Below are 113,537 nucleotides of genomic sequence, written 5' to 3' on the forward strand. Positions count from 1 at the left end.
CTCCTCCATCGCCCCCACCATCAGCGAAATCACGACGAACGTCGCGGGCATGATCGGCGGGATCAAGTTCTAGTCGCGCCGTCGGGAGTCCTAGGCTGGGTCGCATGACGGAACTGCCCGACCGGCGTCTGCTCCTCGTGCACGCGCACCCCGACGACGAGTCGATCAACAATGGCGCCACCATGGCCAAGTACGCGGCCGAAGGTGCCCACGTCACCCTGGTGACCTGCACCCTCGGCGAGGAGGGCGAGGTCATCCCGGACGTACTCGCGCACCTCGCCCCGGACCGCGAGGACATCCTCGGCCCGCACCGCATCGGCGAGCTCACCGCCGCCATGGAGGAGCTCGGGGTCACCGACCACCGCTTCCTCGGCGGCCCCGGACGCTTCCGCGACTCCGGGATGATGGGAGCCGAGCAGAACGACCGGTCGGGCGCCTTCTGGTCCACCGACCTGGACGAGGCCGCCGCGTATCTCGTCGAGGTGATCCGCGAGGTCCGTCCCCAGGTCCTCGTCACCTACGACCCGGACGGCGGCTACGGCCACCCCGACCACATCCAGGCCCACCGCGTCGCCATGCGCGCTGCCGAACTCGCGGCCGAGCCCGCGTTCCGCCGGGACCTCGGCGACACCCACACCGTCGCGAAGATCTACTGGAACCGGGTGCCCAGGTCCGTGGCCGAGGAGCGCTTCCGGTGGCTGGCCGGCGTCCTCGGCTCGACCCCGTACAAGGCCGCGGCCGAGATCGGCGACGTGCCGGGCGTCGTCGACGACGAGCGGGTCACCGCCGAGATCGACGGCAGGGCCTTCGTCGCGGCCAAGACGGCCGCGATGCGCGCCCACGCCACCCAGGTCGAGATCGCACCCGGCGGCGAGCCGGTCTTCGCCCTGTCGAACGGGCTCGCCCAGCCCGTCTTCGACGTGGAGTATTACGAGTTGGCGCGGGGCGAGGCAGAGGCGCCGTACGAGACGGACCTGTTCGCGGGAGTGGTGGCGTGATGAGTGGCGCAGGCAAGTCGGGCAACCCGGCCAAGTCCGGCCGGGCGGCGGCGTCGAGCGGCGCCGCGAAGCCCCCGGCCGGCCCGCCCGTCCAGCCGATGGGGGCCGGACTCGACGCCGGACACGTCGCCGTACTGGCCGGGCTCCTCGTGCTCGGCGTGCTCGTCGGAGTGGCCGGTTCCCTCGTCCAAGGGGGCCTCTTCCCGGGCGGGTTGCTGCTCGCGCTGCTCGGCGCGGCCGGCGCGTTCCTCGGCGGGGCGCGGGCGACGGGCACCAGGGGAGGGGCCGTCGCACCCGCCGTGGGCTGGGCCGTCGCGGTCATCCTGCTCACGGCGAGCCGGCCCGAGGGCGACTTCCTCTTCGGTGCGGGAACCGGCTCCTATCTGTTCCTTCTCGGCGGGATGGCCATCGCTGTGATGTGCGCCACCCTTGGTCTGTCCCGGCAACCACCGGGGCCCGCCGCCCGACTTGGGAAGTGACGTACCACTTCGGCCCGTGCCCCGCACGGGTTTCGTCGGCGGTCACCGGATGCGTTCCGGCCGCGGCCAGTATGGTGGTGCGCGCCGCCGGGCAGCCCGCGTGAGGTCGAGACGGGCGGCGGAGCCAACCGGGAGAACCTGCTTTGAGCCGTGAAACTGACAGTTCGTCCTCCGGGCCCCAGGGGCGCGGCGGTGCCGCGTACCCCTCGGGGACGCCTCCGTACGGCACCCCCGCCCAGGGCTCCGGTCCCGGCGACGGTGCGCCCGGCGATGCCGGGCAGCCCGCCGAGGGCCGGCCGGTCCCCGAGGAACGCAAGACGGAGACCACGCTGACGACGCGGATCCGGATCAACATCCCCGGATCGCGCCCCATCCCGCCCGTAGTGATGCGTACGCCCATGAGCGACGTGGACGCGGGACCCGCCACCCCGGACCCGGCCGCCCCGCCGGCCCCGGCACCTCAGACCCCCACCGCCCCCGCCCCCCGGACACCTCCTTCGGGTGACGGCCAGAGCGCACCGGCCGCGGAGGAGAAGACGAGCAGCTGGTTCGCGCCGCGCAAGTCGGGCCCGCCCCAGGCAGGCGCCTCCTCCGACAGTCCCGCTCCGGGCAACTCCGGTGCGGTGCCCGGCCCGTCGGGCGGCTCCGGCGCGTTCGACGTGTCGGGCGCGGTGGCGGCCGGGCCGCTCGGCGGCACCACGTCGCAGGGCCGCCCGCCGCAGCCCGGGAACTCCGGCGACCCGCACCGCGGCGACCTTCCCTACTTCGCAGGAAACGCCGACGGCTCGGGCCCCGGCGTCCCCCCGCGCGGCCCTTCGGGCCCGACCACGGGACCCGCGGGCGGCGACAGCCCGATGGCGCGTCCCGGCGGCGACAGCCCGATGGCGCGTCCCGGCGGACCTGCCGGTGGCCCGCCCGGCGGTCAGCGGCCGCCGCAGATGAGCGACGACACGGCGATCCTCACGCCGCAGAGGCCCGCGCCCGAGCCGGGCCCGGGCGGCCATGTCTCCGGCGAGACGCTCACCAGCGGCATCCCGGTCGTCACACCGGGCCCCGGCGGACCGAACGCGCCGTTCGGTCCCGGCGGCCCGCGCCCCGACGGGCCGCTGCCGCACACCCCGCCGAAGCTCCCCGACCCGGTCGGCCAGAGCGCCCCGGCCGCGCCCCGCAAGAAGAAGGGCCGCAACAAGCTCGTCCTCGTGGGCGCGGGCGTCGTGGGCCTCGCCGGTGTCGCGTACGGCGCCGGTCTGCTGATGAACCACTCGGACGTGCCGAAGAACACGACCGTGCTCGGCGTCGACATCGGCGGCGGCACCCGTGACGAGGCCGCGGCCAAGCTCGACACCGCGTTCGGCAAGCGCACCACCGACCCGCTCCAGCTGTCGGTCGACGGCAAGTCCGTGCCGCTCAGGCCGGACCAGGCGGGTCTGAGCCTGGACAGCACGGCGACGGTGGCGGCGGCCGCGGGCAGCGACTACAACCCGGTCTCCGTGATCGGCTCGCTGTTCGGCAACGAGCGCATCGTGGAGCCGGTCATGCCCGTCGACGACGAGAAGCTCCAGGCCGCCCTCGAACGGGCCGCCGGCGGCGCCGATTCCGGCGACGGCACGATCAAGTTCGTCCCCGGCAAGGCCATCGCCGTGTACGGCAAGACGGGCAAGGGCATCGACGTCGCCCGGTCCTCCTCGTCCGTCGAGGAGGCGTACCGCACGCATGTGGAGACGGGCGCCTCGCGGCCCGTGCCGATGGCGACGACGACCCGCAAGCCGACCGTCCCCGACGCCGAGGTCGACCGGATGATGAAGGAGTTCGCGGAGCCGGCCATGTCCGCGAACGTCGTCATCAAGGCGGGCAACGCACAGATCCCGTTCGGTCCCGCCAAGTCACTGCCGCAGATCCTCAGCGTCAAGGCCGTCGACGGCAAGCTCGTCGAGTACTACGACAAGGCCGCTCTGAAGAAGCTGTACGGCAACACGTTCGACGGCGTCCTCATCACGCGCGGCACCGGCAAGAAGACGCCGGTGACGCCCGAGGACGTCATCGGCGTGATGCGGCAGGCCCTCAAGGGCAAGACACCCGCCGAGCGCACCGGGGTCATCGAGACCAACCCGGGATGACCGGTAGGCACGTCGCACACCGGGCGGGTCCCCTCACGGGGGCCCGCCCGCCGTGCTGCCGCCCGCGGACATGACATCTGTCATCCCGGACTCCGGCTTCCCGACACTGCCGGGCGGCCACCCCCACCCGCCACCATGGGTTCCATGACAACGACAGCACAGGCCACCGAGGTGGTCAGCTTCGAGCGGGTGAGCAAGAGCTACGGGGACGTCAGGGCCGTGGACGGGCTCACCCTCGATCTGCACCGGGGCGAGACCGTCGCCCTCCTCGGCCCGAACGGCGCGGGCAAGTCGACCACCCTCGATCTCCTCCTCGGCCTGCGCCCGGCGGACACCGGGACCGTCCGCGTCTTCGGCACCAGCCCCCGGGACGCGATCGTCCAGGGCCGCGTCGGCGCCATGCTGCAGAGCGGCGGCCTGATGGACGAGGTCACCGTGGCCGAGCTCGTGAAGCTCGCCTGCGCCCTGCACCCCGAGCCGTACAAGCCGGGCGACGTGATGTCCCGGGCGGGCATCGCGCAGATCGCCGACCGCAAGGTCAACAAACTCTCCGGCGGCCAGGAGCAGCGCGTCCGCTTCGCCCTCGCCACCGCCGGGGCCAACGACCTCATCGTGCTCGACGAGCCGACCACCGGCATGGACGTCTCGGCCCGCCAGGCGTTCTGGGCCACGATGCGTGAACAGGCCGACCAGGGCCGCACGGTCCTCTTCGCCACGCACTACCTGGAGGAGGCCGACGCGATCGCCGACCGCGTCCTCGTCCTGCACCGCGGCCGCATCCTCGCCGACGGCACCGCCGCCGAGATCAAGGCCAGGGCGGGGGCCCGCAAGATCGCCTTCGATCTGGAGGGCGACATCGACGAACAGGCCCTGCGCGCCCTGCCGTTCCTCACCACCCTCGATGTGTCGGGCCGCACCGTGCGCCTCCAGTCGAGCGACGCAGACGCCACCGTGCACGCCCTGTACGGACTCGGTGTCTACCCGCGCAACCTGGAGGTCGCGGGCCTCGGCCTGGAGCAGGCCTTCGTAGCCATCACCACGGCCGAGGAGGCCAGGACGTCATGAACAGCCTGATCAAGCTCGAGATCACCCGAGCCCTGCGCAACAAGAAGTTCCTGTTCTTCTCCGTCGTCTACCCGTCGGTCCTGTTCCTGCTCATCGCGGGCAGCTCCGACAGCTCGACGATGGTCGACGGCACCGGCCTGAACCTCGCCGCGTTCATGATGGTGTCGATGGCGTCCTTCGGCGCCCTGACCGCCGTCCTCATGGGCAACAGCGAGCGCATCGCCAAGGAGCGCGAGAGCGGCTGGGTACGCCAGCTGCGCCTGACGACGCTCCCCGGGCGCGGCTACGTCCTCGCCAAGACCGCGAGCGCCGCCGTGGTCAGCCTGCCGTCCATCGTGGTCGTCTTCGTCGTGGCGGCCGTCACCAAGGGCGTACGGCTCGACGCCTGGCAGTGGCTCGCCCTCGTCGTCGCGATCTGGGCCGGCAGCCTGTGCTTCGCCGCGCTCGGTGTCGCCATCGGCTACCTCGCGACCGGCGACGCCGTCCGCCCCATCACGATGATCGTCTACTTCGGTCTCTCGATCCTGGGCGGCCTGTGGTTCCCCTCGACCGGCTTCCCGCAGTGGCTCAGCGACATCGCGTCCTGGCTGCCCACCCACGCGTACGCTGCCCTGGGCCAGGCCATCGAGCTGGGCAACGCCCCGCACGGCAAGGACGTCGCGCTGATCATCGCCTACTTCCTGGTCTTCGCCGGCGGCGCGGCCTGGCTGTACCGGAAGGACACCCTGAAGGCGTGAACGCCAAGACGCCGGACGAGATCAGGCTCACCGGCATGGGGCAGTCGCCCCGCAACCGCCGTGAGGCCCTGCGCAAGCTGCTGTGGATCGGTATCTGGCTGGTCTTCATGGCGGATCCGATCGACGACCTCGTCAACGGAGATCACACGGCCTGGGCCACCGCCCTCGGCTGGCTCGGCCTGGTCGCCTTCGTCGGCGTCTACCTGGCCCTCGTCTTCCGCCACACGGCCCGCGCCATGCGCCTTGGGCGGCTGGCCGCGATCCTCGGGGCACTCGCCGCGGTCGGCGTCGTCATGTCCCTCACGCTCGGCGCCCCGTGGCTCGTCCTGTTCGTGTACGTCTCCGTGTCCTGCGGGGCGGTACTGCCCATGCGGTACGCCCGCTGGACGATCGTCGCGGTCACGGCCGCGATGGTCCTCCTCGGGATCCCGCTCGGCCGCGGCTGGGACCTCGGCCTGGTGGTGCCCGCCCTCCTCGGCGGCTTCGCGATGACGGGCGTACGGCAGCTCGTGCGCACGACCGTCGAACTGCGCAGGGCACGCGCCACCGTCGCCCAGCTCGCGGCCAACGAGGAGCGCCTGCGTCTGGCCCGCGACCTGCACGACCTCCTCGGGCACTCGCTCTCCCTGATCACGCTCAAGAGCGAGCTCGCCGGCCGTATGCTCCCGGACCACCCCGAGAAGGCGGCCCAGCAGGTCGCCGACATCGAGCAGGTCAGCCGTCAGGCGCTCGTCGACGTGCGGGAGGCCGTCACCGGCTACCGGCGCCCGCGTCTCGGCGCCGAACTGGCCGGAGCGCGCGCCGCACTGGCCGCCGCCGGCATCGAGGCCGAGGTCCCCGCGGACGCGCCCGACGACCTGCCCGCCGAACAGGAGGCCGCCCTCGCCTGGACCCTGCGCGAGGCCGTCACCAACGCCGTACGGCACAGCGGCGCCCACCGCTGCACGGTCGGCATCGCCCACCGCCAGACCCTGGACGGCCCCGTCCTGGAGCTCAGGGTGGAGGACGACGGGGCCGGTGCCGCGGCGGGCGGCAGCGGCGTACCCGGCAACGGCCTGACGGGCCTGCGCGAACGCGTGGAGGGTGTCGGCGGCACCCTGGAGGCGGCGCCCGTGCGGGACCGCGGGTTCCTGCTGGTGGCCCGGGTGCCCCTGGGCTCCGTAGGATCCGCCGCATGAGCGCTCAGATCAAGGTCCTGCTCGCGGAGGACCAGTCGATGGTGCGGGAGGCCCTCGCGGCGCTCCTCGGCCTCGAACCCGACATCGAGGTCGTCGCCCAGGTGGCGCGCGGCGACGAGGTGCTCGAGGCGGCCCGCGCACACGGCCCCGACGTGGCGCTCCTGGACATCGAGATGCCCGGCATGACGGGCATCGAGGCCGCCGCCCAGCTCAGCGAGCACCTGCCCGCCCTCAAGGTCGTCGTCCTCACCACGTTCGGCCGCCCCGGCTATCTCCGCACGGCGATGGAGTCCGGCGCCGACGCGTTCCTCGTCAAGGACGCTCCCGCGGCCCAACTCGCCGAAGCCGTACGCAAGGTGCTCGCCGGCGAGCGCGTCATCGACCCCACCCTCGCGGCCGCCGCGCTCGCCGGTGGCGCCAACCCGCTGACCGACCGCGAACGCGAGATCCTGCGCGCGGCGGCCGACGGTTCGACCAACGCCGAACTGGCGGCGGCCCTGCACCTGTCGCAGGGCACGGTCCGCAACTACCTCTCGACGGCCATCCAGAAGCTCGCCGTGCGCAACAGAGCGGAAGCGGTACGGATCGCCCGTGAGAAGGGCTGGCTGTAGCCGGTCAGTTGAGCATCGCCCGGGCCGCCCGCGCCTGCGCGCGCACCGTCTCGGCGGCCGGGGCGTCCACGGCGCCCACCACGTCCGCATACGCGTCCAGCTCCGCCGCCCCCGCGAGGAAGTCCCCGCTGCGGACGAGGAGTTGGGCCCGCGCGTAGCGCAGCCGGGCCGGGTGCGCGGGCAGCAGCAGCGACAGCTCGACGGCCCACAGCGCCACGTCCGACCGCTCCGGCCGCCGGGCCGCCCACGCGCCGATGTTGTTCAGGATCCGCAGCACGACATCCAGCGGATCGGCCGGCTGCAGCATCGCCGCGTTCAGCGGCGCCCCCGTCGCACCGGCCACGAGCAGCTCCGCGTCCGCGCCCGTCAGGACCCGGCCCCCGTCGAACGGGTCGGCGAGCACCTGATCCTCCGCGGGGCCGAACCCGACCACGAAGTGCCCCGGCAGCGCCACCCCGTACACCGGCGCCCCCGCCCGCCGCGCGACCTCCATCCACACCACCGACAACAGGATCGGCAGCCCCCGCCTGCGCCGCACCACCTCGTGCAGGAGCGACGACTCCAGACGCTCGTAGTCGCCCGGCGTGCCACGGAAACCGCAGCGGGCGCCCAGCAGCCCGGCCAGCGCCGTCGCCCACGCCAGCGGGCCGCCGGGCCGGAACGGCACCTGCCCGGCGAGCCGGTCGAGGTCCATCTGGACCGCGTCCATCCCGGCCTCGTCGAGCGAGCCGTCCGCCTCGGCGGCCACCAGCAGGCACAGCTGCGACAGATCGGGCCGCTCCGCCCTGGCCTCCTCGGCGAACCGCCGGCGCAGCTCCTCGGAGCGGGGTGAGATGTGGGGGGACATACGTGCCTCGCTCAGTGCCCGGCCGGGTCCGGGTCCGGTTCCGGTGCGCGGTAGTGGTGATACGCGTGGTGCGCGGCGAAACCCAGCCGCGCGTACAGCGCCCGAGCCCCTTCATTGTCCGCCTCCACCTGGAGCCAGGCCGCCGACGCGCCCTCCTCCAGCGCGCGCCGCGAGAGCGCCGTCATCACGGTGGACGCCAGGCCCTGGCGCCGCCGTGACGGAGCCACCTCGACCGCGGCGAAGCCGGCCCACCGCCCGTCCACGACGCACCGCCCGATCGCGTCGGGCTCCCCGCCCTCGCCCGGCACGGTCGCGAACCACACCGAGGGTCCGGAGGTCAGCACCTTCAGGGCCACCTCGCGCGCGCCCTTGCGCTGATACCGGCCGAGCCACGCCTCGCCCGGCTCCCGCGTCAGCTCGACCCCGTCGCCGGGGTCCGCGCCGTCCGCGACCGGCGCCAGCCCGCCGACCCACATCTCCGCGCTGACCTCACGCACCCACTCCCGCTCCTCCAGCTCCGCGCACAGCAGCTCCTGCGTGCCCTCGGCGCCGGTCGCGGTCTGGATGTACGCGGGCAGTCCGCGCCGCTCGTACCAGGCGCGGACGCGGGCCAGCGCCTCGTCGAGGGGGAGCCCAGGATCACCCAGTGGCAGAACCGAGTTGGCCCGCCGGGTGAACCCGGAGGCAGCCCGCAGCTCCCAGTCGCCGAGCCGCTCGCTCTCCACCGGCTGCCACGCGCGTGCGGCCGCCCGCGCCAGCTCCTCGTACGACGCGGCGGGCCCGCGGCGCCGGGCGGGCGCGGCCGGCACGACCTTCCCCGCGACCAGTGAAGATTCCGGAATGCGGACCTGCTCGCCGCCCCGCTTTGTGATGAGCAGCACACCATCGGTCCACGATGTGAGAACTCCGACCGTGTCGGTGAACTTCGCACCCGGCGAGCTGCCCTCGGTCAGCCGTCGCACAGACACGCGTTTTCCCACGTCAGAGGCCGTCAAGCGAACCTCGAGCCGTCCGCCCGCAGTGAATTCCACAGCTCCGCCCACCCCTCCTGTTCGGATCATGCCCAGGAACGGAGATACTAGGTGCGGGCATCGACGACGCCGCGCTCCCGCGCGCCACGCGGACGGAGCCGCAGATCGGCCCGCCGCGCCCTATCGAGGAGGAACGACAGCGTGACCTACGTCATCGCGCAGCCTTGTGTCGACGTGAAGGACAAGGCGTGCATCGAGGAGTGCCCGGTCGACTGCATCTACGAGGGCTCCCGGTCCTTGTACATCCACCCGGACGAATGCGTCGACTGTGGAGCCTGTGAGCCGGTCTGCCCGGTCGAGGCGATCTTCTACGAGGACGACACTCCCGAAGAGTGGAAGGACTACTACAAGGCGAACGTCGAGTTCTTCGACGAGCTCGGTTCGCCCGGCGGCGCCAGCAAGCTCGGCCTGATCGAGCGCGACCACGCCTTCATCGCCGCGCTTCCGCCGCAGAACCAGTAAGCGGGCCGCATATCGCGCCGCCCCGGTCCCGTACGGCACGCCCGCCGTACGGGACCGAGGCGTTTGCCCAATGCGCATGCACGTACGAAAGAAGTGAGCCAGGTGTCCGCAGTCTCCGACCGCCTTCCCACGTTCCCCTGGGACAAGCTCGAGCCGTACAAGAAGACGGCCGCCGCCCATGAGGGCGGGATCGTCGACCTCTCCGTCGGCACGCCGGTCGACCCGGTGCCGGAGCTGATCCAGAAAGCGCTGATCGCGGCCGCGGACTCGCCGGGCTATCCCACGGTGTGGGGCACGCCCGAGCTGCGGGACGCACTCGTGGGCTGGAGCGAGCGGCGCCTCGGCGCGCGCGGGTTCACCCACCACAACGTCCTGCCGATCGTCGGCTCCAAGGAGCTGGTGGCCTGGCTCCCGACGCAGCTGGGCCTCGGCCCGGGAGACAAGGTCGCCTACCCGCGCCTGGCCTACCCGACGTACGAGGTCGGCGCCCGCCTCGCCCGCGCGGACCACGTCGCGTACGACGACCCCACGGAGCTCGACCCGACGGGGATCAGGCTTCTGTGGCTCAACTCGCCCTCGAACCCGACCGGCCGCGTCCTGTCCAAGGACGAGCTGACCCGGATCGTCGCCTGGGCGCGCGAGCACGGCATCCTCGTCTTCTCCGACGAGTGCTACATCGAGCTCGGCTGGGAGGCGGACCCGGTCTCGGTCCTGCACCCGGACGTCTGCGGCGGCTCGTACGAGGGGATCGTGTCGGTCCACTCGCTCTCGAAGCGGTCGAACCTCGCCGGCTACCGGGCCGCCTTCCTGGCCGGTGACGCCGCCGTCCTCGGCGACCTGCTCCAGATCCGCAAGCACGGCGGCATGATGACGTCCGCCCCGACGCAGGCGGCCGTCGTCGCGGCGCTCGGTGACGACGAGCACGTACAGGAGCAGCGCGGGCGCTACGCGGCCCGCCGCGCGGCCCTGCGCGAGGCGCTGGTCGGGCACGGCTTCCGCATCGAGCACAGCGAGGCGAGCCTCTACCTGTGGGCCACGCGCGACGAGTCCTGCTGGGACACCGTGGCGCATCTGGCGGAGCTGGGGATCCTGGTCGCGCCCGGCGACTTCTACGGTCCCGCGGGCGACCGGTTCGTGCGCGTGGCGCTGACGGCGAGCGACGAGCGCGTGGCCGCGGCCGTCGAGCGTCTGAGCCGGGGCGTCTGAGCCGGAGCGTCTGAGCCCGGGGTCCTGAGTCGAGGCGTCTGGAGTCAGAGCTTCTGGAGTCAGAGCTTCTGAAAGGTGCCTGAGCCGGGGCGTCCGCGGGACAGCTCACGGCACAGCGAAGGGGGCGGGGAGCCTGTCGTCACAGGCTCCCCGCCCCCTCTCACTCTCGCCGGGTGCCGGATGCTCAGCCGAGCGGCAGGCCCTGCGTCGGCAGGTCGCCCGTGGCGGGGAGCGCGCCGGTGGGCAGGCCGCTGCCGAGCGCGCCGGTCGGCACACCGCCGTCGGTGGCCGCGCCCGCGGTCCGGCCGAGCACGTCACCGGCGCTGCCCGCGACGTCACCGGCAGCCTTCTGGGCGGCGGGGGTGGCCGTCCTGGCGCTCCGGCCCACGGCCTTGCCGGCGGTCGGCACGGCCTTCTTCACGGCCTTGCTGCCCGCGTCACCAGCGAGGCCGCTGACGTTCTTGGCGGCGCCGTCGACGGTGTTGCCGACGTTCGCGCCGTCGAGCGCGGTGAGGCCGCCCACGTTCGGGGTGGCCGGGAGGTCTACGGCGCTCGCGGATCCGGCCGCTCCGACCACGGGAGCCGCTCCCGCTGCGATCAGCAGCGCGGCACGGGCGATCCGGCGGGTCAGGGGGAGGGACATTGATGCTCCTTAGACGGGAGAGAACGGTGGTGTCAGGCGCCGGGCACCCGGCGCTCGGACGCAGTGACTACCGCTCGAAGGTCGCGAAGGTTTCGCTCCCGCAACATAAAGAGTTGGCAATGTGTCGCATTATCATCTGCGGCGAAAAACGGGCAAACGCCTCGCCCGTCGCACGGTCGTAAAACGCCTACGCCCCTTTGCCCGCAAGGGATTTCCGCATATGCCCACGGGCCCTGCGAAGAACCGTGCGGGACGTCGCCCCCGGATGACGTACATCGCCCGATCGAGCTATCAACCGCACTACTGCGCGGTCACGATCCGGACCTCTCGCAGGCCCTTCTCGACCCCTGCCGCGGCCTGCGCCGCGGCCCCGCTCCATCTGCCGCCGTCGTCGCCCGCGGTCCAGTCGCGGCCCGCGTAGGACACCCGCTCGATGTGCAGGGCCGACGAGTTCGCCACCGCCCAGTGCGCCAGCTCCCAGCCGCGCTGCTGCTCCGCGCCCTCGGCAGAGTCCACCGCGGCGGGCACCGGGACGGTCACGTCGTGCCCGTCCGCGCCGGCCTCCGGCGACACCTCGCGCCCGAAGTCACGCACCAGCGCAGCCCGCACCTTCGCCGGATCGCCCGGCTTCCTGACCTCCGTGCCGCTCGGCCGGCCCTCGCAGGTCAGCGACGCGCCCGCCCGGCCGGTCAGCGCCGCGGCGAGCAGCGTGGCGTCCGGCTCGTGCTTCGCGTACGCCTGCGGATAACCGCTGCGCTGCACCCGCTGCGCGGCGACCGTCAGGGGCAGCCGCGAGTAGCCCGGGATCTTGTCCAGATGCTCGTAGAACCGCCCCGCCGCGTACACCGGGTCCATGATCTGCGCCTGCGTGCCCCAGCCCTCCGAAGGGCGCTGCTGGAACAGGCCCAGCGAGTCGCGGTCGCCGTGATGGATGTTCCGCAGGCCCGACTCCTGGAGCGCGGTCGCGAGGGCGATCGTGACGGCGCGCTCGGGCATGCCGCGCGAGGTGCCGACGGCCGAGATCGTCGCCGCGTTCACCGCCTGTTCGGAGGTGAACTCGTAGGTCGCGCCGTCGCCGTTCCCCGACACGACCGTGCAGCGTGGGGCCGGTCTGCCGCCCGAGACGTACTGGACCACCAGATACGCGGCGACGGCGAGCAGCACCACGACGGCCGCCCCGATACGGAGGAGGCGGCCGCGCCGGACGAGGGTGGGGGGCTCAGGCACGCGTCAAAGGTACTGGAGGCCACCGACAGGGCCCGCGGCCGCCGGGCATTAGGGTCGACTCCATGGACCTCACCGCCCTTGACCTCACGCGGGACGCCGCGCTGCTCACCGCCCAGCTGGTCGACTTCGCGTCGCCGAGCGGGCAGGAGAAGCCCCTCGCCGACGCCATCGAGACGGCCCTGCGCGCCCTGCCGCACCTCACGGTCGACCGGTACGGCAACAACATCGTCGCGCGGACGAACCTGGGCCGCGCCGAGCGGGTCGTTCTCGCCGGGCACATCGACACGGTCCCGATCGCGGACAACGTCCCCTCGCGCCTCGACGAGGACGGCGTCCTGTGGGGCTGCGGCACCAGCGACATGAAGTCGGGCGTCGCGGTCCAGCTGCGCATCGCGCAGACCGTCACCGAGCCCAACCGCGACCTCACGTTCGTCTTCTACGACAACGAAGAGGTCGCCGCGCACCTCAACGGTCTGGGACACGTGGCGGAGGCCCACCCCGACTGGCTGGAGGGGGACTTCGCGATCCTCCTGGAGGGCACCGACGGCGAGGTCGAGGGCGGCTGCCAGGGCACCCTGCGCGTCATCCTGACGACCAAGGGCGAGCGGGCGCACTCCGCTCGCGCGTGGATGGGCTCCAACGCCGTCCACAAGGCCGCCCCCATCCTCGAACGCCTCGCCGCGTACGAGCCCCGCAAGCCCGTCGTCGACGGACTCCAGTTCCACGAGGGCCTCAACGCCGTGCGCATCGAGGGCGGCGTCGCCACCAACGTCATCCCCGACGCCTGCTCGGTCACCGTCAACTTCCGCTACGCGCCCGACCGCAGCGCCGAGGAGGCCGAGGCCTTCGTCCGGGACTTCTTCGCGGGCTGCGACATCGACGACTACGTGGTCGACGACCACACCGGCGGCGCGCGCCCCGGCCTCGACCACCCGGCCGCCGCCGCCTTCATGGCGGCCGTCGGCGGCAAGGCCCGCCCCAAGTTCGGCTGGACGGACGTCTCCCGGTTCAGCGCGCTCGGCGTCCCCGCCGTGAACTACGGCCCCGGCGACCCGATCTTCGCCCACAAGAGGGACGAGCACGTGGACACCCGCAAGATCCTCGCCGTCGAGGAACGACTGCGCTCCTGGCTCACGGCCTGACACTCCGAGGTCCCCCGTACGTAACCCGCGTAGACCTACCCTTGCTGCACGTACGCAGTGGAGGGAGCAGCGAATGAGCAACCCCGAGGGCAGGAAGCGTCCCAAGGAGCAGCGGCTCGGCCCGGTGATCCGTCGCCGCGACCAGGTCCAGGCGGGCACCACCGACCAGCGCCTCCTCGACTCCGAAGGTCCCTCCGAGTGGGTGCACACCGACCCCTGGCGGGTCCTGCGCATCCAGTCGGAGTTCATCGAGGGTTTCGGCACGCTCGCCGAACTCCCGCCCGCCATCAGCGTGTTCGGCTCGGCCCGTACGCAGACGGACTCGCCGGAGTACGCGGCCGGAGTCGCCATCGGCAAGGCGCTCGTGGAGGCCGGGTTCGCCGTCATCACGGGCGGCGGCCCCGGCGCCATGCAGGCCGCGAACCAGGGCGCCGTCGAGGCCAGGGGCATCTCCGTGGGCCTCGGCATCGAGCTGCCCTTCGAACAGGGCCTCAACCAGTACGTCGACCTCGGCCTGAACTTCCGCTACTTCTTCGTCCGCAAGACGATGTTCGTGAAGTACGCGCAGGGCTTCGTGGTCCTGCCGGGCGGCCTCGGCACCCTGGACGAGCTGTTCGAGGCGCTCACCCTCGTCCAGACCACGAAGGTCACGCGCTTCCCGATCGTCCTGTTCGGCACGCAGTACTGGAGCGGCCTGGTCGACTGGCTGAAGAACACCGTCATCGCCCAGGGCAAGGCCTCCGAGGCCGACCTGCTCCTCTTCCACGTCACGGACGACGTGGAAGAGGCGATCACCCTCGTGACCAAGGAAGTCGGCAAGTAGGGCCCTGAGGACAGGCGCCTACGCGAGCCCTCGGCGGGCGACCGCCGGGGGCCGGTGGCCCGCGATGGCGGCCACCATGTCGAGCACCTGCCTGGTCTCGGCCACCTCGTGGACCCGGTAGACCTGCGCGCCCAGCCACGCCGACACCGCCGTCGTCGCAAGGGTCCCGATCACGCGCTCCTTGACCGGCCTGTCGAGGGTCTCGCCGACGAAGTCCTTGTTCGACAGGGACACCAGGACCGGCCAGCCCGTCTCCACCATCTCGCCCAGCCTGCGCGTCGCCTCCAGGCTGTGCCGGGTGTTCTTGCCGAAGTCGTGCCCCGGGTCGATGAGCACCGACTCACGCGGCACCCCCAGCGCCACGGCCCGCTCGGCGAGCCCCACCGTCACGTCGAGGATGTCCGCCATCACGTCGTCGTACGCGACCCGGTGCGGGCGTGTACGCGGCTCGGCGCCGCCCGCGTGCGTGCAGACCAGGCCCTTCCCGTACCGCGCCGCGACCTCCGCCAGCTTGGGGTCGACGCCGCCCCACGCGTCGTTCAGGACGTCGGCGCCGGCCTCGCAGACCGCCGCGCCCACGTCGTGCCGCCAGGTGTCGACGCTGATGACGACGTCCGGGAAGCGGCGGCGCACCTCGGCCACGAAGCCGACCGTGCGGCGCGCCTCCTCCTGCGCGCTCACCTCGTCGCCGGGGCCCGCCTTGACCCCGCCGATGTCGATGATCGCGGCGCCCTCCGCCACGGCCTGTTCGACGCGGGTGAGCGCGGGCTCGTCGTGGAACGTCGAGCCCTGGTCGTAGAACGAGTCAGGGGTCCGGTTCACGATCGCCATGATCACCGGCTCGTGTGCGCCGAACTCGCGCGGGCCAAGCCTGAGCATCCCCTGTGACTCTCCTTGTGACTGCTGTGAAACCTGTCGACCGGTCGCCTGCGACCTTAACTGTCACACCCTCATGGCACGATCGGACCCTGACAGTTTCCGGACCGGGATCGGGACCGGATCCGGGCTTCGAGCCAGGGGACAGCGAAGATGGTCATGTTCTTGTTTCTGGTCGTCGCGCTCGTCGTGGTCGTCGGCGCGGTGACGCTCGCCGTGCTCGGCGGCGGCGAGAGCGGGGCGCTCCCGGAGGCGCCTCCGGAGCAGTACGCCGACCCGCTGCCCCACGACCGGCCGGTCGGCCGAGCCGACGTGGAGGCCCTGCGCCTGCCGGTCGCGCTGCGCGGCTACCGCATGGCGGAGGTGGACGACGCCCTCGGGCGGCTCGGCGCCGAGCTCGCCGAGCGGGACCAGCGCATCGCCGACCTCGAGACCGCCCTGTCGGGGGCGCGGGCCCAGCTGCGACCCCAAGGACCCGGTTTCGGCCGGCACCCCGGAGAGGACCACCGGTGAGCGACGAGAGCGCGGGCGGCGCCGTACCGGGCCCGGACGGGGCGCTGCGCTGCCCGTGGGGCCTGTCCACCGAGGACTACGTGACGTATCACGACGAGGAGTGGGGCCGCCCGGTCCACGGCGACGACGCGCTGTTCGAGCGGGTCTCACTGGAAGCCTTCCAGTCCGGCCTGTCCTGGATCACGATCCTGCGCCGCCGCGAGGGTTTCCGCGCCGCGTTCGCCGGGTTCAAGATCTCTGACGTGGCCGCGTTCACGGACACCGACCGCGAGCGGCTCCTCGCCGACGAGGGCATCATCCGCAACCGCGCCAAGATCGACGCGACGCTGGCCAACGCGCGTGTGCTCGCCGACTGGCCCGAGGGCGAGCTGGACACCCTCATCTGGTCGCACGCCCCCGACTCGGCCGCCCGCCCTGCGCCGCGCGTCATCGGCGACGTGCCCGCGATCACGGACGAGTCGACGGCCCTGTCCAAGGCGCTCAAGAAGCGCGGCCTGCGCTTCGTCGGCCCGACGACGGCGTACGCGCTGATGCAGGCCTGCGGCCTGGTCAACGACCACCTGGTGGACTGCGTGGCCCGCGAGCGCTGAGGACAGGCCTCAGGCGCGCCCCGGGCCGCGCACGCGCCCTACCGGCCCAGGTACTTGGGCTTCTCCTTGGCGATGAACGCCTGGACCGCGATGGCGTGGTCCTCCGACGCGCCCGCCCTCGACTGGAGTTCGTCCTCCTTGTCGAGGGACTCGTCCAGGGTGTGCCCCGCCGCGAAGGCGAGGGACTCCTTCAGCGCCGCGTACGCCAGCGTCGGACCCTCGGCCAGCGAACGCGCCAGCTTCTGCGCCTCCGCGGCCAGTTCGGCCGCGGGCACGATCCGGTTCGCGATCCCGAGCTCGTACGCCTCCTGCGCCTTCAGCGAGCGCGGGAACAGCAGCAGGTCGGCGGCGCGGCCGGGGCCCACGACGCGCGGCAGCGTCCAGGAGACACCGGAGTCCGCGGTCAGGGCCACACCCGCGAACGACGTGTTGAAGGCCGCCGTGTCCGAGACGATCCGGTAGTCGGCGGCGAGCGCGAAGCCGAAACCGGCCCCGGCGGCCACACCGTTGACCGCGGCCACGACGGGCTTGGGCATCTGCGTCAGGGCCCGGAGGATCGGGTTGTAGTGCTCGCGCACGGTGTTCATGGTGCGGCCCGTGCCCGCCTCGCGGTCGGCCATCAGGGAGCCCACGTGCTCCTTCAGGTCCTGGCCCACACAGAACGCGCGGTCGCCCGCGGCGGTGAGCAGCACGGCCCGTACCGAATCGTCCGCCGCGGCCGCCTGTGCCGCGTCCCGGAAGGCGACCTTGGACTCGGTGTTCATCGCGTTCATCGCCTCGGGGCGGTTGAGCGTGATGGTCGCGAGCCCGTCGCTCACCTCGTAGAGAACGCTGTCGGCCATGGATCCCCTCCAACTGATGCGGCTCGGTCGTCGTCAGTGCTCAGCATGACGGAGATCACGGTCCGCGGCGGGGCCCGGGCATGTGACCTGCGTCAAAGAAATATGTCTCGGGGGAGTCGTGAAGGAGGCGCAGTATCGCAGCCACATCGCCGAATTGAGTGGTTTTGCTCAAGCGCGTTGTGCAAGCGATACGGACCGAAGTTGGTCATCGGGTCCCGCGATGCGGGATAATGGCCAAGAAGCAATGTGTTCGATGCCGGTGACACCTGGGTTGTCGGCTGCGATGAGCTGGTTTCAGGAAGGGGAACGAGCATGGCGGCCATGAAGCCGCGGACGGGCGACGGCCCGCTCGAGGTGACCAAGGAGGGGCGGGGCATCGTCATGCGCGTTCCGCTCGAAGGCGGCGGTCGGCTTGTCGTCGAGCTGACTCCGGACGAGGCCGATGCACTCGGCGATGCCCTCAAGAAGGTCGTCGGCTGACGCGGAAGCGACCATACCTGTCGACTGCCCCGGTACCGCAAGCGGTGCCGGGGCAGTCGTGTATCCGCAGGTCAGACAGCATGCGGCAGCGTTTTTCGCGAGGCCTGGGACGCGGCGTCAGCGCTTGACGGCGCAGAGCAGCCCGTCGCCGACCGGCAGCAGCGAGGGCACCAGGTCCTGCGCCTCGCGCACCGCCCGCAGCAGCTCCCGCATCCGCAGGACCTCCACCGGCTGGGGGCCCGAGTCGACCGTCCGGCCGTCGGCGAAGACGCCCTCGAAGCAGACGAGCCCACCAGGTCGCAGCAGGCGCAACGATTCAGCGAGGTAGTCGAGGCACTCGGTGCGGTCGCCGTCGCAGAAGACGAGGTCGTACCCGCTGTCGGCGAGCCGGGGCAGCACGTCGAGGGCGCGTCCGGGGATGAAGCGCGCGCGATTGCTCGCGAATCCCGCGGCGCGGAACGCCTGCCGGGCGAACTGCTGCCGCTCCGGCTCCGGATCCACCGTGGTCAGGACGCCGTCGGGCCGCATGCCGTGCAGCAGATGGATTCCGGACACCCCGGTCCCCGTGCCGATCTCGGCCACCGCCTTGGCGCCCACGGTGGCAGCGAGCATCCGCAGCGCGGCGCCCGCGCCGGGCGACACCGGGCGGGTGCCGGCCTCACGGGCCCGGTCCCGGGCCCAGCGCAGCGCGTCGTCCTCGGCGACAAAGGCGTCGGCGAACGCCCAGCTCGTCTGCCGGTTGCCGGTAATGGCCCTCTCCTGTCCCCGTGGTTGCCTGCGCGTGACTGTATCCGTTGGTGGCGGGAACTCGCAGATGGGACCGGGCGTTTAAGGGGGCAGGGGAAAACGGCGTGGGAATGAGCACGGGGGTGGCCGGTGGATCGACAGAGCAATCAGCGCAGGCGAGGCGCCCGGCGCCCTCAGGCAAATCTCAGTAAAAACACTTATCCGGAGCTAACGGGCGAGGTGGCTATGGTAGGGGCTCCACTGGACACCACCAGAGCCGATAGGGGAGGTGCGGCTGCGCCTGTGGATCGGGGAGGAGTGCTGCGGCGCTTTCTCAGGTCGGCGGGTGAGCCGAAATCCGTGACCAACACCGCTGACCGTTCCGACGCCGTCCGTTCCGCGCAGACCGCGACCTTTGCCGCTGACGCGGAATCGCAGGCGTGGACTCCCCCGACCTGGGAGGAGATCGTCAGCACGCACAGCGGCCGGGTCTACCGCCTCGCCTACCGCCTGACGGGTAACCAGCACGACGCCGAGGACCTCACACAGGAGGTCTTCGTCCGCGTCTTCCGCTCGCTGTCGACATACACGCCCGGCACCTTCGAGGGCTGGCTGCACCGCATCACCACGAACCTCTTCCTCGACATGGTGCGCCGCAAGCAGCGCATCCGCTTCGACGCACTCGGCGACGACGCGGCCGAGCGCCTGCCGAGCCGCGAGCCGTCGCCGCAGCAGGTCTTCCACGACACGCACTTCGACGCGGACGTCCAGCAGGCGTTGGACACCCTCGCGCCCGAGTTCCGTGCGGCCGTCGTCCTGTGCGACATCGAGGGCCTCTCGTACGAGGAGATCGCCGCGACCCTGGGCGTCAAGCTCGGCACGGTCCGCAGCCGGATCCACCGTGGCCGCTCGCAGCTGCGCAAGGCCCTGCAGCACCGGTCGCCGAAGGCCCGTGCCGAGCGTCGCTCGCTCGCGACCACGGGTGTTCCCGCGCTTGGAGGAGGGGGCGCGACCGCGTGAGTGGATCACGTCCGAACCCCGCCGAGCGACAGCTCTCCGAGCAGCATCTGGGAGACCGGCTCGCCGCCCTGGTCGACGGTGAGCTGGGCCATGACGCCCGCGAGCGGGGCCTCGCCCATCTGGCCACCTGTCCGAAGTGCAAGGCCGAGGCCGACGCGCAGCGGCGGCTGAAGAGCGTCTTCGCCGAGGCGGCACCACCGCCCCCCTCCGAGAGTTTCCTGGCACGCCTGCAGGGGCTTCCCGGGGGAGGTGACGACTCACACGGCGGCGGCACCCCGTTCGGCGGGGGAGGGCTCGGCGGCAGAGGCTTCGGGAACGGAGTCTTCGCGGTAGACCCCGAACCCTTCGGCTACGCCCCGACCGGCCGCCACAACGCACTGCTCGCCAGCGCCCCGGCCGCGGAGCGCGGCTTCCGCATCCATGAGGTCGGCCGCGGCGACACCGACCGCGCGGCCTCGCGTGGGCGCCGCTTCGCGTTCGCCGCCGCCGGTGCGGTGTCGCTCGCCGCGATCGCGCTCGGCGGCGTCTCGACCGGCATTCCCGCCGACACGGGCGGTGACGTCCGGGGCGGCGGTTCGGGCAGCAACGCGACACCGCTGCGCAGCCAGAGCGCCGGTGTCTCCACGGCGGCCGAGTCGCAGCGCCGCCGGAACCTGTCACCGATGCTCGGGCAGCGGGCGGGCGGCGCGCTGAACGCGCCGGTCGCCGCCACGGAGTCGGGCGCGCCCCTGCTGTCCGGCATGGCCACGCAGTCGGGGGCGCAGAGCGCCGTCTACCCGCTCGCGGCCCCGCTCCTCAGCGGGACCCGGCCGCTGTCTCCGCTGATACGTCCCGCCGCATCCGTCCCCGCAGTGCCCCTGTCCGGCGTCGGCACCGCTTTCGAAAGCCCGGGGCAGGGCCCGGAGTCCAGCCCCGGGTCAAGCCTCGCGGCGGCCCCCGCGGTGTCGTCCTCCGGCACGCCCACGGCCTCCGCCCGCTGACGCCTCCGCCCGCCGACCCTGCCCTCTGCGCGCCGGTCCGCGAACCTGGTTGAATCCATGGTGAGCGGCCGCGCCCGGGCGATCCCGGGGTGCGGCGCCGAGGGGCGGTCCGACTGGGGCGATCGCCGTGTGGCTGCCCGCGGGTCGTTGCCGCGGGCCAGGTGTGGGGAGAGCGGCGGAACATGGACGAGGGGAAGCCCACGAAGGCGAAGTGGTGGAGCCGCCCCCGGCCGACCGGGGGCGCTCCGCGCGACGACGGGGACTTCGAACTGGCCGAGCCGGCGCCCGCGCCCGTGGTGTCGGGCTCAGGGGATGGGGCCGATGCCGCAGAGACCCTTGCCGGGAACGGTGGGGGCGTGGGTAACGGGGCGTCGGATGCGAGCGCCGGTGCCGGTTTTCGTGACAGCTCTGCCGTTGCCGATGCGGTGACCGACGAAGCTCCCGGTGGGCCCGCGCAGGTGGCCGGTGCTGTGGTGGGCGGGGCCGAACCCCCGCGGGCTGCCGATGCCGTGGTTGCCGAGGTCGATCCTGCGGAGGTGGCCGGTGCTGTGGTGGGCGGGGCCGAACCTCCGCGGGCTGCCGATGCCGTGGTCGCCGAGGTCGATCCTGTGCAGGTGGCCGGTGCTGTGGTGGGCGGGGCTGAATCCGCGCAGGTGGCCGATGTCGTGGTGGGCGGGGCCGAACCTCCGCGGGCTGCCGATGCCGTGGTTGCCGAGGGATCCGCCGGGGCGCCCGGCGAAGCCGTGACGGTTGATCAGGGTGCCGCGCAGCAGGAGCGGCCGCGTCCCCTGCACGCCCCGGACCCCTACGGCACGCCGCCTTACGGTGAGCCAGGGCCCTGGGCTCCCGCGCCGCCGGTCCAGCACCCGGCCACCGCAACGCCCGCGCAGGGCACGGCCATGCCGGCCCCGGCCCACGGCGCGCCCGTGCCGCCGGGCCACGGCACCGCCCCGCCTCCGTACGCCGGCGGACCGATACCCCACGCCGCCCCGTACGCCCCGCACCCGGCGGATCAGGCGCCGGTGCCCGTCGAAGCGCAGGCCCACCCTGCGGCACCGCCGCTCGCGGGCGGCTCGGTGGGGCCCGGCGCGGTGCCGGGCGGGCCCGGGCTCAACCCGCCCCCGCCCGGAGGGCCCTGGCAGCGGTACGACCCCTGGAACGCGCCCGCGCCCGCGGACAAGCGGCGGCGTGGGACCAAGCGGGGGCGGCGGCTGCTCGTCGTGTGGACCGCCGTGGTCGCGCTCGTCGCGGGCGGGATCGGTGGCCTCGTCGGCACGTATCTGGAGCGGGACGGCTCGTCCGCCGACGTGGAACTGCCGCAGGCCGACACCGAGTCCGTGAAGCGCGACCCCGGCAGCATCGCCGGTATCGCGGCCCGCGTCCTGCCGGGCGTCGTCACGATCCACGTCAGCGGTTCCGACACCCAGGGCACCGGCACCGGCTTCGTCCTCGATTCCCAGGGCCACATCCTCACCAACAACCACGTCGTCGAACCTGCCGGCAGCAACGGTGACATATCGGTCACCTTCAGCGGAGGCGAGACCGCCAAGGCCGAGGTGATCGGCCACGACTCCGGCTACGACCTCGCGGTCGTCAAGGTCACCGGCGTTCGCGGGCTCAAGCCCCTCGCCCTCGGCAACTCGGAGAACGTCCGGGTCGGTGACCCCGTCGTGGCCATAGGCGCGCCCTTCGACCTGGCCAACACGGTGACCTCCGGGATCATCAGCGCCAAGGAGCGGCCCATCACGGCGGGCGGCGAGAAGGGCGACGGCAGCGACATCAGTTACGTCGACGCGCTGCAGACCGACGCTCCCATCAACCCGGGCAACTCGGGCGGCCCGCTGGTCGATGCGCAGGGCCGCGTCATCGGCATCAACAGCGCCATCCGCTCCGCCGACAGCGGCTCGGACCTGGAGGGCGGCCAGGCCGGCTCGATCGGCCTCGGTTTCGCCATCCCCGTCAACCAGGGCAAGCGGGTCGCCGAGGAGCTCATCAACACGGGCCGCGCGACCCACCCTGTGATCGGTGTCACGCTCGACATGGACTACTCGGGTGACGGAGCCCGTGTCGCGACGAAGGGCAACAACGGCGGTTCGCCGGTGAATCCGGGCGGCCCCGGTGCCAAGGCCGGGATCGAGGGCGGCGACGTCGTCACCGCGGTGGACGGGGCGCGTGTCCACTCCGCCGAGGAACTCATCGTCAAGATCCGGTCCCACCGGCCCGCGGACCGCCTGGCCCTGACCGTGGAACGGGGCGGCAAGGAGCGCGAGGTCAGCCTCGTCCTCGGCTCGGCGGACGGCAGCTGACAGGGCACGGCGGCATGCGACGAGCGCCCCGCCGCGGTGCCGCCCCGCCTCCCGGGGGCCGGGCGGGACCGCGGTGAGGCGCCCGGCGGCAAGCGCTTGTGCGACGGCTGAGCCCAGACGTGGCCCAGTGGCTACCGGACGGACAGCAACGCCGGGTACCGTGGACCCGGTCCGGAACCCGGAAGACCTGCCACGGAGATCTGCTGCGGGCCTGAGGACACGCTAGGAGCGCAAGGTGTTCAACGACATAGGCCCACTCGAGCTGCTGACGCTCGTCGTCCTCGCGGTGCTCGTCTTCGGCCCGGACAAGCTGCCGAAGGTCATCCAGGACGTGACGCGCACGATCCGGAAGATCCGAGAGTTCTCGGACAGCGCCAAGCGGGACATCCGTGAGGAACTGGGCCCGGAGTTCAAGGACTTCGAGTTCGAGGACCTCAACCCGAAGACGTTCATCCGCAAGCAGCTGGACAACGACGAGCTCGGGCTGAAAGAGATCCGCAACGGCTTCGACCTGAAGAAGGAGATGGCCGAGGTCACGGAGGCCGTGCAGAGCGTGGACGAGGCGTCGTCCGGCTCCGGAGCCGCCGCCGCGTCGTCCGGTTCGGCTCCCGCCAAGATCGACATGCAGAAGAAGCCGGAGAAGCCGGCGGCGGACGACCACCCGCCGTACGACGCCGACGCGACCTGAGACGTCCCGGCCCGCTGCCCGGCGACCCGCCGCCCCGCGTACCTGCCGGAACCCGGGGTCGCGTACCGGGGTGTGGCATCCTGCCTTGTTGTTGCGCGGATCGGTGGCGAGGACGCCCGAGGGGGGTGGGCCGCCGCGGTCCGACTGAGCGAGGAGGCGGCCGGGTACATGGAGACGACGAGTCGGGTAGGCGCGCAGGCGCCCGCGGCGGAAGGGACCCCCGAGGTCCTGACGGCCCGGCGCACGGTCGACGGCTACCTGCTGGCGCCCTTCCCGTGGTACGGCCTCGACGAGGCGTACACGGGGCCGCGTTGGCTGATGCAGGTCGGCACCTCGGCGGAGGGAGCCGTGGAGCACGGTTCCATCGGGCACGGGGACGAGCCCACCCTGCGGAGCGAAGGCGCGGAGGACAAGGAGCGGTTCGCGGTCGTCGTGACCGTGGCGGCCAACCCCGTCCGGCGCAGCGCCGACGGCACGGGTGTCCTGGAGGCGACCTCGGTCTCCTCGGCGGCCTGGCTCGCCGGGGTCGGCCTGCTCAACGTCACATGGCCGGGCCAGATGGACCACACCCTGCGCGACGACTGGCTGGACCAGCAGACCGAGACGGCGTGGGTCCTGGCGGACGACCTCGAGGGCGAGGACTGGACGATGCTGTCCCTGCCGGTGGACGGCGTCCCGACGCCGTTCCACTACCGGGAGTCGGAGTTCGGCTGGGTCCTCGCCGGGTCGACGCAGGAGGGCGTGCACCTGGGGGCGTACGGGCGCGGCATGAGCGCGTACGGTCTGGGCTTCTCGATGATCAAGGACATCGGCGCCTACGAGGCGTAGCGGTTCCGAGTACGCCGATGGGGCACGGTCGCGATGACCGTGCCCCATCGGCGTACTCCCTGAAGGTCAGAACTTGTTGCGCGGGGTGATTCCCAGCGACATGCCCGACAGGCCGCGCTGGCGGCCGCCCAGCTTGCCGGCGATGGCGCGCAGGGCCGAGCCCGCGGGGGAGTCGGGGTCGGAGAGGACCACCGGCTTGCCCTCGTCGCCGCCCTCGCGCAGCCGGACGTCGATCGGGATGGAGCCGAGGACCGGCACGTTCGCCCCGGTCGTCCTCGTGAGGCCCTCGGCGACGCGCTCGCCGCCGCCCGTGCCGAACACGTCGACCATCTCGTCGCAGTGCGGGCACGGCAGGCCCGCCATGTTCTCGACGACGCCGACGATCTTCTGATGGGTCTGGACGGCGATGGAGCCGGCGCGCTCGGCGACCTCGGCAGCCGCCTGCTGGGGCGTCGTGACGACCAGGATCTCCGCGTTCGGGACGAGCTGCGCGACGGAGATCGCGATGTCGCCCGTGCCCGGCGGCAGGTCGAGGAGCAGGACGTCCAGGTCGCCCCAGAAGACGTCGGCGAGGAACTGCTGGAGCGCGCGGTGCAGCATCGGGCCGCGCCACACGACCGGCGCGTTGCCCGGGGTGAACATGCCGATCGAGATGACCTTCACGCCGTTCGCGGACGGCGGCATGATCATGTTCTCGACCTGGGTGGGACGGCCCTCTGCGCCCAGCATGCGCGGCACGCTGTGACCGTAGATGTCGGCGTCCACGACGCCGACCTTCAGACCGTCGGCGGCCATCGCGGCCGCGAGGTTCACCGTCACCGAGGACTTGCCGACGCCGCCCTTGCCGGACGCCACCGCGTACACACGGGTCAGTGAGCCGGGCTTGGCGAAGGGCACCTCACGCTCGGCCGTGCCGCCGCGCAGCGCCGCGGCGAGCTCCTTGCGCTGTTCGTCGCCCATCACGTCCAGCGTGACGTCGACGCGCGTGACGCCTTCGACGGCCGCGACCGCGTCGGTCACGCTTTTCGTGATGGTCTCGCGCATGGGGCAGCCGGAGACAGTGAGGTACACGGTGACCGCGACCGCGCCATCCGCGCCGATCTCCACCGATTTGACCATCCCCAGCTCGGTGATGGGTCGCTGGATCTCGGGGTCGTTCACCGTCGCCAGTGCTTCGCGCACCGCGTCTTCCGTAGCCATACGCCGATAGTACGGCGCGGTAACCCTTGTCCGGAAAGCCTTGTCAGCGGTCGTCTACGTCACGTCCGTGACCTGCGTCGGGCGCGGAGCCGGCCGGGAAGGCCACACGCTGGTCCTCCAGCTCCTTGAGCAGGTCGTGGAGCTCGGAGCGGATCCAGTCGCGGGTGGCGACCTCGCCGAGGCCCATCCGCAGGGCGGCGACCTCGCGGCTGAGGTATTCGGTGTCGGCGATGGAGCGCTCGTTCTGCTTGCGGTCCTGTTCGAGGTTGACCTTGTCCCGGTCGTCCTGCCGGTTCTGCGCGAGCAGGATGAGCGGAGCGGCGTACGAGGCCTGGAGCGAGAGCATCAGGGTCAGGAAGATGAACGGGTACTGGTCGAAGCGCAGGCTGCTCGGCGCGGTGACGTTCCACACCACCCACGCGATGATGATCACCGTCATCCAGACGATGAACCGGCCCGTGCCCAGGAAGCGGGCGATCCGCTCCGAGAGCCGTCCGAAGGCCTCCGGGTCGTAGTCGGGCAGCAGCTTGCGGCGCGGGGGGCGCGGCAGGTCGAGCCGGAAGCGCGGCGCCCGCGCCGCCTCGGGGCGGCCGTCCCGCTCGCGCTCAGCCGGCGCCATGGTTCACCTCCGCGTCGGCCAGGTGGAACTCCTGCTCGCGCCAGTCCTCCGGCAGCATGTGGTCGAGGACGTCGTCCACGGTGACCGCGCCGAGCAGCGAACCGCTCTCGTCGACGACGGGCGCGGCCACCATGTCGTACGTCGCGAAGAACCCGGCGACGACCGGGAGCGCGGCGGACGGCGCGAGGGCCTGGAGGTCCTCGTCGAGCATCGAGGACACCAGCGTGTACGGGGGATCGCGCAGCAGCCGCTGGAAGTGCACCGTACCGAGGTACTTGCCGGTGGGCGTCTCGTCGGGCGGGCGGCACACGTACACCTGCGCGGCCAGCGAGGGGGAGAGGTCGGGGTTGCGGACCCGGGCCAGCGCGTCGGCGACGGTCGCGTCGGGCCGCAGCACGATCGGCTCGGTCGTCATCAGACCGCCCGCGGTCTTGTCCTCGTACGCCATCAGCCGCCGCACGTCGGCAGCGTCCGAGGGCTGCATCAGCGCGAGCAGCCGCTCCTTGTCGTCCTCGGGCAGCTCGCCGAGCAGGTCGGCGGCGTCGTCCGGGTCCATCTCCTCCAGGACGTCGGCGGCGCGCTCCTCCTTGAGCTTGCCGAGGATCTCGATCTGGTCGTCCTCGGGCAGCTCCTCGAGGACGTCCGCGAGGCGCTCGTTCGTGAGGGCCGACGCGACCTCGGCCCGGCGCTTGGGGGAGAGGTGGTGCAGAACGTTGGCGAGGTCGGCCGGGCGCAGTTGCTCGAACGTGGCGAGGAGGTTCTCGGCGCCCTGTCCGTGCTCCTCCAGCGAGAACCCGTCGACGGCCGACCAGTCGACGGTGAGCGTCTCGCCCTTGGCGCGGCGGAACGCGCCACCGCTCCTGCCCTTGCGCACGAAGACCCGGTCGATCTCCCAGTCCCTGCGCGCCGGCAGCTGCTGGACGGAGACGTCCAGCACCGTCACCTCCTCACCGGACTCGACGAGCCGCACCCGCCGGTCGAGCATCTCGCCGAGGACGAGCCGCTCGGTGGGCCGCTGCTCGAAGCGCCGCACGTTCAGTACGCCGGTGGTGATGACCTGGCCGGACTCGATGCCGGTCACGCGGGTCATCGGCAGGAAGATGCGGCGCCGTGTGGAGAGCTCCACGACGAGCCCGAGCAGCCGGGGCGGGCGGCGGCCGACGCGCAGCATGGCGACGAGATCGCGGACGCGCCCCACCATGTCGCCGTTGGGGTCGAAGACGGCGATGCCGGAGAGGTGCGAGACGAAGATCCGGGGGGCGCCTGCCGCCATGCGCCGCGCCTCCTTTACGTCCTCATGTGTCCTGAAGGTGTGTTTCAGGCTAGCCCGTCCCGGTCCCGTGCGCCTTTGCGCTGCGTCCGGACGGACTGGCTCCGTTCACCGCAGGTGACACGGGTACGCTGCCGTTCTGCCGCCGAGCAAGACGTCGTACGAGAGGTAGCGCGAGCCGTGACCGTACTTCCCCTGGCCCGCCGTTCCGCTGGGATCTTTCTGGTGGGAGTGATGTGCCTCGGGCTCGCGGCATGCGGCGGCGAGGATCCGGACGCGGGCACGAACGGCGTCGCCAAACTGACCGCCCCGAAGATCCAGAGCCGCACCGTCAGGGCCGCGCAGGGCGCCGGGGCCGTCCGTCTGTCCGGCACGGTCGTCAGCAGCGGGCACTCGTACAAGATCGACATGCGGCTCAAGGACGAGGGCGGCACGGGATCCGTCACGACCGGCGGCCGGACCTTCCAGTTGCTGCGGGTCAAGGAACATCTGTTCCTGAAGGCCGACGCGGACTTCTGGACGCACGAGGACGGCAAGGGTTCGAGCGGCGCGGCGCAGGGGGGCACGGCCGCCGCGGCGGACAAGCTCGACGGCAAGTACGTCAAGGTCCCGCAGGGTGACCCGGCCTACAAACGCCTGAGCGGCTTCACCGTCAAGGGCGCGCTCCTGGACGGACTGCTCACCCTGCACGGCAAGGTGGAGAAGGGTGACCGGGGTTCGGCGGGCGGCGTACGCACGGTCGAACTCACCGGCGACAAGGGCTCCGGCGGCACTCTCGACGTCTCCCTCGAGGGCACCCCGTACCCGCTGCGCCTGGAGCGCGCGGGCGGCGCCGGCACGCTCCAACTCACCGACTGGGGCAAGGACTTCACGCTCCGCGAGCCGGGCAAGGACGACACGGTGGACTACGGGGCCCAACTCCCGGCGTCCTGAGTCACCGAGGCCGGCTCGCCCTACTTCCCGCGCCGCTTGCGGCGGAGCAGGAGGCGGGGGAGCGCCGCGGGGGCCTCGCGGCGGGTGGTCGCTTCCGTGGCGACCGGCGCCGCGGCCAGCGCATCGGACGACGGCGGGAGCGTCGCCCCCGTCGGCTCCAGGCGGAGCACCCGGCACTCGTGTGCCCAGCGCTCCGGCATCGCCTCGCCGTCCGGCGCGTTCAGGCGCTTGCCCTTCAGCTCGGCGACGGCCGCCTCCCACCCCTCGGAGCGCGGGGCGAGCTCGACGACCCTGGCCGCCCAGCCCACGAGGCGCCCGCCCTTGTCCTTGCTGCGCACGGTGACGGTCGCGGCCCCGCCGTCGGTGAGGCCGGGCAGGGGCTGCTCGCCGGGCCCGTCACCGACCAGGTTGGCCGCGCCCTCGTGCCACACGTGCCACAGGGCGCGCTCGGGGCCGAAGGTGCCCCGGACCCAGATGAGGCCGGACTTCTTGGTGGCCTCCTCGACGAGGGCCTGGTCCATCAACGAGGGTGTCGCGGAGCGGCTCGTCGAGGGGCGCTCGTCGGGAGAGGGGCTGGCCTGATCCGTCATGGGCGCCAGCCTAGAGCCTGTCCGTCGGCCGTTCAGAGCCACCCGTTGCGCTTCAGGATGCGGTGGATCGCGAAACAGGCGCCCACCGTGACGCCGAGGACGAGCGGGTAGCCGAACCGCCAGTGGAGCTCCGGCATGTGCTCGAAGTTCATGCCGTACACGCCGCAGACCATCGTCGGCACGGCGATGATCGCCGCCCAGGACGTGATCTTGCGCATGTCCTCGTTCTGCGCGACGGACGCCTGCGCGAGGTTGGCCTGGAGGATGGAGTTGAGCAGTTCGTCGAAGCCGACGACCTGCTCCTGCACGCGCGCGAGGTGGTCGGCGACGTCACGGAAGTACTTCTGGATGTCCGGGTCGACGAGCCGCATCGGCCGCTCGCTCAACAGCTGCATGGGCCGCTGGAGAGGGGCCACCGCCCGCTTGAACTCGAGGACCTCGCGCTTGAGCTGGTAGATCCGCCCGGCGTCGGTGCCCCGCGGAGCTCCCTTGCCCGTCTGCGAGAAGACGTCCGTCTCGACCTCGTCGATGTCGTCCTGCATCGCGTCGGCGACGGCGAGATACCCGTCGACGACGTGGTCCGCGATGGCGTGCAGGACGGCGGACGGGCCCTTGGCGAGCAGCTCGGGGTCGTCCTGGAGCCGGTGCCGCAGCGCCCGCAGCGAGCCCTGGCCGCCGTGCCGGACGGTGATGAAGAAGTCCCTGCCGGTGAAGCACATCACCTCGCCGGTCTCCACGACCTCGCTCGTCGCGGTGAGTTCGGCGTGCTCCACGTAGTGGATGGTCTTGAAGACCGTGAACAGGGTGTCGTCGTAGCGCTCCAGCTTGGGGCGCTGGTGGGCGTGCACCGCGTCCTCGACGGCGAGCGGGTGGAGCCCGAACTCGGCGGCGATACCAGCGAATTCGGACTCGGTCGGCTCGTGCAGACCGATCCAGGCGAAGCCGCCGTCGCGGCGCGCCTTGAGGATCGCGCCGCCGGGCGTCAGGCAGTCGCTGTCGTGGACGCGGGCGCCGTCGCGGTAGACGGCGCAGTCGACGACGGCCGTGGACGTCGACGGGTCGCGGGTGGTGTCGTACGGGGCTGACGTGCTGCCGGTCTCGCGCGGCGCGGGGCGGACGGCGGCACGCAGGTCACGGATCATCGACATGGGCAGGCTCCTTCGCGGGCGGGAGCCGCCGGAGGCCATACGGGTCGGCGCTAACCGGAATGAGGACGTTTTGACTGCGGATCCTGTGTGCACGTCCACAAAGCGGGGAGCACCGCACCGGCGCGGTGGCGGCTTCGCTACTGATTCAGATCAGGCGGAAACGAAGTGCTCTTCCGTGGTGCGCAGACAGACTCGAGCGTGCGCGGAAAGCCGGGAAAACGCGGCTCAGTGGCCGGAAGAGCGGGTGGTACTGCACGGTCGACTTCGGTCCATTGCAGCCCCACCTCCTCCAGCCGGTCCCCCGTGAGGGACGACGTCTCATCCCTCGCAGGGGACGCATGTAGGTCAGGGGCTCGAAAGCGACGCTTGGCGTGCTGCCCCGACCAGCGGCCAAGACTATCAGCCGACTGAAGAAGCAAGCCCACCCTTTACCCATTGGATGCGAGTTCTATGCTCGCGGCATGGGAGATGTTCTTGCTCTGGTCGAGGCCCGGCTGCGTACGGCCCTCGGTGAACCGGACGCGCGCGCCGCGGTCACGTTCCTCGGCACCGATCGCATCGAGGTGCTGCGCTTCACGGACGCGGCGGACACCGGCCTCGTGCGCTACGCCACGCTCGGTATGTCGGCCGCCCCCATGGCCGACCCGACGTCCGCGCTCGCCGACCCGCTCAAGGGCCCGCGCGCGGAACTCGTGCTGTCGATCCGCGTTGGTCGCGCCGACACCGACAAGGTGCTGCGCCCGCTCGCCGTGCTCGCCGCGTCGCCGCAGGTCGAGGGCGTCGTCGTGGCCGCGGGCGCCTCGCTCGACGTGGGTGAACCCCTATGGCCCGGCGCCCCGTTCACGTCCGTGCTCGTCGCGGAGTCCGGAGGCCTCGTGGAGGATCTCGAACTGGACTCTCCGCTGGATCCCGTACGGTTCCTGCCCCTGCTGCCGATGACGCAGAACGAGGCGGCGTGGAAGCGGGTGCACGGCGCGGCCGCTCTTGAGGAGAAGTGGCTGAACAGCGGAACGGACCTGCGCGATCCGCTGCGCAGGTCCGTGTCCCTGGACCAGTAGGGGTCAGTTCGCGAAGACGGAGATCCCGTCCTCGCCCGCGTGCTGCGGCGCCAGCTCCTCGGCCTCGTGGGTGAGGGCGCTCCTGCGCACCCACACGACGACCGCGCCGAGCAGCGCCGTGATCGCGGCGACCACGAACGGGATGTGGAGGTCGGTCCACTCCTCGATCTTCGGCGCGAAGTACGGCGCGGCCGCGGCGGCGAACCAGCGGACGAAGTTGTAACCGGCGCTCGCCACGGGCCGCGGCGCGTCCGAGACGCCGAGCGCGAGCTCCGTGTACACGGTGTTGTTCACGCCGATGAAGGCGCCCGACACGATCGTGCAGACGATGGCGGCGGTGTGGCCGCCGTACCCGAGGACCAGGACGTCGGCGGCGAGCAGGACCAGCGAGCCGCCGAGCACCTTGAGCGACCCGAAGCGGGCCTGCATCCGCGGCGCGACGATCACCGAGAAGAACGCGAGCAGGACGCCCCAGGCGAAGAAGACGCCGCCCGACTTGTACGGGGTCATGTTCAGGACGAACGGCGTGAAGGCCAGGATCGTGAAGAACGTGTAGTTGTAGAAGAAGGCCGAGACGGCGGCCGAGGCGAGCCCGCCGTGGCCGAGCGCCTTGAGCGGATCGAGGATCGAGGTCTTCCTCGCGGGCCTGGGCTGTTCCTTCAGGAACGCCGTGATGCAGAGGAAACCGATGGCCATCAGGGCCGCGGTGCCGAAGAACGGGTAGCGCCAGCTGGCGTTGCCGAGCAGCGCGCCGACCAGCGGGCCGCAGGCCATGCCGAGGCCGAGCGCGGACTCGTAGAGCAGGATCGCGGCGGCCGAGCCGCCGGCCGCGGCGCCGACGATGACGGCGAGGGCCGTCGAGACGAACAGCGCGTTGCCGAGACCCCATCCGGCGCGGAAGCCGACGAGTTCACCGACGGAGCCGGAGGTGCCGGCCAGCGCGGCGAAGACCACGACGAGCGCGAGCCCCGCGAGCAGCGTCTTCCTGCCGCCGATTCGGCTGGAGACGAATCCGGTCACGAGCATCGCGACGGCGGTGATCAGGAAGTACGAGGTGAAGAGCAGGGAGACCTGGCTGGGCGTCGCCTCGAGGCCCTTGGCGATGGAGGGCAGGATCGGGTCGACGAGGCCGATGCCCATGAAGGCGACGACGGATGCCCCGGCGGTCGCCCAGACCGCCTTCGGCTGACGCAGCAGGCTGGTCGCCCCTGCGTCCAGCGTGTCCCCTTCGGCGGGACCTCCCGCACTTCCGGTACTGCTGTGGCTCATGCCGGTTCCTCGCATTCCTGTGTCGTTCGCGGTTCGCGCGGTGTCGTTCGCGCGGGGACCGCCCGCGTTCCTCGGTGACCGTGAGCGATCGTTGGCGTATACACATAATAAATTAGCTCGGCTAACTAATGCAAGCTACATCTAGTTTTTCCGGTGAGGTCCGGTCGGACCCGGCCCTCGGACGGGTGATCGTCCTTGACGGAGCGGGAGACGGGGAGGACCGTTGGTCCCTATGAGGGGCGAACCCAGTTGCCCGAAGTGTGGTGGCCGGGTCAGGGCTCCCGGCCTCTTCTCCGACTCCTGGCAGTGCGAAGCGCACGGGGCGGTGCATCCGATGCAGCCCGTGATCCCGCCCAGCGTCGAGGCGCTCAGCGTCGTCGTGCACCGCGCCGAGGTGCCGGTGTGGATGCCCTGGCCGCTGCCCGTCGGGTGGCTGTTCACCGGGGTGGCCAGCGCGGGCGACGACCGCACGGGCGGCAAGGCGACCGCGGTGGCCTGCTCGGGCCCCGGGCCGCTCGGCGGCGTGGGGGAGATGCTGTTCGTCGCGGAGGAGCTCGGTGTCGGCCTCGGCGCCCGGTACGCGGGCATCGACGGCCCCGACCCCGGCCCGCACATGACCGTCGAGAAGCCGCCCCAGGCCAAGGTTCTGGCCGCCGGACGCCCGACCCCGATGTGGCACGTCGCCGGCACTCCGGACGACCGCGCGGCCTTCGCGGGCGAGGCGCGCGGGCTGTGGGTGTGGGCGATCGTGTGGCCCGAGCAGACCGGGCTCCTGATGTACGACGAGCTGGTCCTGACCGACCTGCGCGACGTGGGCGCCGAGGTCGATCTGGTGCCCTGCGGCGCGCTGTCGCCGCGCATCCTGACGTAAGGGGTCATACCGGGAGACGAGGGTGACGGGATCGCTCCGGATCCCCGTTATCCTTGAGCGACCCCTTCCGTCCGTTCAGAGCCTGGAGTACGCGCGTGCGCATCGATCTGCACACCCACTCCACCGCCTCCGACGGCACGGACACCCCGGCCGAGCTGGTCCGCAACGCGGCCGCCGCCGGTCTGGACGTCGTCGCGCTCACCGACCACGACACGAGCCGTGGGTACGCGGAGGCCGTCGCCGCGCTGCCGGCCGGACTCACGCTCGTCACCGGCGCCGAACTCTCCTGCCGCCTCGACGGCGTGGGCCTGCACATGCTGGCCTACCTCTTCGACCCCGACGAGCCCGAGCTGCTGCGCGAGCGCGAGCTCGTACGGGACGACCGGGTGCCGCGCGCGCGGGGCATGGTCACCAAGCTCCAGGACCTCGGCGTGCCCGTGACCTGGGAGCAGGTCGCCCGCATCGCCGGCAGCGGGTCCGTCGGCCGTCCGCACGTCGCGGAGGCACTCGTCGAACTCGGCGTCGTCGGCTCCGTCTCCGACGCCTTCACGCCCGACTGGCTCGCCGACGGTGGGCGCGCGTACGTCGGCAAGCACGAGCTCGACCCCTTCGACGCGATCCGCCTGGTCAAGGCCGCGGGCGGGGTCACCGTCTTCGCGCACCCGGCGGCCGTCAAGCGCGGGCAGGTCGTGCCCGAGTCGGTGATGGCCGACCTCGCCGCGGCCGGACTCGACGGCATCGAGGCCGACCACATGGACCACGAACCCGCCACGCGGGCCCGCCTGCGCGGCCTCGCCGCCGACCTCGGCCTCCTGGCCACGGGCTCCTCCGACTACCACGGCAGCCGGAAGACCTGTGTGCTCGGCGAGTTCACCACCGACCCCGAGGTGTACGGGGAGATCACGCGCCGGGCGACCGGGGCGTTCCCCGTCCCCGGGGCCGGCGGAACCACCGCGTAGCCGCGCCCTGCCGCGATCCGGCGGGCCGCTCCCTTCACGCCCCGGTGCGGGCTCACGCACCGCACCCCCACGCACGACGCGTCCCGGCTGATCCCGCGGACCCCACTCGCAAGGCCACACCCGTGTTTGATGTCGCTGTCTTCGGATCCCTTTTTCTCACGCTATTCGTGATTATGGACCCCCCTGGGATCACCCCGATCTTCCTCGCGCTCACCGCGGGCCGGCCCGCCAAGGTGCAGAAGAGGATGGCCTTCCAGGCCGTCTGTGTCGCCTTCGGGGTCATCGCGGTCTTCGGCCTGCTGGGCCACCAGATCCTCGACTACCTGCATGTCTCCGTCCCCGCGCTCATGATCGCGGGCGGGCTGCTGCTGCTCCTCATCGCGCTCGACCTGCTCACCGGAAAGACCGACGAACCGAAGCAGACCAAGGACGTGAACGTCGCGCTCGTGCCGCTCGGCATGCCGCTGCTCGCGGGCCCCGGCGCGATCGTGTCCGTCATCCTCGCCGTGCAGAAGGCGGACAGCGCCGCGACGCAGGTGTCGGTGTGGACGGCGATCGTCGCCATCCATGTCGTCCTGTGGTTCGTGATGCGCTACTCGCTGCTGATCATCCGCGTCATCAAGGACGGCGGCGTGGTCCTGGTGACGCGCCTCGCGGGCATGATGCTCTCCGCGATCGCCGTGCAGCAGATCATCAACGGCGTGACCCAGGTGATCCAGGGCTCCTGACCCGCCGAGCCCTCGCCGGGCACGCAAAAGAGCCCCCGTACGGAGGTCGTACGGGGGCTCTGAAGCGTGTTAATCGATTACGTACGGTGCATCAGGAGTCGTCGTCGCGTCACGAGGCCGGCGACTCGGCCGGGCGGATGTAGAGGCGCTGCCCGGTGGCGGCCGCCTGCTGAACGATCCGGTTGACGGAGGCGGCGTCCACGACGGTGCTGTCCACGGCGGTTCCGTCGACATCGTCGAGTCGCATGATTTCGAAGCGCATAACCGCTTCTCCCTTCGTCTGGTCATCCTCCTGGAGGAGAACTACTGGTACGGGACAACAGTCTTGCCCCGTCGTACGGCCAGGCGGTTGCCTGACCGTTAAGAGTGGATTGCGCGGCTTCAGTGCCCCGCGTTCTGTAGGGATCAACGGGTTGCCCCCAGCAAACATTCCCTACGCTAAGGAAATTTTTCGCGAGGCTAATTACCTGCGGGTAGCGGGACCAGTTGTGTTCGCAGCGTGACGACCGTGACAATGGGCCACATATGAACGACGACCTGACGGCCATCCGCGCGGAGCTCGACCGTACGAACGAGCTGCTCAAGCGCATGCTCGCCGAAGTGGCCAAGACCCCGTCCACCCACGCGATCTTCGTGGATGCCGGATACCTCTACGCCGCCGCCGGGCGCCTCGTCACCGGGACCGAGGACCGCCGAGCCTTCGACCTCGACGCCGAAGGCATCGTCGACGCCCTCATCGACAAGGCCCGCACGATCTTCGCGGACAGCCGGCTGCTGCGCGTCTACTGGTACGACGGCGCCCGGCGCCGCATCCATACGAACGAACAGCAGTCGATCGCCGAGCTGCCCGACGTCAAGGTCAGGCTCGGCAACCTCAACGCCCACAACCAGCAGAAAGGCGTCGACTCCCTCATCCGCACGGACCTGGAGTCGCTCGCCCGGCACCGCGCCATCAGCGACGCCGCGCTCATCGGCGGCGACGAGGACCTCGTCTCCGCGGTCGAGGCGGCGCAGGGCTACGGCGCACGCGTCCACCTGTGGGGCATCGAGGCGCCCGAGGGCCGCAACCAGGCGGACCCGCTCCTGTGGGAGGTCGACAGCCAGCGCACGTTCGACCTGGCGTTCTTCAAGCCGTACGTGTCCCGGCGCACCACCACGGCGACGTACGACAACGCGGACATGCCCCGCCCCTCGCGGGAGGACGTGCGGTTCGTCGGCGCGCAGATCGCCGCCAGGTGGCTCGCCGCGCGCGGCAGGGAGTCACTGGCGGAGCTGCTGCCGGGGCACCCGTATCTGCCCGGGCCCGTCGACCAGGAGCTGCTGGTCGAGGCGGAGGAGCTGCTGCAGTACTCGCTCCGGGGACAGTCCGACCTGCGCCGCGCCCTGCGGGACGGCTTCTGGGGCCACCTCCAGGCGCAGTACTAGTACCGCGCCCTGGGCCTAGACGACCGGCGGGTGCAGGTCCCAGAACTCGGCCAGGGCCGCCGCGGTCTCCTCGGGGCGGTCCGTGTTCGGGGAGTGCTCCGCTCCCGCGATGACCGTCCTGCGCGCCGAGAGGCGTACGGCCATGGAGTCGAGGAGCTGCACCGGCCAGGTGTCGTCGCGCTCGCCCGACAGCACGTGCTTGGGCAGCCGGACGGCCGCCAGCTCGTCGACCAGGTCGGGTTCCGTGCACAGCTGGCGGCCGGTCGCGATGAGCTGGGCCGGGCTGTTGAGCAGCCAGCGGTGCCGCAGGGCGGCGGCGTCGTCCGCACCCGCTCCGGGGGTGTCCGTCTCCTCCGGCGCGTCGAGCGCCTGTATCGCGTCCCAGGTCTGCGCCATGTCGAGCACGGCGAGTGCGTCCCGCAGCAGCTTGACCCGCTCCTGCTGCGACGGCGAGATCTGGGCCGGGCCCGAGGACATGAGGGTGAGCGAGGCGAACGGCGTCGCGTCGACGAGCACGGCCGCCCGGGCGATCTGGCCGCCCAGTGAATGCCCCACGAGATGCAACGGCGTCCCGTCGTCCACGACGGCCGCCTGCGCGAGCACATCGCGGGCCAACTCCCTTTGTGCGTAAGGGGATTCGTCGTCGAGGGGTCCCGTCGACTCGTACTGCCCCCGCCCGTCCACGGCGACCGTGCGATACCCGGCGGCGGCGAGCGGAACGTGCAGGGCGATGAAGTCCTCCTTGCTGCCGGTGAACCCGGGCAGCAGGAGTGCGGTACCGATGTGCCCGGCGTCCTGGGGACCGGCGCTGATGGCGGCGAAGTAGCCGCGCTCGGTCCGAAGGGTGTGGGCGACGGCGCCGGGCGGCGGGACGAATGCGGGAGGCCGACTCATGCGACGAGGCTAACGGCACTGCAGCCGCGGGTCATTCGGGGACGGGGCAGGCTCCGTGCGACCTCCGCGACCGTGAACGCCGATGGCCCGGCCCCGCTTTCGCGGGTGCCGGGCCATCGGCCTGCTCCGTGCTCCTGCTCAGCTCTCCGTCGGCTCCGCGGCCTTGCGGGTGCGGCGGCGGGGCTTGGCGGGCGCCTCCTCGGCGGGCGCTTCGGCGGCGGCCTTGGGGGCGGCGGCCTTGCGCGTGCGCTTCGGCTTCGTCTCCGTGACCTCGGCGGCCGCGTCGGCGGTCGCCTTGGGGGCGGCGGCCTTGCGGGTGCGCTTGGGCTTGGCCTGCGCGGGAGCCTCGACGGTCTCGACGGTCTCGACGGCCTCGACCGTGTCCACCGCGGCCTGTGCGGCCTTGCGGGTGCGGCGGCGCGGCTTGGCCTCGGCCTCATCGGCGACGACCGCCTCTGCGGCGGCCTTGGGGGCGGCGGCCTTGCGCGTGCGCTTCGGCTTCGTCTCCGCGATCTCCGTCGCCTCGACGGTGTCCGCCACGGCCTCGGCCTTGGGTGCGGCCTTGCGGGTGCGCTTGGGCTTGGTCTCCGCGGGAGCCTCGACGGTCTCGACGGCCTCGACCGTGTCCACCGCGGCCTGTGCGGCCTTGCGGGTGCGGCGGCGCGGCCTCGGGACCGTCGCCTCGACGGTCTCGGCGACCACCTCGGCAGCGGCCTCGGGCGCGGCGGCCTTACGGGTGCGCTTCGGCTTCGTCTCCGCGGCCTCGGGCGCCTCGACCGTGTCGGCGACAGCCTCGGCCGTCGCGACGGCGGTGGTCTCGACGACCGCCTCCGGCGCGGCGCCCGAACGGGTGCGGCGGCGACGGCGCGGCGTACGCGGCTCCGCCACCGTGGCGTCCACGGTCTCGGAGGCGGCGACCGCCTCGGCCGGAGCCGTCCTCGGCTCGTTCGCCGTCGGCGCGGCCACCGGCTCGCCGTTACGGATGCGGCGACGGCGACGCGGCGTCGTACGCGCCGGACGCGGCTCGCGCTCCTGGACAGCGGCCGGAGCGGCCGTACGGCCACCACGGCCGCCGCGCCCGCCACGGCCACCGGTCTCGCCGAGGTCCTCGACCTTTTCGGCGGCCAGGCCGGCCCGGGTGCGCTCGGAGCGCGGCAGCACGCCCTTCGTGCCGACCGGGATGTTCAGTTCCTCGTACAGGTGCGGAGACGACGAGTACGTCTCGACCGGGTCGGGGAACTTCAGGTCCAGCGCCTTGTTGATCAGCTGCCAGCGCGGGATGTCGTCCCAGTCGACCAGCGTGATCGCGATGCCCTTGGCGCCCGCGCGGCCGGTACGGCCGATGCGGTGCAGGTACGTCTTCTCGTCCTCGGGGGACTGGTAGTTGATGACGTGCGTCACGCCCTCGACGTCGATGCCGCGAGCGGCGACGTCGGTGCAGACGAGCACGTCCACCTTGCCGTTGCGGAACGCCCGCAGGGCCTGCTCACGCGCGCCCTGGCCGAGGTCGCCGTGGACGGCGCCGGACGCGAAGCCGCGCTGCTGCAGCTGGTCGGCGATGTCGGCGGCGGTCCGCTTCGTACGGCAGAAGATCATCGCGAGCCCGCGGCCCTCGGCCTGCAGGATGCGCGCGACCATCTCCGGCTTGTCCATGTTGTGCGCGCGGTAGACGTGCTGCGAGATGTTCGCGACCGTCGCGCCCTCGCCGTCCGGCGACGTGGCGCGGATGTGCGTCGGCTGCGACATGTAGCGACGGGCCAGGCCGATGACGGCGCCCGGCATCGTCGCGGAGAACAGCATCGTCTGACGCTTGACCGGAAGCATGTTGATGATCTTCTCGACGTCGGGCAGGAAGCCCAGGTCGAGCATCTCGTCGGCCTCGTCGAGGACGAGGGACTTGACGTGCTTCAGGTTGAGCTTCTTCTGGCCCGCGAGGTCGAGGAGACGGCCCGGGGTGCCGACGACGACGTCGATGCCCTTCTTGAGGGCCTCGACCTGCGGCTCGTAGGCACGCCCGCCGTATATGGCGAGGACGCGCACGTTGCGCACCTTGCCGGCCGTCAGCAGGTCGTTCGTGACCTGCTGGCACAGCTCACGGGTGGGGACGACGACGAGCGCCTGCGGGGCGTCGGTCAGCTGCTCGGGCTGCGCCCGGCCCGCCTCGACGTCCGCGGGGACGGTGACGCGCTCGAGGAGTGGAAGCCCGAAGCCGAGCGTCTTGCCGGTGCCGGTCTTGGCCTGACCGATGACGTCGGTCCCGGAGAGCGCTACGGGGAGCGTCATCTCCTGGATGGGAAAGGGGTTGATGATGCCGACGGCCTCGAGGGCTTCGGCGGTCTCGGGAAGGATCCCGAGCTCTCGGAACGTGGAAAGCTGCTGCGTAGTCAGGGTGTTGCCTCTTCTGTGAGACGCGGTGCGAGGCGAACGCGGGGGTCGTGACCGTGCCTTGATCGCCGGTCGCCAGCGAGAGGCGGGCGGGCCGGGTGACGCGGGACCACTGCCGACGCTCGAGCGCTCGTGCCGCTGAGGGATTCCCTCCTCATGCCGTACGCCGTGTGACGTACCGCCCGGAGGGCTGTCGGGTCGGAGCCGATCGGGCCACCGACCGGGCATCCTCATTCATGAAGCCCGTCGAAAACGCGTACAAACAGACACGTAAAAGTTCTGCTCGTACCCGGCGGGCTCTTTACCACCATACCCCGGAATCGCGCATGCGCGATGGCCGAATTGGTCACGTAGTCGTCGTCACAGTCATTGACCAGGGACTTCCGGGGGCCGGTCGGCGGGCTATTGTGCGCTTCATGGAGACGCCTGACACCGCCGCAGCCGACGAACCCACCGGAATCGCCGCCCAGGACTGGGCCAAGGCATCCGTCGACCCCCATTACCGCGCAGCGGTCGTGGATCTGCTCGGCGCACTCGCGTACGGAGAGCTGGCCGCATTCGAGCGGCTCGCCGAGGACGCGAAGCTGGCGCCTACGCTCGGCGACAAGGCCGAGCTCGCGAAAATGGCGTCCGCCGAATTCCACCACTTCGAGCAACTGCGCGACCGGCTCTCCGCCATCGGCGTCGAGCCGACCGAGGCGATGGAGCCCTTCGTTGCCGCGCTCGACGGCTTCCACAAGCAGACCGCGCCGTCGGACTGGCTGGAAGGTCTGGTCAAGGCGTACGTCGGCGACTCGATCGCCAGCGACTTCTACCGTGAGGTCGCGGCCCGGCTCGACTCGGACACCCGCTCCCTCGTCCTCGCCGTCCTCGACGACACCGGCCACGCCAGCTTCGCCGTGGAGAAGGTGCGGGCCGCGATCGAGGCCGAGCCGCGCGTGGGCGGCCGGCTCGCGCTGTGGGCTCGCCGCCTGATGGGCGAGGCGCTCTCACAGTCGCAGCGGGTCGTCGCCGACCGGGACGCCCTGTCGACGATGCTCGTCGGCGGCGTGGCCGACGGGTTCGACCTCGCGGAGGTGGGCCGGATGTTCTCGCGGATCACCGAGGCGCACACCAAGCGGATGGCCGCGCTGGGGCTCGCGGCCTGAGCCCGCTTCACCGCCGGTGGGTCACGGTCGAGGGTCTTTCGTTCTGCCGCCCTGCCGGCGGACGCGAGGCCCTGCGGCCTGTCGTCCGGATCAGGCCGGGCTCGCCGAACGAAAGGCAGGCCCTAGGCCGGCGCCGACCGGCGGACTCGGGCTGAGGGGCGCAGCAGCAGCGACAGAAAAGCCACCCCCACGACGACCGCTCCGGCGAGAGTGGCGAGGGCGTGGCCGGAGCCGAGCGCGGTGTGGGTCAGAAATGCCCCGAAGAGCGCACCCGCGATCCCTGTCGGCAGTACGAGCGCCCGGGGCGGGAGCCGACGGGGCAGGCGGACAGTCGCGGCCCAGGCAAGGCCGAGGCCGAGCAGGGCGGAGCCGAGCGCTTCCAGGAGCATCGTGTGAGGTCCCTCCCGCATTGGCCGTGGTGCAAATCGGTCTTGACCGGTGTACCCCCCGGCTGCGGAATGCAATCCTCCCCGTATGGGTCCGCTGTGTCCGCCCTGTGAGGGCCGCAGCGTCGCGGACAGGCCCGCGACCAGGTACGGAACAGGTACGGGAAAGGCCCGGTGGCGGATGCCACCGGGCCTTTCCCGTATGTCTTTCGTGCCGCCGCGCGCGGGGCCTACATCGGGCCGAAGCCCACCTTGCGCACCGTCGGCTCACCGATCTCCACGTACGCCAGGCGGTCGGCGGGCACCAGGACCTTGCGGCCGTGCTCGTCCACGAGCGACAGCAGCTGCGCCTTGCCGGACAGTGCCTCGGACACCGCGCTCTCGACTTCCTCGGCGGTCTGGCCGCTCTCCAGAACGATCTCGCGGGGCGTGTGCAGCACGCCGATCTTGACCTCCACGGCCTTGTCCCTCCGACGATCCGTGATGTGCGCGGACGACCGCGCCGTACCCCGCACACATTAGCCCGGTGAGGGGACGTACCCGGCGTCCACGCTGCACGCCAGGAGCGAACAAGACCGTGGACCGCCGTGGGCCGCGCCTCGTCAGTGGTGGTCGGTGCCGTGCAGAGGGAAGCCGGCGATGCCGCGCCAGGCCAGAGAGGTCAGGAGCGTCACTGCCTTGTCGCGGGGGATCTGCGACTGGCTGGAGAGCCAGTAGCGCGCCACGACCTGCGATACGCCGCCCAGGCCGACGGCGAGCAGCATCGACTCGTCCTTCGACAGGCCCGTGTCCTCGGCGATCACGTCGGAGATCGCCTCCGCGCACTGCAGGCTGACTCGGTCCACGCGCTCGCGCACCGCGGGCTCGTTCGTCAGGTCCGACTCGAAGACCAGGCGGAACGCGCCGCCCTCGTCCTCCACGTAGGCGAAGTACGCGTCCATCGTGGCCGCGACCCGCTGCTTGTTGTCGGACGTGGAGGCCAGCGCCGTGCGCACGGCGAGCAGAAGCGCCTCGCAGTGCTGGTCGAGCAGGGCGAGGTAGAGGTCGAGCTTGCCGGGAAAGTGCTGGTAGAGCACCGGCTTGCTGACGCCCGCGCGCTCCGCGATGTCATCCATGGCCGCCGCGTGATAGCCCTGCGCGACGAATACCTCCTGGGCCGCGCCCAGAAGCTGGTTGCGTCGGGCACGGCGCGGCAGGCGCGTGCCCCGAGGGCGTGCTGCCTCTGTCTGCTCGATGGCTGTCACGCCGCCTCCCAAGATTGTCCGTGTGCGGTGTGCGCCGCTTCGCCATCGTACTTTTCGGTAACCGTGGTGCGCGCGGTGCAGACGCACAATTTCACGGACCGGACAGCTATGAAAACAGTCCGCATGCGGGCAAATACGGGCAGGTCACCGATAGTCGTCCTCGTCCAGATCCACCACGCGGGCCTGCTCGGCACGGTCCGCCTCGTTCGCGGCGTCCGGGTCGGCGTCCGCCGGAGGGTCGTCCCGGTGCGGCGAGAGCTCCGTGAGCTGCTCGGCCGCGTCCGCCTCGGGGGCCTCGACGCCGAACTCCGCGTCGTCCTCCTGCCGCTCGAATGTGTCGGGGTCGGATGGGTCGACCGTCATGGCGGCTCCCTTCCCTCATGTGTCCTCGTGCGTCCTCATGTGGGCGGGTGCCCAGATCTGAGCGTAGGAGACACCGCAAAGGGGCGCGATGCGATCTGTGACGGCGAACACACGATCCAGTGCGTGATCGTCTCGTAACATATCCCGCATGTCTTCGACCGAGTCGCCGCGTGTGCCTGCCGCCTTCGCAGCCGCGGCGCCCAAGCCGGGAACCGTCCGGATCGCGGAGGGTGAGCGGCTCGACTCGGTCGGCCTGCCGGGGCTCACGCTCACCGTTCGTTCCCGCCCCGGCACCCGCGCAGGGCTGCCTCCCGCGCTGTACGTGCACGGCCTCGGCGGCTCCTCGCAGAACTGGTCGGCCCTGATGCCGCTCCTGGAGGACGTCGTCGACGGCGAGGCGCTCGATCTGCCCGGCTTCGGCGACTCCCCGCCGCCGGACGACGGCGACTACTCGGTGACCGGGCACGCCCGCGCCGTCATCCGCCACCTCGACGCGGCGGGCCGCGGGCCCGTCCACCTCGTCGGCAACTCCCTCGGCGGGGCGATCGCGACACGGGTCGCGGCCGTACGGCCCGATCTCGTCCGCACCCTCACGCTCGTCTCGCCCGCGCTGCCGGAGATCCGCGTGCAGCGCACGGCGGTGCCGACCGCACTGCTGGCCGTACCGGGCGTGGCCTCGCTCTTCACCCGCCTCAGCAGGGACTGGACCGCCGAACAGCGGGTGCGCGGCGTCACGGCACTCTGTTACGGGGATCCCGGCCGGGTCACCCCCGAGGGATACCGAGCCGCCGTCGAGGAGATGGAGCGGCGGCTTCAACTGCCTTATTTCTGGGACGCGATGACCCGTTCGGCGCGTGGCGTCGTGAACGCGTACACCCTGGGCGGGCAGCATGGGCTGTGGCGTCAGGCCGAACGTGTCCTCGCGCCCACGCTCCTCGTCTACGGTGGACGCGACCAGCTCGTGTCCTACCGTATGGCGGCGCGGGCCGCGCGGACGTTCCGTTCCTCGCGGCTCCTGACGCTGCCGGACGCGGGGCACGTGGCGATGATGGAGTATCCGGAGACGGTCGCCACGGCGATGCGTGAACTCCTCGCGGACGCGGGGGGATCGACCGAGAGCGACGAGACGAGCGGGCGGGGAGCTGAGGCGGCGAGTGGGACGGCATAGCCGCCGGGGGCCGGCACCGGCACCGTTGGACGACGCGGAGGAGGCCGGGGCACCGGTCGCCGCAGGCAGCGGCCGCCGCAGGCGCGGCGCCCCCGATGTGCCACGTCCCTCCACGCCGGGACCCCGGGCACAGCAGGGCGCTGGGCGCGCGCAGGCTCAGCCGGGGCAGGCTCCGTACCGCGGCCCGTCGCCGAACGCCGGGCCGCCGCGTGGGTTCTCCGAGGCGACGCCCGCACACGGCTTTCCGCAGGCGGCTCCGCCGCAGGGGCCCACCACGCGTGGGTTCTCCGAGGCGACGCCCGCACACGGCTTTCCCCAGGCGACCCCGCCGCACGGTTTCCCGGCGCAGGGGACTCCGGTTCATGGGTCGCCCCGCGTGACGCCTTCCCACGGATTCCCGCAGGGCACGCCCGCGCACGGCGTTCCGCATGTGCGCGGTGGGCACCCTGAGCAGTTCGAGGGGGGCGCCCGGGGCGAGACCCGCATGGGCGTCGGTTACGCGGCCGCGCCGGTCGTGCCGTCACCCCGGAGCAGGCCCCGGCAGGACTACGTGGACGCGTTCGCCCCGCCTGCCCGTCCCTCCGAGCCCTACGGCGCTGTCACCGACCGGGACGCGGGGGGCGGCGAGCCCGACCTGGCCGCCGCCGGTTCTGCCGAGGACGAGGAGCCGGGTGACAAACGGGGCAGGGGCCGTACGTACACCGGCATCGCGGCCGCCGCCGTGACCACCGTGCTCGCCGTCGTCGTCGCCGGGCACGTCGTCCAGGGCCGTGGCGAGGCGGCCGACGGCCACGCGCGATCCGCGGCCGGGCCCGGCGAGCGGTCGACGGCCGGGTCGGCGTCCCGGTCGGACGACCGCGCCACCCCCGAGGGCAAGGCGCGGCCCGTCACCCCGCTGACGTACGACCAGAAGATGGGCCGGACGTATCCCCTTTCCGCCAAGCTCAAGGGCTCCGGGAAGTTCACCGCGGTGCCCGGATTCGACAAGGCGCCGGGCAAGGGGGAGAAGTTCCGGTACCGGATCGACGTGGAGAACGGGCTGGGGCTCGACGGCGCGCTGTTCGCGCAGGCCGTGCAGAAGACTCTGAACGACGACCGCAGTTGGGCCCACGACGGGGGCAGGACTTTCGAGCGGATTTCCTCCGGGAAGCCCGATTTCGTCATTACGCTGGCCAGTCCGGGGACCACCGGCGTCTGGTGCGCGAAATCCGGGCTCGACACGACCGAGGACAATGTGTCCTGCGATTCCGCCGCCACCGACCGCGTCATGATCAACGCCTATCGGTGGGCGCAGGGATCGACGACGTACGGGAACAAGATCCATCTGTACCGTCAGATGCTCATCAATCACGAGGTCGGGCACCGGCTCGGGTTCAACCATGTGACCTGCGCGAAGAACGGCGCGCTCGCGCCCGTCATGCAGCAGCAGACCAAGTTCCTGACCTTCGACGGAATCACCTGCAAGCCCAACCCCTGGGCCTTTCCCGAGAGTTGAGCCGCAGGGCGGAGGTCGCGTTGACATCCGGCGAAAGTTCGTTCATATTTCTCCGCATGTCGCACCGCCACGCACCCTCGCGCAACGCCATTGAGCTCACGCTCATCGGCGTGACCGCGCTGTGCGTCGCCGACGTGCACTGTTGCTGACGCCCGCCCCTGGCGTGCTGCGTCGCATTTAATCTCCCCTTTTCCGGTGTCCACCCCTATTTCTTCTCAGGGTTTCCGGTTTCGCGGTTTCCGGCTGTCGACGTGCCTCGGGCGAGTTCTGCGCATTTCCCTGCCTGCCCTCTGCTGCCCAGCGCAGCGCACATTCCCCAAGGGGTCGATTTCCGATGCGTCAACCGTCCGTCACAGCGCGCCGCGTGGCCGCCGCATCCGTCAGCGTGGTCCTCGCCGCCGGCGCCGCCGCCTGCGCCGGGCCCAAGGACAGCGACGCAGGGGGGAGCTCCGACGCCAAGCCGCAGAAGGGCGGCACCCTCACCGTCCTCAACTCCAACCCGCAGTCCGACTTCGACCCGGCGCGGCTCTACACCTCCGGCGGCGGCAACGTCCCCTCGCTCGTCTTCCGCACGCTGACCACCCGCAACCGCGAGGACGGAGCGGCGGGCGCCAAGGTCGTCCCCGACCTCGCCACCGACCTGGGCAAGCCCAGCAAGAACGCGACCGTGTGGACGTACACCCTGAAGAAGGGCGTCACCTACGAGGACGGCTCACCCATCACGTCCGCCGACATCAAGTACGGCATCGAGCGGTCCTTCGCGGCGGAACTCTCCGGCGGCGCACCGTACTTGAGGGACTGGCTGATCGGCGGCGCCGACTACCAGGGCCCGTACAAGGACAAGAAGGGCCTCGACTCGATCGAGACCCCGGACGCGCGGACCATCGTCTTCCACCTGAACAAGCCCGAGGGCGAGTTCCCGTACCTGGCCACGCAGACGCAGTTCACACCCGTGCCCAAGGCCAAGGACACCGGCACGAAGTACGAGGAGCACCCCGTCTCGTCCGGCCCGTACAAGGTCGTGAAGAACGAGAACGACGGCGAGCGGCTCGTCCTGGAGCGCAACACGCACTGGTCCGCGACGACCGACGAGGAGCGCAAGGCCTACCCGGACCGGATCGACGTACGCTCCGGTCTCGACTCCTCCGTCATCAACCAGCGGCTCTCCGCGGGCCAGGGCGCCGACGCCGCCGCGGTCACCACCGACACCAACCTCGGCCCCGCCGAACTCGCCAAGGTCAGCGGCGACAAGAAGCTCGCCGCCCGCGTCGGCACCGGCCACTTCGGCTATACGAACTACATCGCCTTCAACCCGAAGGTGAAGCCGTTCGACAACCCGAAGGTGCGCCAGGCCATCGCCACCGCCGTCGACCGCTCGTCGGTGATCAACGCGGCCGGCGGCTCCTCGCTCGCCGAGGCCGCGACGACCTATCTGCCCAACCAGAAGTCCTTCGGCTACACCGCCTACGACCACTTCCCGGCCGGCGCCTCGGGCAACGCGCACAAGGCCGAGGAGCTGCTCAAGGAGGCCGGTTACAAGAAGGGTCTGACCGTCACCCTCACGCACTCCAACGCCAAGGACTTCGAGACCAGCCCGGAGATCGCCACCGCCCTCCAGGACGCCCTGAAGAAGGCCGGCATCACCGTCAAGCTCCAGGGCCTGGAGGCGAACGACTACTCCGACACGATCCACAGCGCCAAGAAGGAGCCCGGCTTCTTCCTCGCGCACTGGGGAGCCGACTGGCCCTCCGGCGGCCCGTTCCTCGCCCCGATCTTCGACGGCCGGCAGATCGTCAAGGACGGCGCGAACTTCAACACCGGCTTCCTCGATGACAAGTCCGTCAATGACGAGATCGACTCGATCAACAAGTTGACCGATCTTGACGCTGCCGCCAAGCGCTGGGGTGCACTGGACAAGAAGATCGGGGAGCAGGCGCTGACCGTGCCGCTGTTCCACCCCGTGTACAAGCGCCTGTACGGACCGGACGTCAAGAACATCGTCATCAGCGACTGGACCGGTGTGCTCGACATCTCGCAGGTCTCGGTGAAGTGACGCGATGACCGAGGCACTTGTGGCCTCGGAGACCGCAGGGGCGGGCGCCCTCACGGCGTCCGCCCCCGTCTCCGGAGCCCGTCAGTTCTGGCGGCGCCTGCGCACGCAGCGCGCCGCCCTCGTCGCGGCGGCCGTCGTCGCCCTGCTCGTCCTGATCGCGCTCGGAGCCCCGCTCCTCGCGCTGATCGAGGGCCAGGACCCGAACACGTACCACCCCCACCTCATCGACTCCGCGCGCGGCGGCGTGCCCGTCGGCGCGTTCGGCGGGGCCGGCGGCGAGCACTGGCTCGGCGTCGAACCGCAGACCGGACGCGACCTGTTCACCCGCCTCGTCTACGGCGCCCGGGTCTCCCTCGGCGTCGCACTCGCCGCCACCGTCGTGCAGGTGTTCATCGGCGTCACCGTCGGCATCGCGGCCGGGCTCGGCAACCGCTGGGTCGACCAGATCCTCAGCCGCGCCACCGACGTCATCGTCGCGCTGCCCCTGATGATCCTCGCGCTCGCCCTCATGGCGATCGTCCCGAGCGGCTTTCCCCGGCCCGTCCTCGTCGCCCTCGTGATCGGGTTCGTGGCCTGGGGCGGCACCGCCAAGATCGTGCGCGCCCAGACCATCACCCTCAAGGAACGCGACTTCGTGGCCGCGGCCCGGCTCAGCGGCTGGCCCACCTGGCAGATCGCCCGCCGCGAACTCCTCCCCTCGCTCGCCGCGCCCGTCATCACGTACGCGTCCCTGCTCGTCCCGACGAACGTCACCGTCGAGGCGGCCCTCTCGTTCCTCGGCGTCGGCGTCAAACCGCCCACCCCCTCCTGGGGGCAGATGCTCACCGCCGCCGACGTCTGGTACCAGGCCGCGCCGCAGTACCTCCTGCTGCCCGCCGGGGCGCTCTTCGTGACCGTGCTCGCGCTCACCGTTCTCGGTGACGGCGTGCGCACCGCGCTCGACCCGCGCGCCGCGTCCCGCCTGCGCATCGGCACGGGCCGCAAGCGGGAGGCCGGGGCATGACCGGCTTCCTGCTGCGCAGGGCGATCGGCGCCGCCGTCACCCTGCTCGCCATCTCCGTGATCATCTACGTCGTCTTCTACGCGGCCCCCGGCAACGTCGCCCAGATCAGCTGCGGCCCCCGCTGCTCGCCCGCCCAAGTGCAGCAGGTCGCCGACCAGTTGAGGCTCGACGACCCGCTGTACCTGCGCTACTGGCACTTCCTCCAGGGCATCTTCGTAGGACAGGACTTCTCCACCGGCACCGCGCTCCAGCACTGCGACGCCCCCTGCCTCGGCTTCTCGTACCAGACCGACCAGCAGGTCACGCAGCTGATCCTCACCAAGCTGCCCGCCACCGCCTCGCTCGCGCTCGGTGCCATGGTGCTGTGGCTGATCCTCGGCGTCGGCACCGGCGTCCTGTCCGCATGGCGGCGCGGTCGTCCCACGGAGCGGATCCTCACCGGCATCACCCTCGCCGGCACGGCCACGCCCGTCTTCGTCATCGGCCTGCTGCTGATGATCGTCGTCTGCGGACAGCTCCAGTGGCTGCCCTTCCCGCAGTACGTGCCCTTCACCGACGACCCCGAACAGTGGGCCTGGAACCTGCTCCTGCCCTGGCTGTCGCTCGCCCTCATCGAAGCCGCCAAGTACGCGCGCCTCACCCGCGCCTCCATGCTGGAGACCCTCGCCGAGGACCACGTGCGCACCTTCCGCGCCTACGGGGTCGGCGAACGCTCCATCATCGGACGGCACGCCCTGCGCGGCGCCGTCGCCCCTGTCATCGCCCTGAACGCCAACGACTTCGGCTCCATGTTCGGCGGCGCCGTGCTCAGCGAGACCCTGTTCGGCATCCCCGGACTCGGCCGCGAACTCGTGCACGCCGTCAACGTCGTCGACCTGCCGGTCGTCGTCGGCATGGTCCTCGTCACCGGCTTCTTCGTCGTACTCGCCAATGCCGTCGCGGACGTCCTGTACGCGGTGGCCGACCGACGGGTGGTCCTGTCATGAGCCTCGTCGAAGTGGACGCCCTCACCGTCGAGTTCGGGGACCTGCGGGCCGTCGACACCCTCTCCTTCCGCCTGGAGGAGGGCGCGGCGCTCGGCGTCGTCGGCGAGTCCGGGTCCGGCAAGAGCACGGTCGCCTCCGCGCTCCTCGGCCTCCACCGGGGGACCGGCGCGCGCGTCACCGGCTCGGTGCGGGTCGCCGGCACCGACGTACAGGAAGCCGACGGCGAGGCACTGCGGCGGCTGCGGGGCGGGACGGCCGCGATGGTCTTCCAGGACCCGCTGTCCTCCCTCGACCCGTACCACGCCGTCGGCGACCAGATCGCCGAGGTGTACCGCGTGCACTCCAAGGCGTCCCGGCGTGCCGCACGCGCGCGTGCCGTGGAGGTGCTCGACCGGGTCGGCATCCCCGACGCCGCCCGCCGCGCGCGCTCGCGCCCCCACGAGTTCAGTGGCGGCATGCGCCAGCGCGCCCTGATCGCCATGGCCCTGGCCTGCGAACCCGCCCTCCTCGTCGCCGACGAACCGACCACCGCCCTCGACGTCACCGTCCAGGCACAGATCCTCGACCTGCTGCACGGACTGCGCCAGGAGACCGGGATGGGTCTCGTCCTCGTCACCCACGACGTGGGCGTCGCCGCCGAGAGCGTCGACGACGTCCTCGTCATGCGCCACGGTCGCGCCGTCGAACGCGGAGCCGTCGCCGACATGCTCGGCGCACCCTCCGCCGCCTACACGAAGGAACTGCTCGGCGCCGTCCCCAGCGTCGACGCGCCACGCCCGCAGCGCCCGGAGGCGACCGGCGACGCCCTGCTCGAAGCGGTCGACCTGCGACGGGAGTTCGGGCGCGGCAAGCGCGCCCTCGCCGCCGTCGACGGGGTCTCCCTGGCCGTGCGCCGGGGCGAGACCCTCGGAATCGTGGGCGAGAGCGGCAGCGGCAAGACCACGCTCGGGAGGATGCTCGTCGGGCTCCTCGAACCGACGTCCGGACAGGTGCTCCTTTCGGGGGCGCGCGCCGACACGGGCGTGCAGATGGTGTTCCAGGACCCCGTCTCCTCCCTCAACCCCCGCCGCAGCGTGGGGGAGTCCGTCGCCGACCCGCTGCGGGCGCGCGGCGACAAGGAGGTGCGCGGCCGGGTCGAGGAACTCCTGGAACGCGTCGGGCTCGACCCCGCGCACTACGGGCGCTATCCGCACGAGTTCAGCGGCGGCCAGCGCCAGCGCGTCGGGATCGCCCGCGCGCTCGCCGCCGAACCGCGCATCATCGTGTGCGACGAAGCCGTCTCCGCCCTCGACGTCACGACCCAGGCCCAGGTCACCGGCCTGCTGCGGGAACTCCAGGACGAGCTGGGCCTCGCCCTCGTCTTCATCGCCCACGACCTCGCCGTCGTCCGCCAGGTCAGCGACCGGGTCGCCGTCATGCGCAAGGGACGCGTCGTCGAGTACGGCACCGTGGACGAGGTCTACGGAGCGCCACAGGACCCGTACACCCGGCAGCTCCTCGCCGCCGTGCCGGCGCTCGATCCGGCCGTCGCCGCGCGACGACGCTCCGCCCGCAGAGAGCTGGCCGCGGCATGACACTCCGTGACCGGATGAGCGTGTAGCGCGACAGAACGCCACCCGCGCGGGAAAGTTACGGCCGTTCACCCCTTTTGGTGGCGTGATGGACAACCGTCCATCACGCCACCGGCATGTCCGCATACCTTCGTCCCGCTGAGCCGCCGGACCAACGGCGGCTCCCCAGACGGGAGATCGGGGGTGTGCTCGTGCGCATCGGACTGCTTACGGAGGGTGGCTATCCGTATGTGAGCGGTGAGGCCAGGCTCTGGTGCGACCGGCTCGTGCGCGGGCTCGAGCAGCACGAGTTCGACCTCTACGCGCTCAGCCGCAGTCAGGACCAGGAGGACCGCGGCTGGATCGAACTGCCGCCGCAGGTCAGCCGGGTGCGCACCGCGCCGATGTGGACCGCCGACGACGACGGCACCGGCTACGGACGCCGCAGCAGGCGACGCTTCGCCGACGCGTACGCGGAGCTCGCCGCGGCCGTCTGCACCGGGGCGTCCCCCGGCACCACCGCCCCCACGGGTGCGCCCGCCGATCCCGCCGCCGCCGAGGCGGACCGTTTCGGCAACGCGCTGTACGCCCTCGCCGAGCTAGCCCGCGACGAAGGCGGACTCGTCGGAGCCCTGCGCTCCGAAACCGCCGTGCGCACACTGGAGCGCGCCTGCCGCGCACCGCGCGCCCTGCGCGCGGCCCGCGCCGCCCGCGTCCCCGACCTCCTCGCCGTCGCCGGCCAGATCGAACGCGCCCTGCGCCCGCTCTCCCTCGACTGGTACGGCGACGACGGCCTCGGCGCGGTCGACCTGTGCCACGCCACCTCCGGCGGCCCCGCCGCCCTTCCCGGGCTCGTCGCCCGCCACTTCTCCGGCGTCCCCCTCCTCGTCACCGAGTACGGCGTACAGCTGCGGGCCCACTACATCGCCGCCGGCGACGCCGAACTGACCGCCCCCGTAAGGGCGATGCTCGCCGCGTTCCACGGCCGCCTCGCCGCCGAGACCTACCGGCAGGCCGCGATCATCACCCCCGGCAACACGCATGCCCGGCGCTGGCAGGAGCGGTGCGGCGCCGACCGGGCGAAACTGCGCACCGTTCACCCCGGCATGGAGGCCTCCCGCTTCACCGAGATCGGCGAGCGCGAGGAACCGGGGGAGCCCGGCACCCTCGTCTGGGTCGGCCGCATCGAGCCCTCCAAGGACCTGATCTCCCTCCTCCACGCCTTCGCGGAGATCCGCAAGGAGGAACCCAAGGCCCGCCTGCGCCTCGTCGGGGCGCCCGCCGAGGGGCCCGACGCCGCCGCCTACCTCGCCCACTGCAAGGCCCTCGCCGCCCAGCTCTTCCCCGACGAGGCGGAGGGCGCCCACGCGATGGGCGACAATCCGGTCTCCTTCGAGGAGATCGGCGGGCCCGAGACGCCCGCCCTCGCGGACGCGTACGCCGCCGGGAGCGTCGTCGTCCTGTCGAGCATCGTCGAGGGGTTTCCCATCAGCCTCGTCGAGGCGATGTTCTGCGGACGAGCGACGGTCTCGACCGACGCGGGCGCCGTCGTCGAGGTCATCGGCGGCACCGGCCTGGTGGTCCCGCCGCGCAATCCGAGGGCGCTCGCCGAGGCGTGTGTGTCGCTGCTGCGTGACCCGGGGCGCCGCGAACGGCTCGGCGCCGCCGCGCGGGCGCGAGCCCTCGAACTCTTCACCGTCGAGCAGAACATCACGGCATTTCACGGCATTTACCTGGAGATCGTTTCTCACTGCCCCGTGCGCCGCGAACCCGTGGACGACGCGGGCGAACCCCTGCCCTTCGCCAACCCCCTGGAGGCCCATGTACCGGGCCGCTGGACCGCACCGACGAGTGAGTCGGGCGGCGGCTTCGGCACGTGGCTGGCGGGGCGCTCCGCCTCTGCGGGCGCGCCCAGTTGGGCGGGGACGGAGGGCGAGGCGGCGGCCCCTGGGGGCGGTCCGGTGGGCGCGAGCGGCGGGATCGGTTCGGGCGGTGCCGTCGGGAGCCCGCGCGGTGCTGCTGGTTCGCGCGGCGCGGTTGGTTCGGGCGGTGCGGTTGGTTCGGGCGGTGCCGTCGGGAGCCCGCGCGGTGCTGCTGGTTCGCGCGGCGCGGTTGGTTCGGGCGGTGCGGTTGGTTCGGGCGGCACGGTTGGTTCGGGCGGCGCGGTTGGTGCGGGCGGTGGCGGGGAGCGGCCGGCCGGTGAGCAGGGCCAGTTGGCCGGAGCCTTTCCCGGCGGGGAGGGGGAGGCGTGAGCGAGCAGGGGCTGAGCGAGACGGTCGTGAGCGCGGGCCTGGACGCGCCGCAGGTGCCGGGCGGCGCGGACGCGTGGGGTGCGGGCTCGCAGGAGGCGCTGGGGGAGCCGGGGCGGGGGCGGGGGCCGGGGGCCGGGGCGAGTGTTGAGCCGGGGCCGGGGGTTGGACGGGCGCCGGAGCGATGTGCGGAGCCGGGGGATGGGCCCGGGGCCGAGTGGCGTGCGGAGCCGGGGGCGGGGCCGGATGGGGAGCCCGAGTCGGATCGGTGTGCGGAGCCGGAGTCGGGGGCTGGGCCGGGGGCCGAGTGGCGTGCGGAGCCCGAGCCGGAGGCTGAACCGGGTTTCCTGGCGCGTGGCCTCGACCCCGCCGTGGCCGACGAAGCGCTGTTGAGTGAACCCGCGGCCTGGCGCGTCACCGCCGCAGCCGCATCATCGGGCAGCCCGCTCCCCGACGTGCCGTCTCCTCCGCCGGCCTCCCCTCCCGGCAGCACCGGCAGCACCGGCAGCACCGGCAGTCTCGCCAGCACCAGCAGTCCCACCAACACCGGCGGTCTCGCCAACGCGGGCAGCCCTGCCAACACCGGCAGCCCCGCCAACGACAGCAGCCCCGCCAAGGCCGACGAGGCCACCGGCGGCAGCCCCGCCAAGGCCGACGAGGCCAGCGGCGGCAGCCGTCGCCGTACCGGCGTGGACCCCGTGAAGGCGCTGATGCACCGGCACCGCGAGCTGTGCGAGCGCGCTGTCGACGCCCTGGAGATCGCCGCCGGTCTGGAGGCCCACGGCGTGACCGACCGGACCGCCGCCCGCTTCCGGCACCGCGACGTCTTCTCGCTCGCCGAAGAGATGTACGCGCGCGTCCCCCGCGACAGCGACATCGAACCGGAAACCCGGCACGCCGTGTCCGAGGCGGCGCGCGCCCGGCACGCCGTGTCCGAGGCGGCGCGCGCCCGGCGCCCCGTCTGGGCAGCCCTCGCGCTGCTGCCCGGGACGCTGGGCGCCCTCACCCTCGTAGGACTCGACCTCACCGGCGGACGACTGCGGCTCGCGGTCGGAGCCGGCGGCGTGCTCGCCGTCTCCGCCGCACTCCGGGCGGCCCTGCGCCGGGGCCCGCTGCGCGCCACCGCCCACACCGTGCCCGCCACCCGCGCCTGGACCTGCTGGCTCCTCGCCTACGCGCTCTTCGGCGACGGACTCCTGAGCGGCGCCGTGGCGGGCGGTCCCGACGAGGCCTGGGCACCCGCCACCGCCCCCCTCCTCGCCCTCGCCCTCGCCGTCGCGCCCGGCGTCTGGTGCGCCCAGCTCTTCGGTGCCGTGGCCCGGCGCAGACTCGCCTCCAGCCGGGGCCTCGAAGAGTTCGCCGCTTCCGTACGCCCCCTCCTCCTCGCCGTCTTCGCGCTCTTCCTGTGTGCGCTGTGGACCCTCATCGGGGTGGCCGCCGCCGTACTCGGCGAGGACGCCCCCTACGCCGGTGCCGGGACGCTCGGCGCGCTCCTGCTGCTCGCCCGCCTGCTCACGGCGCACGGCCGCGCCCACGCTCCCGCCGTCGTCCTCGGCGCAGCCGCCGCGGCCGAGGTGCTCGCGGTCTGCACGGTGTTCGCCGGCCGCCTTCCCGGCTGCGGCTTCCTCGCCGTCCCCGTAGAGACGGCCGTCGACACCTGGGGACCCGGCACCGTACCCGGCCTGGCCTGCGGCGCCGCCGCGCTCACCCTCCTCGTCCACGCGGCCCGCACTCTCACCAGGGCCTCCGCCCACGCGCCCACGGACACCGCTCCGTGACCGCGTCCGACGCCGTACGACCACACGAAGAGGCCGGCCGGCCGCTTCCCTCCCGCGGGGCCGACACCGCGGGCCTTCCGAAGACCCACGGCAACACCTCTAAGGAGAACGCGAGATGACCACCCCTCCCCCCGGAGGCCCCGGACCATCCAGACGCCCCGGGCGCCCAGGACTTCCCGGAGAGCTCGGACAGCTCACCCAGGGAGCCGCCCGATGAGGGTGCTGCTGATCGGAGCCAACGGATACCTCGGCCGGTTCGTCGCCGACCGTCTCCTCGCCGACCCCGCCGTGCAGCTCACCGCACTCGGCAGGGGGGACGACGCGGACGTGCGGTTCGACCTCGCCACCGGAAGCCCGGGCGCACTGACCCGCTTCCTCGACGCGGTCCACCCCGGAGTCGTCATCAACTGCGCGGGAGCCACGCGCGGCGGCGCCCGCGACCTCACCCGCCACAACACCGTCGCCGTCGCCACCATCTGTGAGGCCCTGCGGCGCAGCGGCTGCGGCGCCCGCCTCGTCCAGATCGGCTGCGGCGCCGAGTACGGGCCCTCGCAGCCCGGCTCCTCCACCGCCGAGGACGCCGTGCCGAGGCCCGGCGGACCGTACGGCGTGAGCAAGCTCGCCGCGACGGAACTCGTCCTCGGCTCCGGACTCGACGCCGTCGTCCTGCGGGTGTTCTCCCCGGCCGGACCCGGCACCCCCGCCGGCTCGCCCCTCGGCCGTCTCGCCGAGGCCATGCGCCGCGCCATGCAGTCCGGCGACGGCGAACTCAAGCTCGGCGGACTCGGCGCGCAGCGCGACTTCATCGACGTACGCGACGTGGCCCGCGCCGTCCACGCCGCCTCGCTCTCCGCCGCGCAGGGCGTCATCAACATCGGCTCGGGCCGTGCCGTCCGGCTGCGCGACGCGGCGTCCGTACTCGCCCGCGTCGCCGGCTTCGGCGGCGCGCTCCACGAGCTCGACTCACCCGGCGGCCCCGTCCGCCCGACGCTCGGCCACCCCCGCTCCGACCCCGACCACGTGGCACCCGCCGCGTACCCGTACCCGGACGGCTGCGGCAGCTGGCAGCAGGCCGACGTGCGCACCGCACGCGACCGCCTCGGCTGGCGCCCCCGCATCAACCTCGAGGAATCACTCGCCGACATCTGGATGGAAGCGGCATGCCGTATCTGACCCCCATGTTCTCCGGGACCGCGAGCACCGACATACGGCTCGGCTTCGGCATCCCCGGCTACGCACACCCCCTCATGGCGCCCGTCGAGTGGGCCGAACTCACCCGCCCCGGAACCCCCCTGCACTGGGTCGTCCTGAACGTGGCGGACGGACCCGGGGCCCGCCCCGACCCGCACTGCCTCGAAGCCGCGGGCAGGCTGCGCAACCGGGACGTACGGGTCCTCGGCCATCTCGATCTCACCTACGGCGCCCGTTCGTTCGGCGAGGTCGTCTCCGACGCCCACCGCTATCTCGACTGGTACCGCGTCGACGGGTTCTCCCTCGGCCGCTGCCCGACCGAGCGGGCGGCCCTCCCCGAGGTCCGGCGCATCGTCACCACGCTGCGCGCCCTGTGCGAGGACGCCCATGTCGTCCTCGGGCACGGCACGCACCCCTACCCGGGATACGCCGAGACCGCCGACCAGTTGGTGACGTTCTCCGGGCCGTGGAGCGACTACCGCTGGTCCCAGGTCGCCGAGTGGACCGCCGACTACCCGCCCGACCGCTTCTGCCACTTCGTGCACGGCGTCCCCCGCGGGCACCTCGACGAGGCGCTGCGCATCGCCCGCTGGCAGGGCGCGGGGACGATCTACTTCACCGACCGCACGGACCGCGGCGGCGCGGCCGATCCCTGGGAGGCCATGCCCGGGTACTGGGACGACATCGTCTCGCGGGTCGGAACGGGTGTCTCGGAATGAAGAGGGGCGTGGCAGTGTTGACGCAAGAACCACTGTTCCGAAATGACGATCAACGGAGCCCCCGTGTCGCTGCCACCCCTGGTAGAGCCAGCTGCTGAGCTCACCGTAGACGAGGTCCGCAGGTACTCCCGCCACCTGATCATCCCCGATGTCGGGATGGACGGGCAGAAGCGGCTGAAGAACGCCAAGGTGCTCGCCGTGGGTGCGGGCGGCCTCGGTTCGCCGGCGCTCATGTACCTGGCCGCGGCCGGTGTGGGCACGCTCGGCATCGTCGAGTTCGACGAGGTCGACGAGTCGAACCTCCAGCGCCAGATCATCCACAGCCAGGCCGACATCGGCCGCTCCAAGGCCGAGTCCGCCAAGGACTCCGTCCTCGGCATCAACCCGTACGTGAACGTGATCCTCCACGAAGAGCGGCTCGAGGCCGAGAACGTGATGGACATCTTCAGCCAGTACGACCTGATCGTCGACGGCACGGACAACTTCGCGACCCGTTACCTGGTCAACGACGCGTGCGTGCTGCTCAACAAGCCGTACGTGTGGGGCTCGATCTACCGCTTCGACGGCCAGGCCTCGGTGTTCTGGTCCGAGCACGGCCCGTGCTACCGCTGCCTCTACCCGGAGCCCCCGCCGCCCGGCATGGTTCCCTCCTGCGCCGAGGGCGGCGTCCTGGGCGTGCTGTGCGCGTCCATCGGCTCCATCCAGGTCACCGAGGCGATCAAGGTCCTCGCGGGTGTCGGCGAGCCGCTCGTCGGCCGCCTGATGATCTACGACGCCCTGGAGATGCAGTACCGCCAGGTCAAGGTCCGCAAGGACCCCGACTGCGCGGTCTGCGGCCCGAACGCGACCGTCACCGAGCTCATCGACTACGAGGCCTTCTGCGGCGTCGTGTCCGAGGAGGCCCAGGAGGCGGCGGCCGGCTCGACGATCACTCCCAAGCAGCTCAAGGAGTGGATCGACGACGGCGAGAGCATCGAGATCATCGACGTCCGCGAGCCGAACGAGTACGAGATCGTCTCGATTCCCGGCGCCCGGCTGATCCCGAAGAACGAGTTCCTCATGGGCACCGCCCTGGAGAACCTCCCGCAGGACAAGAAGATCGTCTTGCATTGCAAGACGGGTGTCCGCAGTGCGGAAGTCCTCGCCGTCCTGAAGTCCGCGGGCTTCTCGGACGCCGTGCACGTCGGCGGCGGCGTGATCGGCTGGGTCAACCAGATCGAGCCCGAGAAGCCGGTCTACTAGACCGCCCGCCGGCCGATGCCGCCGGTCAGGGGGCAGCTTTTTCGAACGGGTCCCGCACCTCGCGTGCGGGGCCCGTTCGTCATGGGGCGCCCCGTCGGCGTCCGCGTCAGGAACAGACCTTCCCGTCGCGCGGTATTCGGCCCTCCAGGAGGTAGTCGTTCACCGTCGAGTCGACACAGCTCGACCCGCTGCCGTACGCGCCGTGCCCCTCGCCCTTCCAGGTGAGCTCGACGCCGACGCCCTTGCCGAGCTCGTCCGCCATCCGGCGGGCGCCCTCGTAGGGGGTCGCCGGGTCGCCTGTGTTCCCCACGACGAGGACCGGGGCGGCGCCCGGAGCGCTCACCTCGGGTGTCGCGTACTGGCCCGGCACCGGCCAGTCGTGGCACCAGCCCGCCGTGTCCCAGGCCATGAACTCCCCGAAGACCGGCGAGATCTCACGGAACGACGCGAGCCGCTTCTTCGCCTGCGCCGGCGTCGGCCGCTCCTTGTCGTCGAGGCAGGAGATCGCCCGCTGCGAGTGGCTCTGCGAGCTGTAATGCCCTGCGGGGCTCCGCTCGTTGTACGCGTCGGCCAGGGTGAGCAGCGCCGTACCGTCCCCCTTCTCGGCCGCCTCCAGGCCACGCGTCAGGGCGGGCCAACTGCTCTGGCTGTACAGGGTGACCGTGATGCCGATCGTCGCGAGCGACTGGTTGAGCTCGCGGCCGCCCGAGGCCCGCAGCGGCTTCGCGTCGAGCCGCTTCAGCAGAGCGGCGATCTTCCGGGACCTCTGATCCGGGTCCTGGCCGGTGGACTTGAGGTAATTGTCGAGGGCCCGCTGGAAGCCCCTCGTCTGGTTCTCGGCGTGGCCCACGGTGTCCGCGGCGGGGTCGACCACGGCGTCCAGCACGAGCCGCCCCACCTTGCCGGGGAACAAGTGCGCGTACACACCGCCCAGTTGGGTCCCGTAGGAGATGCCCATGTAGTGCAGCTTGTCGTCGCCGAGTGCCTGGCGCGCCAGGTCCATGTCGCGGGCCGTCTCGTCCGTCGACACGTGCCCGAGCAGCTTGCCGGCCTGCCGGGCGCAGCCCGCGCCGAAGTCTGCGGCGTCCTCGAAGTACGCCCGCTCCTCGGCGGGGGTGTCCGGCGTGAGGTCGACGGACTCGGCGGCCTGGATCGCCTTGTCGTCGCGGCAGCGCACTCCCTCGCTCGCGCCGACGCCGCGCGGGTCGAAGCTCACCAGGTCGTAGCGCTCGCGCAGCTTCGCGTAGTCCGGTGCGAAGGCGGGCAGCATCGAGACCCCGGAGCCGCCCGGCCCGCCGAAGTTGAACAGGAGCGAGCCGGAACGTCCGCTTCCGCCCGTGGACTTGGCGCGGATGAGGGCGACGCCGATGGTCTCCCCGTCCGGCTTCGCGTAGTCGAGCGGCGCCCTCAGCGTCGCGCACTGCCAGTCGGAGCCGGGCGCGGGGCCGTCGTCGGTGGCCTTGCAGCGGCCCCAGTCGAGCCGCTGAGACGTGAGCGCGGCGGGCAGTGCGGGCAGTGTGCCGGCGCGGCCGGCCTTGTCCGAGCCCGGCGACGGCGACGAGCGCGGTGGCTGCGTGCGCCCCTTCCCCTCGCCGCGTCCGGCCTTGTCTGCCGACCCGCCGCAGCCGGCGGCGGCACCTGCCACCAGCAGCCCCGCGGCCAGCAGCGCGAACGAACGAACATGACGCGACACAGGCACCCCCCTGGCGATCCCCCTCGCCTGCCTCCGGTCCGAAGACAGTCAGACCATCCTAGGCAGCGCCACTGACAATCCTCTGCGGCAGCGTGCCCGGCGACGGCCGGGCACGCGAGCCGAACATGCCGACCGCAGCCGCTATTTGCAGACCGTGCCCGCCTTCGGGACCGTCCCGTTCAGCAGATATCCGTCCACAGCGCCTCGTACGCACTTGTTCCCGCTGTCGTACGCGCCGTGGCCCTGCCCCACGTAGGTGAGTTCCACCCCGACACCCTTGCCGAGCGCGTCGACCATCTTCCTCGCGCCTTCGTACGGGGTGGCCGGGTCGCCCGTGTTGCCCACGACGAGGATCGGCGCCGAGCCGGGCGCGCTCACGTCGGGGTGGTCCGCGGCGCCGGGGACCGCCCAGTTCGTGCAGCTGAGCATGCCCCACGCGAGGTAGTCGCCGAACAGGGGAGAGGCGGCGCGGAACTCGGGCAGCTTCGACTTGACGTACGCCGTCGTGTAGCGGGGCTTGTCGTCGGCGCAGTTGACGGAGACGTTGGCCGCCTGGATGTTGCTGTACTTGCCGTCCTCGCTGCGGCCGTTCATGGAGTCCGAAAGGAGCATGAGGATCCTGCCGTCGCCTTCGTAGGCCTGGACGAGACCCTCGGTGAGGTACTCCCAGAAGTCCTTGGAGTACAGCGACTGCGCGATGCCGTTCGTGGCGGCGGTCTGGGTCAGTTGGCGCGGGAAGATCCCGGGGATCGGCTTGGTGTCCAGGTCCTTGAGCAGCTTCGCGATCTTGGCCTTGACCTGCTCGGGGGTGTCTCCGACCGGGCAGTCCTCGACCTTGGAGGTGCAGTCCTTCGCGTAGTTGTCGAGGGCGAGCTGGAAGCCCTTGGCCTGGCCGAGGGAGCCCTCCTCGGAGTTCTGGGTGGGGTCGACGACGCCGTCGAAGGCGGCGCGGCCCACGTGCTTGGGGAACAAGTGGGCGTACACGCCGCCCAGTTCGGTGCCGTACGAGATCCCGAAGTAGTGCAGCTTGTCGTCGCCGAGCACCTTCCGCATCAGGTCCATGTCGCGTGCCGCGTCCGTCGTCGCGACGTGCGGGATGACCTTCCCGGAGTTCGTCTCGCAGGCGTTGTTGAACTGGGTGATGTTGCCGACGAACTCCTTCGTCTCGGCGGCGTCGTCGGGCATGGCGTCCTGCTGGAAGTACTCGTCGAGCTGCTTGTCGTTCTCGCACTTCACGCCGTCGCTGCGGCCGACGCCGCGGGGGTCGAAACTCACCAGGTCGTAGCGGGTGCGCAGCTTCGCGTACTCGTTGCCGAACGCGGGCAGCGTGGTGACTCCGGAGCCGCCCGGTCCGCCGAAGTTGAAGATGAGCGACCCGATGCGCTTGTCCTCGGGGCCGGAGGACTTGGCGCGGATGAGCGCGATGCCGATCGTGTCGCCCTTGGGTTTGCCCCAGTCGAGGGGGGCCTTCATGGTGGCGCACTCCCAGGCGGCGCCGCCCGGCAGCGGGGACGGCGCCGGGCCGCCGCCCTCCGACTCCGAGGGCGCGGGGCAGTCCTTCCAGCTGAGGGTCTGGGACGCCAGGTCCGTGTCCTTGGGATCGCTGCTGCACGCCGCGAGGGCGGAGGCCATGAGGAGGGCGGCGGCGGCCAGGGCAGCGGCACGCGGCCGGGACGGATTGGGCATGCATCCATCCTGCGGCGACGGCTCACTGGGCGCTCGGGGCGGGGGCCGTGCGGGTGAGCGGCGCGGCTCCGGGGGAGGGCTCTGAAGAGACGCCTTGACGCCGTCGCGCTGTCCGCGAGCCCTCCCGGACACGCGTCCTTACGGGGGTCCTCCCGGAAACGCGTCCCCACAGGGAGCGCTCGTGGAAACGTGCTCCTACAGGGAGCCCCTCCGAGAGAGGTGGTTGAAGAAGAGCCAGCCCGGCAGCACCGGTACCCACAGGGTCAGGAGCCGGTAGAGCAGCACGGCCGGGGCCGCGACCTCCTTGGGCAGTCCGACCGCGATGAGGCCGACCGTCAGGGTCGCCTCGACCGCGCCCACGCCGCCCGGCGTAGGCGCGGCGGAACCGAGCGCGTTGCCCGCGAGGAACACGACCGCGACGCTGGCCAGGCTGAGCGTCGTCGACTCGTCCCCGAAGGCGCGGATCGACGCGTCCAGACACATCACGAAGCAGGCTGTCAGGAGAAGCATGCCGCCGATGCCGGTGATCAGCTTCTGCGGCCGCTGGAGTACGTCCAGCATGCGCGGTACGACGCCGGCGAACAGGGACCGCACGCGCGTGACGACGAACTTCCGCAGGAACGGGATCGACGTGACCACGAGCACGAGGACCGCGACGGTCAGCAGGCCCGCGATGACCGTCCGGGACGGCGACAGGGACGGGGTCTTCTCCGTGCCGGTCAGATAGCCGAAGGTCAGCAGCATCATGATGTGGGCGCCCAGACCGAAGAGCTGGGAGGCGCCGACACTGGCCACCGCGAGCCCGGGGCGCACGCCCGCGCGTTGCAGGAAGCGGGTGTTGAGCGCCACACCGCCGACAGCGGCCGGTGCCACGATCTTCACGAACGAGCCGGCGACCTGGGCGGCGACCGTCCGCAGGAACGGCACCCGCTCCGGCACGAAGCCGAGCAGACTCATCGCGGCGGCGAAGTAGCTCAGCGCCGAGAACAGGACGGCGGCGGCGACCCAGCCCCACTGGGCCTGGTCGAACAGCGTGCCGAACTCGATGTGGGTGAGCTGCGACAGCAGGAAGTACGCGCCGATGGCGCCCGCGATGAAGCTCACGAGGGTGCGCGGTCGGACGCGCTCCAGACGAGCCGGTTCGACGGGTGCCTGCGGACGGATGCGGAGCACCTGATGGCGGATCTGGGTGAGGAGATCCTCCTCGCGCGCTTCGTCCAGAGCCTCGTCCAGGGCCTTCTTCTCGGCCTGCCGCTCGGCCTTCTCCGCCTGTCGCTCGGCTTTCTCGGTCTGCCGTTCGACCTTCGCGGAGGTCTTGGCCGACGGGGGCGTGATCCGCTCGGCGGCCGTCTTCGTAGAGGGCGTCTTCTCGGTGGCCCTCTCCGTAGGCGTCGATTCCTCGGTGGGAGAGGCCCCGGCGAGGGCCGCCTCGTCCAGACGGGCCTGCTTCGCCCTGCGCGACGCCTCGAGCACGGCCTCGCGCTCGCGTTCCGAACGCTCCCGGCCGAGCTTGCGCAGGGTCGAGCGCGTCGTACGGCTCAGCGCGATGGGCTGGAGCAGCGGCAGACAGTCGGCGATCGCGTCGGGCCCGAGCACGCCCACGGCGGACGCCACCGCACGCTCGGCGCCCACACGAAGGCCCAGCGTGGCCAGGAGCTGCGCGATGTCCATGCGCAGGATCAGGTCCCCGGCCGCGATCTCGCCGCCGCGCAGATCCGTCAGGATCACCGTGCCGGAACGATCCACCAGAATCGCGTCGCTGGTGAGCCGCCGATGAGCGATACGCCGCGACTGGAGCGCCTGCACCTGGTGCCAGGTGTCGCGCAGCAGCTCGTCGGTGATCTCCTCGTCCGGCACCGAGTCCAGCGAACGGCCGCCCGTGTGCTCGTACACGAGCATCACCGCGTCGGGGCCGAGCTCGGACGTCGCGATCAGCTTCGGCGCGTTGGCCCCGGCCGCGATCGCCGCGTACGCGAGGAGGGCCTCCTGCTCGAGCGCCTGCCGCAGGGACTGGAGGCTGCGGCCCGTGGTGATCCCGCGCAGCGTGAGCCGGCGCCACACGCGGTAGAAGAAGCCCTGAGCCTGCTGTTCCCGGTCGACGATGGTGACGTCGAGCGGGGGGCCGTCCTCCAGGGTGACGAAGTAGCGCCGCCCCCTGTCCCCGTTCTCCGTGGCGCCCTCGTGGGTCTCTTCGCGGGCCGCGCTCACCGGGTGGAAGCCGACGTGCCGCAGGCCGGCGAGGAGCGTCTGGCCGGTGGGCCGCACGTTCGGCGAACCGACCGCGTAGAGCGTGCCGTAGGCGACAGTCCAGCCGATGAGGACCGTCAGGACGATCGAGAAGGGTGTCGTGTAGCCGGTGACCAGCATCGCGAACGCGTCGAGCAGCAGCACCACCCACAGCACCACGCGCCATCGTGGTCTGCGGGACATTCCCACGGCCGTCATATAGGCGATGACGGGCGCCAGATAGCCGTGCACCGGATCGGTCAGCGCGTGGATGTCGCCCGGCGACGGGCGGGTGAGCGCGTCCTGGATCGACCCCGGGGCGCCCTGGGCGACCCACAGGTCCGTCGCGAGCGTCACCCCGTGGGCGAGGACGGCCGCGAGAACACCGTCGGCGATCCGCAGCCCGTCGCGTTTGATCAGCCGCTCGATCGCGAAGGCGACCGGGACGAGGAGGATCGCGATGCTCGACGCGAGCCCCGCGAACTTGATCATGAGGTCGGGGGCGGCGCCCGTGCCTTTGCTGATGTCCTGCTGAAGACCCGAGGTCGTGCCGTGGGCGAAGGCGGCGATCGACAGAAGCACGGCGATCGCGAGAACGCCCACCAGGAGACGCATCAGGTCGGAGGGGCGGTGCACGCGCGCGGGGAGGAGCGGTTCGTCGCCGTCCACCCGCTCGGAATGCGCGTCGGCGTCGATGCGCTCCGGGTCGACGAGGGGGACCTCGGCCCGCTCGGGCCGGGACTCCGCGGTCTTCTCGGGCGCGGCCTCCGTGACCTCGGACGGCGTTTCCGCCGGGGGCGCCTGGGCCGGCCGGCCCAGGCGTTCGGTCACGGGGGAGTGGTCGGCCTCGTCGCTGTCCGGGCGCGCGGAAACTCCAGAGGTGCCCTCCGCCTTATCGGGATGCACGCCCTGCTGCTCCGTCGTTTCTTCTTGGTCTCGTATCACCGGTCACCGCCCGCACGATGGTGGCACGTCCCACTGACACAGGGGGGCATCAGGGTGCGATGCGGGGGAGCAAAGTATCCCGCAACCGAGGATTCGTGCTTCTTCATACGACTCTCCACGCCCCGTGACCGGGCCGTCACAGTGTCGGTGGGGTGCGGCAGGATGGGGCGGATGAGCGAGGAGAACGGTGCGGCGGGCGAGCTGCCGGAGTACGCGGAGCGGGTGCTCGAGGTCGCGGAGCTGATCCCGCCCGGGCGCGTCATGACCTACGGGGACGTCGCCGAATGGCTCGGCGAGGGCGGCCCGCGCCAGGTCGGACGCGTGATGGCCCTCTACGGGGGAGCCGTTCCGTGGTGGCGCGTCGTGCGCTCGGACGGCGTGCTGCTGCCCGGCCACGAACTGGACGCCATGGCGCACTACCGCGCGGAGAGCACCCCCCTGCGCGAAGCCTCCCGCGCCTCCGAGGGACACGTCCCGCGCCTCGACATGAGGCACGCGCGGTGGGACGGCGAAGAACGCGCGGAATCTCACACCTGACAGCTCCCGCCAGCGCGTCCGCGCACCAGCGGCCTGCGGCCGGCAGGCACACGTGGCCTGCCGCCCGTACGGGGGAAACGGGGCGGCAGGGGCACTTCGCCGCCCTCGCGCACGTTCGTGAATCGCGGCACACCTGTGCCGCACGGGACCCGGGGGACCCGACGGAAGCCCGGCTTCCGCCACACTCGACGGCGTAGCGTCGACGGCGCGCACCTCCCTCATCCCGCAGCCACCGCCCCTCTCGGACGGCCGGCAGCCTCCCCGTCCCCCCAGCACACCCACCAGGACCAGCGATCCACGTGAGCTCCTCCTCCTCCACCCGGAACCTGTCGCACCGCCAGGTACGACAGGGGACCCCCGGCGCGTACCGACTGGTGCGTACCCCGCCGGGCCCGGTGGACCCCCCTCGTCTGGACGCACGGCAGCGCGCGGTGGTTGACCACGTGCACGGCCCGCTGCTCGTCCTCGCGGGACCGGGCACGGGCAAGACGACCACGCTCGTGGAGGCAGTCGCCGCACGCATCGCCAAAGGCACCGACCCCGAGCGCATCCTGGTCCTCACCTTCAGCCGCAAGGCGGCCGTCGAACTGCGCGACCGCATGGCCCTGCGCATCGGCGCCGCCCACGCACCACAGGCCACCACGTTCCACTCGTACTGCTACGCCCTCGTCCGCGCCCACCAGGACGCCGGCCTGTTCGCGGAACCCCTGCGCCTGCTGTCCGGACCCGAACAGGACGTCGCCGTACGCGAGCTGCTCGCCGGCCAGATCGACCTGGAGCAGGCCGGCCTCGCCCACGTCCGCTGGCCCGACGAACTGCGGGCCTGCCTGACCACCCGAGGCTTCGCCGACGAGGTACGCGCGGTCCTCGCCCGCAGCCGCGAACTGGGCCTCGGACCGGCCGCACTCGACGCCTTCGCCCGCCGCATCGGCCGCCCCGACTGGAAAGCCGCCGCCACCTTCCTCGCCGAGTACCTCGACGTCCTCGACCTGCACGGCGTCCTCGACTACGCCGAACTCGTCCACCGCGCGGTCCTCCTCGCCCACCGCACCTCCGTCGCCGACGAACTCGCCACGCGCTACGACGCCGTGTTCGTCGACGAGTACCAGGACACCGACCCGGCCCAGGTGCGGCTGCTGCACGCCCTCGCCGGCGACGGCCGCACCCTGCTCGCCTTCGGAGACCCCGACCAGTCGATCTACACGTTCCGCGGCGCCGACGTGAACGGCATCCTCGAATTCCCCGACCAGTTCCCCCGCGCCGACAAGAGCCCCGCCCCCGTAGAGGTCCTCACGACGTCCCGCCGCTCCGGAGCACACCTCCTCGACGCCACCCGCCGCATCACCCGGCGCATGCCCCTGACCCGGCTGCCCGCCGACAAGGTCCGCGCCCACCGCGAGCTCACCCCCGCGCGCGACGGCGGCCGCGTCGAGGCGTACACGTACCCGACCTCCGGCACCGAACTCGACAACATCGCGGACATCCTGCGCCGTGCCCACCTCGAGGACGGCATCCCCTGGAACGACATGGCCGTCCTCGTCCGCGCCGGCACCCGCTCCATCCCCGCGATCCGCCGCACCCTCACCGCCGCGGGCGTCCCCCTCGACATCGACGGCGACGACCTGCCCCTGCGCCACGAACCGGCCGTCACGCCCCTGCTGACCGCGCTCAGGGCCGTCGCCCTCAGCGTCGCGCAGGACACCGCCGAACCCGACGACGACCAGGACCGGGAACCGCCCGTCTGGCTCGACACCGAGACCGCCCTCACCCTCCTCGCCTCACCCCTCGCCGGCATGGACGCCGCCGACCTGCGCCGCCTCGGCCGCGCCCTGCGCGAGGAGGAACGCGCCGCAGGCAACCACCTGCCACCCCCCTCCGACGAACTCCTCGCACGCGCCCTGGCCCAGCCCGAACGCCTCGCCGCCCACGATCCCGCCCACGCCCGCGGCGCCCAGCGTCTCGGCGCACTGCTGCGCGCGGCCCGCGAAACCCTCACCTGCGGCGGCACCGCCGAGGAAGCACTGTGGCAGCTGTGGAACGGCACCTCCTGGCCCCAGCGCCTGGAACGCGCCGCCCGCCGCGGCGGCGCCGCAGGACGCAACGCGGACCGCGACCTCGACGCCGTATGCGCCCTCTTCGCGACCGCCTCCCGCGCGGAGGAACGCACCGGAGGCCGCGGCGCCCTCAACTTCCTCGAAGAGGTCGAATCCCAGGACATCGCCGCCGACACGCTCGCCGGCCGCGCCGTACGCCCCGAAGCCGTACGTCTCATGACCGCCCACCGCTCCAAGGGCCTCGAATGGGGCCTCGTCGTCGTCGCCGGCGTACAGGAAGGGCTGTGGCCCGACCTGCGCCGCCGCGGCTCCCTCCTCGAAGCCGACCGCATCGGACGCGACGGGCTCGCCGAACCTCTCACCCCCGGAGCGCTCCTCTCCGAAGAGCGCCGTCTGTTCTACGTGGCCACCACGCGCGCGCGTGAACGCCTCGTCGTCACCGCGGTCAAGGCACCCGCCGACGACGGCGACCAGCCGTCCCGCTTCCTCACCGAACTCGGCGTCGACCCCCAGGACGTCACCGGCCGCCCGCGCCGCCCCCTGTCCGTCGCCGCGCTCGTCGCCGAACTGCGCGCCACGACCGTCGACCCCCGCGCCTCCGACACGCTGCGCGACGCCGCCGCCCGCCGCCTCGCCCGCCTCGCCGCCCTCACCGACGACGACGGGCGCCCCCTCGTACCGTCCGCACACCCCTACCGCTGGTGGGGCATGGACGACCCCACCGAGAGCAGAATCCCCCTGCGCGACCGCGACCAGCCCGTCGTGCTCTCCGGAAGCGCCCTCGACCAGCTCGCCAACACCTGCTCCCTGCAGTGGTTCCTCGGCCGCGAGGTCAAGGCCGACGCCCCCGCCACCGCCGCCCAGGGCTTCGGGAACGTCGTCCACGTCCTCGCCGACGAGGTCGCCTCCGGACGCACCCCGGCCGACCTCGCCGTCCTCATGGAACGCCTCGACTCGGTCTGGGACGCCCTCGCCTTCGACGCCCCCTGGAAGTCGGCCCAGGAGAAGGAGCACGCGCGCGTGGCGCTCGAACGCTTCCTCCGCTGGCACGTCGACTCCAGCCGCGTGCGCACCCCCGTGGCCAGCGAACACGCCTTCGACGTCACTCTCGAAGCGGGCTCCTACGAAGTACGCATCCGTGGCTCCATGGACCGCGTCGAACGCGACACCGAAGGCCGCGCCTACGTGGTCGACTTCAAGACCGGCAAGCAGGCCCCCTCCGCCGCCGATGTCGCCCGCCACCCCCAGCTCGCCGTGTACCAGCTCGCCGTCCGCGAGGGCGCCGTCGACGAATCCTTCGACGGCGAACGCCCCGAACCCGGCGGCGCCGAACTCGTCCAGCTGCGCCAGGGCGCCGCGAAGAAGGACGGCGGCGACACGCTCCCCAAGGTGCAGGCGCAACAGCCCCTCGGTGAAAACGGGGAAGGCGACGGGGAGGGAGCGTGGGTCGGCGACCTCCTCGCCACCGCCGCCGGCAAGGTCCTCGACGAACGCTTCACCCCCACCACCGGACAGCACTGCACCCACTGCGCGTTCCGCGCCTCGTGCAGCGCCCGCCCTGAGGGCAGACACGTCGTCGAGTGACGCGCGTCTCCATCGCACCGGGCGCCCAGCGACGTGCGCATGACCGCTCCGGACGCCGCGTGACGTGCGCCTCCACCGGATCGGGCCGGCACTGTCGGTGGGGCCGGTTAGCCTCGATGAGGTGACCACACGCCTCACCGATCCCGAGCAGCTCAAGGAGCTCCTCGGGATCCCGTTCACCCCGGAGCAGACGGCCTGCATCACCGCGCCGCCCGCCCCGCAGGTGATCGTGGCCGGAGCCGGCTCCGGCAAGACGACGGTCATGGCCGCCCGCGTCGTCTGGCTCGTCGGCACCGGCCAGGTGGCCCCGGAACAGGTCCTTGGCCTCACCTTCACCAACAAGGCCGCCGGCGAACTCGCCGAGCGCGTCCGCAAGGCACTGATCAAGGCAGGCGTCACCGACCCCGACGCCATCGACCCGGACAACCCCCCGGGCGAGCCCGTGATCTCCACGTACCACGCCTTCGCCGGCCGCCTCCTCACCGACCACGGCCTGCGCATCGGCCTCGAACCCACGGCACGCCTCCTCGCCGACGCGACCCGCTTCCAGCTCGCCGCCCGCGTCCTGCGCGAGGCCCCCGGCCCCTACCCGGCCCTCACGCGCTCCTTCGCCGACCTCGTCAGCGACCTCCTCACTCTCGACGGCGAGCTCGCCGAACACCTCGTGCGCCCCGACGAACTGCGCGCCTACGACACCCGCCTCCTGCACACCCTCGAAGGCCGCAAACTCACCAACACCGATCTGCGCAAGGTCCCCGAGGCAGCCGCCGCCCGCCTCGACCTCACCGGCCTCGTCACCCGGTACCGCGAAGCCAAGCGCGCCCGCGACCTCCTCGACTTCGGCGACCAGATCGCCCTCTCCGCCACCCTCGCCCGCACCCGCCCCGAGGTCGGGGCCATCCTCCGCGACGAGTTCCGCGTCGTCCTCCTCGACGAGTACCAGGACACCTCCGTCGCCCAGCGGATCCTTCTGGCCGGCCTCTTCGGAGCGGGCACCGGCCACCCCGTGACCGCCGTCGGCGACCCCTGCCAGGCGATCTACGGCTGGCGCGGCGCCTCGGTCGCCAACCTCGACGACTTCCCCGAACACTTCGCCGCCGCCGACGGCCGCCCCGCCACCCGCTTCTCCCTCAGCGAGAACCGCCGAAGCGGCGGCCGCCTCCTCGAACTCGCCAACGGCCTGGCCCAGCCGCTGCGCGCACTCCACGCGGGCGTGGAAGCTCTGCGCCCCGCCCCCGGCGCCGAACGCGACGGCGTCGTCCGCTGCGCCCTCCTGCGCACCCACGCCGAGGAGATCGACTGGCTCGGTGACTCCCTCGCCCACCTCGTACGCACCGGCACCGCCCCCGGCGAGATCGCCGTCCTGTGCCGCACCGCGACCGACTTCGCCGCCATCCAGGGCGCCCTCGTCGCACGCGACATCCCCGTAGAGGTCGTCGGCCTCTCCGGCCTGCTCCACCTCCCCGAGGTCGCCGACCTCGTCGCCGTCTGCGAAGTCCTCCAGGACCCCGGCGCCAACGCCTCACTGGTCCGCCTCCTGACCGGCCCGCGCTGGCGCATCGGCCCCCGCGACCTCGCCCTCCTCGGCCGCCGCGCCCGCCTCCTCGTCGCCCACGCGCGCGGGGGCGACGACGACCCCGACCGCCGCCTCGCCGAAGCCGTGGAGGGGATCGACCCCTCCGAAGTGATATCGCTCGCCGACGCCCTCGACACGTTCCTGGAAACCCCCCTCGACGAACCGGGCGACGACAGGCTGCCCTTCTCACCCGAGGCACGCGTACGCTTCGCGCGCCTCGCCACCGAGCTGCGCGACCTGCGCCGCTCACTCGCCGACCCGCTGATGGACGTTCTCCACCGCGTCCTCGCCGTCACCGGCCTCGAAGTCGAACTCGCCGCCTCACCGCACGCCCTGGCAGCCCGCCGCCGCGAAACCCTCTCCAACTTCCTCGACATCGCCGCCTCGTTCGCCGCGAACGACACCTCCGCGACCCTGCTCGCCTTCCTCGCCTTCCTGCGCACCGCCGCCCAGTACGAAAAGGGCCTCGACAACGCGCTGCCCGGCGGCGAGAACACCGTGAAGGTGCTCACCGCCCACAAGTCCAAGGGCCTTGAATGGGACGTCGTCGCCGTCCCCGGCCTCGTCACCGGGACGTTCCCCAGCGCCCAGGGCCGCGAGAAATGGACCGCCCAGAGCAAGGTCCTGCCGCACGAACTGCGCGGTGACGCCGCCACACTGCCCGACATCGAAGCGTGGGACTCCAAGGGCATGAAGGCCTTCCACGAAGAGATGAAGGAGCACCAGCGCACCGAGGAACTCCGCCTCGGCTACGTCACCTACACCCGCCCCCGCACCCTCCTCCTCGGCTCGGGCCACTGGTGGGGCCCCGCCCAGAAGCGCCCCCGCGGCCCCTCCGACTTCCTCCAGGCGCTGTACGACCACTGCGCCGCCGGACACGGGGAGATCGAGGCATGGGCCGACGAACCGGGGGAGGACGAGGAGAACCCCGCGCTCCAGGAGGCATCCGCCGAGCACGCGTGGCCACTCCCGCTCGACGACGAGGCCATGGCGCGCCGCCGCGCGGCCGCGGCCACGGTGCTGGCCCACCTCGAAAGCCCCGCCGACACCCACGCCGACGCCCACGAGATGGGCCACCCGGCCACGTACACCGACCCGGACTGGCCGGCCCCGCCGGACGAAGAGGCCCTTTACGAAGACGAGCCCTTCTACGAAGACGAGCCCCTCCACGGGGACGAGCCTCTTTATGAAGAGGGCGATCTCGTCAGCTCACCGGAAGACGGCCCCGGACCGGGCTGGGACGAGTGGGACGACTGGGACGCACTGCCCCGCGAACGCCCCACGCTCCCGCACCCGACCGGCACCCCCGCGCACGAGCAGCCCGCCGCCGATGCCCCGCACAACGACGGGCTCGCGCACCCGCACGCGCACGCGCACCCGGACGACGCCCGACCCACGCGCAGTGCCCCGCACCCGCGCGCGCACCACGCCCCGCGCACGCCCGCGGACGCGCACCCCCTGGGCGCCGTCCCGCACCCCACCACGCCCCCGGACGCCGACCGTCGCGCCCACCTCGACCCGGCACCCACCAGCGCCGCCTCGACCGTCCCCCCGGACCGCCACCGGCCAACCCCGGAGGAGACCCGCACACTCGCCTCCTGGGATCGCGACCTCGACGCCCTCACCGGCGAACTGCTGCGCTCCCGCCAAGCCGTCCGCGACGTCCCCCTCCCCACCACCCTCACCGCCTCCCAGCTCCTGCACCTCGCCGCCGACCCCGACGGCTTCGCCCAGGACCTGGCCCGCCCCATGCCCCGCCCACCCCAGCCGGCCGCCCGCCGCGGCACCCGCTTCCACGCCTGGATCGAATCCCGCTTCGAAGAGCTCCGCCTGCCCCTGCTCGACCCCGAGGAGCTCCCCGGCAGCGAAGCCGACATCGCCGACGAACGCGACCTGGAAGCCCTCAAGGAAGCCTTCGACCGCACGCCCTACGCCCACCGCACCCCCCACCGCGTCGAAACGCCCTTCCAGCTCGCCATCGCCGGCCGCGTCATCCGCGGCCGCATCGACGCCGTCTACAAAGAAGGCGAGGGCGACGACACCACGTACGAGATCGTCGACTGGAAGACCACCCGCGGACGCACCGCCGACCCCCTCCAGCTCGCCATCTACCGACTCGCCTGGGCCGAGCAGCACGGCCTCGCACCCGAGGCCGTCAAGGCGACGTTCGTCTACGTACGCGACGGCGAAACCGTCACCCCCCGCGGCCTCCCCGGACGCACCGAACTGGAACGCCTCCTCCTCGACGACCCCGCCCCCGGCCCCGGCGACCGCAGAGCACCGGAACCACCGCACGAGCACGCCCCGGCGGACGGATAGGCTCGGGACCATGAGCAAGCCCGTTGACAACGCCGTCAGCACCGTCCGTGCGTACATCGAGACCCACTACGACGCGTTCCTCCAGGACCTCGCCGAGTGGCTCCGCATCCCGTCCGTGTCGGCCCAGCCCGACCACGCACCCGACGTACGCCGCAGCGCCGACTGGCTTGCCGCGAAACTCCGCGAGACCGGCTTCCCGACCACCGAGATCTGGGAGACACCCGGCGCCCCCGCCGTCTTCGCCGACTGGCCCTGCGACGACCCGCACGCCCCCACCGTGCTCGTCTACGGGCACCACGACGTCCAGCCCGCGGCCCGCGAGGACGGCTGGAACACCGACCCCTTCGAACCCGTCGTCATCGGAAACCGCCTCCACGCGCGCGGAGCGGCCGACGACAAGGGACAGGTGTTCTTCCACACACTCGGCATCCGCGCCCACCTCGCCGCCACCGGCCGCACCACCCCCGCCGTCCACCTCAAGCTCCTCGTGGAAGGCGAAGAGGAATCCGGCTCCCCCCACTTCCGCGCCCTCGTCGAGCAGCACGGGGACCGCCTCACCGCAGACGCCGTGATCGTCTCCGACACCGGCATGTGGTCCGAGGACACCCCCACCGTCTGCACCGGCATGCGCGGCCTCGCCGACTGCGAGATCGAACTCCACGGCCCCGACCAGGACATCCACTCCGGATCCTTCGGCGGCGCCGTACCCAACCCGGCCACCGCCGCCGCCCGCCTCGTCGCAGCCCTCCACGACGACCACGCGCGCGTGGCCGTCCCCGGCTTCTACGACGGCATCACCCCCCTCACCGACCGCGAACGGGAACTCTTCGCCGAGCTCCCCTTCGACGAAGCCCAATGGCTGCGCACCGCCAAGTCGCACGCCACCCACGGAGAGGCCGGCCACACCACCCTCGAACGGATCTGGGCCCGCCCCACCGCCGAGGTCAACGGCATCGGAGGCGGCTACCAAGGCCCCGGCGGCAAAACCATCGTCCCCTCCTCAGCCACGCTGAAGCTGTCCTTCCGCCTCGTCGCCGGACAGGACCCCGACCACGTGGAAAAGGCCGTCACCCAGTGGGTCGCCCAACAGCTCCCCGCCGGCATCCGCCACACCATCACCTTCGGCGCCGCCACCCGCCCCTGCCTCACCCCCCTCGACCACCCCGCCCTCCAGTCCGTCGTCCGCGCCATGAACCTCGCCTTCGAGCAGAAGATCCGCTTCACGCGCGAAGGAGGCTCCGGCCCCGCCGCCGACCTCCAGGACGTCCTCGACGCACCCGTCCTCTTCCTCGGCATCTCCGTCCCCTCCGACGGCTGGCACGCACCCAACGAGAAAGTCGAACTCGACCTCCTCAAAAAGGGCGTCGAAACAGCCGCCCACCTGTGGGGCGACCTCGCGGAGAACTGGCGCGATGCACACTGAGCCACCCCACCCGCCGCACCCCGCACCCGCCCAGCCGAACCGTCCCGCCGAAACACCCATTCCATCGGGGGAGTTGGAAGCACCCGTGACCACCTGGACCGACCGCACAGCCGACCGTCCGCTCTCGCTCTCCGCGCCCAGCGGCATCGACCGCGCCGCACACCACCGCCTCGACGAAGCCTGGCTCGCCGCAGCCTGGAGCCACCCCACCACCCGCGTCTTCGTGGTCTCCGGCGGACAGGTCCTCATCGACGAGACGCCGGACGGCGCCACCGAACTGGTCATGACCCCGTCCTTCGAAGCGCCCCTCACCGAAGCCCACCGCTACTTCCTGGGCACCGACGACGACGGCGTCAGCTACTTCGCCCTCCAGAAGGACACCCTCCCCGGCCGCATCGACCAGTCCGCGCGCCCCGCCGGCCTGCGCGAAGCCGGACTCCTCCTGTCCCCCAGGGACGCCGGCCTCATGGTGCACGCCGTCGCCCTCGAGAACTGGCAGCGACTGCACCGCTTCTGCTCCCGCTGCGGCGAACGCACCGTCATCGCCGCCGCGGGCCACATCCGCCGCTGCCAGGCCTGCGGAGCCGAGCACTACCCCCGCACCGACCCCGCAGTGATCATGCTCGTCACGGACGACGAGGACCGCGCACTCCTCGGCCGCCAGGTCCACTGGCCCGAAGGCCGCTTCTCCACCCTCGCCGGCTTCGTCGAACCCGGAGAGTCCATCGAGCAGTCCGTACGCCGCGAAGTCTTCGAAGAAGCCGGAGTCGTCGTCGGCCCCGACGTCGAATACGTCGCCAGCCAGCCCTGGCCGTTCCCCTCCAGCCTCATGCTCGGCTTCATGGCCCGCGCCACCTCGTCCGAGATCAACGTCGACGGCGAAGAGATACACGAAGCCCGCTGGTTCTCCCGCGAAGACCTGCGCGCCGCATTCGAGTCCGGAGAGGTCATGCCCCCCTACGGAATCTCGATCGCGGCCCGCCTCATCGAACTCTGGTACGGCAAGCCCCTCCCCAAGCCCGGCGACGCCGTCTGACCCCCGCCCCGATCTCGTCCGACCGGCCGGACCGGGCACCCAACCCCGGTCGGGCCAGGCAGGGCATCCACAGGGACAGGCCGCAAGGCCGGCTCCACAGGACTGCCGAGCCCCAGAGCTCGAACGCGCCAACGCGAAGTGACCAGAAACGCAGAAGACCCCCGCCGAAGCAGGGGCCACTCTGAACGTACGGAGCAATCAGGCGACGCCGAGCGCCTGCTTGACCTGCGCCAGGCTCGGGTTCGTCATGACGACCTCGGCCCCACCGCTCGCCGGGACGATCTGAACGGTCGGAACCGTCTGGTTCCCGCCGTTCGCCTTCTCGACGAACGCCGCCGAATCCGGGTCGTGCTCGATGTTGACCTCGTTGTACTCGATGCCCTCGCGGTCCATCTGGCCCTTCAGCCGACGGCAGTAGCCGCACCACGTCGTGCTGTACATCGTCACAGTCCCCGGCATGTTCCTCATGCTCCTTCACGGCTCGGAATGCTTATTCGCACTGAGTCGAACGTAAGCGACCCGGCCACCATTCCCGACCCCGCCCGAGCCACCGCCCCCTCCCGCGCATGACGCCCGTCACACCCGCAGACGTGACACGCACCGCATTAGTACGACTGCACCCGCCCCCTGTGGACAACGCGACGCACCCGCCCCCACCGACCTGGCAGCATGGCGGGGTGACAGCAGCAACGCACTCCACCCTCTTCCCGCAGGTTCCGGACACGGCCGACGCGGTGCTCGACGGGCTCGACCCCGAACAGCGCGCCGTCGCCACCGCCCTGCACGGACCGGTGTGCGTCCTCGCCGGCGCGGGCACAGGCAAGACCCGCGCCATCACCCACCGCATCGCCTACGGCGTCCGCTCGGGCATCCTCCAGACCAACAGCATCCTCGCCGTCACCTTCACCAACCGCGCAGCAGGCGAAATGCGCGGACGCCTCCGCCACCTCGGCGCCGGCGGAGTCCAGGCCCGCACCTTCCACGCCGCGGCCCTGCGCCAGCTCCAGTTCTTCTGGCCCAAAGCAGTCGGCGGCGAACTGCCCCGCATCGTCGACCGCAAGATCCAACTCGTCGCCGACGCGGCCGCCGCCTGCCGCATCCGCCTCGAGCGCGGCGAGCTCCGCGACGTCACGGCCGAAATCGAGTGGTCCAAAGTCACCCAGACCGTCCCCGCCGACTACGCCGCGGCAGCCGCCAAAACCAGCCGCCTCACCCCCCGCGACAACGCCGAGACCGCCCAGATCTACGCGACCTACGAAACACTCAAGCGCGACCGCGCCCTCATCGACTTCGAAGACGTACTCCTGCTCACCGTCGGCATCCTCCAGGACCGCCAGGACATCGCCGAACAGGTCCGCTCCCAGTACCAGCACTTCGTGGTCGACGAATACCAGGACGTCAGCCCCCTCCAACAGCGACTCCTCGAACTCTGGCTCGGCGACCGCGACAACCTCTGCGTCGTCGGCGACGCCAGCCAGACCATCTACTCCTTCACCGGCGCCACCCCCGACCACCTCCTCAACTTCCGCACCCGCCACCCCGGCGCCACCGTCGTCAAGCTCGTCCGCGACTACCGCTCCACCCCCCAGGTCGTCCACCTCGCCAACACCCTCCTCTCCCACGCCCGAGGCCGCGCCGCCGAACACCGCCTCGAACTCATCTCCCAACGGGACCGAGGACCAGAACCGGCCTACACCGACTACGCCGACGAACCCACCGAAGCCGAAGGCACCGCCCGCCGCATCCGCGCCCTCATCGACAACGGCGTCTCCGCAGGCGAAATCGCGATCCTGTTCCGCACCAACGGACAGTCCGAGATCTACGAGCAAGCCCTCGCCGACGCCGGCATCCCCTACCAGCTCCGCGGCGCAGAACGCTTCTTCGAACGCGCGGAAGTACGCAAAGCCGGCCACGCCCTCCGCAGCGCCGCCCGCTTCGGAAACAACGACTCACTCCTCGACGACGCCGTCGACCTGCCCTCCCAGGTCCGCGCCGTCCTCTCCGGCGAAGGCTGGACCAGCCAGCCCCCCGACGGCTCCGGAGCCGTCCGCGAACGCTGGGAATCCCTCGCCGCCCTCGTACGCCTCGCCGAGGACTTCGCCCGCGCCAAACCCACCGCCACCCTCACCGACCTCGTCACCGAACTCGACGAACGCGCCGCCGCCCAGCACGCACCCACCGTCGAAGGCGTCACCCTCGCCTCGCTGCACGCCGCCAAGGGCCTCGAATGGGACGCCGTCTTCCTCGTCGGCCTCGCCGAAGGCATGATGCCGATCACGTACGCCAAGACCGACGAACAGATCGAGGAAGAACGCCGCCTCCTCTACGTCGGCGTCACCCGGGCCCGCCACCACCTCAGCCTGTCCTGGGCCCTCTCCCGCTCACCCGGCGGCCGCCCCAACCGCCGCCCCAGCCGCTTCCTCGACGGCATCCGGCCAGGCACCTCAGGAGCCACGGCCCGCAACACCAGCACCGGACAAGGCGGCATCGAACACGGCACACCGACGACCCCTCGCACCACCGCAGGACCCGTCCGACGCCGCACCGCCCGAACCGTCGCCCGCTGCCACGTCTGTGGACGCACCCTCACCGACGCCGGCGAGATGAAACTCATGCGTTGCGAGGACTGTCCCTCCGACATGGACGAGGGCCTCTACGAGCGACTCCGCGACTGGCGAGCCGACCAGGCACAACAGCTCGGACAGCCCGCCTTCTGCGTCTTCACAGACAAGACCCTCGTCGCCATCGCCGAAGCCATGCCCGAAGACGCGGCCCAACTCGCCCGCATCCCCGGCGTCGGCATGCGCAAGCTCAACCGGTTCGGCACCGACGTGCTCACCATCTGCGCAGGTGGGGCCCCAGATACGGGCGTTGGAGGAGTCGACGAGGGCGACTGATACAAACTCGTCGAAAAAATAGTTTGCGCATGCCCCAGCAATCCCCATAGGTTCTTAAGCACGGGAACAGCGCCTCTTCTCCGAGGCACTGGTTCCGTGCTGTACTAAAGCCGTCGGACCGGTCACACCGGTCCCAGAGACGCCGAGAGGAGGCGAATTCCAGTGATCAGCATCAACGCCAGCTTCATCAGCACCGCCAAAATGACCGATCGCTCGGTCGTCGCTTCCTGCCTGCTCGGTTTCTCGAACCTGGGCACCGGTGCGTCCGGCATCCCCGCCGCCCGTCCGGAGTCCTTCCTGTCTCTCGCCGGCCTTCCTGTCCGCGAGAGCAATGAGCGACCGACCAAGGCACCGGAAGCAGTAGCAACGGCACAGGCCCAGGCCTATGCCTTTGCGGCGGCCGGTGCCGGATCCCGGAAGCAGACGACGCACCACCACACGATGTGGGCCTTCCGTGGGCTCGAACCCTGGAGTGATCCAGCCTGATCTTCGATCAGGCCGGCGCCTTCAGGGCCGCGGAACCCCACCCGGGATCCGCGGCCCTTCTGTTTTGCCCGCACGGGACAACAGAACGAAGGGGCCTCGGGACAAGAAAAGACCCGGTACCACCGCCATCCGGCCCACAGGCCGGAACGACCAGACGAGGAAGACGACACCGTGCAACTCGAAGCGCACGCCCCGTCAGTACCGCCTTCAGACACTCTCCCCCCGCCCGGTCTCACGGAGGACCCCACCTTGAACCCCCTGACTACGCTCACCGCGCTCGACGACGCCATCGAGAACCTCGGCGTACCCGTCCCCTGCCGTGCCTACGACCCCGAGGTCTTCTTCGCGGAGTCGCCGGCGGACGTCGAGTACGCCAAGTCCCTCTGCCGTACCTGCCCGCTCGTCGAGGCCTGCCTCGCCGGCGCCAAGGAGCGGCGTGAGCCCTGGGGCGTCTGGGGCGGCGAGCTGTTCGTCCAGGGCGTCGTCGTAGCCCGGAAGCGGCCGCGTGGCCGCCCGCGCAAGAACCCGGTCGCGGCATGAACGCACGAGGAACGATCGACCGCCCCCTGACGCACGACCCCCAGAAGCAGGCCCCGATGAAGCCGTCCACCAGCGAGCCCACCGGCTCTGCGACCCCAGACTTCACCACCACCGACGCGAACGACTCGCGCCAGAACAGGACCCGAGAGATGCAACTCATCCCAGAAGCGCTGGCTCGTGCGCATATGCACGAGCAGCTGCGCTCCGCCGAGACCGAACGCCGCGCACTGCGCCTGGCAACGGCCCGTCGGATGCAGCGCCGCGCCGAGCGCGCATCACTGCGCGCCCGCCGCGCGCTCGCCATGGCGGTCATGCAGTGACCCACCCCGCGGGGGCCGATCCACAACGGACTGGCCCCCGCGGTGCGTTGCCTCACACCTCCGGAAGACGGAGATATCGTCACCACGTGACGTCTCATCCTGACGGCGACTCAGCGCAGCGACCCGAGCCCGAGACCGGCACCATCGTGTGCGCCCTCTGTGGCGCCACCGCCCGGGGCACCCCGCCGACCTGGACCTACTCAGTGGAGAACGGGACCGGCCGGCACTACTGCGACCGCTGTGCCCGAGAGAACCTGCGGGCTATTGAGGGGCGGCTCGATTCGGAGTGGTGGTGAGCTTCGGGGAGACATTCCTTGGGGGGCCTCCCCCCCCCCCCCTCCCCACCCCTCCCGCCCCCAATTTTGATCACGCCTCAGCAGCCGAGACGCCCTCGCTCGTCCCCGCGCTCGCGGCTGCCTCCGCGCTTATGCCCTCGACCGTGCTGACGGCCGTGTCTTCGGTCGTGCCGTGAGCCGTGGCGCCTGCAGTCTCGTCGACCGGCTCCTCGTCCACCGCCAGGAAGCCCGGTAGCCACCTCTCCAGTTCGTCCCGTAGCCGTACCGTCGCGCCGAGTTGGCACAGGACTCCGATGGTGCTCAGGGTCACGCGATGTATCAGGAGATAGGAGGGCGGCAGGTTCAGCTGCTTGCCGAGCTGGTGGGCGGGGGAGCGGAGGTCGGCGATGCGTGCGGCCTGGCTGCGCATCCAGCCGCGGGTGAAGGTGAACTCGTCGACCAGGGCCGGCTCGATGATCGGCAGCAGGTACTCGAGCACCGCGTCGGGTTCGAGGTCGATCGTCTCCTTGACGAAGCCCTCTGTGCGCAGAAGTTCGTAGACCGTTTCCGCTTCACCCGCCACGGTCATACGCAGCGAGGTGCCGATGGTTTCGGGGAGGCCGCCCGGGAGCCGGTCCACGGTGCCGAAGTCGAGGACTCCCAGCCGCCAGCCGTTCTCCTCGTCGGGCAGCAGTCGGAAGTTTCCCGGGTGCGGATCGGCGTGGAGCAGGCTGGTGCGGGCCGGTCCCGAGAACAGGAAGCGGGCGAGAAGCTGTCCCGCCCGATCCCGTTGCTCGTCGGTGCCGTCGATGATCACCTCGGAGAGCGGTGTTCCGTCTATCCACTCGGTGATGAGGACCTGGTCGCACTGGTGCACCACGTCGGGTACGTGCACATCGGGATCGTCGGCGAACTCTTCGGCACAGGCCCGCTGGGCCTGTGCCTCCAATGCGTAGTCGAGTTCCTCGGACACCCGGTCGCGCAGTTCCGCGATGAGCGGCTTGATGTCCATGCCGGGGATCAGGGGGCCGAGGAGGCGGGCGAAGCGGCCGAGCTGGTTCAGGTCGGAGAGCAGGGCCTCGCCGGCTCCCGGGTACTGCACCTTGACGGCGACCTCGCGGCCGTCGTGCCAGACGGCGCGGTGGACCTGCCCTATCGATGCGGCTGCCGCGGGCTTGTCCTCGAACTCCACGAAGTTTTCCAGCCAGTCGTCGCCGAGCCGTTCCGCGAGGACGGCGTGGACCGTTCTGGTGGGCATCGGGGGCGCGGCTTCCTGGAGTTTCGTCAGCGCGGCGCGGTACGGGCCCGCGACCTCCTCGGGGAGGGCGGATTCGAAGACGGACATGGCCTGCCCGAACTTCATGGCTCCGCCCTTGAGCTCTCCGAGAACCTTGAAGAGCTGGTCCGCCGTGCGCTGTTGCAGTTCTCGCCCGACGATCTCGGCCGACTTCCCGCCGATGCGTTTGCCGAGGCCCCAGGTCGCACGCCCGGCGAAGCCGAGTGGCAGCGCGGCCAGTTTGGCGGTACGGGTTACCGCCTTCCGGGGAAGATCAGACATACGCCCCTCCAAGTCCCAGCCTGCCGTGCCGCCAGTGGCGGTTACCCGGCCATTGTGTCGTGCTGCTCTCCGCCCTCGGAGGCCTGCTCCCCCTTACTTCTCCCACCTGCTCCGCATGCGCAGTCCGGATGCGCCCATACCGGGCGGGCGTGCCAGTCGAGTCCGGGAGCCGACGCCTCCCAGCGCGCGCCGGTGCTGGACGGCAGTTCGCCGTCGAGGAAGGCCAGTGCGTGTGCTGCCGTGAGTCCGGCGACGGCCGTGGCGAGCGCCAGGTCGCATGCGGGTACCTGGAGTTGACGTCCGGAACGCCATTGGGCGAGCAGCCGGGGCCAGGTCGGGTCGCGGTCCGTGCGGTCCAGTGAGAGGCAGCCGGCGCAGGCGGTGCCGCCGGGCAGTACCAAGGGGCCCACGACTCCGGTGGCCTCGACCACTCCGGCGTAGAGGTGGGGCGTGCCCGAGGCGATGAGTTCTTCGGCGGCCACAGGGTCGGGAGCGTGGGCGGACAGACCGTCGCGCGGGGCGATGATCACGAGAGACAGGGCCGGTTCCTCGGACGGGGGCAGGGCTTGGTTCTCCGAGGGGGAGGAGGGCCGGGCTCGGGGCGGGGGCGGGCCGGAGCGGCGGTCGGGGCGGGGTGGGCGGTCGGGTGCGGCCTTGCGTACGGCTCGGTTCGCGGCGGTGTCGCGGCGCTCTCCGACGGATTCGACGGGGAGCCCGCCCGGGGCGACGTCCCACGGTTCGACGCAGCCTCCGTCGCGCACGTCGACGTGGCCGACTCCGGCGGCGGACAGGACGGACGCGATGACCGTCCCGACGCGGCCGGTTCCCCGGACCTGGATCCGCATGCTGCGGCGGGCCGCCAATTTCTTTGCTCCCGCAGCTGGTTCCGGGGACAGGACGGTGAGGGCCGCGAGGTCGGGGCGAAGTCGGTCGAGGACTCCTTGGCGCTTGCGGAGCAGGTCGAATGCCGGGCCGCCGCCGGTGGCGTCGTCGATCAGTCCGGCCCTGGTCAGCCGATGGAGCAGGGCGTCGACATGACCGTCGGGCAGTCCCATCCGGCGGCCTTCGTCGCGCAGAAGGGCGACGCCGCGGGTTCCGTCGAGGAGGGTGAGGAAGGTGCCGGTCGCGGTGTCGACCGGGCCGAGTACGACGGCGTGAGCGGGTGCCACGCCGAATTGGACGGTGTTGAGGTCGCGCCAGCCGCGTCGCAGCGCCGGTTTCAGGATCGGGTGCATGGCTGTCGGATGCGTGGCTGTCGCCGGTGAAGTGCCCATCTGGTTCCCCCGTGATGTGCCTGTGTTCTCGTTCTGGTGGTCAAGTTGGTGACGTTGGTGCACCTGGTGAAGTTGGTGACGTGACCGGGGTCCGGAATTCGGGTGGTGGCTCGGTCGATTGCCAGGATGCACGGCGGGGGGAATCCGTGTGAAAAGTTATCCACAGGGGATGGGTGTTAGTCGTATAAATCGCGCGGGAGGGGCGCGAGGCCGCACCGAAGACTCCCGGAGGCGGGACTTCACCTATGTGCAGCGGGTACCGTCGGGGCGTGCCCGCCGACCCACTGCACCGTGCCACGAGCACGCAGCGCAGCACGACCAGTCCGCCGCCGAGCGGCCCGAGGGCGAGCGCGGTAGAGGTGCGCAGAAGCGCCCGGCGGCGCCGGACGGTCTCCGCGTATCGCGAGGGTGACCGGACCGTCGTCCTCATTCCGGCCCGTATGTCGGAGGCCGAGGAGAAGCGCTGGGTCAACGTCATGCTCGACAAGCTGGCCGCGCAGGAGAGCAAGCGGGTCCTGGGGGACGTGGAGCTCGCCGAGCGGGCGGAGCGGCTGTCCGAGCAGTGTTTCGAGGGCCGGGCCCGCCCCACGTCCGTGCGCTGGGTGACGAATCAGAACACGCGTTGGGGGTCGTGCACGCCCTCCGAGGGCAGCATCCGGCTGTCGCACCGGCTGCAGGGCATGCCGGAGTACGTCGTCGACTACGTACTCGTACACGAGTTGGCGCATCTACTGGTGCCGGGGCACGGGCCGCGGTTCTGGCGTCTCCTCGAGGCGTATCCGCGCACGGAGCGGGCGCGGGGCTATCTGGAGGGTGTCGTCGCGGCCGACCGTCTGCCGCACCTGCCGGCCGCTCGCGAAGAGTGACCGCAGAGGAATGACCGCAGGGAATGACCGCAGGGAATGACCACGGAGGGCTGAACGTCCGGGCCAGGCATGGACGTCCGTCGCCCCTTCGCTGATTCCGCCCGCCACGTGCCCGTTGTGTACCAGGGCTGTACCGACTGCCGCCGCTGTCAGCGTGAGCGGTTAGCCTGACGCGACGTATTCACCTTCGGGATGGGGGACGGTCGTTACGTATGGCCAGGGAATTCCAACGCGGCCACAAGGCCAGGATCAGTGACCTCACCGCGGGCACCGATCTGTACGTAGGTGTGCAGATCACGGGGCCCGGGCTGACCTTCGACATCAGCTGCTTCGGTCTTGATGCCGACGAACGGCTCTCGGACGACCGGTATTTCGTCTTCTTCAATCAGCCGAAATCGCCCGAGGAGTCGATTCAGCTTCTCGGTGCGCAGGCCGGCGACAGCGAGTCCTTCCGCGTCACCCTCGACAGGATCCCGGCGAGCATCCAGAAGCTCTCGTTCACCGCGACGATCGACGGTGCGGGACAGATGTCGCAGATCGCCCCCGGATACGTACGGATCGTCGCAGGCGGCGAAGAGGTCGCCCGCTATTCGTTCAACGGCACGGAGTTCTCGACCGAACGTGCCGTCATGCTGGGCGACTTCTACCTGAAGGACGTCTGGCGGTTCGCGGCCGTCGGGCAGGGGTTCGACGGTGGACTCGACGCGCTGCTGAAGAACTTCGGCGGTGAGGTCGCCGAGGAGGAGCCCGCCGCCGCGCCGCCGCAGCAGTCCGGTGCGCCGTCGTTCGCGCCGCCCACGCAGGCCACGGCGCCACCCGCGTTCGGCGCGCCCGCGCCCGCCCAGCAGGGCTACGCGCCCCCGCAGGGAGCCACGCCGCCGCCCGCGCCCGCCCCGGCCCCGCCGTCGGTGCACGCCGCGCCGACGATCATCGCGCCGCTGTCCACACCGCCCGGCACCATGCAGCCGCCGGCCGCGCCCACTCCGCACGCGCCGCCCATCGGACAGGTGCCCGGTCAGACCGCGCCCCCGCCCCCCGGGTACGGTCAGCCGACCGCGCCGCCCGGCTACGGACAGCAGCCCCAGGCGCCGACCCCGCCTCCCGGCTACGGTCAGCAGCCGCCGGGTCAGTTCCCCGGCCAGGCCGCTCCGTCGCCGTACGGAGCACCTCAGGGTGTGCCGCAAGGTGGAGGTGCTCCCGGTGTCGCCGCCGCGCTGTCGGCGTTCCGTGAGGCGCCCACCGGTCAGCGGTGGACCCTGCAGAACAAGAAGCTGATCCGCGTCGACCTCGGCGCCAGCGACCAGCCGGTGCTCGCCCGTCAGGGCAGCATGGTGCTCTACCAGGGCAAGGTCGAGTTCAGCTACAAGGGCGCGGGCTTCGCCGGCCGGATCGTGGGCAACGCGACCGGCCAGGAGATGCAGCTGATGCGCTGCACCGGCCGCGGCCAGGTCTTCCTCGCGGACGAGGCCACACATCTGCACCCCATCGAGCTCCAGGGCGACGCGATCTGCGTATCCGCGGAGAACGTGCTGGCGTTCGACGAGAGCCTCCAGCACGAGGTGCGCCGGATCGAGGGGCACGGCATTCCCGGCGGCGCCCTGTTCGTCATGCAGTTCCAGGGCACGGGCACGGTCGTCGTCAAGACGCACGGCACGCCCGTCGTGCTGCCCGTGACGCCGACGACGTTCGCCGACTGCAACGCGGTCGTCGCCTGGTCGGCCGCCGCGCAGGCGATCGTGTCCAGCCAGGTACGCATGCGCTACAACGCCTACCCGGGACACAGCGGGGAGAGCGTGAACCTCCAGTTCCGGGGTGCACCAGGGAACTTCATCGTCGTCCAGCCGTTCGAGGTCTGAGGGAGCCCGTCATGAACCAGCCGCTCGCGGGCTACGCCCCGACCCCGGTAGCCGCCCGCATGGAGAACCACGGCGCCAACATGCTCAAGGTCGCCATGCAGACCGGCAACGACCTTCTCGCGCGTGTGGGCTCGATGGTCGCCTACGAAGGGTTCGTCCAGTACGAGCCCAACCCGCCCGCCGTCCGCCAGATCGCCCGCGACTGGATCACCGGCGAGGGCGCGCCCCTGATGAAGGCCACCGGAGACGGCATCCTCTACCTCGCCGACTACGGGGCCGAGATCGTCGTCATCAACCTCGGTGGCGACTCGATCTCGGTGAACGGCACGAACCTGCTCGCCTTCGACGCGCACCTCCAGTGGGGCGTCGAGCGCGTCAAGGGCCTCGCCAAGTTCGCCGGCCAGGGCCTGTGGAACATCAAGATCTCCGGGCAGGGCCATGTCGCCCTCACGTCCCGGGGCACCCCCATCGTCGTCGACTGCGGCCGCGGTGAGGACGAGACGTACGTCGACCCGGACGCGCTGATCGCCTGGTCCCCGAACCTCAAGGTGAAGGGCAAGCGCAGCTTCAAGGCCGGCTCGCTCATCGGGCGCGGCAGCGGCGAGGCCTACCAGATGGGCTTCTCCGGGGAAGGCATCGTCGTCGTACAGCCCAGTGAGGACAGCACCGACCGCCTCCGAGTCCGGGGCTGAGGGGGAACGGAACACCATGCAGAGCCCGCTTTTCGCGCACTCCGAGCAGCAGACCCAGGAGCGCTACGCCGTTCAGAACCCGCAGATGCTGCGGGTCACCCTGGAAGGCCACGACGACATCCTCGCCCGCAAGGGCGCCATGGTCGCCTACCAGGGTCTTGTCGAGTTCGACGGTGAGATCCAGACCTCCGGTCAGCGGCGCGCCCGCGCCAACACCGGTGAGGGCCTGGACCTGATGCGCTGCCACGGGCAGGGCACCGTCTACCTCGCCAACCTCGCCCAGTACATCCACGTGGTGGAGGTCGAGCAGGACGGTCTGACCGTGGACAGCAGTTACGTCCTCGCGCTCGACTCCTCGCTCAGCCACCAGGTCGTCGCCGTCGACAGCCAGTACGGCATCTCCGGCTCCGGCAAGTACCAGCTCAACATCACCGGGCGTGGCAAGGTCGCCCTGATGACGTCGGGGCAGCCGCTGATGCTCCAGGTCACCCCCGACCGTTACGTCAACGCCGACGCGGACGCGGTCGTCGCCTGGTCCAACGGCCTGCGCGTGCAGATGCAGGCCCAGACGCACTCCTCCGGAGTGTGGCGGCGCCGCGGCAACACAGGTGAGGGCTGGGAGCTCAGCTTCATGGGCCAGGGCTACGCCCTCGTGCAGCCCAGCGAGCTGCTGCCCCCGCAGAACGCGGTGATCGGCCAGGGCCTCGGCGCCCAGTACGGCATGGGCCAGCAGGGCGCCCGCGGCCAGAACCAGGGCAACGTCTGGAGCTGACCCCGAAGGACGGCCATGAGCCATGTGTAAGGGGCGGCCACCGTGGTGGCCGCCCCTTACACATGCCCGCTCACAGTCGGGCGCGCGTCGCCTCCACCAGGCGCACGACGGACGCGTCCGCCACGTCCGCGACCTGGTCGTACGGGAACCAGCGCAGATCGAGCGACTCGTCACTGATGGCGGCCACCGCGTCGGCGGGGGCGAGGGCCGCGTACTGCGTGTCGAGATGCCACGTGCACGGTCCGGGGATGGGATGCCGGTCGAGCCGCACGGGGCCGCCCGGCAGGAGTGTGAGCCCAGGGATGCCGGACTCCTCGGTCGCCTCCCGCAGTGCGGCGGCGGCGAGCGTCAGGTCACCCGGCTCGCAGTGGCCGCCCATCTGCAGCCACATCTGGAGCTTCTTGTGCAGCGTCAGCAGCACCCGCCCGCGGGACGGGTCGACGACCAGCGCGCTCGCCGTCAGATGCCCGTCCGTGCAGGCCTTCCACATGCCGTCCTCGGGATGGGCCGAGAGGTGGTCCAGGTACGCCTGGCGCAGCTCCGGCTGGCCCTCGTAGGCCTTCAGTACGAGGACCGCGTCGTCGTGCAGCGTCACTTGCCCTCGTCGTCCTTGGAGTCCTGGGGACCGTCGCCCTCGGCGTCGTCCTCCTTGGAGAGGTTCGGCTTGTCCAGGCCGCCGCGCGCCGCCTCGCCGAGCATCTTGTCGATCTCGGAGAAGTCCAGGTGCTCGCGGTGCACGAAGCCGTCCGGGTCGTCGAGGTCCGAGGCCGTCGGCAGCATGTCCGGGTGCGCCCACAGGCCGTCGCGCCCGTCCACACCGCGCGCGTCCGTCAGCGAGGCCCACAGCCGCGAGGCGTCCCGCAGACGGCGCGGACGCAGCTCCAGGCCGATCAGCGTGGCGAACGTCTGCTCCGCGGGGCCACCGGTCGCCCGGCGGCGGCGCAGCGTCTCACGGAGCGCGTCGGCCGACGACAGGCGCGGCTTCGCGGCCGCGTGGACCACGGCGTCGACCCAGCCCTCGACGAGCGCGAGAGCGGTCTCCAGGCGGGCCAGGGCGGCCTTCTGCTCCGGGGTGTCCTCCGGCTGGAACATGCCCTGCTGAAGGGCCTCCTGCAGCTGCTCCGGGTTCTGCGGGTCGAGCTGACCGACCGCGTCCTCCAGCTTCGCCGTGTCGACCTTGATACCGCGCGCGTACCCCTCGACTGCGCCGAACAGGTGCGAGCGCAGCCACGGCACGTGCGAGAACAGCCGCTGGTGGGCGGCCTCGCGCAGCGCCAGGTAGAGCCGCACCTCCTCCTTGGGGATACCGAGGTCCTTGCCGAACGCCTCGATGTTCACCGGCAGGAGCGCGGCCTTGCCGGCCGGGCCGAGCGGCAGACCGATGTCGGTCGAGCCGACGACCTCGCCCGCGAGGACGCCCACGGCCTGCCCGATCTGCGAGCCGAACATGGCGCCGCCCATGGAGCGCATCATCCCGATGAGCGGGCCGGCCATGGCCTGCATCTCCTCGGGAAGGACGTCGCCCATGGCCAGGCCGACGCGCTCGGCGACCGGGTCGACGAGTTCCTTCCAGACCGGGAGGGTCGCCTCGACCCATTCGGCGCGGCTCCACGCCACCGCGGACCCGGCTCCCGACGGCAGCGACGTCGCGTCGTCGAGCCACAGGTCGGCGAGGCGCACGGCCTCCTCGACCTGCGAGCGCTCGGCGGGGCCGACACTCGCGTCCTTGGTGCCGTCGGCGGTGCCCTGGGAGACCGTCTGACGGGCGATGTCCTTGGCCATCTCCCAGTTCACCGGGCCGCCCTCGTACGAGAGCATCTGGCCGAGCTGCTGGAAGGCGGCTCCCAGGTCATTGGGGTTCAGGGAACCGAACATCGCGGCGAACGGGTTGTCCCCGCCGCCCGCGCCGGGCAGCCCTCCGAAACCGAAGGGGTTGGCAGGGCCCTGACCGCCACCGCCCTGCTGATCCTTCTTCTTGCCCTCGTCGCCGTCGTCCGGCTCCTCCGGCGGAAGGCCGAATCCGAATGGGGTGTCACTCACGGGATTCCTCGGCTGGTAAGGCCACCGGTTCTGTCCCGGCGGCGTTTGCCCGACTACACACCCAGCGTAGACACCGTGGCGCGATCGGGCCTCGGTGCTCCGCCGACTCATGGCCTGCGGCAGGATGGATGCCTCCTGGTACGTACGCGTCATACACGTACGTACTGAATACAACCGCTGGAGACGCCCGGTGAGTTCCCCAGATCCACAGGTTCGCGCAGCGCGAAACCCTTCGACCAGTTCCGGGGGGCGCGGCCCCGTCGTCGCGGTCACCGGCGCCGCCTCCGGCGTCGGGGCGCTCCTCGCCGAGCGCCTCGCCGCGTCCGACGAGATCAAGCAGGTCCTGGCCATCGACGAGCGGCGCGGCGAGTGCGCGTCCGCGACCTGGCACATCCTTGACGTGCGCGACCCGGCGATCGCCGAGAAGCTGCGCGGCGCGGACGTCGTCGTGCACCTCGCGCTCGACCTCGACCTGGAGACCGACCCCGCCGCCCGTACGGCGTACAACGTGCGCGGCACCCAGACGGTGCTCACCGCCGCGGCCGCGGCCGGCGTCCACCGTGTCGTCCTGTGCACCTCGGCGATGGTCTACGGAGCGCTCGAGGACAACGAACTGCCGCTCTCCGAGGACGCCGAACTGCGGGCGACCGCGGAGGCCACCGGCGTCGGTGACCTGCTGGAGGTCGAGCGGCTCGCCCGGCGGGCACCGCGGGCACACCCGGGACTCAATGTGACCGTGGTCCGCCCCGCCACCCTCGTCGGCGGCACCGACACCGCCCTGACCAGGTACTTCGAGTCGCCGCGGCTCCTCGTCGTGGCGGGCTCCCGGCCCGCCTGGCAGTTCTGCCACGTCGAGGACCTGTGCAGCGCTCTCGAGTACGCCGTCCTGGAGAAGGTCGAAGGGGAACTCGCCGTCGGCTGCGACGGCTGGCTGGAGCAGGAGGAGGTCGAGGAGCTCAGCGGGATCCGCCGCATGGAGCTGCCCTCGGCGGTCGCCCTGGGCGCCGCGGCCCGGCTTCACCGGATCGGGCTCACCCCGTCCCCCGCCGGCGACCTCGCGTACACGATGTACCCCTGGGTGGTCAGCGTGAGCCGGCTGCACGACGCGGGATGGCGCCCCCAGTGGACCAACGAGGAGGTCCTCGCCGAACTCCTCGAAGAGGTCGCCGGACGGCACACCGTCGCGGGCCGCCGCCTCGGACGCAAGGACGCGACCGCCGCCGGGGCGGCCGGAGCCACCGTCGCCCTGCTCGGCGCGGCCGCCGTCGTGCGCCGCGCCCGCAAGGCCAGGCGCAGGATCTGACGGCCGGCCCCGGCCCGTCCCGGCCGGTCCCCGGACGGGCTCTCCCCGGGCTTCCGGACCGGCTCTCCCTGTAGGAGGCTCCAACCCGCTACGCGCGCGTGCCGGTGGAAAGCGCTATTCCGTGCCGGTGGCCGCGTACGGCACGATGGCCTCATGGCACGCACCACGAACGACCACCCCGGAGAGCAGTCGGCGCAGGACCCCGTCCGGCTCATCGCGATCCGAGACACGCCCTTGTCCGTGGACGAGGTCTTCCGGGCCGTCGGGGAGGACGCGGCGGGCGGTACGGCCCTGTTCGTGGGGACGGTGCGCAATCACGACGGTGGCGCGGACGTCGACGCGCTCGGGTACTCGTGCCACCCCTCCGCCGAGGCCGAGATGCGGACCGTCGCGGAGAAGGTCGTCGCCCAGTTCCCGGTGCGCGCGCTCGCGGCCGTCCACCGGGTGGGCGATCTGGAGGTCGGCGATATCGCGGTCGTCGTCGCCGTGTCCTGTCCGCACCGCGGCGAGGCCTTCGAAGCCTGCCGCAAGCTGATCGACGACCTCAAGCACGAGGTGCCCATCTGGAAGCACCAGAAGTTCTCGGACGGCACCGAGGAGTGGGTCGGCGCCTGCTGACCCCCCCCGGGACCCTTGCCACGGCCACGGCCTTCGCCCACACGGGCGGTTCCGGTTGCGTAACCGCACCCCTGAGGCGAGCGTTGACGCAGCGGATGGTTAATCTGCTGATCAGTCAGTTGTAGTGGCTCATGGGGTCGGAGGTCCGGCATGGCGGCGCTTTTGTGGCTGCTCATTCCGCTTGTCGCAGCGGTCGGCGCCGGTTTGTGGGGCAGCTGGGCCGCACGGAACCGCAAGACCGGCGACGTGACGGAACTCAACGGGTACGCCCGCTTCCGCGAGGCGATGGAACGCACACACACCGGGACGGAAACGGATCCCCTGGCCCCGGCCGCCGACTCGATGCCCGGCGTCGAGTCCCGGACGGACGCCCCAGCGGTGCACTGACAGACCGGTCCCGTACTGTCGTTCCATGCCACGCCGCACCGCGACGATGCTCGCCTCGACCCTGATGCTGATCGCGCTGCTCTGCGCGGGAGTGCTCATCAAAGTTCCGTACGCGGAGATGACCCCGGGACCGACGGTCAACACGCTGGGGGCCCACGACGGCGAGCCGGTGCTCCAGATCTCCGGCCGCAAGACGTACCCGACGACCGGGCACCTCAACATGACGACGGTCCGGGTCACGAGCGCCGACTACAACATGAACCTCGTCTCGGCGGTCTACGGCTGGCTCGCGCACGACAGCATCGTCGTGCCGCACGCCACGCTCTACCCCGACGGCAAGACCGAGCAGCAGTCCTCGCAGGAGAACGCCGAGGAGTTCAGCCAGTCCCAGGAGAGCGCCAAGGTCGCCGCGCTGAACGAGCTGAAGATCCCCGTGAAGTCCTGGGTGATCGTCCAGTCGGTGATCAAGGGCAGCCCCTCCGAGGGACGGCTGCACGCCGGTGACGTGATCAAGGCCGTCGACGGAGCCGAGGTCGAGAAGCCGGCCGACGTGGCGAAGCTCGTCACCAAGCACAAGCCGGGCGAGGACGTCTCCTTCACGATCGTGCCCGTCAAGGACGCGGCCGCCGCCGAGAAGGAAGGCAAGCAGGCCACCCGCACGCGGAACGTCACGGTCACCACACAGAAGGCCAAGGACGGCCGCGCGATCGTCGGCATCCAGGCCGGCACCGATCACACGTTCCCGTTCGCCATCGACATCAAGCTCGCCGATGTCGGCGGCCCCAGCGCCGGACTGATGTTCGCGCTCGGCATCGTCGACAAGCTGACGCCCGAGGATCTCACCGGCGGCAAGTTCGTGGCCGGCACCGGCACCATCGACGACGACGGCAAGGTCGGCCCGATCGGCGGCATCCAGATGAAGACCGTCGGCGCCCGCGGCAAGGGCGCGCGCTACTTCCTGACCCCGAAGGACAACTGCGCCGAGGCGGCCAAGGACGTCCCGCGCGGACTCACCCTCGTCAAGGTCAACACCATCGACGACGCGATCGGCGCTCTCCAGGACATCCGCTCGGGCAACACCGCCGACCTGCCGAAATGCACGGTCAAGGGGTGACACGAAGTTCATGAAGGGGGGCGCCGCACACCGTGCGGCGCCCCCCTTCTCGTGTCGTGAGGGTGTTACTCCGCGAACGTCGCAGCGAGGGCCTCGGCCAGGCCCGGGACCAGGTCCGACCCGGTGAGGACCTCGGCGGGGGAGTCCTTCTCGCGCAGGCGCAGCGCCGACTCGCGCGCACCGTCACGCAGCACGGCGACCGTCATCCGGACCTCCTGACGGCCCGGGTGCTTCGCCACCCACTGGGCGAGCTCGGCCTCACCTAGGCCCTTCGGGACGGACGCCTCCGCGGACGGCGGCAGCATCAGCCGCTCCACCGTCAGAGCGCAGCCGACCACGGGGTCGGGCCAGGCGATGGTGCCGAGGAACTCGTCGAGCGGCTTGTCGGCGGGCACCTCGTCCTGCTCGATCGGGGTGAAGGCCGCGGCCTCCTGCTCGCCGTCCAGGCCGAGCTGGGCCGCGAGGCCGGGTTCCTGGGCCCGCAGGCGGGCGGTGTCGACGAGGGCGAAGAGGCGGGCGGGCTGGTCCCAGCCGAGGCCGGAGGCGTACTCGTCGATCTCGAGTACGGCCCGGGTGAGCGGGCTGGCTGCCATGGGAGTGTTGGACATGGTCACAATCCTGCCTCGTTAATACCCGGATCCGGGAACTGAGTAAAGCGTGAGTAAGTTGCATAGGTGATGGGTCCGCGATCACGGGGGCCTGACCGATCGATTTCGAACTTTTCGAGGTGCGCACCTTGGCTTTCCAGATGCCGGACCGCGGCGGAGGCCCGACGGGGCCACGGATGAGAGTGGGCCGACCGTCCCGGCGAGTCCGTTCCCTGCTCATGACGCTCGGCGTCCTTGCCGTGCTGGGCATGGCGTTCGTCATGTTCGCAGGGTTCTGGACCGACTGGCTCTGGTACCGATCGGTCGACTACTCGTCCGTCTTCACGACCACCCTGTGGACGAAGATCGGGCTGTTCTTCGTCTTCGGACTGCTGATGGCGATCGCCGTCGGACTGAACGTGTGGCTCGCGCACCGGTTGCGGCCCCCGCTGAGCGCCATGTCGATGGAGCAGCAGAGCCTCGACCGGTACCGCATGAGCATCGCGCCGTACAAGAAGTGGCTGCTGGTCGGCATCACGGCGCTGGTCGGTCTCATCGCGGGGGCCTCCGCCGCCACCCAGTGGCGTACGTGGCTGATGTGGGTGAACGGCGTGCCGTTCCACCAGAAGGACCCCCAGTTCCACCTCGACGTGGCCTTCTACGCGTTCGACCTGCCGTGGTTCCGTTTCCTGCTCGGCTTCGGCTTCGCGGCGACGATCCTCTCCCTGATCGCGGCCGCGCTGACCCACTACCTGTACGGCGGGCTGCGGATCACCAGCCCGGGCGCGCGCGCCACCGCCGCGGCCACCGGCCATCTCTCCGTGCTGCTGGGCGTGTTCGTGGCCCTCAAGGCGGTCGCGTACTGGCTCGACCGGTACGGGCTCGCGGTGAAGTCCAGCGACTTCAAGGCCACGGACAACTGGACGGGCCTGCGATACGTCGACGCGAACGCGTATCTGCCCGCCAAGACCATCCTGTTCTGCATCGCCGCGATCTGCGCCGCGCTGTTCTTCGCGACGCTGTGGCGGCGCACCTGGCAGCTGCCCGTCATCGGCTTCGGCCTGATGGTGCTCTCCGCGATCCTGATCGGCGGCCTGTACCCGGCCATCGTCCAGAAGTTCCAGGTGCAGCCGAACGAGCAGTCCAAGGAAGCCCCGTACATCGAGAAGAACATCGAGGCGACCCGCAAGGCGTACGGGATCGCCGGGGTGTCCCCGGTGGACTACACCGGCAAGGGCACGGTCAAGGACTCCAAGAAGCAGCGCACGGACGCCGACTCGGCGGCCAGCTACCGGGTCAACGATCCGAACGTGGTCTCGCCGACGTTCCAGCAGCTCGAGCAGGAGCGGAAGTACTACCAGTTCCCGAAGACCCTCGACGTCGACCGCTACAAGGGCCAGGACACCGTCATCGGCCTGCGTGAGCTCAATCTCGCGGGCGTCGAGAAGCGGAACTGGATCAACGACCACTTCACCTACACGCACGGCTTCGGAGCGGTCGCGGCCAAGGGCACGCAGACCGACCCGGACTCCCCGGGCGCGCCCCTGTTCACCGAGTCGGGCCTGCCCGCCGGCGGCACCCTGGGCTCGTACCAGCAGCGGATCTACTACGGCGAGAAGACCCGCCAGTACTCGATCGTCGGCGGGCCCCAGAAGGAGCTCGACTACGAGCAGGACGACGGCACCCAGAAGACCACGAGCTACAGCGGCAAGGGCGGCGTCGGACTCTCCAACCCGATCACCCGCGCCGCGTACGCGGCGTCCTTCAGCGAGCCGCAGATCCTGTACTCGGGAGCCATCGGCGACGGCTCGAAGATCCTTTACAACCGCACGCCCAAGGAGCGCGTCGAGGCGGTCGCCCCCTGGCTGACCATCGACGGCGACGCGTACCCGGCGATCGTCAAGGGCAAGATCCAGTGGGTCGTCGACGCGTACACGACGTCGAACGGATACCCGTACGCGTCCCGTACGACGCTCGGTGACACGACGGCCGACTCCCTCAACGAGGGCGACAACCAGCGCGCGGTGGTGGCCCAGCAGAACCAGGTCAACTACATCCGCAACTCGGTGAAGGCCACCGTCGACGCCTACGACGGCACGGTGAAGCTGTACACGTGGGACGACAAGGACCCGGTCCTCAAGACCTGGAAGAAGGCGTTCCCCGGCACGGTCGAGCCCAAGAGCGCGATCCCGCAGGAGCTCAAGGACCATCTGCGGTACCCGCAGGACATGTTCAAGGTGCAGCGTGAGCTGCTGTCCCTGTACCACGTCACGGACTCCGACCAGTTCTACAACGCGTCCGACGCGTGGCAGGTCCCGAACGATCCGACGAAGAAGGACAACAGCGCGGTCCCGCCGTACTACCTGTCCATGAAGATGCCGGGCCAGAGCGACCAGCAGTTCTCGCTGACGACGACGTTCACCCCGAGCGGGCGCCCCAACCTGCGCGCGTTCATGGCGGTCGACGCCGATGCCACGAGCAAGGACTACGGCACGATAAGACTGCTGCGGGTCACCGAGGACAAGGTCTACGGCCCGGAACAGGTGCAGAACAAGCTCAACTCCCTGTCGTCCGTGGCGAACTTCGTCCGCGACATGAAGGGCGCCGACTCGACGGTCCTGTACGGCAATCTGCTGACGGTGCCGCTCGACAAGGGCTTCCTGTACGTCGAGCCGATCTACGCGCAGGGGCGCAACGCGGAGTATCCGTTGCTGCGCAAGGTCGCGGTCTCCTACGGCGACAGAACCGGATTCGCCGACAACCTCGGGGACGCCCTGAACCAGGCGTTCGGCGTGGACGGCGCGCAGCCGGCCGAGCCGGAGAAGCCCGGTGGCGACACCACGAAGCCACCGGAGAACTCCACCGTCAAGGAAGCTCTCGCGGACGCCGAGAAGGCCTTCGAGGAGGGCCAGGCCGCCATGAAGAAGGGCGACCTGCACGCCTACGCCGACGCGCAGGACAAGCTGGAGGAGGCTCTCCAGCGCGCCGAGAAGGCGCAGTCCGCGGCCGACAAGGCGGCCGGCGCCGACAAGTCCAGTGACAAGAGTGCTGATCAGAGCGCCGACAAGGACGGTGAGGGCTCGAGCAGCTGAGCGAAGACCCACCTCGCGCCGTGGTACGGTTTGAACACAACGGCGCGGGGTGGAGCAGCTCGGTAGCTCGCTGGGCTCATAACCCAGAGGTCGCAGGTTCAAATCCTGTCCCCGCTACTGAAGACGAAGGCCCGGATCCTGATCTTTCAGGATCCGGGCCTTCGTCGTGTGCGCGGGAACCGCCTGTACGTGCGAAGCGTGCCTCTCCCGGGGGTAGTTGAGGTTTTTGTGTTTCACTTATCTCTCTGTGGGCATGTCGACAAAACGCTGTAGTGACCTCACTGGCTGCGGTATACCAGGTGTACCCAGGTTGCAGGTGGTGCGACGATGGACGTTATGGGGGACAAGGCAACTCTGTTGGAGACAGGGCGGTTTGTGCAGCCGGCCGACCGGGAGGAACCCGGGGCGGCCGCCGAGGAAGCGCGCCATCGGCCGGCCGCCGAGTCCGGCGACGTCGAGGCGATGAGTGTCCTCGGAGCCATGCTGCTGCGCCGCGGTGACCTCGACGGAGCCGAGCCCCAGCTGCGCGCTGCCACCGCCGCGGGCGACCGCGCCGCCGCCAACAACCTCGGCGTCCTGCTGCACCAGCGCGGATACGCGGACGAGGCCGCCGGCTGGTGGCGCATCGCGGCCGTCGCCGGATCCGCCCCCGCCGCGCACGCGCTCGGCCGCCACCACCGCGAGCGCGGCGACGAGCCCGCCGCCGAGTACTGGCTGCGGCAGTCCGCCGAACAGGGCCACGCCCTGGGCGCGTACGCGCTCGCCGACCTCCTCGAACACCGCAGCGATGTCGGCGCCGAGCGCTGGATGCGCGCCGCCGCCGAGCACGGCCACCGCGAGGCCGCCTACCGGCTCGCCCGCACCCTCGACCGGCGTGCCGCACAGGAGCGCCCCGAGGGAGCGCTCCGTGGCGCGCCCGCGCCCGCCGACGACAGCGACGCCCCCGGCGACGCGACCGCGACCGGCGCCCGCAGGAAGCTGCCCGCGGCCGCGGAGGCCGAGCAGTGGTACCGGCAGGCCGCCGCGCGCGGACACCGCCGGGCCGCCCTGCACCTCGGCGCGATTCTGGAGAAGCGCGGCGAGCTCAAGGAGGCCGGCCGCTGGTACCTGAACTCCGCGAAGGACGGCGAGCCCCGCGCCGCCTGCGCGCTCGGCTTCCTGCTGCGCGACGCCGGCGACGAGGAGAGCGCCGGGGTCTGGTGGCTGCGCGCCGCGCAGGAGGGCGACGGCAACGCGGCCAACGCGCTCGGCGCCCTGCACGCCCAGCGCGGCGAGACCCAGACCGCCGAGCGCTGGTACCGCGCTGCCATGGACGCGGGCGACATCAACGGCGCCTACAACCTCGGCCTGCTCTGCGCCGAGCAGGGCCGCACCGCCCAGGCCGACCAGTGGTACCGGCGTGCCGCGTACGCGGGGCACCGCGAGGCGGCGAACGCGCTGGCCGTGCTGCTCCTCCAGGGCGGCGACGCGGCGGGCGCCGAACCGTGGTTCTCCAAGGCCGCCGAGGCGGGCAGCGTGGATGCCGCCTTCAACCTCGGCATCCTGTACGCCGGCCGGGACGACGAGGGCGCCGCCCTCCAGTGGTACGAGCGGGCCGCGGCGGGCGGACACACCGAGGCCGCGCTCCAGGCCGGGATCGCCCGCCTGCGCGACGGCGACGAGCGGGCCGCCGAGCGGCATCTGCGGTGCGCCGCCGGCGGGGGCAGCGCGGAGGGCGCGTACCGCCTGGCCACGGTGCTCGACGCGCGGCAGCCCCCGGTCGGGCCCCCCGCGCTCGGCGAGTGCGTCAGTGAGCGCGCCGAGTGCGAGGAGTGGTACGAGCGGGCCGCCGAGCAGGGGCACCGGCGCGCGCAGGTGCGTGTCGGGATGCTGGCCGCTGCGCGGGGCGACATCGTCTGCGCTGCGCGCTGGTACCGCGAGGCCGCGGAGGCGGGTTCGCGCAACGGTGCCTTCAACCTGGGGCTGCTGCTCGCCCGCGAAGGGAGCGAGCCGGAGGCCGCGCTGTGGTGGACGCGTGCGGCCGACGCCGGGCACGGGCGCGCGGCACTGCGGCTCGCGCTGCTGTGCGCGCGCCGCGGCGACCTCGTCGAGGGGCAGCGGTGGGCGCACCGGGCCGTGGAGCTCGGTCCGGCCGAGGTGTCCGAGCGGGCCGGTCGGCTGCGGGACGCGCTGCGGTCGGAGCTGTCCGCGTAGCGGAGGCACGCGAGGCGGCGGGTGCCGGACGAGCCCGTGCCGGCCCGCTCCTCCGCCCCGTCTCGCCGAGCCCTGCCGGCCCGCTCCTCCGCCCCGTCTCGCCGAGCCCCGCCGGCCCGCTTCTCCGCCCCCGTTCGCCCGCGCAGGCCGGGCGCCGGAAGGGATTTGCGCTGGTCGGGGGCGCTCGCGTAGAGTCGTGTCTACCGACGCGGGGTGGAGCAGCTCGGTAGCTCGCTGGGCTCATAACCCAGAGGTCGCAGGTTCAAATCCTGTCCCCGCTACTGAAGGCCTGAGGCCCGGAACCAATGGTTCCGGGCCTCAGCTCTGTTTCGGGCCGGGTGAGCCCGGCGTCACGGCTTGTGGCCCACCGCCTCCCCGTACAGCGCCCGGTCCACGACCTTGTCCTCCGCGAGCGGGTCCCCCTTGGAGACGCCCGCCGCGCGGTACGCGGCCTGGAGCCGGTCCGTCGTGCCCGCCCTGATCTCCCAGTCCATCCGCAGCGACGGTGTCGACTCCAGTACGTCCTTGTCGGTCTTCAGGAGCCCGGCGAGGTCGGTGACGAACGCCGGGTCCTTCTTGTAGTCGCCGGCGAAGTACGTGTTGACCGTGCGGATGTACGCGCGCAGGAGCGCGACACCGGCGTCCGGGTCCTCCTTGAGGAGCTTCGGGCCGAACAGGAGACCGCCGAGGGGTTCGCCGAGCGGCTGGCCGCCCAGGAACGCGTACCGCTTGTCGCCGTCGACCTTGCGCCATACCGGGTCGAGCAGCCAGGCCGAGTCGACCCCGCCGTTCTGGAGCGCGGTCAGGACGTCGGCCGAGCCGAGCTGCTGGAACTGGATCTTGTCGAGGCCGCCGCCGTGCTTCTTGAGGGCCTCGTCCATGGGGTACGAGATGACCGAACCCTTGCCGATCATCGTGCCGAGCCTGCGTCCCGCCATCGGGACGTGGTCCGGGCTCTGCCCCTTCTTCAGGCGCACCCACATACCGCTCTTGGACTTCGGGTCCGGGGAGAAGTTCCCGGCGACCCACTTGATGTCGAAGCCGCCGCTGATGCCGTTCATCACCGCGGCCTCGGGCGCCGCCCACTGCGCGTCGATGTCCCCCTTGGCCAGCAGCGGGAGCGCGTCGGGGGTCGGCAGGACCTTCAGGGTGACGTCGAGCCCCTCCTTCTTGAACTCGCCCTTCTGCAGGGCCAGTTCGAGCGGAGCCACGTACTCGGCGCTCAGGGTGCCGGTCGCGATGGTGAGCTTGCGGGTCTTCGTGAGCTTCACCGGGGCCGGGGCGCCCTTGTCGCAGCGGGCGGGCGCGCGGTCGGCGGCCAGGTCCGACGGGTCCGTCCAGCCGGTCTTCTCGCAGCCCGCCACCGCCTTGACCGTGCGGGGCTCGGCGGCCGTGCCGGGCGAGGAGTGGCTGTTGCCGCCGCAACCGGCCGAGGCGAGCAGGGTGCCGGTCACGAGCAGGGTCGTACAGACGAGTCTGGTGCGCATGGATCCTCCGTACGGGAAGGGGCGGTGGAGGTCAGGACTGGCCGCGGCCGCGGTCGCGCGGAGCCCACGGGGTGAGCAGCCGGCCCGCGATGCGCACCAGTTCGGAGAAGACGACGCCGAGCACGGCGACACAGACGATGCCGACGAACATCACGTCGTTCTGGAAGAGGGCGCGGGCGTCGAAGATCAGGTGGCCGAGACCGTTGGTGGCCGCGATCTGCTCGGAGGCGACGATCACGAGGACCGCGACGCCCGCGGCGATGCGGGCGCCGACCAGGACCGCGGGCAGCGACGCGGGAAGCAGGACGTGCCGGAACATCTGCCACGGCGAGGCGCCGAAGACCTGGCCGGCGTCCCGGTGGCCGGAGGGGACGGCGAGCACCGCCGCCATCGTGGAGATCCAGACGAAGAAGAAGACGGTCGCGGCGACCAGCGCGATCTGCGGGCCCTCACCCAGGCCGAACATGTTCAGGAAGATCGGCAGCAGAGCCAGCTTGGGGACGACGTAGAGCGCGTCCAGCATCGGTTCGAGGGCGGCGCGGACGACGGAGAGCGAGCCCATCAGGAGGCCGAGGGCGTATCCGGTGACGGTGCCGATCGCGTATCCGGCGAGGACGCGCTTGAGGGTGGCCCACACGTCCGGCCACAGGTCGCCCTCCGCGGCGCGGTGCCAGCCGTCGACGAGGATCGTGGACGGCGCCGGGTAGACACGGTCGTCGATCCACGCCCGGGTGGCGGCGAGCTGCCACAGCAGGACCAGGACGAGGGGGACGGCGACGGCGAGCGAGAGTTCGAGGGCGCGGCGCCTGCGGTGGGTGCGGGCGGGGTGCAGCTCCTGAGGGCCCGGCCGTCTGACCAGGAGCGTCGTGTCTTCCTTCGGAGCGGTCGTCGTCATGCCGGGACCACCTCGTCGCGCCGTACCTCGCCCCGCAGCAGATCCCACAACTCGCCCTTCAGGGCGGTGAATTCGGGTGCCGAGCGGATGTCGCCGGTGCGCGGCCGGGCGAACGGCGGGCGGCGCTCGGCGATGATGCGGCCCGGCCGGGCCGACATCACGAGGACGCGGTCGCCCAGCACGATGGCTTCCTCCAGGCTGTGGGTGATGAAGAGCGTGGTGGTGCGGGTGGTCTGGGTGAGGTCGAGGAGCTCGTCCTGGAGGATCGTGCGCAACTGGGCGTCGAGGGCCGCGAACGGCTCGTCCATGAGGAGGATCTCGGGTTCCACGGCGAGCGCGCGGGCGATGGCGACGCGCTGGCGCATGCCGCCGGACAGTGCGGACGGATAGGCGTCCGCGAAGTCGGCGAGGCCCATGCGCGTGAGCCAGTCGGTGGCGCGGGCGTCGGCCTCCCGGCGGGGGACCTTCTGGATGTCGAGGCCGAAGCGGACGTTGGCCAGGACGGTCTTCCAGTCGTAGATCCCGTAGTCCTGGAAGATCATCGCGGCCGGGCGGGCGCTGTCGGTGCGGATGGCCAGCTCGCCGGCGGTCGGGCGCAGCAGGCCGGCGGCGATGCGCAGGAGGGTGGACTTCCCGCAGCCGGAGGGGCCGACCACGCAGGTGAACTCGCCGGGGGCGACGGTGAGGTCGAGGGGGCCGAGGGCCGCCACCGTGCGGTGGCCTCGGCCGAAGGACCGGGTGAGTGTGCGGGCCTGGAGTTTGGGGTGCGGATCTCCCACGGTTTCCCTCCCGGGGTGCGGCGGAGGTGGGCGCCGCCGACGATATGACGGGTCGTCAGATTGGGGAAGGGGGTGGGTTGTCGAGATACGTGCCGAAGGGGTGTGCGGGAAGGGCGAGCGAAGGGGGCCCGCACCGTTCGGTGCGGGCCCCCTTCGAAAGGATTCGTGCGTGCTACGCCTTCGCGCAGTTCGGGCAGACGCCCCGGTACGTCACCTCGACGTCCGAGACCGTGAAGCCGAAGCGCTCGGAGTCGGGGAGGTCGGTGAGGGGGTTGCCGTTCGGGTGGACGTCCCGGATCGCGCCGCAGCGGGCGCAGACCAGATGCTGGTGCGGGCGGTGCGCGTTCGGGTCGTAGCGCTTGGCGCGCTTGTCCGTGGCGACCTCGATGACCTCGCCGAGGGAGACCATCTCGCCGAGCGTGTTGTAGACGGTCGCCCGGGAGATCTCGGGGAGCTTGGCGACGGCGCGTGCGTGCACCTCGTCGGCCGTCAGGTGTACGTGGTCCCCGTCGAGGACCTCGGCCACGACGCGCCGCTGTGCGGTCATGCGCCAGCCGCGTCCGCGCAGTCGTTCCAACAGGTCACTCATGAGGGTCAGCGTAACAGGCGGAGGGACCAGGTTCCGAACGGGTGTGACTTTGGAAGTGCACTTGACTTAGACATTGTCCATTGTAGGATCGAGAACGGCTTTGGCCGAGGGACAGGACTTGCAGCAGATGAGGGCGCGGCAACAGCCGCTCCAGTGGAGCCGGTGCTTGCACCGGGGCAGGAGGCGCACGTGACGTCGCAGGGACCGCTCACCACGGAGGCCGGCGCGCCGGTCGCGGACAACCAGAACAGCGAGACCGCGGGCGTCGGCGGGCCTGTACTGGTCCAGGACCAGGCGCTGCTCGAGAAGCTCGCGCACTTCAACCGCGAGCGCATCCCGGAGCGGATCGTGCACGCCCGCGGCGCGGGTGCGTACGGCACGTTCACGCTGACCCGGGACGTCTCGCAGTGGACGCGGGCCAAGTTCCTCTCCGAGGTCGGCAAGCAGACCGAGACGTTCCTGCGGTTCTCCACCGTCGCCGGCAGCCTCGGCTCCGCGGACGCCGTGCGTGACCCCCGCGGCTTCGCGCTGAAGTTCTACACCGAGGAGGGGAACTACGACCTCGTCGGCAACAACACCCCGGTGTTCTTCATCAAGGACGCCATCAAGTTCCCCGACTTCATCCACACGCAGAAGCGCGACCCGTACACGGGCTCGCAGGAGGCCGACAACGTGTGGGACTTCTGGGGCCTGAGCCCCGAGTCGACGCACCAGGTCACCTGGCTCTTCGGTGACCGCGGCATCCCGGCGACGCTGCGCCACATGAACGGGTACGGCTCGCACACGTACCAGTGGAACAACGAGGCCGGTGAGGTCTTCTGGGTCAAGTATCACTTCAAGACCGACCAGGGGATCAAGAACCTCACCGCCGACGAGGCCGCGAAGCTCGCCGGTGAGGACCCGGACTCGCACCAGCGCGACCTGCGCGAGGCCATCGAGCGCGGCGAGTTCCCGTCCTGGACCGTGCAGGTGCAGATCATGCCGGCGGCCGACGCGGCGAACTACCGCTTCAACCCGTTCGACCTCACCAAGGTCTGGCCGCACGAGGACTACCCGGCGATCGAGATCGGCAAGCTGGAGCTCAACCGCAACCCGGAGAACATCTTCGCCGAGGTCGAGCAGTCCATCTTCAGCCCCGCGCACTTCGTGCCGGGCATCGGCCCCTCGCCCGACAAGATGCTCCAGGGTCGCCTCTTCGCGTACGGCGACGCGCACCGCTACCGCGTCGGCATCAACGCCGACCACCTGCCGGTGAACCGCCCGCACGCCACCGAGGCGCGCACCAACTCCCGTGACGGCCACCTGTACGACGGCCGCCACAAGGGCGGGAAGAACTACGAGCCGAACTCCTTCGGCGGCCCGTTCCAGACCGACCGGCCGCTGTGGGTGTCGACGCCGGTCACCGGCGGCACCGGCAACCACGAGGCTCCCTCGCACGTCGAGGACGACGACTTCGTGCAGGCGGGCAACCTCTACCGTCTGATGTCCGAGGGCGAGAAGGCCCGTCTGATCGAGAACCTCGCGGGCAACATCGCGGGCGTCTCCCGCGACGACATCGCCGAGCGCGCGATCGGCAACTTCCGTCAGGCGGACGGTGACTTCGGCAAGCGCCTCGAGGCCGCGGTCCAGGCCCTTCGCGGCTGACCGGGACGCTTGACGCAGGCAGAGGGCCGGCTCCCTTCGGGGGCCGGCCCTCTTGTGTGCCCGACGCGAGGTCCCGGGGCACTTCGGTCAGGTCATGCCGGGCTCGCTCCAGGCGAAAGGCCTCACCTCACCAGTGTCGTCGACCGTCGCCGGGCCGGGGCCCAGCAGCGGATGATGTCGCGGACCGACACGATGCCGACCGGCTCCTGGTCGTCGAGCACGATGAGATGCCGGAAGCCGCCGTGGGCCATGGCCTCGGCGGCCTCCTGGAGCGTCCACGCCGGGGCGGCGAAGACGACGTCGGTCGTGGTGTGGGTGCCGGCGATCTCGTGGTCCGGGTTCTGGCCGAGGCCGATCGAGTTGAGGATGTCGCGCTCGGTCAGAATGCCGATCCCGCAGGTGTCGGGGTCGAGGACGACCGCCGCGCCGACGCGGCGGTCGGACATCAGTCGGGCCGACCTGCGCAGCGTGTGGGCGGGGCCGATGGTGAGGACCATCGTGCTCATGGCGTCGCGGACGAGCATGGGCGTGAGCCACCTCCTTGGTGAATCCGCGACCTCCGGGATGCCGAAGGATTGCCTCCGGTCCCGACCTGGAGAACGGATTCACAAGTTCACAAGTGGGGGGACTCTCAGAGTCGCAGCCGTTCGGGCCGTCAACAAGGGGGCGCGGAAGGTCTGTTGTGCCGCCACGGCGCTTCCGCGCGCCGTAGCGGCACGACGCTCACGTCTGCAGGTAGCTCAGCAGCTCGCCGTGGAGCAGGCCGTTCGACGCCGCCGCGTTGCCGCTGTGCGGGCCGTGGCGCCCGTCGAGGCCGGTGAACACGCCGCCCGCCTCCGTCACGATGATCGCGTTCGCCGCCATGTCCCACAGGGAGAGCTCCGGCTCCGCCGCCAGGTCGACCGAGCCCTCGGCGACCATCATGTACGGCCAGAAGTCGCCGTAACCGCGCGTGCGCCACACCGCGCGCGTGAGGTCGAGGAAGCCGTCGAGCCGGCCCTGTTCCTCCCAGCCGCTCAGCGAGGAGTAGGCGAAGGACGCGTCCGCGAGGCGCCCGACCTTGGAGACGTTGAGGCGCGAGGCCGACGTCAGGCTGCGGCCCGTGTAGGCGCCCGCACCCTTCGCGGCCCACCAGCGGCGGCCGAGCGCCGGCGCCGAGACGACGCCGACCACCGGCTGGTAGCCGCCTTCGCCCGCCTCCATCAGCGAGATGAGCGTCGCCCAGACCGGCACGCCGCGCACGTAGTTCTTGGTGCCGTCGATCGGGTCGACGACCCAGCGGCGCGGGCCCGTGCCCTCGATCCCGTACTCCTCGCCGAGGATCGCGTCCCGCGGCCGTGCCCGCTTGAGCTGACCGCGGATGAGCTCCTCCGCGGCCTTGTCGGCCTCGCTCACCGGCGTCATGTCCGGCTTGGTCTCCACCTTCAGGTCGAGGGCCTTGAACCGGTCCATGGTCGCCGCGTCGGCGGCGTCCGCGAGGACGTGGGCGAGGCGCAGATCATCGTGATAGTCGGGCATGGGTGAACAGTATCGATCGAGGTCGGTCCGGGGCCACAGGGCGCCGGGCCCGGTGGTCCGCGAGGGCTATTGACAGGGCACACGGGCGCGTCAACCCTGGCGGTTGAGCCGCTACGGCGTGGGGAGGCGACGATGCCCACAGCGCGGGAGTCCTTGCTCGACGCGGCCGGTACGGCGCTGGCCGGGCGGCCCTGGTCCCTGGTGCGGATGATCGACGTGGCGGCCGTCGCCGGGGTGTCCCGGCAGACCCTCTACAACGAGTTCGGCACCAAGGACGGACTCGCGCGCGCCCTGGTCCGGCGCGAGGCGGACGCCTATCTGGCCGGCGTCGACCGGGCCCTGGAGGAGGCCGGGATCGAGGCCGTCGCCGAGTGGACCGTCAAAGCGGCCGGCTCCAGCGCACTCGTGCGGGCCGTGCTCACCGGCTGCTGGGGCGAGCGGCTGCCCGCCCCGGTGCACGGCGGTGTGCCCTCGTCGTCCGTCGTGCCCGCACAGCGGCGGGCCGACGGGCCGCTCCCCGGTCCCGGCGACCTGGTGGACCTGGTCCGCGAGCGGGCCGCGGCCTCGTACCGTTCGGCGGGGCGGCCGAGGGCGGAGGCGGACCAGTGGGCCCGCGACTGCGAACTGGCCGTCCGGCTGGCCCTGTCCTGCCTGCTCGTCCCCGCCGGCGAGGGCGGCGTCGCGCGCCTCGTGCGGGACGCACTGGCACATCACCGGGAACGAGCAGGGTGAACGGCCCTTGGGGGAAGCCGTGTTGAGAGGGTGCGCCCTCGCGAGCGCCGCCGACTGTCAGTTCAGTGCGCCGACCCCGACAGCTGAAGCCCGATCACGCCGATGATCACGAGCGAGATCGAGACGATCTTGAGGACGGAGACCAGGTCGTCGAGGAAGACCATGCCGTAGATCGCGGTGCCCGCGGCGCCGATGCCCGTCCACACCGCGTACGCGGGACCCACGTCGAGCTTGCGCAGGGCGAGCGTGAGGAGGCCGAAGCTGCCGAGGGCGAAGCACGAGAACGCGATCGTCGGCCAGAGCCGGGTGAAGCCGTGCGAGAGCTTCAGACAGACCGCGAAGCCGGTCTCGAGAATCCCCGCCACGATGACCAGCAGCCACGCCATGTGCTTGCCTCCAGCATCTTCGACTTCCGTGACCGCTTCGTACGGTTTCGATCTTGCGTCCGGCTTGGTGCGATTATGCACTTACCGTCGCGAGGCGGTCGCAAACAACGCTGAGGTCAGTCGCCCTCGCGTCGCTCCCTCGTGGCGAGCAGCCGCCGCAGTGAGTACAGACGCGCGGGATCGGCGTGTCCCTGAGCGACCCACTCGTCGAGCGCGCAGTCCGGCTCGTCGTGGCTGCACGCGCGCGGACAGTTCTCCGTGCCCGGCTCCAGGTCGGGGAAGGCGTGGATGACGCGGGACGGGTCGACGTAGTGCAGACCGAAGGAGCGCACGCCGGGGGTGTCGATCACCCAGCCGCTGTCGTCGGGCAGCGGCAGCGCGAGCGCGGACGTCGTGGTGTGCCGGCCGCGGCCCGTGACCGCGTTGACATGGCCCGTCGTGCGCCGGCTGCCCTTCGGCACCAGCGCGTTCACCAGCGTCGTCTTGCCGACGCCGGAGTGGCCGACGAACACGGTGATCTTGCCGTCGAGCTGCTCGCGCACCCGCGACACCGCGGCCCCGCTCTCCAGCTCGTCCCGGCTGGTGACGACATAGGGGACGCCCAACGCCCCGTACAGCTCCAGGAGTTTGTCCGGCGGGTCGAGGTCCGACTTGGTCAGGACGAGGAGCGGGTCGAGGCCGCTGTCGTACGCGGCGACGAGGCAGCGGTCGATCATGCGCGGGCGCGGCTCGGGGTCCGCCAGGGCCGTGACGATGGCGAGCTGGTCGGCGTTGGCGACGACCACGCGCTCGTACGGGTCGTCGTCGTCGGCCGTGCGGCGCAGGACGGAGGTGCGCTCACCGATGCGGACGATGCGCGCGAGGGTGTCCTTCTTGCCGGACAGATCCCCGACGACGGAGACCTGGTCGCCGACCACGGCCGCCTTGCGGCCCAGCTCGCGGGCCTTCATCGCGGTGACCGGGATGTCGTCGATGAGGACGGTGAGGCGGCCCCGGTCCACGGTCAGGACCATGCCGTCGGCGGCGTCCTCGTGCTTCGGGCGGATGTTCGTGCGCGGGCGGTTGCCCTTGCGGTTGGGGCGGACGCGGATGTCGTCCTCGTCGGGGTTCTTGCCGTAGCGGCGCATGATCTCGATCCGCCCGTCAGTTCCCCAGCATCCCGGCCCACAGGTCGGGGAAGTCGGGCAGGGTCTTTGCGGTCGTCCCCACGTTCTCGATCTCCACGCCCGGCACGGCGAGGCCGATGATCGCGCCCGCGGTGGCCATGCGGTGGTCGTCGTAGGTGTGGAAGACCCCGCCGTGCAGGCGGCGCGGCCGGATGTGCAGGCCGTCGGCGGTCTCGGTGACGTCGCCGCCGAGCTCGTTGATCTCCTTGGTGAGCGCGGCCAGGCGGTCCGTCTCGTGCAGACGCAGGTGCGCCACGCCCCGCAGCGTGGAGGGGGAGTCGGCGAGGGCCGCGACGGCCGCGATGCCCGGCGTCAGCTCCCCGACCTCGCTCAGGTCCACGTCGATGCCGTGGACGGAGCCGGAACCGGTGAACTCCAGCCCCTGCTCGGTCAGTTCGCAGGAGCCGCCCATCAGGGTGAAGATCTCGCGCAGCCGGTCACCGGGCTGCGTCGTGCGCTCCGGCCAGTCGGGGACGATGACCTTGCCGCCGGTGACGAGGGCCGCGGCCAGGAACGGCTGGGCGTTCGACAGGTCGGGCTCCACCGTCAGATCGCGGCCGAGCAGGGCGCCCGACGTGACCCGCCAGACGTTCGGCTCGCCGCCGGACTCCGGGGTGTCGACCTGGGCGCCGACCGTGCGCAGCATGTCGACGGTCATCCGGATGTGCGGCATCGACGGGAGCGGGCCGCCGACGTGGCGCACCTCCACCCCCTGGTTGAAGCGCGGCGCGGACAGCAGCAGGGCGCTGACGAACTGCGACGAGGAGGACGCGTCGATCTCGACCCGGCCGCCGTCGAGGGCGCCGCCGCCGTGCACGGTCATCGGGAGCGAGCCGCGGCTGTCGTCGTCGATCCGGGCGCCGAGCACGCGCAGCGCGTCGATCACGCCGTTCAGCGGCCGCTCGTACGAACGGGGGTCGCCGTCGAAGCGCACCGGGCCGTCGGCGAGCGCCGCGACCGGGGGCAGGAAGCGCATCACCGTACCGGCGTTGCCCACGTCGACCGTGGCCGGGCCGCGCAGCCCCGAGGGGATCACGCGCCAGGCCTCGCCGGAACCGTCCGGGCCCACGCCCTCCTCGATGCCGACACCCATGGCGCGCAGGGCGGCCGCCATCAGGAGCGTGTCGCGCGAGCGCAGCGGGCGGCGCAGCCAGCCGGGCTCGGCGGCGAGCGCGGCCAGGACGAGCGCGCGGTTGGTGACCGACTTCGACCCCGGCACATGGACCGTCGCGAAGACGGGGCCGCTCGCGTGCGGGGCGGGCCAGAGGGCGGTGTGCGCGGGGTTTTCGGTCATGCCTTTACTTTAGTGGGCTCAGGCGATCGGGCCGGATCACGAGCCCCCACCCGGGGTCAGAGTCCCAGCAGCCAGCGGCCCCCGCCGAGCAGTGAGCACACCGAGACGGCGTGGAAGAAGAACAGCCACATCCCGGCCGGCACGTGCGTGAGCCGTGACAACTGGTCCGCGTCCGAGTCGCCGGCCCCGCCCCGCCTGCGCTTGCTCTGCAGCTCGAACGCGGGCCGTACGCCGCCCAGAAGCAGGAACCACACGACGACGTACGCGAAGGCGGCCTGCACCTGCGGTCCCGCCAGCCAGGACACGAGCACGAAAAGGCCGCCGGTCAGGATCACCGTCAGCGCGCCGTAAGCGTTCCTGATCATCACGAGCAGCGCCACGAGCAGGGCCGTGGCCAGCCACAGGAGGGCCGTGATGTGTCCCGCGGCGAGCAGCGCGGCGCCGCCGAGGCCGAGGAGCGGGGGAGCGGTGTAGCCGGCGGCCGCGGTCAGGATCATGCCGAGGCCCGACGGCTTGCCGCGGCTGACGGTGAGGCCGCTGGTGTCGGAGTGCAGCCTGATGCCGTCGAGACGGCGCCCGCTGAGCAGGGCCACGATGCCGTGCCCGCCCTCGTGGGCGATGGTGATCGCGTTGCGCGAGAGCCGCCATATGGTGTGCGGGACGACCGCGGCGAGCGCGACCGCCGCTGTGGCGAACACCACCCACTGGTCGGGGTCGGACTGGCTGCCGAAGACCCGGTCCCACAGGTCGGCGGCGCCGGTACTCGCGGTGACGTACATGGTTGGAGCGGCTCCCTCTGGCGGGCCAGTATCTGGCACTGTGGCACGTATGTGCGGACGGTATGCATCGAGTCGTAGGCCCGAGGATCTCGCAGGAATCTTTGAGATCGAGAAGTGGGACCCCGAGGAGACCCTCGCGCCCGACTTCAACGTGGCCCCGACCAAGGAGGTCTACGCGGTTCTCGACCGCCCTGTGAAGGACGCAGCCGACCGGAGTCCGGTTCGCCAGCTGCGCACTCTCAAGTGGGGCCTCGTGCCGTCGTGGTCGAAGACCCCCGAGGGCGGCGCCCGGATGATCAACGCCCGCGCCGAGACGGTGTCCGAGAAGCCCTCGTACCGCCGCGCCTTCTCCAGCCGCCGCTGCATCCTGCCCGCGGACGGCTACTACGAGTGGGTCACCGGGGTCGGCGAGCGCGACCTGGAGGTCGAGGGCAAGAAGAAGCGGCCGCGCAAGCAGCCCTACTTCGTCACGCCCGCCGACGGCTCCGTCTTCGCGATGGCGGGCCTGTACGAGTTCTGGCGCGACCGCACCCTGCCCGACGAGCACCCCCTCGCCTGGTGGGTGACCTGCACCGTCATCACCACCGAGGCGGAGACCGCGCCGCTCGCCGTCGCGCCCGACGAGGGGCCCCGCTCGCTCTTCGACATCCACCCCCGGATGCCGCTCATGCTCACCCCCGACCGGTGGGACGCCTGGCTGGACCCGGCCCGCACCGACGTCGACGACCTGAAGTCCCTGCTCGCGCCGCCGCCGGAGGGCCTGATGCGGGCGTACCCCGTGTCGACGTCGGTCAGCAACGTGCGCAACAACGGCCCTGAGCTGCTCAAGGAGCTGGAAGGGCCCGAGGAGGGCACACTCTTTTGACGTGACCAAGAACACGACCGAGAACGCGGCCGAGCCCACCGCCGGGACCGAGACGGTGGAGACCGGCGCCGGCGAAGCCCGCGTCACCTGGCATCCGGCCCCCGCGAAGAAGGCCCGGCTCGTCCTGGCCCTCAGCCATGGCGCAGGTGGCGGCATCGAGGCGCGCGACCTGAAGGCCCTCGCCGCCGAGCTGCCCGCCCACGGTGTGACCGTCGCCCTCGTCGAGCAGCCGTGGCGGGTGGCCGGCAAGAAGGTGGCACCCGCACCGAAGACCCTGGACGTCGGCTGGCGCGGGGTGTGGCCCGTGCTGGAGAAGCCGGGGCTGCCGGTCGTCTCCGGCGGGCGCAGCGCGGGCGCGCGCGTGGCGTGCCGCACGGCGCAGGAGCTCGGCGCGGCCGCGGTCCTCGCCCTGAGCTTCCCGCTCCACCCGCCGGGCCGCCCCGAGAGGTCCCGCGCCGACGAACTGCTCGGCGCCGGGGTCCCCACCCTCGTCGTCCAGGGTGGCAACGACCCCTTCGGGAAGCCCGCCGAATTCCCCGGCTCCCCCGCGTACGAACTCGTCGAAATCCCTTACGGGGACCACGGATTCGCGGTGCCGAAGCGGGCGGACATCGGCCAGGACGAGGCCCTCGCGCTCATCGTGGACGCCGTCGTGAAGTGGGCCGGATCACTCGCGTGACCCCCGGGAATGTTGCGGCCCGGACGTCTGTTGTCCGGAACAGACGGTGCGGGAGTGCTGTCGAAGACTTTGTGAGAAGTCACGAGTTGTCACGAGTGCTGACGAGAGGAAGTCCGCCGCATGGGTTCGACCATCTGCCCGAGCCGAAGCAGCGCCGCTGACCTGGAGTGGAGCGTGCTGCACGCGGCGAAGACCGCCCCCGTTCGGACGTCGGGCGGACCCGATCGCCAGGCCGCCGTGACCGACGGTCGTCTATTCTCCGATTCGAGTGGGGTCTCCTTCGACCCCGCCACGTCGTTGGAGGAGGTGGGTCCGGTCACTGGCACCGACGCAGGGACCGAACACGGGCAGGCGGAAGAGCCCGAGGAGACCGCCGCGGAGCGCAGTCTGCGCTTCGAGCGTGACGCGCTCACGTTCCTCGACCAGATGTACTCGGCCGCGCTGCGCATGACGCGCAACCCGGCCGACGCCGAGGACCTGGTGCAGGAGACCTACGCGAAGGCGTACGCGTCGTTCCACCAGTTCCGCGAGGGCACGAACCTCAAGGCCTGGCTGTACCGCATCCTCACGAACACCTTCATCAACTCGTACCGCAAGAAGCAGCGCGAGCCCCAGCGCAGTGCCGCCGAGGAGATCGAGGACTGGCAGCTGGCGCGTGCCGAGTCGCACATGTCGACCGGCCTGCGGTCCGCCGAGTCGCAGGCGCTCGACCACCTGCCCGACTCGGACGTGAAGTCGGCGCTCCAGGCGATCCCCGAGGAGTTCCGGATCGCGGTCTATCTGGCCGACGTAGAGGGCTTTGCGTACAAGGAGATCGCGGACATCATGGGGACACCCATCGGGACGGTGATGTCCCGGCTCCACCGGGGTCGTCGCCAGCTGCGCGGCATGCTCGAGGACTACGCCCGCGACCGCGGACTGGTCCCGGCCGGCGCCGGAGAGTCGAACGAAGCGAAAGGCTCGGGCTCATGAGCTGCGGAGAGCCGCACGAGACGGATTGCAGTGAAGTCCTCGACCATCTCTACGAGTTCCTCGATCACGAGATGCCGGACAGCGACTGCACGAAGTTCGAGACGCACTTCGAGGAGTGCAGTCCGTGCCTGGAGAAGTACGGCCTCGAGCAGGCCGTGAAGAAGCTGGTCAAGCGGTGCTGCGGCCAGGACGACGTACCGAGCGACCTGCGGTCGAAGGTCATGGGCCGCATCGACCTGATCCGGTCGGGACAGGCCGTGCCCGACCAGGACGTGACGGCGTCGGCTCCCAAGCTGCGGGAAGCCTGAGACCGCGGCCGCAAGGCCGAGCGTGATGAGCGGGACGTGACGGCGCTGCCTCACGTCCCGCCGCCGTTCCCCGCCCCCGTCACCCGAATGTGCTAATCCCCCGTCGGGTGGCCCGGGCAATCCCCGCGATGCCGCCCGCGCGCCCTGCCCGTCGCTCTATTCTCCGGAACCTGAAGCGGGATCACGGGGAGGGGGGTCGGTATGCGCACGGTTCCGCCCATGGCCCTCGGCTATGTCCTGTGCGCGGCCGGCGGCGCCCTCGCGTGCCTGGCACCCGCCGCGGGTCCCGCCACGCCGTGGCCCGCCGTCGGACTCCTCGCCGTCCTCTACACGGGATGCGAACACGCGGGCCAGTGCCGCGTGCTCGGGCGGCGCGTGCCCAAAGGCATGGGCACGTTCTACCCCGTCCTGCTCGCCGGAGCGTTCCTCCTGCCGCCCGCGGCGGCCGCACTCGTCGCCGTGCCCGGAGCGCTCGTCGCGAGGACGGACCGGCGCCCGGCCGGCCTGCGCCGCGTCTGGCGCGCCGCCCAGCTCGCCCTCGCCACCTGGGCCGCCGCCCGCGTCCACGGAGCGCTCGGCGGCACCGCGGCCGTCTCGGCCCCCCACTTCCCTTACGCGCTCGTGCCCGCCGGAGCGGCCGTCCTGGTCTTCTGCGCCACCCTCGCCCTGCTCGACGGCGGCATCCTCGCCACCGCCGAACGCGTCCCGCTGCGCGCCGCCTGGCGCGGCCTCTTTCCGCGCGCCCTCGGGCCCGTCGCCGTGCACGGCCTCGCGGGCCTCATGATGGCCGTCCTGTGGCGCAGCCCGTACGGGCCCTTCGCCGCGCTCCTCGTGCTGCTGCCGATGTACATCTCCTGCTGGGTGTTCGCCCAGTACCACCGTGAGCGCGCCGCCCACCAGGAGACGATCCGGGCCCTCGTGCAGGCCGTCGACATCAAGGACGGATACACGCGCGGCCACAGTGAGCGGGTCGGCCGGGCGTCCATGATGATCGCCCGCGAACTCGGCATGGACGACGAGCGCGCCGAGGTCCTGCGGTTCGCCGGGATCCTGCACGACGTCGGCAAACTCGGCGTACCGACCCGCCTGTTGCGCAAGGACGGCCCGCTGACCCCCGAGGAGCGGCGCATCATCGAACTGCACCCCGAGTACGGGC

Annotated in this window: 105 protein-coding genes and 2 tRNA genes (2 of these 107 cut by a window edge); 68 read left to right on the forward strand and 39 right to left on the reverse strand. The window is 71.5% G+C overall.

Annotated features, from left to right (window positions below; translation table 11 throughout):
• The 8 genes from ACFC96_RS25820 to ACFC96_RS25855 form a co-directional block, all read left to right on the forward strand.
• On the forward strand, window positions 1–73 hold the 3' portion of the coding sequence (locus ACFC96_RS25820; RefSeq protein ID WP_376257871.1) for a hypothetical protein. Its footprint begins 122 nt before the window's first position; the window shows 73 of its 195 coding nt (coding positions 123–195); its start codon lies beyond the left edge, outside the window; it ends in the stop codon at window positions 71–73.
• 31 nt (window positions 74–104) lie between these two features.
• Window positions 105–998 (forward strand): N-acetyl-1-D-myo-inositol-2-amino-2-deoxy-alpha-D-glucopyranoside deacetylase, encoded by an 894-nt coding sequence (gene mshB / locus ACFC96_RS25825; RefSeq protein ID WP_376614325.1) that lies wholly within the window; start codon window positions 105–107, stop codon window positions 996–998.
• Window positions 999–1,096: 98 nt separating this feature from the next.
• Entirely contained in the window at window positions 1,097–1,477 is a 381-nt protein-coding gene (locus tag ACFC96_RS25830) for a DUF6113 family protein (RefSeq protein WP_376614424.1), read from the forward strand.
• 143 nt (window positions 1,478–1,620) lie between these two features.
• Window positions 1,621–3,594, forward strand: coding sequence for a hypothetical protein (locus tag ACFC96_RS25835; protein WP_376614327.1), 1,974 nt, complete (start codon window positions 1,621–1,623; stop codon window positions 3,592–3,594).
• A 144-nt stretch (window positions 3,595–3,738) separates the two neighbouring features.
• Complete coding sequence (locus ACFC96_RS25840; RefSeq protein ID WP_376257877.1) at window positions 3,739–4,659, forward strand: ABC transporter ATP-binding protein; 921 nt, start codon at window positions 3,739–3,741, stop codon at window positions 4,657–4,659.
• Complete coding sequence (locus tag ACFC96_RS25845; RefSeq protein ID WP_376257879.1) at window positions 4,656–5,396, forward strand: ABC transporter permease; 741 nt, start codon at window positions 4,656–4,658, stop codon at window positions 5,394–5,396. The genes ACFC96_RS25840 and ACFC96_RS25845 overlap by 4 nt, the downstream gene beginning before the upstream one ends.
• Window positions 5,397–5,431: 35 nt before the next feature.
• Window positions 5,432–6,574 (forward strand): sensor histidine kinase, encoded by a 1,143-nt coding sequence (locus ACFC96_RS25850; RefSeq protein ID WP_376614426.1) that lies wholly within the window; start codon window positions 5,432–5,434, stop codon window positions 6,572–6,574.
• Window positions 6,571–7,185: a response regulator transcription factor gene (locus tag ACFC96_RS25855; protein ID WP_362903721.1), complete on the forward strand. Its 615-nt coding sequence runs from the start codon at window positions 6,571–6,573 to the stop codon at window positions 7,183–7,185. Before ACFC96_RS25850 ends, ACFC96_RS25855 begins: the two co-directional genes overlap by 4 nt.
• Before the next feature lie 4 nt (window positions 7,186–7,189).
• Here the strand turns inward: ACFC96_RS25855 and ACFC96_RS25860 are convergent, their stop codons facing one another.
• Together ACFC96_RS25860 and ACFC96_RS25865 are read right to left on the reverse strand one after the other, a co-directional pair.
• The gene (locus ACFC96_RS25860) at window positions 7,190–8,032 is read right to left on the reverse strand and encodes a tetratricopeptide repeat protein (RefSeq protein WP_376257883.1); all 843 of its coding nucleotides are present in this window, start codon (window positions 8,030–8,032) and stop codon (window positions 7,190–7,192) included.
• Between the two features lie 11 nt (window positions 8,033–8,043).
• Window positions 8,044–9,063 (reverse strand): GNAT family N-acetyltransferase, encoded by a 1,020-nt coding sequence (locus ACFC96_RS25865; protein WP_376614329.1) that lies wholly within the window; start codon window positions 9,061–9,063, stop codon window positions 8,044–8,046.
• 141 nt (window positions 9,064–9,204) lie between these two features.
• Here ACFC96_RS25865 and fdxA point away from each other — a divergent pair, with 141 nt between their 5' ends.
• The gene (gene fdxA / locus ACFC96_RS25870) at window positions 9,205–9,525 is read left to right on the forward strand and encodes a ferredoxin (RefSeq protein ID WP_030573070.1); all 321 of its coding nucleotides are present in this window, start codon (window positions 9,205–9,207) and stop codon (window positions 9,523–9,525) included.
• Window positions 9,526–9,627: 102 nt separating this feature from the next.
• The gene (locus ACFC96_RS25875) at window positions 9,628–10,731 is read left to right on the forward strand and encodes a bifunctional succinyldiaminopimelate transaminase/glutamate-prephenate aminotransferase (protein ID WP_376257887.1); all 1,104 of its coding nucleotides are present in this window, start codon (window positions 9,628–9,630) and stop codon (window positions 10,729–10,731) included.
• Window positions 10,732–10,915: 184 nt separating this feature from the next.
• On the opposite strand, the gene ACFC96_RS25880 is transcribed toward ACFC96_RS25875, so the two are convergent.
• Together ACFC96_RS25880 and ACFC96_RS25885 are read right to left on the reverse strand one after the other, a co-directional pair.
• A complete protein-coding gene (locus ACFC96_RS25880) occupies window positions 10,916–11,374 on the reverse strand; it encodes an ATP-binding protein (protein WP_376257889.1) in 459 nt (152 codons plus the stop codon).
• 300 nt (window positions 11,375–11,674) lie between these two features.
• On the reverse strand, window positions 11,675–12,601 hold the full coding sequence (locus ACFC96_RS25885) for a heavy metal transporter (RefSeq protein ID WP_376257891.1): 927 nt from the start codon (window positions 12,599–12,601) through the stop codon (window positions 11,675–11,677).
• Between the two features lie 62 nt (window positions 12,602–12,663).
• On the opposite strand from ACFC96_RS25885, the gene dapE reads away from it, so the two are divergent.
• Together dapE and ACFC96_RS25895 are read left to right on the forward strand one after the other, a co-directional pair.
• A complete protein-coding gene (gene dapE / locus ACFC96_RS25890) occupies window positions 12,664–13,743 on the forward strand; it encodes a succinyl-diaminopimelate desuccinylase (protein WP_376257892.1) in 1,080 nt (359 codons plus the stop codon).
• Between the two features lie 73 nt (window positions 13,744–13,816).
• Window positions 13,817–14,566 carry a TIGR00730 family Rossman fold protein gene (locus ACFC96_RS25895; RefSeq protein WP_376257894.1) on the forward strand — a complete coding sequence of 250 codons (750 nt, stop codon included), beginning with the start codon at window positions 13,817–13,819 and terminating at the stop codon, window positions 14,564–14,566.
• An 18-nt stretch (window positions 14,567–14,584) separates the two neighbouring features.
• Here the strand turns inward: ACFC96_RS25895 and folP are convergent, their stop codons facing one another.
• Complete coding sequence (folP, locus tag ACFC96_RS25900) at window positions 14,585–15,445, reverse strand: dihydropteroate synthase (protein ID WP_376257896.1); 861 nt, start codon at window positions 15,443–15,445, stop codon at window positions 14,585–14,587.
• 150 nt (window positions 15,446–15,595) lie between these two features.
• Between folP and ACFC96_RS25905 the strand changes: the two genes are divergently transcribed.
• Both ACFC96_RS25905 and ACFC96_RS25910 read left to right on the forward strand, forming a co-directional pair.
• Window positions 15,596–15,955 (forward strand): DivIVA domain-containing protein, encoded by a 360-nt coding sequence (locus ACFC96_RS25905; RefSeq protein ID WP_376257897.1) that lies wholly within the window; start codon window positions 15,596–15,598, stop codon window positions 15,953–15,955.
• Window positions 15,952–16,545 carry a DNA-3-methyladenine glycosylase I gene (locus ACFC96_RS25910; protein ID WP_376614331.1) on the forward strand — a complete coding sequence of 198 codons (594 nt, stop codon included), beginning with the start codon at window positions 15,952–15,954 and terminating at the stop codon, window positions 16,543–16,545. Before ACFC96_RS25905 ends, ACFC96_RS25910 begins: the two co-directional genes overlap by 4 nt.
• A gap of 38 nt (window positions 16,546–16,583) precedes the next feature.
• On the opposite strand, the gene ACFC96_RS25915 is transcribed toward ACFC96_RS25910, so the two are convergent.
• Window positions 16,584–17,387: an enoyl-CoA hydratase/isomerase family protein gene (locus ACFC96_RS25915; protein ID WP_376257899.1), complete on the reverse strand. Its 804-nt coding sequence runs from the start codon at window positions 17,385–17,387 to the stop codon at window positions 16,584–16,586.
• Window positions 17,388–17,699: 312 nt separating this feature from the next.
• On the opposite strand from ACFC96_RS25915, the gene ACFC96_RS25920 reads away from it, so the two are divergent.
• Complete coding sequence (locus ACFC96_RS25920) at window positions 17,700–17,867, forward strand: DUF3117 domain-containing protein (protein WP_003966491.1); 168 nt, start codon at window positions 17,700–17,702, stop codon at window positions 17,865–17,867.
• A 117-nt stretch (window positions 17,868–17,984) separates the two neighbouring features.
• Here the strand turns inward: ACFC96_RS25920 and ACFC96_RS25925 are convergent, their stop codons facing one another.
• The gene (locus tag ACFC96_RS25925) at window positions 17,985–18,683 is read right to left on the reverse strand and encodes an O-methyltransferase (RefSeq protein ID WP_116510313.1); all 699 of its coding nucleotides are present in this window, start codon (window positions 18,681–18,683) and stop codon (window positions 17,985–17,987) included.
• Between the two features lie 156 nt (window positions 18,684–18,839).
• Between ACFC96_RS25925 and sigE the strand changes: the two genes are divergently transcribed.
• The 5 genes from sigE (at window position 18,840) to ACFC96_RS25950 (ending at window position 24,415) form a co-directional block, all read left to right on the forward strand.
• Window positions 18,840–19,613 (forward strand): RNA polymerase sigma factor SigE, encoded by a 774-nt coding sequence (sigE, locus tag ACFC96_RS25930; protein WP_376257901.1) that lies wholly within the window; start codon window positions 18,840–18,842, stop codon window positions 19,611–19,613.
• A complete protein-coding gene (locus ACFC96_RS25935) occupies window positions 19,610–20,593 on the forward strand; it encodes a zf-HC2 domain-containing protein (RefSeq protein ID WP_376614333.1) in 984 nt (327 codons plus the stop codon). Before sigE ends, ACFC96_RS25935 begins: the two co-directional genes overlap by 4 nt.
• A 182-nt stretch (window positions 20,594–20,775) precedes the next feature.
• A complete protein-coding gene (locus ACFC96_RS25940) occupies window positions 20,776–22,899 on the forward strand; it encodes a trypsin-like peptidase domain-containing protein (protein ID WP_376614335.1) in 2,124 nt (707 codons plus the stop codon).
• A 235-nt stretch (window positions 22,900–23,134) separates the two neighbouring features.
• A complete protein-coding gene (locus ACFC96_RS25945) occupies window positions 23,135–23,587 on the forward strand; it encodes a sec-independent translocase (protein ID WP_376257908.1) in 453 nt (150 codons plus the stop codon).
• Between the two features lie 168 nt (window positions 23,588–23,755).
• Entirely contained in the window at window positions 23,756–24,415 is a 660-nt protein-coding gene (locus tag ACFC96_RS25950; RefSeq protein WP_376257909.1) for a hypothetical protein, read from the forward strand.
• A gap of 66 nt (window positions 24,416–24,481) precedes the next feature.
• Here ACFC96_RS25950 and ACFC96_RS25955 read toward each other — a convergent pair whose 3' ends face one another.
• From ACFC96_RS25955 to ACFC96_RS25965, 3 genes are read right to left on the reverse strand one after another with little or no spacing between them, the layout of a single operon-like run.
• Window positions 24,482–25,615: an Mrp/NBP35 family ATP-binding protein gene (locus tag ACFC96_RS25955; RefSeq protein ID WP_376614337.1), complete on the reverse strand. Its 1,134-nt coding sequence runs from the start codon at window positions 25,613–25,615 to the stop codon at window positions 24,482–24,484.
• A 43-nt stretch (window positions 25,616–25,658) separates the two neighbouring features.
• Window positions 25,659–26,234 (reverse strand): DUF1003 domain-containing protein, encoded by a 576-nt coding sequence (locus ACFC96_RS25960; protein ID WP_376257911.1) that lies wholly within the window; start codon window positions 26,232–26,234, stop codon window positions 25,659–25,661.
• On the reverse strand, window positions 26,221–27,507 hold the full coding sequence (locus ACFC96_RS25965) for a magnesium transporter MgtE N-terminal domain-containing protein (RefSeq protein ID WP_376257912.1): 1,287 nt from the start codon (window positions 27,505–27,507) through the stop codon (window positions 26,221–26,223). Before ACFC96_RS25965 ends, ACFC96_RS25960 begins: the two co-directional genes overlap by 14 nt.
• Before the next feature lie 177 nt (window positions 27,508–27,684).
• On the opposite strand from ACFC96_RS25965, the gene ACFC96_RS25970 reads away from it, so the two are divergent.
• Window positions 27,685–28,437, forward strand: a complete 753-nt coding sequence (locus tag ACFC96_RS25970) for a hypothetical protein (RefSeq protein ID WP_376614339.1) — start codon at window positions 27,685–27,687, stop codon at window positions 28,435–28,437.
• 20 nt (window positions 28,438–28,457) lie between these two features.
• Here ACFC96_RS25970 and ACFC96_RS25975 read toward each other — a convergent pair whose 3' ends face one another.
• On the reverse strand, window positions 28,458–29,027 hold the full coding sequence (locus ACFC96_RS25975; protein WP_376614341.1) for a hypothetical protein: 570 nt from the start codon (window positions 29,025–29,027) through the stop codon (window positions 28,458–28,460).
• Window positions 29,028–29,059: 32 nt separating this feature from the next.
• Window positions 29,060–30,175: a magnesium and cobalt transport protein CorA gene (locus ACFC96_RS25980; protein ID WP_116510290.1), complete on the reverse strand. Its 1,116-nt coding sequence runs from the start codon at window positions 30,173–30,175 to the stop codon at window positions 29,060–29,062.
• 461 nt (window positions 30,176–30,636) lie between these two features.
• Between ACFC96_RS25980 and ACFC96_RS25985 the strand changes: the two genes are divergently transcribed.
• Window positions 30,637–31,233, forward strand: coding sequence for a suppressor of fused domain protein (locus tag ACFC96_RS25985; protein ID WP_376614343.1), 597 nt, complete (start codon window positions 30,637–30,639; stop codon window positions 31,231–31,233).
• Window positions 31,234–31,236: 3 nt separating this feature from the next.
• Here the strand turns inward: ACFC96_RS25985 and ACFC96_RS25990 are convergent, their stop codons facing one another.
• A complete protein-coding gene (locus ACFC96_RS25990) occupies window positions 31,237–32,502 on the reverse strand; it encodes an MFS transporter (protein ID WP_376257920.1) in 1,266 nt (421 codons plus the stop codon).
• A gap of 232 nt (window positions 32,503–32,734) precedes the next feature.
• Here ACFC96_RS25990 and ACFC96_RS25995 point away from each other — a divergent pair, with 232 nt between their 5' ends.
• The 3 genes from ACFC96_RS25995 (at window position 32,735) to ACFC96_RS26005 (ending at window position 35,060) form a co-directional block, all read left to right on the forward strand.
• Window positions 32,735–33,373, forward strand: a complete 639-nt coding sequence (locus ACFC96_RS25995) for a DUF6758 family protein (RefSeq protein ID WP_376257922.1) — start codon at window positions 32,735–32,737, stop codon at window positions 33,371–33,373.
• A 95-nt stretch (window positions 33,374–33,468) separates the two neighbouring features.
• A complete protein-coding gene (locus tag ACFC96_RS26000) occupies window positions 33,469–34,332 on the forward strand; it encodes a PHP domain-containing protein (protein WP_376257924.1) in 864 nt (287 codons plus the stop codon).
• A 122-nt stretch (window positions 34,333–34,454) separates the two neighbouring features.
• The gene (locus ACFC96_RS26005; protein ID WP_376257925.1) at window positions 34,455–35,060 is read left to right on the forward strand and encodes a MarC family protein; all 606 of its coding nucleotides are present in this window, start codon (window positions 34,455–34,457) and stop codon (window positions 35,058–35,060) included.
• Between the two features lie 109 nt (window positions 35,061–35,169).
• On the opposite strand, the gene ACFC96_RS26010 is transcribed toward ACFC96_RS26005, so the two are convergent.
• The gene (locus ACFC96_RS26010; RefSeq protein ID WP_266673864.1) at window positions 35,170–35,322 is read right to left on the reverse strand and encodes a hypothetical protein; all 153 of its coding nucleotides are present in this window, start codon (window positions 35,320–35,322) and stop codon (window positions 35,170–35,172) included.
• Window positions 35,323–35,585: 263 nt separating this feature from the next.
• Between ACFC96_RS26010 and ACFC96_RS26015 the strand changes: the two genes are divergently transcribed.
• A complete protein-coding gene (locus ACFC96_RS26015) occupies window positions 35,586–36,485 on the forward strand; it encodes an NYN domain-containing protein (RefSeq protein WP_376614345.1) in 900 nt (299 codons plus the stop codon).
• 15 nt (window positions 36,486–36,500) lie between these two features.
• On the opposite strand, the gene ACFC96_RS26020 is transcribed toward ACFC96_RS26015, so the two are convergent.
• Together ACFC96_RS26020 and ACFC96_RS26025 are read right to left on the reverse strand one after the other, a co-directional pair.
• Window positions 36,501–37,379 (reverse strand): alpha/beta fold hydrolase, encoded by an 879-nt coding sequence (locus ACFC96_RS26020; RefSeq protein ID WP_376614347.1) that lies wholly within the window; start codon window positions 37,377–37,379, stop codon window positions 36,501–36,503.
• Window positions 37,380–37,517: 138 nt separating this feature from the next.
• A complete protein-coding gene (locus ACFC96_RS26025; RefSeq protein ID WP_376614349.1) occupies window positions 37,518–39,998 on the reverse strand; it encodes a DEAD/DEAH box helicase in 2,481 nt (826 codons plus the stop codon).
• A 182-nt stretch (window positions 39,999–40,180) separates the two neighbouring features.
• Here ACFC96_RS26025 and ACFC96_RS26030 point away from each other — a divergent pair, with 182 nt between their 5' ends.
• Window positions 40,181–40,912 (forward strand): ferritin-like fold-containing protein, encoded by a 732-nt coding sequence (locus ACFC96_RS26030; RefSeq protein WP_116513430.1) that lies wholly within the window; start codon window positions 40,181–40,183, stop codon window positions 40,910–40,912.
• Between the two features lie 122 nt (window positions 40,913–41,034).
• On the opposite strand, the gene ACFC96_RS26035 is transcribed toward ACFC96_RS26030, so the two are convergent.
• The 4 genes from ACFC96_RS26035 to ACFC96_RS26050 form a co-directional block, all read right to left on the reverse strand.
• Window positions 41,035–41,301 carry a hypothetical protein gene (locus ACFC96_RS26035; RefSeq protein ID WP_116510280.1) on the reverse strand — a complete coding sequence of 89 codons (267 nt, stop codon included), beginning with the start codon at window positions 41,299–41,301 and terminating at the stop codon, window positions 41,035–41,037.
• A gap of 227 nt (window positions 41,302–41,528) precedes the next feature.
• Window positions 41,529–41,756, reverse strand: a complete 228-nt coding sequence (locus ACFC96_RS26040) for a DUF3107 domain-containing protein (protein ID WP_376257934.1) — start codon at window positions 41,754–41,756, stop codon at window positions 41,529–41,531.
• 144 nt (window positions 41,757–41,900) lie between these two features.
• Window positions 41,901–42,542 carry a TetR/AcrR family transcriptional regulator gene (locus tag ACFC96_RS26045; protein ID WP_116510278.1) on the reverse strand — a complete coding sequence of 214 codons (642 nt, stop codon included), beginning with the start codon at window positions 42,540–42,542 and terminating at the stop codon, window positions 41,901–41,903.
• 144 nt (window positions 42,543–42,686) lie between these two features.
• Window positions 42,687–42,905 carry a hypothetical protein gene (locus ACFC96_RS26050; RefSeq protein ID WP_116510277.1) on the reverse strand — a complete coding sequence of 73 codons (219 nt, stop codon included), beginning with the start codon at window positions 42,903–42,905 and terminating at the stop codon, window positions 42,687–42,689.
• 148 nt (window positions 42,906–43,053) lie between these two features.
• On the opposite strand from ACFC96_RS26050, the gene ACFC96_RS26055 reads away from it, so the two are divergent.
• From ACFC96_RS26055 to moeZ, 12 genes are all read left to right on the forward strand, one after another.
• Window positions 43,054–44,073 carry an alpha/beta fold hydrolase gene (locus tag ACFC96_RS26055; RefSeq protein ID WP_376614351.1) on the forward strand — a complete coding sequence of 340 codons (1,020 nt, stop codon included), beginning with the start codon at window positions 43,054–43,056 and terminating at the stop codon, window positions 44,071–44,073.
• Complete coding sequence (locus tag ACFC96_RS26060; RefSeq protein WP_376614353.1) at window positions 44,060–45,568, forward strand: DUF3152 domain-containing protein; 1,509 nt, start codon at window positions 44,060–44,062, stop codon at window positions 45,566–45,568. Before ACFC96_RS26055 ends, ACFC96_RS26060 begins: the two co-directional genes overlap by 14 nt.
• A gap of 56 nt (window positions 45,569–45,624) precedes the next feature.
• The gene (locus ACFC96_RS26065) at window positions 45,625–45,717 is read left to right on the forward strand and encodes an Ms4533A family Cys-rich leader peptide (protein WP_376257939.1); all 93 of its coding nucleotides are present in this window, start codon (window positions 45,625–45,627) and stop codon (window positions 45,715–45,717) included.
• A gap of 185 nt (window positions 45,718–45,902) precedes the next feature.
• Window positions 45,903–47,621, forward strand: coding sequence for an ABC transporter substrate-binding protein (locus tag ACFC96_RS26070; protein WP_376614355.1), 1,719 nt, complete (start codon window positions 45,903–45,905; stop codon window positions 47,619–47,621).
• Window positions 47,622–47,625: 4 nt separating this feature from the next.
• Window positions 47,626–48,624: an ABC transporter permease gene (locus ACFC96_RS26075; RefSeq protein WP_376614357.1), complete on the forward strand. Its 999-nt coding sequence runs from the start codon at window positions 47,626–47,628 to the stop codon at window positions 48,622–48,624.
• A complete protein-coding gene (locus ACFC96_RS26080) occupies window positions 48,621–49,610 on the forward strand; it encodes an ABC transporter permease (RefSeq protein WP_227297100.1) in 990 nt (329 codons plus the stop codon). Before ACFC96_RS26075 ends, ACFC96_RS26080 begins: the two co-directional genes overlap by 4 nt.
• The gene (locus ACFC96_RS26085) at window positions 49,607–51,184 is read left to right on the forward strand and encodes a dipeptide ABC transporter ATP-binding protein (protein ID WP_376614359.1); all 1,578 of its coding nucleotides are present in this window, start codon (window positions 49,607–49,609) and stop codon (window positions 51,182–51,184) included. The genes ACFC96_RS26080 and ACFC96_RS26085 overlap by 4 nt, the downstream gene beginning before the upstream one ends.
• 188 nt (window positions 51,185–51,372) lie before the next feature.
• Window positions 51,373–53,412: a DUF3492 domain-containing protein gene (locus tag ACFC96_RS26090; RefSeq protein ID WP_376614361.1), complete on the forward strand. Its 2,040-nt coding sequence runs from the start codon at window positions 51,373–51,375 to the stop codon at window positions 53,410–53,412.
• A 452-nt stretch (window positions 53,413–53,864) separates the two neighbouring features.
• Window positions 53,865–55,187 carry a hypothetical protein gene (locus tag ACFC96_RS26095; protein WP_376614428.1) on the forward strand — a complete coding sequence of 441 codons (1,323 nt, stop codon included), beginning with the start codon at window positions 53,865–53,867 and terminating at the stop codon, window positions 55,185–55,187.
• Window positions 55,188–55,400: 213 nt separating this feature from the next.
• Complete coding sequence (locus ACFC96_RS26100; protein ID WP_116510264.1) at window positions 55,401–56,360, forward strand: NAD(P)-dependent oxidoreductase; 960 nt, start codon at window positions 55,401–55,403, stop codon at window positions 56,358–56,360.
• On the forward strand, window positions 56,348–57,097 hold the full coding sequence (locus tag ACFC96_RS26105; RefSeq protein WP_376257952.1) for a spherulation-specific family 4 protein: 750 nt from the start codon (window positions 56,348–56,350) through the stop codon (window positions 57,095–57,097). Before ACFC96_RS26100 ends, ACFC96_RS26105 begins: the two co-directional genes overlap by 13 nt.
• Window positions 57,098–57,160: 63 nt before the next feature.
• On the forward strand, window positions 57,161–58,339 hold the full coding sequence (moeZ, locus tag ACFC96_RS26110; protein ID WP_376614430.1) for an adenylyltransferase/sulfurtransferase MoeZ: 1,179 nt from the start codon (window positions 57,161–57,163) through the stop codon (window positions 58,337–58,339).
• Between the two features lie 106 nt (window positions 58,340–58,445).
• Here the strand turns inward: moeZ and ACFC96_RS26115 are convergent, their stop codons facing one another.
• From ACFC96_RS26115 to ACFC96_RS26125, 3 genes are all read right to left on the reverse strand, one after another.
• Window positions 58,446–60,032 carry an alpha/beta hydrolase gene (locus ACFC96_RS26115; RefSeq protein ID WP_376614363.1) on the reverse strand — a complete coding sequence of 529 codons (1,587 nt, stop codon included), beginning with the start codon at window positions 60,030–60,032 and terminating at the stop codon, window positions 58,446–58,448.
• 141 nt (window positions 60,033–60,173) lie between these two features.
• Window positions 60,174–61,718 carry an alpha/beta hydrolase gene (locus ACFC96_RS26120; protein ID WP_376614365.1) on the reverse strand — a complete coding sequence of 515 codons (1,545 nt, stop codon included), beginning with the start codon at window positions 61,716–61,718 and terminating at the stop codon, window positions 60,174–60,176.
• Between the two features lie 195 nt (window positions 61,719–61,913).
• Window positions 61,914–64,889: a lysylphosphatidylglycerol synthase domain-containing protein gene (locus ACFC96_RS26125; RefSeq protein ID WP_376614367.1), complete on the reverse strand. Its 2,976-nt coding sequence runs from the start codon at window positions 64,887–64,889 to the stop codon at window positions 61,914–61,916.
• A 162-nt stretch (window positions 64,890–65,051) separates the two neighbouring features.
• Between ACFC96_RS26125 and ACFC96_RS26130 the strand changes: the two genes are divergently transcribed.
• The 5 genes from ACFC96_RS26130 to nudC all read left to right on the forward strand — a co-directional run bounded on the left by ACFC96_RS26130 (window position 65,052) and on the right by nudC (window position 75,418).
• The gene (locus ACFC96_RS26130; RefSeq protein ID WP_376614369.1) at window positions 65,052–65,426 is read left to right on the forward strand and encodes an MGMT family protein; all 375 of its coding nucleotides are present in this window, start codon (window positions 65,052–65,054) and stop codon (window positions 65,424–65,426) included.
• Window positions 65,427–65,725: 299 nt separating this feature from the next.
• Window positions 65,726–69,064, forward strand: a complete 3,339-nt coding sequence (locus ACFC96_RS26135; protein WP_376614371.1) for an ATP-dependent helicase — start codon at window positions 65,726–65,728, stop codon at window positions 69,062–69,064.
• Window positions 69,065–69,185: 121 nt separating this feature from the next.
• Entirely contained in the window at window positions 69,186–72,959 is a 3,774-nt protein-coding gene (locus ACFC96_RS26140; RefSeq protein ID WP_376614373.1) for a UvrD-helicase domain-containing protein, read from the forward strand.
• 10 nt (window positions 72,960–72,969) lie between these two features.
• Entirely contained in the window at window positions 72,970–74,382 is a 1,413-nt protein-coding gene (locus ACFC96_RS26145) for a dipeptidase (RefSeq protein ID WP_376257965.1), read from the forward strand.
• Window positions 74,383–74,467: 85 nt separating this feature from the next.
• A complete protein-coding gene (gene nudC, locus ACFC96_RS26150) occupies window positions 74,468–75,418 on the forward strand; it encodes an NAD(+) diphosphatase (RefSeq protein WP_165914633.1) in 951 nt (316 codons plus the stop codon).
• Between the two features lie 198 nt (window positions 75,419–75,616).
• Here the strand turns inward: nudC and ACFC96_RS26155 are convergent, their stop codons facing one another.
• Entirely contained in the window at window positions 75,617–75,877 is a 261-nt protein-coding gene (locus ACFC96_RS26155; protein ID WP_376614375.1) for a mycoredoxin, read from the reverse strand.
• Between the two features lie 218 nt (window positions 75,878–76,095).
• Between ACFC96_RS26155 and ACFC96_RS26160 the strand changes: the two genes are divergently transcribed.
• From ACFC96_RS26160 to ACFC96_RS26180, 5 genes are all read left to right on the forward strand, one after another.
• Entirely contained in the window at window positions 76,096–78,315 is a 2,220-nt protein-coding gene (locus ACFC96_RS26160; RefSeq protein WP_376614377.1) for an ATP-dependent DNA helicase UvrD2, read from the forward strand.
• A gap of 162 nt (window positions 78,316–78,477) precedes the next feature.
• Window positions 78,478–78,801: a hypothetical protein gene (locus ACFC96_RS26165; RefSeq protein ID WP_376257970.1), complete on the forward strand. Its 324-nt coding sequence runs from the start codon at window positions 78,478–78,480 to the stop codon at window positions 78,799–78,801.
• Between the two features lie 171 nt (window positions 78,802–78,972).
• Complete coding sequence (locus tag ACFC96_RS26170; RefSeq protein ID WP_116510238.1) at window positions 78,973–79,341, forward strand: WhiB family transcriptional regulator; 369 nt, start codon at window positions 78,973–78,975, stop codon at window positions 79,339–79,341.
• On the forward strand, window positions 79,338–79,661 hold the full coding sequence (locus ACFC96_RS26175) for a hypothetical protein (RefSeq protein WP_376257972.1): 324 nt from the start codon (window positions 79,338–79,340) through the stop codon (window positions 79,659–79,661). Before ACFC96_RS26170 ends, ACFC96_RS26175 begins: the two co-directional genes overlap by 4 nt.
• A gap of 86 nt (window positions 79,662–79,747) precedes the next feature.
• Entirely contained in the window at window positions 79,748–79,957 is a 210-nt protein-coding gene (locus ACFC96_RS26180) for a hypothetical protein (protein WP_376257974.1), read from the forward strand.
• A 70-nt stretch (window positions 79,958–80,027) separates the two neighbouring features.
• Here the strand turns inward: ACFC96_RS26180 and ACFC96_RS26185 are convergent, their stop codons facing one another.
• Together ACFC96_RS26185 and ACFC96_RS26190 are read right to left on the reverse strand one after the other, a co-directional pair.
• Entirely contained in the window at window positions 80,028–81,494 is a 1,467-nt protein-coding gene (locus ACFC96_RS26185) for an ABC1 kinase family protein (protein ID WP_376614379.1), read from the reverse strand.
• Between the two features lie 41 nt (window positions 81,495–81,535).
• Window positions 81,536–82,729 carry a ThiF family adenylyltransferase gene (locus ACFC96_RS26190; protein WP_376257978.1) on the reverse strand — a complete coding sequence of 398 codons (1,194 nt, stop codon included), beginning with the start codon at window positions 82,727–82,729 and terminating at the stop codon, window positions 81,536–81,538.
• A 308-nt stretch (window positions 82,730–83,037) separates the two neighbouring features.
• Here ACFC96_RS26190 and ACFC96_RS26195 point away from each other — a divergent pair, with 308 nt between their 5' ends.
• The 4 genes from ACFC96_RS26195 (at window position 83,038) to ACFC96_RS26210 (ending at window position 86,954) form a co-directional block, all read left to right on the forward strand.
• Window positions 83,038–83,634, forward strand: a complete 597-nt coding sequence (locus ACFC96_RS26195) for a M48 family metallopeptidase (RefSeq protein WP_376257980.1) — start codon at window positions 83,038–83,040, stop codon at window positions 83,632–83,634.
• 212 nt (window positions 83,635–83,846) lie between these two features.
• Window positions 83,847–85,490 (forward strand): TerD family protein, encoded by a 1,644-nt coding sequence (locus ACFC96_RS26200; RefSeq protein ID WP_376257981.1) that lies wholly within the window; start codon window positions 83,847–83,849, stop codon window positions 85,488–85,490.
• 11 nt (window positions 85,491–85,501) lie between these two features.
• Window positions 85,502–86,182 (forward strand): AIM24 family protein, encoded by a 681-nt coding sequence (locus tag ACFC96_RS26205; protein ID WP_376257982.1) that lies wholly within the window; start codon window positions 85,502–85,504, stop codon window positions 86,180–86,182.
• A gap of 16 nt (window positions 86,183–86,198) precedes the next feature.
• A complete protein-coding gene (locus tag ACFC96_RS26210) occupies window positions 86,199–86,954 on the forward strand; it encodes an AIM24 family protein (RefSeq protein WP_376257984.1) in 756 nt (251 codons plus the stop codon).
• 70 nt (window positions 86,955–87,024) lie between these two features.
• Here the strand turns inward: ACFC96_RS26210 and ACFC96_RS26215 are convergent, their stop codons facing one another.
• Entirely contained in the window at window positions 87,025–87,549 is a 525-nt protein-coding gene (locus ACFC96_RS26215; protein ID WP_376614381.1) for an NUDIX hydrolase, read from the reverse strand.
• On the reverse strand, window positions 87,546–88,994 hold the full coding sequence (locus ACFC96_RS26220; protein WP_376257988.1) for a zinc-dependent metalloprotease: 1,449 nt from the start codon (window positions 88,992–88,994) through the stop codon (window positions 87,546–87,548). The genes ACFC96_RS26215 and ACFC96_RS26220 overlap by 4 nt, the downstream gene beginning before the upstream one ends.
• 190 nt (window positions 88,995–89,184) lie before the next feature.
• Between ACFC96_RS26220 and ACFC96_RS26225 the strand changes: the two genes are divergently transcribed.
• From ACFC96_RS26225 to ACFC96_RS26240, 4 genes are all read left to right on the forward strand, one after another.
• The gene (locus ACFC96_RS26225; RefSeq protein ID WP_376257990.1) at window positions 89,185–90,297 is read left to right on the forward strand and encodes an SDR family oxidoreductase; all 1,113 of its coding nucleotides are present in this window, start codon (window positions 89,185–89,187) and stop codon (window positions 90,295–90,297) included.
• A gap of 153 nt (window positions 90,298–90,450) precedes the next feature.
• Window positions 90,451–90,915: a molybdenum cofactor biosynthesis protein MoaE gene (locus ACFC96_RS26230; protein WP_376614382.1), complete on the forward strand. Its 465-nt coding sequence runs from the start codon at window positions 90,451–90,453 to the stop codon at window positions 90,913–90,915.
• Window positions 90,916–91,065: 150 nt separating this feature from the next.
• Window positions 91,066–91,302, forward strand: a complete 237-nt coding sequence (locus ACFC96_RS26235) for a hypothetical protein (RefSeq protein ID WP_376258332.1) — start codon at window positions 91,066–91,068, stop codon at window positions 91,300–91,302.
• A 25-nt stretch (window positions 91,303–91,327) separates the two neighbouring features.
• On the forward strand, window positions 91,328–92,416 hold the full coding sequence (locus ACFC96_RS26240) for a PDZ domain-containing protein (RefSeq protein ID WP_376614384.1): 1,089 nt from the start codon (window positions 91,328–91,330) through the stop codon (window positions 92,414–92,416).
• 65 nt (window positions 92,417–92,481) lie between these two features.
• On the opposite strand, the gene ACFC96_RS26245 is transcribed toward ACFC96_RS26240, so the two are convergent.
• A complete protein-coding gene (locus ACFC96_RS26245) occupies window positions 92,482–93,024 on the reverse strand; it encodes a PPA1309 family protein (RefSeq protein ID WP_376614386.1) in 543 nt (180 codons plus the stop codon).
• Window positions 93,025–93,164: 140 nt separating this feature from the next.
• Here ACFC96_RS26245 and ACFC96_RS26250 point away from each other — a divergent pair, with 140 nt between their 5' ends.
• From ACFC96_RS26250 to ACFC96_RS26265, 4 genes are all read left to right on the forward strand, one after another.
• Window positions 93,165–96,095 (forward strand): UPF0182 family protein, encoded by a 2,931-nt coding sequence (locus ACFC96_RS26250; protein ID WP_376614432.1) that lies wholly within the window; start codon window positions 93,165–93,167, stop codon window positions 96,093–96,095.
• Window positions 96,096–96,138: 43 nt separating this feature from the next.
• A tRNA-Met gene (locus tag ACFC96_RS26255) sits at window positions 96,139–96,212 on the forward strand.
• A 210-nt stretch (window positions 96,213–96,422) separates the two neighbouring features.
• Window positions 96,423–98,288, forward strand: a complete 1,866-nt coding sequence (locus tag ACFC96_RS26260) for a sel1 repeat family protein (protein ID WP_376257997.1) — start codon at window positions 96,423–96,425, stop codon at window positions 98,286–98,288.
• A 207-nt stretch (window positions 98,289–98,495) separates the two neighbouring features.
• Window positions 98,496–98,569 (forward strand) — tRNA-Met (locus ACFC96_RS26265).
• A 69-nt stretch (window positions 98,570–98,638) separates the two neighbouring features.
• Here the strand turns inward: ACFC96_RS26265 and ACFC96_RS26270 are convergent.
• The 4 genes from ACFC96_RS26270 to ACFC96_RS26285 all read right to left on the reverse strand — a co-directional run bounded on the left by ACFC96_RS26270 (window position 98,639) and on the right by ACFC96_RS26285 (window position 102,038).
• Window positions 98,639–99,775: an ABC transporter substrate-binding protein gene (locus ACFC96_RS26270; protein WP_376614388.1), complete on the reverse strand. Its 1,137-nt coding sequence runs from the start codon at window positions 99,773–99,775 to the stop codon at window positions 98,639–98,641.
• A 31-nt stretch (window positions 99,776–99,806) separates the two neighbouring features.
• The gene (locus tag ACFC96_RS26275; RefSeq protein ID WP_376258000.1) at window positions 99,807–100,670 is read right to left on the reverse strand and encodes an ABC transporter permease; all 864 of its coding nucleotides are present in this window, start codon (window positions 100,668–100,670) and stop codon (window positions 99,807–99,809) included.
• Window positions 100,667–101,449 (reverse strand): ABC transporter ATP-binding protein, encoded by a 783-nt coding sequence (locus ACFC96_RS26280; protein ID WP_376614390.1) that lies wholly within the window; start codon window positions 101,447–101,449, stop codon window positions 100,667–100,669. The genes ACFC96_RS26275 and ACFC96_RS26280 overlap by 4 nt, the downstream gene beginning before the upstream one ends.
• Before the next feature lie 172 nt (window positions 101,450–101,621).
• Complete coding sequence (locus tag ACFC96_RS26285) at window positions 101,622–102,038, reverse strand: Fur family transcriptional regulator (RefSeq protein WP_376258004.1); 417 nt, start codon at window positions 102,036–102,038, stop codon at window positions 101,622–101,624.
• A 162-nt stretch (window positions 102,039–102,200) separates the two neighbouring features.
• On the opposite strand from ACFC96_RS26285, the gene ACFC96_RS26290 reads away from it, so the two are divergent.
• Window positions 102,201–103,682 carry a catalase gene (locus ACFC96_RS26290; protein ID WP_376614392.1) on the forward strand — a complete coding sequence of 494 codons (1,482 nt, stop codon included), beginning with the start codon at window positions 102,201–102,203 and terminating at the stop codon, window positions 103,680–103,682.
• A 122-nt stretch (window positions 103,683–103,804) separates the two neighbouring features.
• On the opposite strand, the gene ACFC96_RS26295 is transcribed toward ACFC96_RS26290, so the two are convergent.
• Together ACFC96_RS26295 and hisN are read right to left on the reverse strand one after the other, a co-directional pair.
• Window positions 103,805–104,206, reverse strand: coding sequence for a cyclic nucleotide-binding/CBS domain-containing protein (locus ACFC96_RS26295; RefSeq protein ID WP_376614394.1), 402 nt, complete (start codon window positions 104,204–104,206; stop codon window positions 103,805–103,807).
• Between the two features lie 199 nt (window positions 104,207–104,405).
• Window positions 104,406–105,200 (reverse strand): histidinol-phosphatase, encoded by a 795-nt coding sequence (gene hisN / locus ACFC96_RS26300; protein ID WP_376258010.1) that lies wholly within the window; start codon window positions 105,198–105,200, stop codon window positions 104,406–104,408.
• 132 nt (window positions 105,201–105,332) lie between these two features.
• Here hisN and ACFC96_RS26305 point away from each other — a divergent pair, with 132 nt between their 5' ends.
• Window positions 105,333–105,932 carry a TetR/AcrR family transcriptional regulator gene (locus tag ACFC96_RS26305; RefSeq protein ID WP_376614396.1) on the forward strand — a complete coding sequence of 200 codons (600 nt, stop codon included), beginning with the start codon at window positions 105,333–105,335 and terminating at the stop codon, window positions 105,930–105,932.
• A gap of 62 nt (window positions 105,933–105,994) precedes the next feature.
• On the opposite strand, the gene ACFC96_RS26310 is transcribed toward ACFC96_RS26305, so the two are convergent.
• The 4 genes from ACFC96_RS26310 to ACFC96_RS26325 all read right to left on the reverse strand — a co-directional run bounded on the left by ACFC96_RS26310 (window position 105,995) and on the right by ACFC96_RS26325 (window position 109,557).
• Window positions 105,995–106,318: a multidrug efflux SMR transporter gene (locus ACFC96_RS26310; protein WP_127832323.1), complete on the reverse strand. Its 324-nt coding sequence runs from the start codon at window positions 106,316–106,318 to the stop codon at window positions 105,995–105,997.
• Window positions 106,319–106,434: 116 nt separating this feature from the next.
• Window positions 106,435–107,445, reverse strand: a complete 1,011-nt coding sequence (gene rsgA / locus ACFC96_RS26315; protein ID WP_376258014.1) for a ribosome small subunit-dependent GTPase A — start codon at window positions 107,443–107,445, stop codon at window positions 106,435–106,437.
• A gap of 16 nt (window positions 107,446–107,461) precedes the next feature.
• A complete protein-coding gene (gene aroA / locus ACFC96_RS26320; RefSeq protein WP_376258016.1) occupies window positions 107,462–108,778 on the reverse strand; it encodes a 3-phosphoshikimate 1-carboxyvinyltransferase in 1,317 nt (438 codons plus the stop codon).
• 56 nt (window positions 108,779–108,834) lie between these two features.
• Entirely contained in the window at window positions 108,835–109,557 is a 723-nt protein-coding gene (locus ACFC96_RS26325; protein ID WP_376258018.1) for a M50 family metallopeptidase, read from the reverse strand.
• 49 nt (window positions 109,558–109,606) lie between these two features.
• On the opposite strand from ACFC96_RS26325, the gene ACFC96_RS26330 reads away from it, so the two are divergent.
• From ACFC96_RS26330 to ACFC96_RS26350, 5 genes are all read left to right on the forward strand, one after another.
• Window positions 109,607–110,422: an SOS response-associated peptidase gene (locus ACFC96_RS26330; RefSeq protein ID WP_376614398.1), complete on the forward strand. Its 816-nt coding sequence runs from the start codon at window positions 109,607–109,609 to the stop codon at window positions 110,420–110,422.
• A 1-nt stretch (window position 110,423) separates the two neighbouring features.
• Window positions 110,424–111,101 (forward strand): alpha/beta family hydrolase, encoded by a 678-nt coding sequence (locus tag ACFC96_RS26335; RefSeq protein WP_376258021.1) that lies wholly within the window; start codon window positions 110,424–110,426, stop codon window positions 111,099–111,101.
• A gap of 306 nt (window positions 111,102–111,407) precedes the next feature.
• Window positions 111,408–112,073: an RNA polymerase sigma factor SigR gene (gene sigR, locus ACFC96_RS26340; RefSeq protein ID WP_199841903.1), complete on the forward strand. Its 666-nt coding sequence runs from the start codon at window positions 111,408–111,410 to the stop codon at window positions 112,071–112,073.
• Entirely contained in the window at window positions 112,070–112,381 is a 312-nt protein-coding gene (rsrA, locus tag ACFC96_RS26345; protein ID WP_116510175.1) for a mycothiol system anti-sigma-R factor, read from the forward strand. The genes sigR and rsrA overlap by 4 nt, the downstream gene beginning before the upstream one ends.
• A gap of 201 nt (window positions 112,382–112,582) precedes the next feature.
• Window positions 112,583–113,537 carry the 5' portion of an HD-GYP domain-containing protein gene (locus ACFC96_RS26350; protein ID WP_376614400.1) on the forward strand. 371 nt of this gene lie beyond the right edge of the window, so 955 of the gene's 1,326 nt are visible here — the first part of the coding sequence; it begins with the start codon at window positions 112,583–112,585; its stop codon lies off the right edge, out of view.

Origin of the sequence: Streptomyces sp. NPDC055955 (assembly GCF_042270245.1) — a bacterium.
In the GTDB taxonomy this organism is placed as follows: domain Bacteria; phylum Actinomycetota; class Actinomycetes; order Streptomycetales; family Streptomycetaceae; genus Streptomyces.

Bases quoted from the DNA above. Each gene is read 5' to 3' on its own strand.
- mshB (WP_376614325.1), top strand. From the start codon at position 105: ATGACGGAACTGCCCGACCGGCGTCTGCTCCTCGTGCACGCGCACCCC.
- ACFC96_RS25830 (WP_376614424.1), top strand. From the start codon at position 1,097: ATGGGGGCCGGACTCGACGCCGGACACGTCGCCGTACTGGCCGGGCTC.
- ACFC96_RS25840 (WP_376257877.1), top strand. From the start codon at position 3,739: ATGACAACGACAGCACAGGCCACCGAGGTGGTCAGCTTCGAGCGGGTG.
- ACFC96_RS25845 (WP_376257879.1), top strand. From the start codon at position 4,656: ATGAACAGCCTGATCAAGCTCGAGATCACCCGAGCCCTGCGCAACAAG.
- ACFC96_RS25850 (WP_376614426.1), top strand. From the start codon at position 5,432: ATGGGGCAGTCGCCCCGCAACCGCCGTGAGGCCCTGCGCAAGCTGCTG.
- ACFC96_RS25855 (WP_362903721.1), top strand. From the start codon at position 6,571: ATGAGCGCTCAGATCAAGGTCCTGCTCGCGGAGGACCAGTCGATGGTG.
- ACFC96_RS25860 (WP_376257883.1), bottom strand. From the start codon at position 8,032: ATGTCCCCCCACATCTCACCCCGCTCCGAGGAGCTGCGCCGGCGGTTC.
- ACFC96_RS25880 (WP_376257889.1), bottom strand. From the start codon at position 11,374: ATGTCCCTCCCCCTGACCCGCCGGATCGCCCGTGCCGCGCTGCTGATC.
- dapE (WP_376257892.1), top strand. From the start codon at position 12,664: ATGGACCTCACCGCCCTTGACCTCACGCGGGACGCCGCGCTGCTCACC.
- ACFC96_RS25895 (WP_376257894.1), top strand. From the start codon at position 13,817: ATGAGCAACCCCGAGGGCAGGAAGCGTCCCAAGGAGCAGCGGCTCGGC.
- folP (WP_376257896.1), bottom strand. From the start codon at position 15,445: ATGCTCAGGCTTGGCCCGCGCGAGTTCGGCGCACACGAGCCGGTGATC.
- ACFC96_RS25905 (WP_376257897.1), top strand. From the start codon at position 15,596: ATGGTCATGTTCTTGTTTCTGGTCGTCGCGCTCGTCGTGGTCGTCGGC.
- ACFC96_RS25915 (WP_376257899.1), bottom strand. From the start codon at position 17,387: ATGGCCGACAGCGTTCTCTACGAGGTGAGCGACGGGCTCGCGACCATC.
- ACFC96_RS25920 (WP_003966491.1), top strand. From the start codon at position 17,700: ATGGCGGCCATGAAGCCGCGGACGGGCGACGGCCCGCTCGAGGTGACC.
- sigE (WP_376257901.1), top strand. From the start codon at position 18,840: ATGGTAGGGGCTCCACTGGACACCACCAGAGCCGATAGGGGAGGTGCG.
- ACFC96_RS25940 (WP_376614335.1), top strand. From the start codon at position 20,776: ATGGACGAGGGGAAGCCCACGAAGGCGAAGTGGTGGAGCCGCCCCCGG.
- ACFC96_RS25950 (WP_376257909.1), top strand. From the start codon at position 23,756: ATGGAGACGACGAGTCGGGTAGGCGCGCAGGCGCCCGCGGCGGAAGGG.
- ACFC96_RS25955 (WP_376614337.1), bottom strand. From the start codon at position 25,615: ATGGCTACGGAAGACGCGGTGCGCGAAGCACTGGCGACGGTGAACGAC.
- ACFC96_RS25960 (WP_376257911.1), bottom strand. From the start codon at position 26,234: ATGGCGCCGGCTGAGCGCGAGCGGGACGGCCGCCCCGAGGCGGCGCGG.
- ACFC96_RS25965 (WP_376257912.1), bottom strand. From the start codon at position 27,507: ATGGCGGCAGGCGCCCCCCGGATCTTCGTCTCGCACCTCTCCGGCATC.
- ACFC96_RS25975 (WP_376614341.1), bottom strand. From the start codon at position 29,027: ATGACGGATCAGGCCAGCCCCTCTCCCGACGAGCGCCCCTCGACGAGC.
- ACFC96_RS25980 (WP_116510290.1), bottom strand. From the start codon at position 30,175: ATGTCGATGATCCGTGACCTGCGTGCCGCCGTCCGCCCCGCGCCGCGC.
- ACFC96_RS25985 (WP_376614343.1), top strand. From the start codon at position 30,637: ATGGGAGATGTTCTTGCTCTGGTCGAGGCCCGGCTGCGTACGGCCCTC.
- ACFC96_RS25990 (WP_376257920.1), bottom strand. From the start codon at position 32,502: ATGAGCCACAGCAGTACCGGAAGTGCGGGAGGTCCCGCCGAAGGGGAC.
- ACFC96_RS25995 (WP_376257922.1), top strand. From the start codon at position 32,735: ATGAGGGGCGAACCCAGTTGCCCGAAGTGTGGTGGCCGGGTCAGGGCT.
- ACFC96_RS26010 (WP_266673864.1), bottom strand. From the start codon at position 35,322: ATGCGCTTCGAAATCATGCGACTCGACGATGTCGACGGAACCGCCGTG.
- ACFC96_RS26015 (WP_376614345.1), top strand. From the start codon at position 35,586: ATGAACGACGACCTGACGGCCATCCGCGCGGAGCTCGACCGTACGAAC.
- ACFC96_RS26020 (WP_376614347.1), bottom strand. From the start codon at position 37,379: ATGAGTCGGCCTCCCGCATTCGTCCCGCCGCCCGGCGCCGTCGCCCAC.
- ACFC96_RS26025 (WP_376614349.1), bottom strand. From the start codon at position 39,998: ATGAGGATGCCCGGTCGGTGGCCCGATCGGCTCCGACCCGACAGCCCT.
- ACFC96_RS26030 (WP_116513430.1), top strand. From the start codon at position 40,181: ATGGAGACGCCTGACACCGCCGCAGCCGACGAACCCACCGGAATCGCC.
- ACFC96_RS26035 (WP_116510280.1), bottom strand. From the start codon at position 41,301: ATGCTCCTGGAAGCGCTCGGCTCCGCCCTGCTCGGCCTCGGCCTTGCC.
- ACFC96_RS26050 (WP_116510277.1), bottom strand. From the start codon at position 42,905: ATGACGGTCGACCCATCCGACCCCGACACATTCGAGCGGCAGGAGGAC.
- ACFC96_RS26055 (WP_376614351.1), top strand. From the start codon at position 43,054: ATGTCTTCGACCGAGTCGCCGCGTGTGCCTGCCGCCTTCGCAGCCGCG.
- ACFC96_RS26065 (WP_376257939.1), top strand. From the start codon at position 45,625: ATGTCGCACCGCCACGCACCCTCGCGCAACGCCATTGAGCTCACGCTC.
- ACFC96_RS26070 (WP_376614355.1), top strand. From the start codon at position 45,903: ATGCGTCAACCGTCCGTCACAGCGCGCCGCGTGGCCGCCGCATCCGTC.
- ACFC96_RS26075 (WP_376614357.1), top strand. From the start codon at position 47,626: ATGACCGAGGCACTTGTGGCCTCGGAGACCGCAGGGGCGGGCGCCCTC.
- ACFC96_RS26080 (WP_227297100.1), top strand. From the start codon at position 48,621: ATGACCGGCTTCCTGCTGCGCAGGGCGATCGGCGCCGCCGTCACCCTG.
- ACFC96_RS26085 (WP_376614359.1), top strand. From the start codon at position 49,607: ATGAGCCTCGTCGAAGTGGACGCCCTCACCGTCGAGTTCGGGGACCTG.
- ACFC96_RS26100 (WP_116510264.1), top strand. From the start codon at position 55,401: ATGAGGGTGCTGCTGATCGGAGCCAACGGATACCTCGGCCGGTTCGTC.
- ACFC96_RS26105 (WP_376257952.1), top strand. From the start codon at position 56,348: ATGCCGTATCTGACCCCCATGTTCTCCGGGACCGCGAGCACCGACATA.
- ACFC96_RS26120 (WP_376614365.1), bottom strand. From the start codon at position 61,718: ATGCCCAATCCGTCCCGGCCGCGTGCCGCTGCCCTGGCCGCCGCCGCC.
- ACFC96_RS26130 (WP_376614369.1), top strand. From the start codon at position 65,052: ATGGGGCGGATGAGCGAGGAGAACGGTGCGGCGGGCGAGCTGCCGGAG.
- ACFC96_RS26145 (WP_376257965.1), top strand. From the start codon at position 72,970: ATGAGCAAGCCCGTTGACAACGCCGTCAGCACCGTCCGTGCGTACATC.
- ACFC96_RS26155 (WP_376614375.1), bottom strand. From the start codon at position 75,877: ATGCCGGGGACTGTGACGATGTACAGCACGACGTGGTGCGGCTACTGC.
- ACFC96_RS26175 (WP_376257972.1), top strand. From the start codon at position 79,338: ATGAACGCACGAGGAACGATCGACCGCCCCCTGACGCACGACCCCCAG.
- ACFC96_RS26185 (WP_376614379.1), bottom strand. From the start codon at position 81,494: ATGTCTGATCTTCCCCGGAAGGCGGTAACCCGTACCGCCAAACTGGCC.
- ACFC96_RS26190 (WP_376257978.1), bottom strand. From the start codon at position 82,729: ATGCACCCGATCCTGAAACCGGCGCTGCGACGCGGCTGGCGCGACCTC.
- ACFC96_RS26200 (WP_376257981.1), top strand. From the start codon at position 83,847: ATGGCCAGGGAATTCCAACGCGGCCACAAGGCCAGGATCAGTGACCTC.
- ACFC96_RS26205 (WP_376257982.1), top strand. From the start codon at position 85,502: ATGAACCAGCCGCTCGCGGGCTACGCCCCGACCCCGGTAGCCGCCCGC.
- ACFC96_RS26210 (WP_376257984.1), top strand. From the start codon at position 86,199: ATGCAGAGCCCGCTTTTCGCGCACTCCGAGCAGCAGACCCAGGAGCGC.
- ACFC96_RS26230 (WP_376614382.1), top strand. From the start codon at position 90,451: ATGGCACGCACCACGAACGACCACCCCGGAGAGCAGTCGGCGCAGGAC.
- ACFC96_RS26235 (WP_376258332.1), top strand. From the start codon at position 91,066: ATGGCGGCGCTTTTGTGGCTGCTCATTCCGCTTGTCGCAGCGGTCGGC.
- ACFC96_RS26240 (WP_376614384.1), top strand. From the start codon at position 91,328: ATGCCACGCCGCACCGCGACGATGCTCGCCTCGACCCTGATGCTGATC.
- ACFC96_RS26245 (WP_376614386.1), bottom strand. From the start codon at position 93,024: ATGTCCAACACTCCCATGGCAGCCAGCCCGCTCACCCGGGCCGTACTC.
- ACFC96_RS26250 (WP_376614432.1), top strand. From the start codon at position 93,165: ATGCCGGACCGCGGCGGAGGCCCGACGGGGCCACGGATGAGAGTGGGC.
- ACFC96_RS26260 (WP_376257997.1), top strand. From the start codon at position 96,423: ATGGACGTTATGGGGGACAAGGCAACTCTGTTGGAGACAGGGCGGTTT.
- ACFC96_RS26270 (WP_376614388.1), bottom strand. From the start codon at position 99,775: ATGCGCACCAGACTCGTCTGTACGACCCTGCTCGTGACCGGCACCCTG.
- ACFC96_RS26275 (WP_376258000.1), bottom strand. From the start codon at position 100,670: ATGACGACGACCGCTCCGAAGGAAGACACGACGCTCCTGGTCAGACGG.
- ACFC96_RS26285 (WP_376258004.1), bottom strand. From the start codon at position 102,038: ATGAGTGACCTGTTGGAACGACTGCGCGGACGCGGCTGGCGCATGACC.
- ACFC96_RS26295 (WP_376614394.1), bottom strand. From the start codon at position 104,206: ATGCTCGTCCGCGACGCCATGAGCACGATGGTCCTCACCATCGGCCCC.
- hisN (WP_376258010.1), bottom strand. From the start codon at position 105,200: ATGCCCGACTATCACGATGATCTGCGCCTCGCCCACGTCCTCGCGGAC.
- ACFC96_RS26305 (WP_376614396.1), top strand. From the start codon at position 105,333: ATGCCCACAGCGCGGGAGTCCTTGCTCGACGCGGCCGGTACGGCGCTG.
- ACFC96_RS26310 (WP_127832323.1), bottom strand. From the start codon at position 106,318: ATGGCGTGGCTGCTGGTCATCGTGGCGGGGATTCTCGAGACCGGCTTC.
- rsgA (WP_376258014.1), bottom strand. From the start codon at position 107,445: ATGCGCCGCTACGGCAAGAACCCCGACGAGGACGACATCCGCGTCCGC.
- aroA (WP_376258016.1), bottom strand. From the start codon at position 108,778: ATGACCGAAAACCCCGCGCACACCGCCCTCTGGCCCGCCCCGCACGCG.
- ACFC96_RS26325 (WP_376258018.1), bottom strand. From the start codon at position 109,557: ATGTACGTCACCGCGAGTACCGGCGCCGCCGACCTGTGGGACCGGGTC.
- ACFC96_RS26330 (WP_376614398.1), top strand. From the start codon at position 109,607: ATGTGCGGACGGTATGCATCGAGTCGTAGGCCCGAGGATCTCGCAGGA.
- rsrA (WP_116510175.1), top strand. From the start codon at position 112,070: ATGAGCTGCGGAGAGCCGCACGAGACGGATTGCAGTGAAGTCCTCGAC.